At 35.3% G+C, this 115,343-nt stretch carries 119 protein-coding genes (2 of these 119 running past the window's edge); 67 read left to right on the top strand and 52 right to left on the bottom strand.

What is annotated here, in order from left to right; genetic code table 11:
* The 64 genes from C7390_RS01125 to C7390_RS00815 all read left to right on the top strand — a co-directional run.
* On the top strand, positions 1 to 473 hold the 3' portion of the coding sequence (locus C7390_RS01125; protein ID WP_116443431.1) for a peptidase U32 family protein. The gene continues 2,050 nt to the left of window position 1, outside the view; 473 of the gene's 2,523 nt are visible here — the last part of the coding sequence; the start codon falls outside the window, past its left edge; its stop codon occupies positions 471 to 473.
* A 2-nt stretch (positions 474 to 475) separates the two neighbouring features.
* Positions 476 to 1,855 (top strand): FtsW/RodA/SpoVE family cell cycle protein, encoded by a 1,380-nt coding sequence (locus tag C7390_RS01120; RefSeq protein ID WP_116443430.1) that lies wholly within the window; start codon positions 476 to 478, stop codon positions 1,853 to 1,855.
* Positions 1,779 to 3,296 (top strand): penicillin-binding transpeptidase domain-containing protein, encoded by a 1,518-nt coding sequence (locus C7390_RS01115; RefSeq protein ID WP_318255807.1) that lies wholly within the window; start codon positions 1,779 to 1,781, stop codon positions 3,294 to 3,296. The genes C7390_RS01120 and C7390_RS01115 overlap by 77 nt, the downstream gene beginning before the upstream one ends.
* A 148-nt stretch (positions 3,297 to 3,444) precedes the next feature.
* Positions 3,445 to 3,879, top strand: coding sequence for an NUDIX hydrolase (locus C7390_RS01110; RefSeq protein WP_116443429.1), 435 nt, complete (start codon positions 3,445 to 3,447; stop codon positions 3,877 to 3,879).
* Positions 3,880 to 3,882: 3 nt separating this feature from the next.
* Positions 3,883 to 4,827, top strand: coding sequence for a lytic transglycosylase domain-containing protein (locus tag C7390_RS01105; protein ID WP_116443428.1), 945 nt, complete (start codon positions 3,883 to 3,885; stop codon positions 4,825 to 4,827).
* A 93-nt stretch (positions 4,828 to 4,920) separates the two neighbouring features.
* The gene (locus C7390_RS01100) at positions 4,921 to 5,244 is read left to right on the top strand and encodes a leucine-rich repeat protein (protein ID WP_022501826.1); all 324 of its coding nucleotides are present in this window, start codon (positions 4,921 to 4,923) and stop codon (positions 5,242 to 5,244) included.
* A 254-nt stretch (positions 5,245 to 5,498) separates the two neighbouring features.
* Positions 5,499 to 6,779, top strand: coding sequence for a diaminopimelate decarboxylase (locus C7390_RS01095; protein ID WP_022501825.1), 1,281 nt, complete (start codon positions 5,499 to 5,501; stop codon positions 6,777 to 6,779).
* Positions 6,780 to 6,813: 34 nt separating this feature from the next.
* On the top strand, positions 6,814 to 8,214 hold the full coding sequence (locus C7390_RS01090) for a hypothetical protein (RefSeq protein WP_022501824.1): 1,401 nt from the start codon (positions 6,814 to 6,816) through the stop codon (positions 8,212 to 8,214).
* Between the two features lie 44 nt (positions 8,215 to 8,258).
* Entirely contained in the window at positions 8,259 to 8,588 is a 330-nt protein-coding gene (locus tag C7390_RS01085) for a hypothetical protein (protein ID WP_022501823.1), read from the top strand.
* Positions 8,589 to 8,602: 14 nt separating this feature from the next.
* A complete protein-coding gene (locus C7390_RS01080; protein ID WP_318295454.1) occupies positions 8,603 to 9,712 on the top strand; it encodes a DUF2953 domain-containing protein in 1,110 nt (369 codons plus the stop codon).
* Positions 9,713 to 9,727: 15 nt separating this feature from the next.
* A complete protein-coding gene (locus C7390_RS01075) occupies positions 9,728 to 10,129 on the top strand; it encodes a GerW family sporulation protein (RefSeq protein ID WP_022501821.1) in 402 nt (133 codons plus the stop codon).
* Between the two features lie 366 nt (positions 10,130 to 10,495).
* The gene (rpmB, locus tag C7390_RS01070; RefSeq protein ID WP_022205439.1) at positions 10,496 to 10,681 is read left to right on the top strand and encodes a 50S ribosomal protein L28; all 186 of its coding nucleotides are present in this window, start codon (positions 10,496 to 10,498) and stop codon (positions 10,679 to 10,681) included.
* Positions 10,682 to 10,900: 219 nt separating this feature from the next.
* Entirely contained in the window at positions 10,901 to 11,260 is a 360-nt protein-coding gene (locus C7390_RS01065; RefSeq protein WP_022501819.1) for an Asp23/Gls24 family envelope stress response protein, read from the top strand.
* A gap of 56 nt (positions 11,261 to 11,316) precedes the next feature.
* Positions 11,317 to 13,017 (top strand): DAK2 domain-containing protein, encoded by a 1,701-nt coding sequence (locus tag C7390_RS01060; RefSeq protein WP_090140034.1) that lies wholly within the window; start codon positions 11,317 to 11,319, stop codon positions 13,015 to 13,017.
* A 72-nt stretch (positions 13,018 to 13,089) separates the two neighbouring features.
* Positions 13,090 to 15,144, top strand: coding sequence for an ATP-dependent DNA helicase RecG (gene recG, locus C7390_RS01055; RefSeq protein WP_116443426.1), 2,055 nt, complete (start codon positions 13,090 to 13,092; stop codon positions 15,142 to 15,144).
* A 12-nt stretch (positions 15,145 to 15,156) separates the two neighbouring features.
* Positions 15,157 to 15,387, top strand: coding sequence for a hypothetical protein (locus tag C7390_RS01050; RefSeq protein WP_022501816.1), 231 nt, complete (start codon positions 15,157 to 15,159; stop codon positions 15,385 to 15,387).
* A 79-nt stretch (positions 15,388 to 15,466) separates the two neighbouring features.
* On the top strand, positions 15,467 to 16,825 hold the full coding sequence (locus C7390_RS01045) for a sodium-dependent transporter (protein ID WP_055306579.1): 1,359 nt from the start codon (positions 15,467 to 15,469) through the stop codon (positions 16,823 to 16,825).
* A 196-nt stretch (positions 16,826 to 17,021) separates the two neighbouring features.
* Complete coding sequence (spoIVA, locus tag C7390_RS01040; protein WP_022501814.1) at positions 17,022 to 18,518, top strand: stage IV sporulation protein A; 1,497 nt, start codon at positions 17,022 to 17,024, stop codon at positions 18,516 to 18,518.
* A gap of 87 nt (positions 18,519 to 18,605) precedes the next feature.
* A complete protein-coding gene (locus C7390_RS01035) occupies positions 18,606 to 19,130 on the top strand; it encodes an adenine phosphoribosyltransferase (protein ID WP_022501813.1) in 525 nt (174 codons plus the stop codon).
* Positions 19,131 to 19,152: 22 nt separating this feature from the next.
* Positions 19,153 to 19,953 carry a purine-nucleoside phosphorylase gene (gene deoD / locus C7390_RS01030; protein WP_318255805.1) on the top strand — a complete coding sequence of 267 codons (801 nt, stop codon included), beginning with the start codon at positions 19,153 to 19,155 and terminating at the stop codon, positions 19,951 to 19,953.
* Positions 19,953 to 21,662: a MutS-related protein gene (locus C7390_RS01025; RefSeq protein ID WP_055174669.1), complete on the top strand. Its 1,710-nt coding sequence runs from the start codon at positions 19,953 to 19,955 to the stop codon at positions 21,660 to 21,662. Before deoD ends, C7390_RS01025 begins: the two co-directional genes overlap by 1 nt.
* Positions 21,663 to 21,732: 70 nt before the next feature.
* On the top strand, positions 21,733 to 21,882 hold the full coding sequence (locus C7390_RS13505) for a hypothetical protein (RefSeq protein ID WP_022501810.1): 150 nt from the start codon (positions 21,733 to 21,735) through the stop codon (positions 21,880 to 21,882).
* A 1-nt stretch (position 21,883) separates the two neighbouring features.
* Positions 21,884 to 24,523, top strand: a complete 2,640-nt coding sequence (gene alaS, locus C7390_RS01020; RefSeq protein ID WP_116443425.1) for an alanine--tRNA ligase — start codon at positions 21,884 to 21,886, stop codon at positions 24,521 to 24,523.
* Positions 24,524 to 24,708: 185 nt separating this feature from the next.
* Positions 24,709 to 24,885, top strand: coding sequence for a 30S ribosomal protein S21 (gene rpsU, locus C7390_RS01015; RefSeq protein WP_005539624.1), 177 nt, complete (start codon positions 24,709 to 24,711; stop codon positions 24,883 to 24,885).
* 99 nt (positions 24,886 to 24,984) lie between these two features.
* Entirely contained in the window at positions 24,985 to 25,245 is a 261-nt protein-coding gene (locus tag C7390_RS01010; protein WP_116443424.1) for a YabP/YqfC family sporulation protein, read from the top strand.
* A gap of 27 nt (positions 25,246 to 25,272) precedes the next feature.
* Positions 25,273 to 26,469, top strand: coding sequence for a sporulation protein YqfD (locus tag C7390_RS01005; RefSeq protein WP_116443423.1), 1,197 nt, complete (start codon positions 25,273 to 25,275; stop codon positions 26,467 to 26,469).
* A gap of 32 nt (positions 26,470 to 26,501) precedes the next feature.
* Complete coding sequence (locus C7390_RS01000; RefSeq protein WP_090140024.1) at positions 26,502 to 27,572, top strand: PhoH family protein; 1,071 nt, start codon at positions 26,502 to 26,504, stop codon at positions 27,570 to 27,572.
* Positions 27,499 to 28,071, top strand: a complete 573-nt coding sequence (gene ybeY / locus C7390_RS00995; RefSeq protein WP_318255804.1) for an rRNA maturation RNase YbeY — start codon at positions 27,499 to 27,501, stop codon at positions 28,069 to 28,071. Before C7390_RS01000 ends, ybeY begins: the two co-directional genes overlap by 74 nt.
* A gap of 123 nt (positions 28,072 to 28,194) precedes the next feature.
* Positions 28,195 to 28,581 carry a cytidine deaminase gene (gene cdd / locus C7390_RS00990; protein ID WP_055306585.1) on the top strand — a complete coding sequence of 129 codons (387 nt, stop codon included), beginning with the start codon at positions 28,195 to 28,197 and terminating at the stop codon, positions 28,579 to 28,581.
* Between the two features lie 84 nt (positions 28,582 to 28,665).
* Entirely contained in the window at positions 28,666 to 29,109 is a 444-nt protein-coding gene (locus C7390_RS00985; protein WP_055306586.1) for a hypothetical protein, read from the top strand.
* Between the two features lie 21 nt (positions 29,110 to 29,130).
* Positions 29,131 to 30,396 (top strand): aminoacetone oxidase family FAD-binding enzyme, encoded by a 1,266-nt coding sequence (locus C7390_RS00980; protein WP_055174680.1) that lies wholly within the window; start codon positions 29,131 to 29,133, stop codon positions 30,394 to 30,396.
* On the top strand, positions 30,393 to 32,069 hold the full coding sequence (locus C7390_RS00975; RefSeq protein ID WP_116443422.1) for an NAD(P)/FAD-dependent oxidoreductase: 1,677 nt from the start codon (positions 30,393 to 30,395) through the stop codon (positions 32,067 to 32,069). Before C7390_RS00980 ends, C7390_RS00975 begins: the two co-directional genes overlap by 4 nt.
* Before the next feature lie 84 nt (positions 32,070 to 32,153).
* Positions 32,154 to 33,002, top strand: coding sequence for a glutamate 5-kinase (proB, locus tag C7390_RS00970; protein WP_022501799.1), 849 nt, complete (start codon positions 32,154 to 32,156; stop codon positions 33,000 to 33,002).
* A gap of 12 nt (positions 33,003 to 33,014) precedes the next feature.
* Positions 33,015 to 34,175 (top strand): hypothetical protein, encoded by a 1,161-nt coding sequence (locus C7390_RS00965; protein ID WP_022501798.1) that lies wholly within the window; start codon positions 33,015 to 33,017, stop codon positions 34,173 to 34,175.
* A gap of 29 nt (positions 34,176 to 34,204) precedes the next feature.
* A complete protein-coding gene (locus tag C7390_RS00960) occupies positions 34,205 to 34,447 on the top strand; it encodes a DUF896 domain-containing protein (protein ID WP_055174685.1) in 243 nt (80 codons plus the stop codon).
* Positions 34,428 to 35,021, top strand: coding sequence for a 5-formyltetrahydrofolate cyclo-ligase (locus tag C7390_RS00955; RefSeq protein ID WP_116443421.1), 594 nt, complete (start codon positions 34,428 to 34,430; stop codon positions 35,019 to 35,021). The genes C7390_RS00960 and C7390_RS00955 overlap by 20 nt, the downstream gene beginning before the upstream one ends.
* Positions 35,022 to 35,121: 100 nt before the next feature.
* On the top strand, positions 35,122 to 36,369 hold the full coding sequence (locus C7390_RS00950) for a glutamate-5-semialdehyde dehydrogenase (RefSeq protein WP_116443420.1): 1,248 nt from the start codon (positions 35,122 to 35,124) through the stop codon (positions 36,367 to 36,369).
* Between the two features lie 12 nt (positions 36,370 to 36,381).
* A complete protein-coding gene (locus C7390_RS00945) occupies positions 36,382 to 38,064 on the top strand; it encodes a sensor domain-containing protein (RefSeq protein ID WP_318295535.1) in 1,683 nt (560 codons plus the stop codon).
* A 10-nt stretch (positions 38,065 to 38,074) separates the two neighbouring features.
* Positions 38,075 to 39,532, top strand: a complete 1,458-nt coding sequence (gene miaB, locus C7390_RS00940; protein WP_116443418.1) for a tRNA (N6-isopentenyl adenosine(37)-C2)-methylthiotransferase MiaB — start codon at positions 38,075 to 38,077, stop codon at positions 39,530 to 39,532.
* 30 nt (positions 39,533 to 39,562) lie between these two features.
* Positions 39,563 to 42,232, top strand: a complete 2,670-nt coding sequence (gene mutS / locus C7390_RS00935; RefSeq protein ID WP_116443417.1) for a DNA mismatch repair protein MutS — start codon at positions 39,563 to 39,565, stop codon at positions 42,230 to 42,232.
* Positions 42,233 to 42,250: 18 nt separating this feature from the next.
* A complete protein-coding gene (mutL, locus tag C7390_RS00930; protein ID WP_116443416.1) occupies positions 42,251 to 44,227 on the top strand; it encodes a DNA mismatch repair endonuclease MutL in 1,977 nt (658 codons plus the stop codon).
* 14 nt (positions 44,228 to 44,241) lie between these two features.
* On the top strand, positions 44,242 to 45,222 hold the full coding sequence (gene miaA / locus C7390_RS00925; RefSeq protein ID WP_116443415.1) for a tRNA (adenosine(37)-N6)-dimethylallyltransferase MiaA: 981 nt from the start codon (positions 44,242 to 44,244) through the stop codon (positions 45,220 to 45,222).
* Positions 45,223 to 45,251: 29 nt separating this feature from the next.
* Entirely contained in the window at positions 45,252 to 46,529 is a 1,278-nt protein-coding gene (locus tag C7390_RS00920; RefSeq protein ID WP_022501789.1) for a methionine gamma-lyase family protein, read from the top strand.
* A gap of 133 nt (positions 46,530 to 46,662) precedes the next feature.
* Positions 46,663 to 46,935 carry a DUF4321 domain-containing protein gene (locus C7390_RS00915; protein ID WP_022501788.1) on the top strand — a complete coding sequence of 91 codons (273 nt, stop codon included), beginning with the start codon at positions 46,663 to 46,665 and terminating at the stop codon, positions 46,933 to 46,935.
* A 22-nt stretch (positions 46,936 to 46,957) separates the two neighbouring features.
* Entirely contained in the window at positions 46,958 to 47,659 is a 702-nt protein-coding gene (gene radC, locus C7390_RS00910; protein WP_055306594.1) for a RadC family protein, read from the top strand.
* 28 nt (positions 47,660 to 47,687) lie between these two features.
* Complete coding sequence (locus tag C7390_RS00905; RefSeq protein ID WP_055174709.1) at positions 47,688 to 48,707, top strand: rod shape-determining protein; 1,020 nt, start codon at positions 47,688 to 47,690, stop codon at positions 48,705 to 48,707.
* Positions 48,708 to 48,718: 11 nt separating this feature from the next.
* On the top strand, positions 48,719 to 49,561 hold the full coding sequence (gene mreC / locus C7390_RS00900; RefSeq protein ID WP_022501785.1) for a rod shape-determining protein MreC: 843 nt from the start codon (positions 48,719 to 48,721) through the stop codon (positions 49,559 to 49,561).
* 17 nt (positions 49,562 to 49,578) lie between these two features.
* A complete protein-coding gene (gene mreD / locus C7390_RS00895) occupies positions 49,579 to 50,112 on the top strand; it encodes a rod shape-determining protein MreD (protein ID WP_022501784.1) in 534 nt (177 codons plus the stop codon).
* On the top strand, positions 50,096 to 52,930 hold the full coding sequence (locus C7390_RS00890) for a penicillin-binding transpeptidase domain-containing protein (RefSeq protein WP_022501783.1): 2,835 nt from the start codon (positions 50,096 to 50,098) through the stop codon (positions 52,928 to 52,930). Before mreD ends, C7390_RS00890 begins: the two co-directional genes overlap by 17 nt.
* 33 nt (positions 52,931 to 52,963) lie before the next feature.
* Complete coding sequence (gene minC / locus C7390_RS00885; RefSeq protein WP_022501782.1) at positions 52,964 to 53,755, top strand: septum site-determining protein MinC; 792 nt, start codon at positions 52,964 to 52,966, stop codon at positions 53,753 to 53,755.
* A 138-nt stretch (positions 53,756 to 53,893) separates the two neighbouring features.
* Positions 53,894 to 54,706 carry a septum site-determining protein MinD gene (gene minD / locus C7390_RS00880; RefSeq protein ID WP_022501781.1) on the top strand — a complete coding sequence of 271 codons (813 nt, stop codon included), beginning with the start codon at positions 53,894 to 53,896 and terminating at the stop codon, positions 54,704 to 54,706.
* A gap of 53 nt (positions 54,707 to 54,759) precedes the next feature.
* Positions 54,760 to 55,035: a cell division topological specificity factor MinE gene (gene minE, locus C7390_RS00875; RefSeq protein ID WP_022501780.1), complete on the top strand. Its 276-nt coding sequence runs from the start codon at positions 54,760 to 54,762 to the stop codon at positions 55,033 to 55,035.
* Positions 55,036 to 55,075: 40 nt separating this feature from the next.
* A complete protein-coding gene (locus tag C7390_RS00870; RefSeq protein WP_022501779.1) occupies positions 55,076 to 56,236 on the top strand; it encodes an FtsW/RodA/SpoVE family cell cycle protein in 1,161 nt (386 codons plus the stop codon).
* Between the two features lie 88 nt (positions 56,237 to 56,324).
* On the top strand, positions 56,325 to 56,720 hold the full coding sequence (locus tag C7390_RS00865) for a methylglyoxal synthase (protein ID WP_022501778.1): 396 nt from the start codon (positions 56,325 to 56,327) through the stop codon (positions 56,718 to 56,720).
* Positions 56,721 to 56,804: 84 nt separating this feature from the next.
* On the top strand, positions 56,805 to 58,190 hold the full coding sequence (locus tag C7390_RS00860; RefSeq protein ID WP_116443414.1) for an HlyD family efflux transporter periplasmic adaptor subunit: 1,386 nt from the start codon (positions 56,805 to 56,807) through the stop codon (positions 58,188 to 58,190).
* Between the two features lie 18 nt (positions 58,191 to 58,208).
* Positions 58,209 to 58,925 (top strand): YggS family pyridoxal phosphate-dependent enzyme, encoded by a 717-nt coding sequence (locus tag C7390_RS00855; protein ID WP_318295451.1) that lies wholly within the window; start codon positions 58,209 to 58,211, stop codon positions 58,923 to 58,925.
* 89 nt (positions 58,926 to 59,014) lie between these two features.
* A complete protein-coding gene (locus tag C7390_RS00850) occupies positions 59,015 to 59,524 on the top strand; it encodes a cell division protein SepF (protein ID WP_116443413.1) in 510 nt (169 codons plus the stop codon).
* 112 nt (positions 59,525 to 59,636) lie between these two features.
* A complete protein-coding gene (aroB, locus tag C7390_RS00845) occupies positions 59,637 to 60,734 on the top strand; it encodes a 3-dehydroquinate synthase (RefSeq protein WP_116443412.1) in 1,098 nt (365 codons plus the stop codon).
* Between the two features lie 156 nt (positions 60,735 to 60,890).
* Positions 60,891 to 61,451: a signal peptidase II gene (gene lspA, locus C7390_RS00840; protein ID WP_022501773.1), complete on the top strand. Its 561-nt coding sequence runs from the start codon at positions 60,891 to 60,893 to the stop codon at positions 61,449 to 61,451.
* Positions 61,452 to 61,508: 57 nt separating this feature from the next.
* The gene (locus tag C7390_RS00835) at positions 61,509 to 62,477 is read left to right on the top strand and encodes an RluA family pseudouridine synthase (RefSeq protein WP_022501772.1); all 969 of its coding nucleotides are present in this window, start codon (positions 61,509 to 61,511) and stop codon (positions 62,475 to 62,477) included.
* A gap of 114 nt (positions 62,478 to 62,591) precedes the next feature.
* A complete protein-coding gene (locus tag C7390_RS00830; protein WP_022501771.1) occupies positions 62,592 to 63,122 on the top strand; it encodes a hypothetical protein in 531 nt (176 codons plus the stop codon).
* Between the two features lie 133 nt (positions 63,123 to 63,255).
* Positions 63,256 to 63,891 carry a cytidylate kinase-like family protein gene (locus tag C7390_RS00825; protein ID WP_022501770.1) on the top strand — a complete coding sequence of 212 codons (636 nt, stop codon included), beginning with the start codon at positions 63,256 to 63,258 and terminating at the stop codon, positions 63,889 to 63,891.
* 5 nt (positions 63,892 to 63,896) lie between these two features.
* The gene (locus C7390_RS00820; RefSeq protein WP_022501769.1) at positions 63,897 to 64,595 is read left to right on the top strand and encodes a L,D-transpeptidase; all 699 of its coding nucleotides are present in this window, start codon (positions 63,897 to 63,899) and stop codon (positions 64,593 to 64,595) included.
* 154 nt (positions 64,596 to 64,749) lie between these two features.
* Complete coding sequence (locus C7390_RS00815) at positions 64,750 to 66,273, top strand: sodium/proline symporter (protein WP_090140005.1); 1,524 nt, start codon at positions 64,750 to 64,752, stop codon at positions 66,271 to 66,273.
* Positions 66,274 to 66,449: 176 nt separating this feature from the next.
* Here C7390_RS00815 and C7390_RS00810 read toward each other — a convergent pair whose 3' ends face one another.
* Both C7390_RS00810 and C7390_RS00805 read right to left on the bottom strand, forming a co-directional pair.
* On the bottom strand, positions 66,450 to 67,703 hold the full coding sequence (locus tag C7390_RS00810) for a DEAD/DEAH box helicase (RefSeq protein ID WP_022501767.1): 1,254 nt from the start codon (positions 67,701 to 67,703) through the stop codon (positions 66,450 to 66,452).
* Positions 67,704 to 67,768: 65 nt separating this feature from the next.
* Positions 67,769 to 68,254, bottom strand: a complete 486-nt coding sequence (locus C7390_RS00805; protein WP_116443411.1) for a LysM peptidoglycan-binding domain-containing protein — start codon at positions 68,252 to 68,254, stop codon at positions 67,769 to 67,771.
* A gap of 186 nt (positions 68,255 to 68,440) precedes the next feature.
* Between C7390_RS00805 and lexA the strand changes: the two genes are divergently transcribed.
* Positions 68,441 to 69,061: a transcriptional repressor LexA gene (gene lexA, locus C7390_RS00800; protein ID WP_022501765.1), complete on the top strand. Its 621-nt coding sequence runs from the start codon at positions 68,441 to 68,443 to the stop codon at positions 69,059 to 69,061.
* A gap of 190 nt (positions 69,062 to 69,251) precedes the next feature.
* Here the strand turns inward: lexA and rsfS are convergent, their stop codons facing one another.
* From rsfS to C7390_RS00675, 25 genes are all read right to left on the bottom strand, one after another.
* Positions 69,252 to 69,608: a ribosome silencing factor gene (gene rsfS, locus C7390_RS00795; RefSeq protein WP_318295450.1), complete on the bottom strand. Its 357-nt coding sequence runs from the start codon at positions 69,606 to 69,608 to the stop codon at positions 69,252 to 69,254.
* Between the two features lie 44 nt (positions 69,609 to 69,652).
* On the bottom strand, positions 69,653 to 70,231 hold the full coding sequence (gene yqeK / locus C7390_RS00790; RefSeq protein ID WP_055174732.1) for a bis(5'-nucleosyl)-tetraphosphatase (symmetrical) YqeK: 579 nt from the start codon (positions 70,229 to 70,231) through the stop codon (positions 69,653 to 69,655).
* Positions 70,232 to 70,373: 142 nt separating this feature from the next.
* Positions 70,374 to 70,991 (bottom strand): nicotinate (nicotinamide) nucleotide adenylyltransferase, encoded by a 618-nt coding sequence (nadD, locus tag C7390_RS00785; RefSeq protein WP_055174734.1) that lies wholly within the window; start codon positions 70,989 to 70,991, stop codon positions 70,374 to 70,376.
* Positions 70,992 to 71,049: 58 nt separating this feature from the next.
* Positions 71,050 to 71,355: a ribosome assembly RNA-binding protein YhbY gene (gene yhbY, locus C7390_RS00780; RefSeq protein ID WP_022207054.1), complete on the bottom strand. Its 306-nt coding sequence runs from the start codon at positions 71,353 to 71,355 to the stop codon at positions 71,050 to 71,052.
* A gap of 117 nt (positions 71,356 to 71,472) precedes the next feature.
* Positions 71,473 to 72,771 (bottom strand): GTPase ObgE, encoded by a 1,299-nt coding sequence (gene obgE / locus C7390_RS00775; RefSeq protein ID WP_022501761.1) that lies wholly within the window; start codon positions 72,769 to 72,771, stop codon positions 71,473 to 71,475.
* 237 nt (positions 72,772 to 73,008) lie between these two features.
* A complete protein-coding gene (rpmA, locus tag C7390_RS00770; protein WP_022205379.1) occupies positions 73,009 to 73,299 on the bottom strand; it encodes a 50S ribosomal protein L27 in 291 nt (96 codons plus the stop codon).
* A 4-nt stretch (positions 73,300 to 73,303) separates the two neighbouring features.
* Positions 73,304 to 73,633: a ribosomal-processing cysteine protease Prp gene (locus C7390_RS00765; protein ID WP_022501760.1), complete on the bottom strand. Its 330-nt coding sequence runs from the start codon at positions 73,631 to 73,633 to the stop codon at positions 73,304 to 73,306.
* Positions 73,634 to 73,662: 29 nt separating this feature from the next.
* Positions 73,663 to 73,971 (bottom strand): 50S ribosomal protein L21, encoded by a 309-nt coding sequence (gene rplU, locus C7390_RS00760; protein WP_022205377.1) that lies wholly within the window; start codon positions 73,969 to 73,971, stop codon positions 73,663 to 73,665.
* Positions 73,972 to 74,111: 140 nt separating this feature from the next.
* The gene (locus C7390_RS00755; RefSeq protein ID WP_055174737.1) at positions 74,112 to 74,693 is read right to left on the bottom strand and encodes a phosphatase PAP2 family protein; all 582 of its coding nucleotides are present in this window, start codon (positions 74,691 to 74,693) and stop codon (positions 74,112 to 74,114) included.
* Positions 74,694 to 74,697: 4 nt separating this feature from the next.
* Positions 74,698 to 75,930, bottom strand: coding sequence for a ribonuclease E/G (locus C7390_RS00750; RefSeq protein ID WP_116443410.1), 1,233 nt, complete (start codon positions 75,928 to 75,930; stop codon positions 74,698 to 74,700).
* A 20-nt stretch (positions 75,931 to 75,950) separates the two neighbouring features.
* Positions 75,951 to 77,039 (bottom strand): 1-(5-phosphoribosyl)-5-[(5-phosphoribosylamino)methylideneamino]imidazole-4-carboxamide isomerase, encoded by a 1,089-nt coding sequence (hisA, locus tag C7390_RS00745; protein WP_022501757.1) that lies wholly within the window; start codon positions 77,037 to 77,039, stop codon positions 75,951 to 75,953.
* A gap of 32 nt (positions 77,040 to 77,071) precedes the next feature.
* Entirely contained in the window at positions 77,072 to 77,671 is a 600-nt protein-coding gene (gene hisB / locus C7390_RS00740; RefSeq protein ID WP_116443409.1) for an imidazoleglycerol-phosphate dehydratase HisB, read from the bottom strand.
* Between the two features lie 90 nt (positions 77,672 to 77,761).
* Positions 77,762 to 79,051, bottom strand: coding sequence for a histidinol dehydrogenase (gene hisD, locus C7390_RS00735; protein WP_055306602.1), 1,290 nt, complete (start codon positions 79,049 to 79,051; stop codon positions 77,762 to 77,764).
* Positions 79,052 to 79,107: 56 nt separating this feature from the next.
* Entirely contained in the window at positions 79,108 to 79,758 is a 651-nt protein-coding gene (hisG, locus tag C7390_RS00730; RefSeq protein WP_055306603.1) for an ATP phosphoribosyltransferase, read from the bottom strand.
* A gap of 48 nt (positions 79,759 to 79,806) precedes the next feature.
* Positions 79,807 to 80,991 carry an ATP phosphoribosyltransferase regulatory subunit gene (gene hisZ, locus C7390_RS00725; RefSeq protein WP_116443408.1) on the bottom strand — a complete coding sequence of 395 codons (1,185 nt, stop codon included), beginning with the start codon at positions 80,989 to 80,991 and terminating at the stop codon, positions 79,807 to 79,809.
* 118 nt (positions 80,992 to 81,109) lie between these two features.
* A complete protein-coding gene (locus tag C7390_RS00720; protein WP_116443407.1) occupies positions 81,110 to 82,375 on the bottom strand; it encodes a diguanylate cyclase domain-containing protein in 1,266 nt (421 codons plus the stop codon).
* A 2-nt stretch (positions 82,376 to 82,377) separates the two neighbouring features.
* Positions 82,378 to 82,914 (bottom strand): Holliday junction resolvase RecU, encoded by a 537-nt coding sequence (locus C7390_RS00715; protein WP_022501751.1) that lies wholly within the window; start codon positions 82,912 to 82,914, stop codon positions 82,378 to 82,380.
* Positions 82,872 to 84,026: an RluA family pseudouridine synthase gene (locus tag C7390_RS00710; protein WP_318295447.1), complete on the bottom strand. Its 1,155-nt coding sequence runs from the start codon at positions 84,024 to 84,026 to the stop codon at positions 82,872 to 82,874. Before C7390_RS00710 ends, C7390_RS00715 begins: the two co-directional genes overlap by 43 nt.
* Positions 84,027 to 84,041: 15 nt before the next feature.
* A complete protein-coding gene (locus C7390_RS00700; protein ID WP_055174751.1) occupies positions 84,042 to 84,617 on the bottom strand; it encodes a hypothetical protein in 576 nt (191 codons plus the stop codon).
* Positions 84,614 to 85,447: a DUF3362 domain-containing protein gene (locus tag C7390_RS13500; protein ID WP_318295446.1), complete on the bottom strand. Its 834-nt coding sequence runs from the start codon at positions 85,445 to 85,447 to the stop codon at positions 84,614 to 84,616. Before C7390_RS13500 ends, C7390_RS00700 begins: the two co-directional genes overlap by 4 nt.
* Positions 85,444 to 86,604 (bottom strand): YgiQ family radical SAM protein, encoded by a 1,161-nt coding sequence (locus C7390_RS13495; protein ID WP_318295445.1) that lies wholly within the window; start codon positions 86,602 to 86,604, stop codon positions 85,444 to 85,446. The genes C7390_RS13500 and C7390_RS13495 overlap by 4 nt, the downstream gene beginning before the upstream one ends.
* Before the next feature lie 98 nt (positions 86,605 to 86,702).
* Entirely contained in the window at positions 86,703 to 87,428 is a 726-nt protein-coding gene (locus tag C7390_RS00690) for a pseudouridine synthase (protein WP_116443406.1), read from the bottom strand.
* A gap of 15 nt (positions 87,429 to 87,443) precedes the next feature.
* Positions 87,444 to 88,817 (bottom strand): RsmF rRNA methyltransferase first C-terminal domain-containing protein, encoded by a 1,374-nt coding sequence (locus C7390_RS00685; RefSeq protein WP_055306608.1) that lies wholly within the window; start codon positions 88,815 to 88,817, stop codon positions 87,444 to 87,446.
* A 23-nt stretch (positions 88,818 to 88,840) separates the two neighbouring features.
* The gene (locus tag C7390_RS00680; RefSeq protein WP_055306609.1) at positions 88,841 to 89,641 is read right to left on the bottom strand and encodes a GTP pyrophosphokinase; all 801 of its coding nucleotides are present in this window, start codon (positions 89,639 to 89,641) and stop codon (positions 88,841 to 88,843) included.
* Between the two features lie 86 nt (positions 89,642 to 89,727).
* Complete coding sequence (locus C7390_RS00675; protein WP_318295444.1) at positions 89,728 to 90,603, bottom strand: M23 family metallopeptidase; 876 nt, start codon at positions 90,601 to 90,603, stop codon at positions 89,728 to 89,730.
* 115 nt (positions 90,604 to 90,718) lie between these two features.
* On the opposite strand from C7390_RS00675, the gene C7390_RS00670 reads away from it, so the two are divergent.
* Positions 90,719 to 91,858 (top strand): hypothetical protein, encoded by a 1,140-nt coding sequence (locus C7390_RS00670; RefSeq protein WP_318295443.1) that lies wholly within the window; start codon positions 90,719 to 90,721, stop codon positions 91,856 to 91,858.
* 129 nt (positions 91,859 to 91,987) lie between these two features.
* Here C7390_RS00670 and C7390_RS00665 read toward each other — a convergent pair whose 3' ends face one another.
* Genes C7390_RS00665 through der form a run of 6 tightly spaced genes read right to left on the bottom strand, consistent with a single transcriptional unit; the run spans position 91,988 to position 96,755 of the window.
* Positions 91,988 to 92,632, bottom strand: a complete 645-nt coding sequence (locus tag C7390_RS00665; protein WP_055174769.1) for a hypothetical protein — start codon at positions 92,630 to 92,632, stop codon at positions 91,988 to 91,990.
* The gene (gene coaD, locus C7390_RS00660; RefSeq protein ID WP_055174771.1) at positions 92,629 to 93,147 is read right to left on the bottom strand and encodes a pantetheine-phosphate adenylyltransferase; all 519 of its coding nucleotides are present in this window, start codon (positions 93,145 to 93,147) and stop codon (positions 92,629 to 92,631) included. Before coaD ends, C7390_RS00665 begins: the two co-directional genes overlap by 4 nt.
* The gene (gene rsmD, locus C7390_RS00655) at positions 93,148 to 93,729 is read right to left on the bottom strand and encodes a 16S rRNA (guanine(966)-N(2))-methyltransferase RsmD (protein ID WP_278320339.1); all 582 of its coding nucleotides are present in this window, start codon (positions 93,727 to 93,729) and stop codon (positions 93,148 to 93,150) included. It abuts the gene before it with no gap.
* A gap of 9 nt (positions 93,730 to 93,738) precedes the next feature.
* Complete coding sequence (locus C7390_RS00650) at positions 93,739 to 94,749, bottom strand: NAD(P)H-dependent glycerol-3-phosphate dehydrogenase (RefSeq protein ID WP_055174776.1); 1,011 nt, start codon at positions 94,747 to 94,749, stop codon at positions 93,739 to 93,741.
* Positions 94,750 to 94,770: 21 nt separating this feature from the next.
* Positions 94,771 to 95,430: a glycerol-3-phosphate acyltransferase gene (locus tag C7390_RS00645; RefSeq protein ID WP_318295442.1), complete on the bottom strand. Its 660-nt coding sequence runs from the start codon at positions 95,428 to 95,430 to the stop codon at positions 94,771 to 94,773.
* A complete protein-coding gene (gene der, locus C7390_RS00640; RefSeq protein ID WP_022501737.1) occupies positions 95,430 to 96,755 on the bottom strand; it encodes a ribosome biogenesis GTPase Der in 1,326 nt (441 codons plus the stop codon). The genes C7390_RS00645 and der overlap by 1 nt, the downstream gene beginning before the upstream one ends.
* A 142-nt stretch (positions 96,756 to 96,897) precedes the next feature.
* Here der and C7390_RS00635 point away from each other — a divergent pair, with 142 nt between their 5' ends.
* Positions 96,898 to 97,740 carry a hypothetical protein gene (locus tag C7390_RS00635; RefSeq protein WP_022501736.1) on the top strand — a complete coding sequence of 281 codons (843 nt, stop codon included), beginning with the start codon at positions 96,898 to 96,900 and terminating at the stop codon, positions 97,738 to 97,740.
* A gap of 176 nt (positions 97,741 to 97,916) precedes the next feature.
* Here the strand turns inward: C7390_RS00635 and pgeF are convergent, their stop codons facing one another.
* The 19 genes from pgeF to ftsY all read right to left on the bottom strand — a co-directional run.
* Positions 97,917 to 98,864, bottom strand: a complete 948-nt coding sequence (gene pgeF, locus C7390_RS00630) for a peptidoglycan editing factor PgeF (RefSeq protein WP_055174782.1) — start codon at positions 98,862 to 98,864, stop codon at positions 97,917 to 97,919.
* 32 nt (positions 98,865 to 98,896) lie between these two features.
* The gene (locus C7390_RS00625; RefSeq protein ID WP_022501734.1) at positions 98,897 to 99,334 is read right to left on the bottom strand and encodes a YraN family protein; all 438 of its coding nucleotides are present in this window, start codon (positions 99,332 to 99,334) and stop codon (positions 98,897 to 98,899) included.
* Positions 99,327 to 99,611, bottom strand: a complete 285-nt coding sequence (locus C7390_RS00620; RefSeq protein ID WP_022501733.1) for an EscU/YscU/HrcU family type III secretion system export apparatus switch protein — start codon at positions 99,609 to 99,611, stop codon at positions 99,327 to 99,329. Before C7390_RS00620 ends, C7390_RS00625 begins: the two co-directional genes overlap by 8 nt.
* A gap of 117 nt (positions 99,612 to 99,728) precedes the next feature.
* On the bottom strand, positions 99,729 to 101,288 hold the full coding sequence (gene fliK / locus C7390_RS00615; RefSeq protein ID WP_116443402.1) for a flagellar hook-length control protein FliK: 1,560 nt from the start codon (positions 101,286 to 101,288) through the stop codon (positions 99,729 to 99,731).
* 21 nt (positions 101,289 to 101,309) lie between these two features.
* Positions 101,310 to 101,984, bottom strand: a complete 675-nt coding sequence (locus tag C7390_RS00610) for a ribonuclease HII (RefSeq protein WP_116443401.1) — start codon at positions 101,982 to 101,984, stop codon at positions 101,310 to 101,312.
* 51 nt (positions 101,985 to 102,035) lie between these two features.
* Positions 102,036 to 102,920 carry a ribosome biogenesis GTPase YlqF gene (gene ylqF / locus C7390_RS00605; RefSeq protein ID WP_022501730.1) on the bottom strand — a complete coding sequence of 295 codons (885 nt, stop codon included), beginning with the start codon at positions 102,918 to 102,920 and terminating at the stop codon, positions 102,036 to 102,038.
* A gap of 98 nt (positions 102,921 to 103,018) precedes the next feature.
* Complete coding sequence (lepB, locus tag C7390_RS00600) at positions 103,019 to 103,579, bottom strand: signal peptidase I (protein ID WP_022501729.1); 561 nt, start codon at positions 103,577 to 103,579, stop codon at positions 103,019 to 103,021.
* 141 nt (positions 103,580 to 103,720) lie between these two features.
* Positions 103,721 to 104,068: a 50S ribosomal protein L19 gene (gene rplS, locus C7390_RS00595; RefSeq protein ID WP_022501728.1), complete on the bottom strand. Its 348-nt coding sequence runs from the start codon at positions 104,066 to 104,068 to the stop codon at positions 103,721 to 103,723.
* Between the two features lie 136 nt (positions 104,069 to 104,204).
* A complete protein-coding gene (locus tag C7390_RS00590) occupies positions 104,205 to 104,852 on the bottom strand; it encodes a DUF4234 domain-containing protein (RefSeq protein WP_022501727.1) in 648 nt (215 codons plus the stop codon).
* A 141-nt stretch (positions 104,853 to 104,993) separates the two neighbouring features.
* Complete coding sequence (gene rimM, locus C7390_RS00585; protein ID WP_022501726.1) at positions 104,994 to 105,509, bottom strand: ribosome maturation factor RimM; 516 nt, start codon at positions 105,507 to 105,509, stop codon at positions 104,994 to 104,996.
* Positions 105,510 to 105,533: 24 nt separating this feature from the next.
* Positions 105,534 to 107,912, bottom strand: a complete 2,379-nt coding sequence (locus C7390_RS00580) for an ATP-binding protein (protein ID WP_116443400.1) — start codon at positions 107,910 to 107,912, stop codon at positions 105,534 to 105,536.
* Complete coding sequence (locus C7390_RS00575) at positions 107,909 to 109,018, bottom strand: metallophosphoesterase family protein (protein WP_116443399.1); 1,110 nt, start codon at positions 109,016 to 109,018, stop codon at positions 107,909 to 107,911. Before C7390_RS00575 ends, C7390_RS00580 begins: the two co-directional genes overlap by 4 nt.
* Positions 109,019 to 109,235: 217 nt before the next feature.
* Positions 109,236 to 109,466, bottom strand: a complete 231-nt coding sequence (locus C7390_RS00570) for a KH domain-containing protein (protein WP_022501723.1) — start codon at positions 109,464 to 109,466, stop codon at positions 109,236 to 109,238.
* 21 nt (positions 109,467 to 109,487) lie between these two features.
* Positions 109,488 to 109,733: a 30S ribosomal protein S16 gene (rpsP, locus tag C7390_RS00565; protein ID WP_022501722.1), complete on the bottom strand. Its 246-nt coding sequence runs from the start codon at positions 109,731 to 109,733 to the stop codon at positions 109,488 to 109,490.
* Positions 109,734 to 109,768: 35 nt separating this feature from the next.
* Entirely contained in the window at positions 109,769 to 111,124 is a 1,356-nt protein-coding gene (gene ffh, locus C7390_RS00560) for a signal recognition particle protein (RefSeq protein WP_055174800.1), read from the bottom strand.
* Between the two features lie 20 nt (positions 111,125 to 111,144).
* Complete coding sequence (ylxM, locus tag C7390_RS00555) at positions 111,145 to 111,489, bottom strand: YlxM family DNA-binding protein (RefSeq protein ID WP_022501720.1); 345 nt, start codon at positions 111,487 to 111,489, stop codon at positions 111,145 to 111,147.
* Positions 111,490 to 111,683: 194 nt separating this feature from the next.
* Positions 111,684 to 113,672 carry a carbohydrate-binding domain-containing protein gene (locus C7390_RS00550; RefSeq protein WP_318295441.1) on the bottom strand — a complete coding sequence of 663 codons (1,989 nt, stop codon included), beginning with the start codon at positions 113,670 to 113,672 and terminating at the stop codon, positions 111,684 to 111,686.
* 200 nt (positions 113,673 to 113,872) lie between these two features.
* Positions 113,873 to 115,090, bottom strand: a complete 1,218-nt coding sequence (ilvA, locus tag C7390_RS00545) for a threonine ammonia-lyase (protein ID WP_055174806.1) — start codon at positions 115,088 to 115,090, stop codon at positions 113,873 to 113,875.
* A 116-nt stretch (positions 115,091 to 115,206) separates the two neighbouring features.
* On the bottom strand, positions 115,207 to 115,343 hold the 3' end of the coding sequence (ftsY, locus tag C7390_RS00540; RefSeq protein ID WP_022501717.1) for a signal recognition particle-docking protein FtsY. Its footprint extends 799 nt past the window's final position; 137 of the gene's 936 nt are visible here — the last part of the coding sequence; its start codon lies beyond the right edge, outside the window; the stop codon is at positions 115,207 to 115,209.

The raw sequence follows: 115,343 nt of genomic DNA, 5'->3' as shown, positions 1-115,343 counted from the left end.
CTGATACAGGACTGTATGTATTTAATAAGTATGCAGGTTATGAATTGAAAGATATTGCTGATAAGGCGGGGGTAAGGCTGCTATCCCACACACTTCCGCTTGAGCTTAATAATTCTGAGTTACAGGATACTCTGACTGCTGGAAGTGAGATTATTGTGTATGGAAAAATACCTGCTATGGTATCTAAATCGTGTGTTAGAAAGACTTATGGAATATGTGATAAGAAGTGTAGTACAACTCTTTTAAAGCAGGGTAGTGATGTAAGCTACATAGTTGAGAGCGTATGCAGTTATTGTTACACAGTGACGTGGGCAGGCACATTTGATTTAACAGAAGAACTTAAAAGAAATGACCTTGGTGTTAGGTCGTTAAGATTTGAGTTCATAGATGAAGATACTTTTACAATAAAGAAAGCTTTAAGCTTTGAGGGGGTATCGCCATATAAGGGACATTTCTATAGAGGAGTCAATTAATTATGCAGACAGTTTGTTTGGAATTATCAAAATATGTACTTGCATTTCTTATGGCTTTCTATGCACTCGCGGCATACAGGGGTGCAGTAATAAGAAATGAAGATAAAAGAAAAAAGATATACCGGATACAGAATGTTATAATGGTAATTGTACATTTTACTGGTTATCTTATAATGTATGTTGTGTATGATGATATGAATTATATATATCTGTATTTTGCACAGCTGGTATATCTTGGTGCAGTTATTATGCTTTATATGGTATTTTATCCTAAAGCATCAAGACTGCTCGTCAATAATATGTGTATGCTGATGGCGGTTGGCTTTGTTATGATAGCAAGATTAAGCTATACCAAATGCGTAAAGCAGTTTGCTATAGCGGTTGCAGGCACATTGCTTACGCTTGCCATTCCGTGGTTGTTAAAGACTGTGAAAAGCTTCAGAAAGATGGGATGGATATATTGTGGCACAGGACTTGTGCTTCTGCTGGCAGTTCTTCTTGGCAATAAGATATATGGAGCTAATCTTGTTCTTACAATAGGACCTGTGTCAGTACAGCCGGCAGAATTCGTAAAGATATTATATGTAATGTTTGTAGCTTCGATGTTTAATAAAGCAACAACATTCAGACAGACTGCTGTAGTTACAGCATTTGCCGCACTTCATGTTATAATACTTGTGCTGTCAACAGATCTTGGAGCAGCACTTATATTTTTCGTGGTCTATATTGCTATGCTTTATATTGCAACCAAGAATGTGTTATATGCAGGTGCAGGCATTATGGGTGGAGGAGTTGCAGGTGTTATCGCCTATAAGCTTTTCTCTCATGTAAGAAAAAGAGTTATAATATGGAAAGATCCGTGGAGCCATATTGATGATAGTGGTTATCAGGTATGCCAGTCGCTGTTTTCAATAGGAATGGGTTCGTGGTTTGGATATGGTTTTTGCCAGGGTATGCCGGATAAAATTCCTGTTGCAGAAAAGGATTTTATGTTCTCAGCTATTTCAGAGGAGTTTGGATTAATATTTGCTATATCGTTATTACTGGTATGCCTTAATAATCTTATACTTATGATGAACATTGCATCAAGATGTAAGACATTGTTTTACAGGCTTGTTGCAGTTGGACTTGGAGTTACATATGGCTTTCAGGTGTTCCTTACAGTTGGAGGAGCAATAAAGCTTATTCCGATGACTGGTGTAACACTGCCGTTCGTAAGTTATGGAGGAAGCTCTATAATAAGTTCGTTAGTGATGTTTGCACTGATTAATGGAATGTATAATATGAGACTTGATGAAAGCGAGTATGAAGATGACAGAAAAGGTAAAAATGCAAAAAAACAATCAACAGCAAAAACAACGCCGAAGAAACATCAGGCGTAAAGAAAAAGAAACGGATATTGTAGAAGGAAGTAAAAAAGGCCTTAGAAACAGGGAAACTAATATAATATCTTTTGTGTTTATAGGCTTATTTGCAATTATGATAGTATATCTTTGTGTATTTAATATCAAAGATGCCAAAGATGTTATTAACAATCCATATAATAAAAGAATAGATAATCAGGCTGATAAGGTTGTGAGAGGCGATATATATGCTTCTGATGGAACAGTGCTTGCAACGACTGATACAGCTGATGATGGTACAGAGACAAGAGTGTATCCACAGAAAAAGCTTTTTGGCCACGTCATAGGATATAATTCCAAGACGAAGATGGGAATTGAGTCAACAGAGAATTATTATCTGTTATCTGAGACGGATAATATATTTGATCAGATATCCAATGATTTAACAGGCGATAAGGCAAAGGGACATAATGTGTATACAACACTGGATACAACCTTGCAGAAAGCAGCATATAAGGCGCTTGGCAGTAACAAAGGTGCTGTGATAGTTATGGAAAGTTCTACAGGAAAGATACTGGCAATGGTTTCCAAGCCTGATTTTGACCCTAATCTGGTAGATAAAGATTACGATAAATGGATTAATTATGATAGTTCTGAGTCAGTTCTTTTAAACAGGGCGACACAAGGATTGTATGCACCGGGTTCAACCTTTAAGATACTTACAACACTTGAGTATATAAGGGAAAATGGTACAGATAATTCATTTATGTATGTATGTGACGGAAGTGATTATGAGGAAGGCGGAACAACAATTCCCTGTGCAGATGGAAAAGCACATGGAAAGCAAGATCTTGTAGATGCTTTTGCTAATTCCTGTAATTCAGCCTTTTCGCATATAGGTGCAGGACTTAAGCTCACCTCATTTAAGAATCTATGCACCTCATTTTTATTTAATAAGAATATACCGGTCGCATTTGAATATAATAAAAGTTCATTTGCACTGAGTGAGGAGTCAGGCATAAGTGAAGCACAGGAAACTGCAATTGGACAAGGAAAAACTATGATAAGTCCACTCCATAATCTTATGATAGCTGCAACAGTGGCTAATGATGGTACGATGATGACACCATATCTGGTTGACAGAATAGAAGATGCTTATGGCAGAGTAGTAAAACAGAATAAACCAACAGTTATTGACAAGCTTATGACAAGTGACGAAGCACAGTATCTTACAGAATGTATGGAAGAGGTTGTTGATTCAGGTACAGGTGGTTCAATGAGATGGTCATCGTATAATGCTGCTGGTAAGACCGGCTCGGCACAATACGATAATAGTGATAATGTACATTCGTGGTTTGTTGGATTTGCTCCGGCAGAGACACCAGAGATTGTAGTAAGTGTTGTGCTTGAGGGTGGCTATTCAGGTGTATCAAGTGCACAATATATAGCGAAGGCTGTATTTGATGCGTATTTTCAATAATATGTTAATATGTTTGACAGGAGCTTATTTGTTGATGACGTCATATATATAAGAGATTGCGAAAAATGTCAGAAAACAGCACGCTATGTCAAACATTTAGCCTTGATAAAAAAATATCAGCATTGTATAATGGATTGGAGGAAACGATATGTCAGAAGCAGTAAGCTGTGGAGGAGTAGTAATATTCAGAGGCAAAGTTCTTGTATTATATAAGAATTTTATGAATTCACGAGATGGCTGGGTACTTCCAAAGGGGACAGTCGAAAAGGGAGAAACTTATGAACAGACAGCTGTGCGTGAAGTGAATGAGGAGACAGGTGCTGATGTAAGAATAAGAGCTTACATTGGCAGTACGAATTATTCATTTAAGGCTGGACACAAGAATATCGATAAGATTGTTCACTGGTATCTGTGTGAAGCCGATAGCTATGACTGTGTGCCTCAGAAAGAAGAATATTTTTACGATGCAGGTTACTATAAGTATCACGAGGCGTATCATCTTCTGGAATATCCGAATGAGAAACAGATACTTTCAGATGCTTATACAATGTATAGACAATTAAGAAAAGAAGGAAACTGGTGAGTAATGGTAGTAGATTCAGTTAATATGTTAGATGGTAATGTATATCTTGTAAGTCAGGGAGATAATATTAAACCGGCTGGTGCAACTGATTTTGATAATGTAATTAACAACATAAGTTCAGGAAGCGAGTCATTAGATGATATATTTAATGAAGTATCCAATGAATATGGTGTCAATGTTAACCTGTTAAAGGCGGTTGCAAAGGCAGAGTCGGATTTTGATACAGAAGCAGTATCATATTGTGGGGCACAGGGGATTATGCAGCTTATGCCGACAACGGCAGAATCGTTAGGCGTTGAAGATCCATTTGATGCAAGACAGAATATTACAGGTGGAGCGAAGATGCTTGCGTATCTTTTAGATGATTACAATGGTAATGTTACACTTGCCCTTGCTGCATATAATGCTGGAAGTGGTTCTGTAAGCAAATATGGTGGAGTTCCTCCATATAAAGAGACATTAGGATATATAGACAGAATTAATGATATATTAGGTGGAGCACTTTCTTCTGATTCAACAACAATTGATGGAGCTGGTGCTACAGATCTTTCACAGAGTATATGTGTTGGCGATACAGGAATAATGGTTGATTCCCGGAATAACAGCCAGCAGGGAGAGAATAACCAGGAGCTTTCAGCACTTAGAAACCAGATAACAGCTAATAAGTACAATATATCTGATGCAGTATTAAAGAGCCGTGCATCATCAGGAACAAGCAGTTCCAATGTGCTGTTCAGCTATGATGATTACAAATATGTAATTAATACATATAAAGCAATATTATCAAAGCTGTTAGCGGTATCATCGACTATTAATACAAGTGATGATAGTAATACATATAATACAGCATACAATAATTACAGTGATGATAACAGTGCTTTAGGATACTATAAGAATGGTCTGCTTAGCACAAGTCAGTCAGTCCTTAAAATGCTTAATATGAATTAAAGATTATAACCAGCATTAACACTGCTGGTTTAAATAGACAGCGAACATTGCCGCTTTGCAATTGATAGCAATGTAGAATGTGAGGGAAAGATTATGAACAATAAAAGAATTAAGGTTACATTATACAACAGAACATATAAAGAGATAGATATGAGTGACTTTACTTGTCTTCCAGAAGAATTATTTGCTAATAGAGATGACATTGTGGAGGTTGTGCTTCCGGAAGGTGTTAAGGTTATAAGCAACAATGCTTTTGAGAACTGCCAGAGGCTGGAGAAAGTAGAATTTCCATCGACACTTGAAAGAATTGAAAGTGAAGCATTTCTTAACTGCTTTAATCTTAAGAGTGCACAGTATGGCAAAGATGTAAAGATTGACCCTACATCATTTAAGGGATGTGCTAATCTTACATATTAATTTGTGGTTTTAATATTAATAATATGGCAGGAGCGGTATATATGGCGTGTGAGGGAGAGGTGCACAGCCAGCAGATTACAGCTTCCTGCCATTTTGTATTAAATCAGGACAATGATAAGTTAGAATAACCGTACTTGACGAATTGTCATAACTAATATACAATTCAACGTGGAAAAATATATAAATTACATTCAATGAAATCTGTTAAAAGTACAGACTTTAATACGTAACAGGAATGTGGAACGGAGAGTAAGATGAGCGAAAAGAAGACATTTGTAACATTAGAGCAACTTAAGGAGATTGATAAGACATATCCTACACCTTATCATCTTTATGATGAGAAGGGAATAAGAGATAATGCAAAGAGATTAAAAGAAGCATTTGCATGGAATAAAGGTTATAGAGAGTATTTCGCGGTAAAAGCTACCCCTAATCCATACATATTAAATATATTAAAGGAGTACGGCTGTGGAGTTGATTGTGCATCTGAGACAGAGCTTATGATGGCGTATGCACTTGATTATAAGCCGGGTGAGATTATGTTCTCATCTAATGATACACCAGCAGAAGAATATGCTTATGCCAATGAGATTGGTGCAACAATTAATCTTGATGATATTACACACATTGAATTCTTAGATAAAATACTTGATGGAAAGTTCCCGGAAACTATGAGTTGTAGATATAACCCTGGCGGATATTTCCAGCTTGGAACATCAATTATGGACAATCCGGGTGATGCCAAGTATGGTATGACACACGATCAGATTATTGAAGCCTTTAAGATATTAAAGAGCAAGGGTGTTAAGCATTTTGGCATACATTCATTCCTTGCAAGTAACACAGTTTCTAATGAATACTATCCAACACTTGCCAAGATTTTATTTGAGCTTGCTGTAGAACTTCGTGATAAGACAGGAGCTGATATTAAGTTTATTAACCTTTCTGGTGGAGTTGGTGTTGCATACAAGCCAGACCAGACACCTAATGATATTGCTGTTATCGGTGCTGGCGTTCATAAGGTATATGATGAAATTCTTACAGCAGCTGGTATGGGGGATGTTGCAATATATACAGAGCTTGGAAGATTTATGCTTGCACCTTATGGCTGTGTTGTAACAAAGGCTATCCACGAGAAGCACATTTATAAGGAGTATATTGGTGTTGATGCATGTGCAGTAAATCTTATGAGGCCAGCTATCTATGGTGCTTATCATCATATTACAGTAGCAGGTAAGGAAAATGAGCCTTGCGACCACAAGTATGATGTAACAGGTTCACTTTGTGAGAATAGTGATAAATTTGCAATTGACAGAATGCTGCCAAAGATTGATATGGGAGATTATCTCATTATTCACGATACTGGAGCACATGGTTATTCTATGGGGTACCAGTATAATGGTAAGTTAAGATCAGCAGAGCTTCTGCTTAAGGAAGATGGAAGTGTACAGATGATAAGAAGAGCAGAGACACCAAAAGATTATTTCGCAACATTTGATTTCTGCGATAAGCTTGATAAGCTTAATTTAAATTAATCATTGATTAAAATTAACGATTGGAAATAGGTATATGAAGAATTTAGGATATATTGCCAGTGAGATAACAAAGGGTAAGAATTTATCAGATAATCTTGTTAAATATGGAAAGGGATTGTCATCATTATATAATGGTCTTGCTTATATTAAGATGTCTATGAATTATTATACAATTCTTAATATGATTAAGGATAATGAGATAGATGATGAGCTGTTTCTTGAAATGTTCCAGGGTGTCAATGAGATAATAGAGATTTCTTCCATAGATTCAGCTGTTGCCAGTGAAGATGTTCTTACAGACAAGATTAGTTCGCTAAGAAACCGTCTTATAGCTATTATGGAAAGCATAACTGATTATGTTGACAAGTTTAAGATATACGAATATGTATTGAACAGAGTAGAATACCGCTTTAAGGATGATGAACTTGATGAGGAATACTATAATACATATATGACTAATGACATAATGCACTACATTTTATCTGATAAAGATAATGTATCTATCAATGGAAGAATATCTGAAATGGTTGGCCAGCTTCCGATAAGAATGTCAAAAGCAAGATTTTATGATCATATTAAAGATGCATTTACGCTGTATCACGGAGCACAGAAACAGACAATTGATGATTTCTATTATTCGTTAAGTACAAGTGCGATGTTAAAAGATGCTGATAAAGACTCAATGTTCTTTAAGGATATGAATGATTTCTATGTAACGTTAAAGAATGCAGATTATAAAAATCTTGACAGCAGTGAGTACACACGTTTAAGGGGTGCACTTGATATAGCTACAGAGAAGATGAACAATGCAGCTGATATATATGTGCTTCTTGCCCAGATAATTAATGATTTGTATACAATTATATTATCTGATAATAATACAATAGGGGATAATACAGAGGTAAATGTTGCTAAAGATATTATTCTTAAGTCTAAGAGCCTGTTTGAAGATGAGCAGGAGCTTGATGAGATAGCAGAACTCTTTACAGCTTTTGAGGGCAAACAGGAGCGTATATTAGAAACTGTAATGGCGGCTGATTTTGCAACACAGTATGCTGCTGCCAACCTTAATGATACATTAGATGAACTTGCACTGTCAGATATGTACAGCTCGCTTGAAGCAATCGGCAAGCTTCAGTCAGGAAGTGACTTTGTTGATATATCGCCTAAAGAATATTTTGATGAAATTCCTGATGATTCATATGCTGATATGGCGGCAGAAAAGCTTATTACAGAGCTTGATAGGTTATTTACAGACTGTCAGCAAAGTGTTAAAAGAGCAGTTATGGCGGCTGTATTATCAATGCTTCCAGTGTTCTTTAATAATACGGAAGAAATTCAGGATTATATCAACAGTTCATTAATACAGTGCAGTGATGAAGCTGAGAAGAAGGCTGTTGTTGAAGTAGTAAGAATGATTATTGCCGGACAATAAATGTATATTAAGCGGTCTTGTACTGCTTGGAAACGAGGAATATTGTGAAGTGGTATAGAAAGCTGTATATTGGTGAGAATGCAAAGAAAGATAAATATAAAGTATTTGGACATATAAGAAAGAACAGATTTTGTGCAGATACATTTTTGATAACACTTGCTTCTAACACTTGCAATATTCTGGATATATATTCGGCTAATATGCTTTTACAACCACATTTTAAGAATAAAAATGTAAACGAAGAAATATATGTAGTTGGACTTGCTAAAGGACGTGATGAGGCACTTAATCTTGTGAGAGATATAATTGATGAAGTGTATAATGCTACAGGTGGATTTGATATAAGAGAATATCTTGGATTTGGCAATAAATAATAATGGGGGCATTAATGGTTCATATTATATTATTAATTCTTAAAATAGCAGGAATAGTGCTTCTATCATTGCTTGGAATATTAATTCTGCTGGTGCTTATGGTTTTATTCGTGCCGGTAAGATATAATATTAGTGCTGATTATCATAGCAGGCTTACGGCAAATATTAAGATAAGCTGGCTTCTTAATGTTCTTAGGCTAAAAGCATCATATGCTAATGACTTATCGGTTAAGGCATATGCTATGTTCTTTAAAATATTCGATAATAATTCGGATAAGGAGAAGAAGCAAAAGAATAAAGAAGGCGATAAGTGCATTGATGATATGTATGTGGCGGACAGCAGTCAGGAAACTGCCGGACAATACGCTGCTGGTAGACAGAATGAAACAAGTGGTGCTGGCAATAGTCAGGATACTGCTGTGCAGGTTGAAGCATTAGAAGCTGAAAAAGCCGTTGCTGATAAAAAGATGGTGGCAGATGAAGCTTTAGAAAAGACAGATGAAAAAGCCTCAAGGAGTTCTTCTAAAGAAAGGCTGGAAGAAATTCATAAAAAAGCTGACATAAAGCAACATATAGAAAGCAGAAGTAATAACCAGCATAATGAGGATGATAAACATAATAGGCAGTCAGTCAGCCAGCCTCATAAGAAAAAAGACCTCATTGGCAGGCTGAAAGCAGCACTTAATAGTGTGAAAGATAAGCTTATAAGCATAAAAAGCAAGTTTAAAAAGCTTTTAAAAGCCATTGTGGATAAGAAGCGAAGTGCTTGGCAGAAGATTAATGATTTAAAAGTAATTATTAATGATGAAGAGAATAAAGAACTTGTAAGGCTTATTAAGAAGGAACTTAAAGAACTTATAAGAGAAATAACACCGGTTAAGTATGATGTTAATGTGCGCTATGGTTGTGAAGAACCATATATGACAGGCAGGATATTAGGAGTGATTGCGGTTATATATGGAATTACAGGTGTTCAGTTTAATATAACCCCTGAATTTGAACAGAAAGTGCTGGAAGGGGATATATATATGAAAGGCAGGGTAAGAATATACCGCCTGCTTTTGATAGCTTTAAGAGTATATAAAAACAACAGGTTTAGAAAGCTTGTGTTTAATAAGGGTTAGTAATGGAGGATTAATATGGCAGAGAATAAGAATGATTTTAATGAAACTGTTGCATCGCTTTTTAAGGGTATGGATTCCTTTTTATCAGCTAAGACAGTTGTTGGGGAAGCGGTACACGTTAATGATACAATTATACTTCCATTAGTTGATGTATCGTTTGGTGTTGGGGCCGGTGCATTTGCTGGTGATAAGAAGAATAACGCCGGCGGTGGTATGGGAGGCAAGATGTCTCCAAGTGCTGTTCTTGTTATCCAGAATGGTGCAACTAAGCTTGTTAATATCAAAAATCAGGATACTGTAACTAAGATTTTGGATATGGTTCCAGATGTGGTTGACAGAATAACTGGCAAGTTTGGTGATGTAAAGATGGATGATGATATTGATGAAGCTATCAGTGATGTTACAGATGAAGAATAGATTATAAAAAATGAGTATACAGCATATACATTTACAAAATGGATAATATGTATATCTGCGCCATATGTATTGATAACATCATAAAGATAAGGGCAGTGTACATAAGAAGAGGATTGTTATGTGCAGAATGTTGGGCTTTATTATGTTCTGGATTGCGGTTGGAATGATTATAGGGTTAATCTTTACAGGTAGTATGTTCTGGCATATAGTTATAATAATTGCTCTTATTATTATAGGTTATAATATGTTTTGTCATTAAAATGTAATATTTTTAGTAAAAAGGTGTTGCAAAATGTAATATGTTCTGATACAATAATTTCTGTTGTGGGTAAATTTACCCAATACCGGTAAGGAGGTGTAATTGATATGGCTAAATGTGCAGTTTGCGAAAAAGGTGCTCACTTTGGTAATGCAGTGAGTCATTCTCATAGAAGATCTAATAAGATTTGGAATTCTAACGTTAAGTCTGTTAGAGTTAAGGTTAATGGAGCAACAAAGAAGATGTATGTATGTACTTCTTGCTTACGTTCAGGTAAAGTTGAGCGTGCCTAATGCTATTAATTTTCGAAAATTTATATCAGTACATTAAAGTGAATTGCACAATTTAATAAAATTGCGTAATTCACTTTATTTATTTTAGCTTTGATAGTATAATGAAAATATACTTTATATGTGGGGAAAGTTTGACTGCGCAAAACTTCTTGCAAATATGCTTCATAAGAGGCTTTGCATAGATTCCTTAAAATACAAGTCGCAGTATGGAGGCTAGATATGAATGGAACATTAAACAACAAATTAGGAAAAGTATCCATCTCAAGTGATGTTGTTGCTCAGTATGCTGGTTCAACAGCAGTTGAGTGTTTCGGAATTGTCGGAATGGCGGCAGTAAGTATGAAAGATGGTCTTGTTAAGCTGTTAAAAGGTGATAGTCTTACAAGAGGTATTAAGGTTGAGATAGACAGTGACAATAGAATAGAAGTTGATTTTCACGTTATAGTTTCTTATGGTGTAAGCATTTCAACAGTTGCTGACAACCTTATTGAGAATGTAAAGTACAAAGTATCTGAATTCACAGGCCTTGAAATTAAAAAGATTAACATATATGTTGAAGGCGTTCGTGTTATAGATTAATTGTTTTTATAAAGTAGATTGACGGGCCTTGTTTATGGCAGAATGGAGGAAATAAAGTGGCTACTACTACAATAGATGCAGCACTTGTGCAGAAGATGTTTCTTGCAGGAGCTAAGAATCTTGAATCAAAGAAAGAATGGATTAATGACCTTAACGTATTTCCAGTACCAGATGGTGATACAGGAACTAATATGACTCTTACAATTATGTCAGCGGCGAAAGAGGTAAGTGCAATTGCCAATCCAACAATGGAGAGTCTTTCTAAAGCTATTTCTACAGGTTCATTAAGAGGAGCAAGAGGTAATTCAGGAGTTATTCTTTCTCAGCTTCTTAGAGGTTTTACTAAGGAAATGTCACACGTTAGTGAGATAACTGTTGAGACACTTGCAGTTGCAACACAGAGAGCGACAGAGACAGCTTATAAGGCTGTTATGAAGCCGAAGGAAGGAACAATCCTTACAGTTGCAAAGGGTGTATCTGATAAAGCGGCAGAGGTTGCAGGGAATGTGACAGATTTAGAAGAAGCATTATCAGTGATTATTGATTATGCAGAGGAAGTGCTTGCTAAGACACCAGAGATGTTACCAGTATTAAAGGAAGCTGGAGTAGTAGATTCAGGTGGACAGGGACTTGTAGTTGTTCTTAGGGGAATGTTAGATGCCCTTACTGGAAAGGTTACAGATTTCACAATTACAGAACCTAATGCTGAGTTTAAATCTGGTTCTAGTATGCCTGGAAAAGGTGCTGCCATTGAAGATGTAGATATTAAGTTTGGTTACTGTACAGAATTTATAATTATGCTTGAAAAGTCATTTGATGAAAAGACAGAGGCGGACTTTAAGGCATTTCTTTCATCAATTGGTGATTCAATTGTGTGCGTTAATCTTGATGATATCGTTAAGGTTCATGTTCATACTAACCATCCTGGTCAGGCATTTGAAAAGGGGCTTGAATACGGTCAGCTGACTAAGATGAAGGTTGACAATATGAGAGAAGAACATAACCAGAAGGTTGTGGCGCAGTCAGAGATGCAGTCAGCTATTGCCGCAGATGCTATGAAGAAGCACGAGCAGGAGAAGAAGGAACAGGAACCTAAGAAAGATTTCGGTTTTGTTACAATAGCTGCTGGTGAAGGTATAGCAGAGATATTCAAGGGTCTTGGTGTTGATGAAGTAATACAGGGTGGACAGACAATGAACCCATCAACAGAGGATATTCTTAATGCCGCAGAGAAGATTAATGCAGATACTATATTTGTTCTTCCTAACAATGGCAATATTATTCTTGCTTCTAATCAGGCTGCTTCAATTATTGAGGATAAGAAGATTGTTGTTATTCCAACAAAGACAATTCCTCAGGGAATTACAGCTATGATTAACTTTGAGATGACAAGAAGTGCAGAAGAGAACGAGATGGCTATGCTTGATTCACTTTCAACTGTACAGTCAGGTGAATTAACATATGCTGTAAGAGATACTTCAATTGACGGCAAAGAGATTAAGAAGAATAATTACCTTGGACTTGGTGACAAGGGACTTGCGGCTGTTGGAACAGATATGAATACAACACTTATAGATATGCTTGATACATTTGTGAATGATGACTCAGAACTTATAAGCGTATACTATGGACAGGATATTAAGGAAGATGATGCCAACGAACTTGTATCACAGATAGAAGAGAAGTTTGACGGTGTTGATGTGGAACTTCAGTATGGTGGCCAGCCAGTATACTATTATATAGTATCTGTTGAATAATAATTAAAGATATTAGCCCTTTATTTAATTGATGATGACACGCATATAAGCTGTCAGATATGGAGTAGATGTATGGATATTACTCAATTAAAAGGAGTAGGGGCTGTAACTGCTAACAATCTAAACAGGCTTTCTGTATACACAGTAGAAGATCTCGTAAAGCTGTATCCGAGAGATTACGATGTATATGAAGAGCCTGTTTTTATTAGTTCAATTGATGATGATACAGAGATTGCTGCTATAGAGGGAACGGTAGTTGGAAGCCCTGATATATATGGTAATGGAAGGCTTAAAATGCTGTCTGTTATCATTAAGGATTTAGAAGGCGGTGCGATAAAATGTGTATGGTATAATATGCTATTTTTGAAAGCATCATTAAGAATAGGAACACACTATGTATTCAGGGGAAAAGTGAACCATAAGAAAGACAGTTATATATTAGAACAGCCGCAGATGTATACAATGGCTCGGTACAATGAGGTTAAAGGTCAGCTTATGCCTATATATCCTCTGACGAAAGGATTATCTAACAAGACTGTTGTAAAAGCAGTAACACAGGCACTTGATAAATATAAAATCGGGTTGGAAAAGGAATATATACCTGAATATATAAGGGAAAAGTATAATCTTGCAGAGCATAATTATGCGATGGTTAATATACATTTTCCGCAGAGTATGGATGATTATATTATTGCAAGGCATAGGCTTGCATTTGAGGAATTTTTTCTGTTCGTGCTTGCAACTCTTAATATGAAAGCTTCTAACGAAAGAATACCTAATAGCTATGTTATCCCTGATAATGTAAAGACAAGAGAGTTCATTAACCAGCTTCCGTTTAAGCTTACTCATGCACAGCTAAGAACATGGGAAGAGGTTAAGAATAATATGAGTGGAAAGCATCTTACAAGTCGTCTTATACAGGGAGATGTTGGTTCTGGTAAGACGATTGTCGCTGTGCTTGCACTTATGAATACAGCATTTGCAGGGTATCAAGGGGCAATGATGGTTCCTACAGAGGTACTTGCCAGGCAGCAGTATGAGTCTATAAGAAATATGTTCGCCAATGCCGGTATAGATATTAATGTTGGACTTCTTACAGGTTCTATGACACAATCTGCCAGGAGAAAAGTGTATGATGATATAAAAAATGGTACTATTGATATAGTAGTTGGTACTCACGCACTTATTCAGGAGAAGGTTGAATATAATAATCTGGCACTTGTAATAACAGATGAACAGCACAGATTTGGTGTCAACCAGAGAAAACAGTTGTCAGATAAGGGGAACAATCCGCATATAATTGTAATGAGTGCAACACCAATTCCAAGAACTCTTGCGATTATATTATATGGCGATTTGGATATATCTATTATAGATGAAATGCCATCAGACCGACTTGCAATAAAGAATTGTGTTGTGGATGATTCATACAGGCCAAAGGCATACGCATTTATTAAAAAGCAGGTCAGCGAGGGCAGACAGTGCTATGTAATATGTCCTATGGTGGAGGATAGCGAGAATATTGAAGCGGAAAATGTAATAGATTACACGGATAAGTTAAGAGCTGAACTTAAAGGCGTGCGAATTGAGTATCTTCACGGTAAAATGCGTCCAGTCGATAAGAATGAGATTATGGAAAGATTTGCCAGCGGAATGATAGATGTGCTTGTATCTACGACAGTTATTGAGGTTGGGGTAAATGTTCCTAACAGCACGGTTATGATGGTTGAAAATGCTGAAAGATTCGGACTTGCACAGCTTCATCAGTTAAGAGGACGTGTCGGAAGAGGAAAGTACCAGTCGTATTGTATATTTGTTACTGGCAATAAATCCAAGAAGATAAAGGACAGGCTGGATATACTGCAATATTCCAATGATGGTTTTAAGATAGCAGAGGAAGATTTGAAACAGCGTGGTCCGGGAGATTTCTTTGGGGTACGACAGAGTGGTGATTTTGATTTCGGAATAGCAGACGTATTCACAGATGCCAAGACTTTAAAAGAAGCATCAGATGCGGCTAAAGAGATGATGGATAGCGGCTTTGACATAGAGGATGGTGCTAACACATATCTTAAGGAAAAGGTTGATGACTATACGAGAAAATGTCTGGAGAAAATCAATTTATAAAGGAGACTGGTTATGAGACAGATGGAATTTACAATGAGCAGGCCTAATCTTGTTAAGCAGGGTGATGAGGTTGAGATAACTGAGGGAAAGCTTCCAAGCAGTTATTATTATACTATTGAGCCAGCAGTTGCTATGTCAGGCAATTACTCAACTCCTGACAGGCTTAAGTCAAGACATGGAGTTGTTAAAGAAGTCGGAGAGACAAGCAGAGGATATTATGTGCTTGCGGAATTTGAAGATTGAAAATATATTAATAATATGTATAATTAAATATTGAATATTAAACATTAAATGATTTATAAGGAAAGGTTTGGAATAACTAATGGAAAAGAAGAAAAGGGGCAGTTTCACGGGAGAAATAGGATTTGTACTTGCGGCTGCGGGAAGTGCTGTTGGACTGGGTAATCTGTGGAGATTTCCGTATCTTGCGGCACAATATGGCGGAGGAATATTTATTCTTGTATACATTATACTTGCACTTACATTTGGCTTTACTCTTATGACAACAGAGATTGCTATAGGAAGAAAGACAAAGTTAAGTCCGACAAGGGCGTATAAAGAGGTTGATTCTAAGTTTGGATTTATTGGGCCGATTGCATTTATAATACCGGTTATCATTCTGCCATATTACTGTGTAATAGGAGGATGGGTTACAAAATATGTCACAGTATTTGCGGCAGGACAGAATATAGCTGCTGCCGAAGACTCATTTTTTGGTAACTTTATTGGAAGGGAATATGCACCACTTATATTCTTTATTATATTCCTTGGGCTTACATCACTTATTGTAATATCAGGTGTAGAAAAAGGAATTGAGAAGGTGAGCAGTTATCTTATGCCAGCACTAATTGTGCTTGCGGTTATAATATGTATATATGTAATTACAATTCCAGGTTCATCAGCAGGAATTAAATATTACCTTCTGCCGGATTTCTCTAAATTCTCATTTAAGACGGTGTGTGCAGCTATGGGACAGATGTTCTATTCAATGAGTCTTGCAATGGGAATTATGATAACTTATGGTTCATATACTAAAGATGAGGTGAGCATTGTAAAATCTGTCAACCAGATAGAGATATTTGATACAGGAATTGCCATTCTTGCAGGAATGATGGTTGTTCCGGCAGTGTATATATTCAGCGGTGAAGCTGGAACATCACAGAGTGGTGCAGGACTTATGTTTGTAACGCTTCCTAAGGTATTCACACAGATGACTGCTGGAAGATTTATAGGCGGATTGTTTTTTGTGCTTGTGTTTTTTGCGGCACTTACAAGTTCGGTATCCGTTATGGAAGCAATAGTGTCAATGCTTATAGACAGATTTCATATAAGCAGAATTAAAGCGTGCCTTGGTGTTATTATATTCTCGGTTGCCCTTGGAATACCTTGTTCACTTGGTAATGGGGTATGGTCACACATTACAATACTTGGAATGGATTTCCTTACATTCTTCGATTTTATAAGCAACAGTCTTCTGCTTCCTATAGTAGCCTTCTTTACCTGCCTTATGATAGGCTGGTCAACGGGTGCTGACTATATTATTGGAGAAGCTACCAAGAATGGAGAAACTTTTAAGCGTGAGAAAATATACCGCGTTATGATTAAGTATATAGCACCGGTATTATTGCTTATTATTCTTGTGTTCTACACATTGGCACAGTTTAATATAATTAAATTCTAATTCGTCACAGAATATGTATTTTTAATTTGTTACAGGTTATGCGATGAATATAATTACAGGGTTATGTGATTAATATGTATGTCAGATGAAAGCTGTACATTTTCTGCCACACAGGCAGGAATGGAGGCGTTCGTCTGGCATATTTTTTTATTGAATGGAATATACATTTATATGCGTATATATGGAGGTTAGATATATGGATGGAAAAGAGCTTGTATCAGGTGCAGCGTATGATGTATATATGGATATTAAGAAAAGAACCAATGGAGAAATATATTTTGGTGTTGTAGGACCTGTAAGAACTGGTAAGTCAACTTTTATCAAAAGATTTATGGAATTGTGTGTCCTTCCTTCTATGAAAGATGATAATAAAAGAAAGAGGGCACAGGACGAACTCCCACAGTCGTCAGGTGGAACTACAGTTATGACAGTTGAGCCTAAATTTATTCCGAGTGAAGCAGCACTTATAAGTCCATTTGAGGGAATTAATATGAAGGTAAGGCTTGTTGATTGTGTCGGATTTATGGTTGAAGGGGCTAATGGGCATCTTGATAATGGAAAAGAGAGAATGGTTAAGACGCCGTGGGACACTAAGGAAATAGCGTTTTCCAAGGCGGCAGAGATTGGGACTAAGAAAGTGATAAATGACCATTCAACAATAGGGATTGTTGTGACAACAGACGGTTCTTTTACAGAAATTGACAGAACAAATTATGTGGCGGCAGAAAAAAAGACAATTAATGAATTAAAAAAGATAAATAAGCCGTTCGTTGTAATATTAAACAGTGATAAGCCTTATGCTGCAAAGACCAAAGAACTTGCTGTTAATATGTCGGCTGATTATGAAGTTCCTGTTATTCCTGTTAATTGTGACCAGTTAAAGAATGAAGATGTTAATAATATTCTTAAAGAGGTGCTTAAGCAGTTTGCAGTGACACAGATTGACTTTTTTGCACCTGAATGGACACAGGTGCTTCCTGATGAGCATTGGCTAAAAAAAGAGCTTATGCAGGTGGCTGGAGAGGTGTTAGAAGGCATTAATACAATAAAAGATGCTGATAATTATAAATATAGTGCAGATAATGAATACATAAAGAAGCTTGATGTTACAGATGTGTCACTTTCGGAGGGAAGGGTGAGTGTGAAGATGTCTGTAGATGCTAATATTTATTATGGCATTTTAAGCGAGCTTACCGGAACTAAGATATTAAATGAATATGAGCTTATAAGTACAATAAGAGATCTGGCGTTAAGAAAGAAGGAATATGAAAGTGTATCTGATGCGGTAACTGATGTTAATATGTCTGGCTTCGGTGTTGTAACGCCTGTAAGAAGTGCAATAGAATTAGAAGAACCAGTTGTTATAAAAAATGGTAACAAATATGGCGTTAAGATTAAGGCTAAAGTTCCGTCAGTGAATATGTTAAAGACACAGATTAATGTTGAGATTGCACCTATAGTCGGAACTAAAAACCAGGCAGAGGATCTGATTAATTATATTAAAGATAATACAAAGGATAATCCGGACGGCATATGGGATACTAATATATTTGGAAAGACGATAGAACAGATTGTTAATGATGGGATATACGAAAAGACACATAATATAACTAAAGATAATATGGATAAGATTGGGGAAACTATAGAAAAGGTTATGAATGAGAATTCGGGACTTGTCTGCCTGATTGTGTAACGGAGTGCTTGATTGTAAGAGAGAATTCTGATAAAATTAGTTGTAATTAATGTACTTTGCACAATAAAAGGCAAATAGGAGGACAATATGAAAAAGGTTGAAGATTATGTAAGAAGTATTCCAGATTTTCCAGAGAAAGGAATTATATTCAGGGATATAACAACAGTAATCCAGAGTCCAGAGGGATTAAAGCTTGCTATAGATGGAATTAATGAAAAGCTTAAAGGTGTTGATTATGATGTTGTAGTTGGACCAGAATCAAGAGGATTTATATTCGGAGTTCCAGTTGCATATGCTAATGGCAAAGGCTTTGTTCCTGTAAGAAAGAAAGGTAAGCTTCCTTGTGAAACTATTTCACAGGATTATGAGCTTGAATATGGCACAGCAACTATCGAGATGCATAAGGATGCCATAGTACCGGGACAGAAGGTTGTTATTGTAGATGACTTAATCGCAACAGGTGGAACAACAGAAGCTATTATCAAGCTTATTGAACAGCTTGGTGGTGAAGTTGTAAAGATTATATTCCTTATTGAGCTTGAGGGGCTTAAGGGCAGGGAAAAGCTTAGCGGATATGATGTTGACGCAGTTATAAAGTACGCTGGAAAGTAAAATAATAATGAGGGCTGTATGTTTGCTTCAGAGTGCCTTAGTGGGATTTTCTGACAGGATGCAGCCTTTGTTTGGATATGGAAGGGGTGATGTTATGCCAACACCACATAACACAGCGAATACAGGTGATATAGCTAAGACAGTTATAATGCCGGGTGATCCTTTAAGGGCGAAGTATATAGCTGATACTTATCTTGATAATGTAGTCAGGTTTAACAATGTAAGAAATATATATGGTTATACAGGTGTATACAGGGATGTTGATATATCCGTTATGGCTAGTGGTATGGGTATGCCTTCTATGGGCATATACAGCTACGAGTTATTTAAGTACTATGATGTCGATAATATTATAAGAATAGGGTCGGCAGGAAGTATATCTGACAAGGTTGACTTAAGGGATATTGTGTTAGCTATCGGTACAAGTACTGACTCTAACTATGCTAAGCAGTATAATCTTCCTGGAACATATGCACCTGTGGCAGATTTCGGGCTTTTAAACTGTGCATATGAGCAGTCGAAGCTTTATGGTATTGCTGCTGAGGTTGGGAATGTCGTATCAACAGATGTTTTTTATAATGATAATCCAGAATATAATAAGGCGTGGAGTAATATGGGTGTGCTTGCTGTTGAAATGGAATCAGCGGCACTTTATATGAATGCCGCCCGTCTTTCAAAGAATGCTCTTGCTATGTTTACTATAAGTGATAATCTTATGAATGGACAGTCATTATCGGTTGAGGAAAGACAGGAGGGCTTTGATGATATGATAAAGCTTTCACTTGAAACTGCAAGATTGTATAATATCGGGGGAGGCATATAATGGACAAGTCGGGTTATACAGATATGACAAGTATACAGATACTTGTATTTTTTGCACTTGTTATTATTATTGCTGTATATGTCACAGTTACGAATAATAGAAGAAAGCAGAATTTAATTATTAAAAAGCTGAAAAATGGCTGGGGAAAACCGTCACAAAGAAAGTATTCCGGTGAAGATTATGAGTGCATATCACATTACTTTAAAAGAAATGAAGATGAGAACTCTATAGATGATATAACATGGAATGATCTTGGTATGGATGCGGTATTTTGTATGATGAATAATACGAATTCATCTGCAGGACAGGAATATCTATATAAGATGTTAAGATGTCCCAATGCGGATATCCAGTCGCTTAAAAAGCTTGATAAGCTTGCCTCTGACTTTGATAAAAATGCTGCTAAAAGACTTGATATACAGAAAATATTTGTATGGATAGGACGTGCAAAGCATATATCAATAAGTGATTACTGCGATGTTGTGGTAGGACTTGAGAAAAAAAGCAACGTTCTTCATTATGCTTCAATGCTTTTTATTCTTGCAGCAGTTATATTTACCTGCACCATAAGCCCGGTGCTTGGAATATGGCTTTGTATCGCAGCTATCGCATTTTCGATAATAACGTATTATAAATATAAGGCTGCTGTTGATAGGTACTTCATATGTGTTAATCATATTGTGAAACTGCTTATGGGTGCGAAAAAGATAACAGCACTTAATATTGATTTTCTTGGTGAGTATAACGATAAGTTAAAGAATATATCAGAGGAGCTTTCAGATATAACAAAGAGGTCATGGCTTCTTGAAACGGGTAATGTTGATGGTTCTATAGCCGAGATTTTGCTTGATTACCTAAGAATGTTGACACACGTTGACCTTATAAAGTTTAATAATCTTATAAAGCTTTTTAATGATAAAGAAGATTATATATATGAGCTTATAGATACACTTGGTTTTATAGAGGCATCCATATCAGTTGCTTCATTCAGATGTATGCTTGGCAGCTGGTGCGTTCCTGAGTTCAGGAAGGATAATGATATGCAGCTTGAAGTAAGAAATGTATATCATCCGCTTATAACAAAGCCTGTAGCCAACTCTATAAATACTAAGCATAATGTACTTCTGACAGGATCTAACGCTTCTGGAAAATCGACATTTCTTAAGACAATCGCGATTAATGCACTTTTGTCACAGACAATATATACGAGTGTGTCGGAATACTACAGAGCACCTGTATACAGAATATATTCGTCAATGGCATTAAGAGATGACCTTAGCAGCTCCAACAGCTATTATATAGTGGAAATCAAGTCACTTAAGAGGATGTTGGATGCGGCTTCTAAAGAGGGACATCCTGTTCTTATGTTTGTTGATGAGGTGCTTCGTGGAACTAACACGGTTGAGCGTATTGCGGCATCATCAGAGATACTAAAGAGCATAAGGACTGATAAAGCACTTGTGTTTGCGGCAACACACGATGTAGAGCTTACATCACTTCTTAGAGGAAAATATGATAATTATCATTTTCAGGAGGAGGTTACAGATGATGAGGTTGTATTTGATTTCAAGCTGTATACAGGACCTGCAACCACAAGAAATGCAATAAAGCTGTTAAAGACTATAGGTTATGACAGCACTATTATTAATGCGGCTGAGAGAAGTGCGGGCTATTTTCTTAATAATGGAAAGTGGAATGTTGAAAATTGATATGAGCTATGGTAAAATACTATGTTGTTTATAGCTGCTGCAAAGCCGGCAGTAGCAGAAAGGAAGGCTTATGGTAGGATTAACATTAGTTTCGGAATTAATATTTGAAGCGGTAAAGTTTGTAGTTATGCTTGGACTTTTAGTTCTTGCAGTATTTGCCGGTGGTAAGATTAGAAAAGGATTAGATGCTAAAAAGGCAGCTAAACAGGAGGAAGAATAAAGTGCAGTACAGAGGCGTTAACGAATTAAGAAGATTATATCTTGACTTTTTTGAGAGCAAGGGACATTTAAAGATGAAGAGTTTCTCACTTGTTCCACATAATGATAACAGTCTGCTTATCATTAATTCAGGTATGGCTCCATTAAAGCCATATTTTACAGGTCAGGAAATCCCACCAAGAAGAAGAGTGACTACTTGTCAGAAGTGTATCCGTACAGGTGATATTGAAAATGTTGGTAAGACAGCAAGACACGGTACATTCTTTGAAATGCTTGGTAACTTCTCTTTTGGCGATTATTTTAAGACAGAAGCTATTCATTGGTCTTGGGAGTTCCTTACAGAAGTTGTAGGACTTGATGCCAATAGATTATATCCATCAATATATGAGGAGGATGATGAAGCTTTTGAAATCTGGAATAAACAGATAGGTATTGCACCTGAGAGAATATTCAGATTCGGTAAGGAAGATAATTTCTGGGAACACGGTGCTGGACCTTGCGGTCCATGTTCTGAGATTTATTATGATCGTGGCGAAAAGTATGGCTGCGGAAAGCCAGGCTGTACGGTAGGCTGTGACTGTGACAGATATATGGAAGTATGGAATAACGTATTCTCACAGTTCAATAATGATGGTAAGGGTAACTATACAGACCTTATCCAGAAGAATATTGATACAGGTATGGGTCTCGAAAGACTTGCAGTTGTTGTTCAGGACGTTGACTCTATATTTGATGTTGATACATTACAGGCACTCCGTAATAAGGTATGCGAGATGGCTGGTGTTAAGTATAAGGAAGATGAGAAGCAGGATGTATCTATCCGTGTTATCACAGATCATATACGTTCAGTAACATTTATGGTAAGTGATGGTATTATGCCATCTAATGAAGGCAGAGGCTATGTACTTAGAAGACTTTTAAGAAGAGCGGCAAGACATGGAAGACTTTTAGGGATAGAAGGAAAGTTCTTATCAAAGCTCTGCGAAACAGTTATAGAAGGTTCTAAGGACGGATATCCAGAACTTGAAGAAAAGAAGGAATTCATTACTAAAGTTATATCTGAGGAAGAGGATAAGTTCAATAAGACTATTGACCAGGGATTAAGTATTCTTTCAGATATGGAAAAGGAACTTCAGGAGAAGAACCAGAGCGTTCTTTCTGGGGAAGATGCTTTCAAGCTTTATGATACTTATGGTTTCCCTATTGATCTTACTAAGGAAATCTTAGAAGAAAAGAACATAACTATTGATGAAGACGGCTTCATTAAATGTATGAATGAGCAGCGTGAGAAAGCACGTAAGGCTCGTAAGACAACTAACTATATGGGTGCTGATGCAACTGTATATGATAAGATTGATCCAGCTATCACAAGTGAATTCGTTGGATATGACAAGCTGTCTAATGATTCCAAGGTAACAGTTCTTACAACAGAAGAAGATGTTGTAGAAGCTCTTTCAGAAGGAGATAAGGGAACAGTTATCGTTGATCAGACAGTATTCTATGCAACAATGGGTGGTCAGGAAGGTGATAAAGGTTATATCACAACTTCTGAGGGCGAATTTAAGGTTGATACAACAATCAAGCTTAAAGGCGGCAAGATTGGCCACGTTGGAACTATGACAAAGGGTATGCTCAAAGCTGGCGATACAGTTACTCTTACTGTAGATTCAGAATACAGAGCAGATACATGCAAGAATCATAGTGCAACACACCTTTTACAGAAAGCATTAAGAACTGTACTTGGTAACCATGTTGAACAGAAGGGTTCTTATGTAGATCCTGAAAGATTAAGATTTGACTTTACACATTTCCAGAGTATGACAGAAGAAGAGATTAAGAAGGTCGAAGATATTGTCAATGAAAAGATTGCTGAGGCAATTCCAGTAGAGACAAAGATTATGACAATCGAAGAAGCTAAGAACACAGGTGCTATGGCACTTTTTGGTGAAAAGTATGGTGAGAAGGTAAGAGTTGTATGTATGGGTGACTTCTCTAAGGAGTTCTGTGGTGGTACACATGTTGCCAATACAGCTAACATCAGACTTTTTAAGATTGTATCTGAGTCAGGTGTTGCTGCAGGAGTAAGAAGAATAGAAGCTCTTACAGATAAGGGAGTTCTTAAGTTCTTTAATAACCTTGAAACTCTTGTAAAAGAAGCTTCAATAGCAGCTAAGGCAGAGAGCACACAGCTTGTAAGAAGAATTCATACAATGAATGATGAGATTAAGGCACTTATATCTGAGAATGATAAGCTTAAGGCAGAGCTTGCTAATAATGCTTTAGGTGATGTGACAGATAATGTTGTTGATGTTAAGGGTGTTAAGCTTCTTGCAACTAAGGTAGATAATGTTGATATGAATGAACTTAGAAACCTTGGCGATAAGTTAAAGGGAGAGATTGGTTCAGGTGTTGTGCTTGTTGTAAGTGCACTTGCGGCTGATAAGGTTAATATGATAGCGATGGCTACAGATGATGTTGTTGCAAAGGGTGCTCATGCTGGTAATCTTATTAAGTCTGTTGCTTCACTTGTTGGTGGCGGCGGTGGCGGACGTCCTAATATGGCTCAGGCTGGTGGTAAGAATGCTTCTGGTATTGATGAGCTATTAAAGAAGGCACCAGAAGTGCTTGCAGAACAGATTTAATTATAATAGTAATAATAACCGCTATGATATTGGTTATAATATTAATTTAACAAATTGTGCTAAAATCGCAAAATTTCTGTTGACTTAGGTGATTTCTGTGATATAATATCTGTTGTGCGATTAGGTAAAACCCTATATGTATTGCCCAGCACAATTACGCAACAGAAGGGTGGTCAGGAAAAGGTATGTCAAATGTCATCGTTAAAGAAAACGAGTCTTTAGATAGCGCATTACGCAGATTCAAGAGAAACTGCGCAAAGGCAGGCATTCAGCAGGAAATTCGTAAAAGAGAACATTACGAAAAGCCAAGCGTAAGACGCAAGAAGAAGTCAGAAGCTGCTAGAAAACGTAAGTTCAATTAATTTGATAGCGAAATATTTAATCCCGGTGTATTTTAGAATACATCGGGATTTTTTTGCATATTTTATATATAAGCGTAAGTTGTTATGCTGGGGTAAGATATGGGAAAGTTTAGGTGTGCGAAAGATGTGCGTTCGGTTGTTATGCCGCAGTCTGTTACTATGCCGATTCTTACAGTTATTGGCAATAAGGAAATGTATATAGAGAATTTTAAATCAATAATGGAGTATGAATGTGATAGTGTCAAAGTCATTACAGGGCGTGGAATTGTACACGTTAAGGGAAGTGACCTTGATATAGGATATCTGGATATGGATGAAATATCCATAAAAGGGAGGATTAAAGAGATTACATTTGAGTAATATGGTTAATGGGGTGCTGTGTATAATATGAAACTGGGTATTAAAGATGGATTGAAGCATATTTTTTATATTGAACTGGAAATAAGCGGGGATGGTATAAATACATTTTTTAATATGTGCAGAAAAAAAGATATAATATTTTTTGATGTACAGCATATTAAAACTGGCAATAATGCTGTGCGTGCCAGGATAGCAAGAAATGATTTCTTTATGATAAAAAATCTTGTTAAGGCGGCAAGGGTGCATATTAAAGTTATCAAAAAGGCTTATCCAAGATATTACATATTTAGATACAGACAGCATTATTCGTTTGCCTACGGGGTGCTTATTGCATTTGTTATAATAAAGCTTCTGGGAATGTTCGTATGGAAAGTGAATTTTAATGGTAATTATGTATACACAGATGAGTATTTGAAAAGTTATATAAAGGATATGAAAGTTTATAATGGAAATATGCTTAAAAATATTGACTGTGCGTATATTGAAGAATGCATAAGAAATGATCTTGATGTTACATGGGCGAGTGTTGAGATAAAAGGCTCAATGGTTAATGTATACATAAAAGAAAATTATTCTATGAATAAAGAAGCAGTGAAGTCTGTGTATAGTGACGGTGAAGATATAGTAAGCAGTTGTCAGGGTGTTGTTAAGAAGATAATTACAAGAAGTGGTACACCACTAGTAGCCTGCGGTGATGAGGTTCAGGAGGGGCAGGTGTTAGTATCTGGCAGGGTGGCTGTTACTGATGACTCAGGAACGGAGCTGTATCAGGTAGATGTATGTCCTGATGCAGACATTTTAGTTCATACAGTAATTGCTTATGATGATATACTGGAAAGAGAATACGGATACAGACAGTATACCAAGAGGAGATATTCTTCGTTAATTATAGAAAATAACAGCGGCTTAATTAAGCTGACCAAGCCGCACAGGCGGATAGAGCAGTATGATATAATAACGCAGAAATATCCATTGATTGTTGCAGGAGGGATAGATACTGGAATTGTTATTGGGGTAGAGAACAGAAAAGAATATAAAGTTATGAATGACAGGTATAATGATGTCCAGTTAGAAGATATTCTTAATGAAAGATTACAGATGTATATTTCACATATGGAACAAAAAGGAGTGCAAATAATGGATTGTCGTGTTAATATAGATACAACTGATGACAGAGGAAGCTGTACTGGAGAATTGGAAGTACTTCTTCCGGTTACTAATTGATATACATATTAATAGAAAGAGGATTAATATTAATGAGTGAAGTAGAAGTTGTTATTGATATGCCAGCAGAATACAGCAGTATGGTGTTTGGACAGTTTGATGAATATGCCAAGGCAATAGAGAGTAATCTTAATATAGAATTAATAGCAAGGGACGGAGTTGTAAAGATAATAGGAGCAGAAGCTAATGTTATAAGGGCAAGAGGCGTGCTTGATAATCTTATAGAGCTTGCAAGAAGAGGTAACCAGATAAGTAGACAGAGTGTTGATTATGCAATATCGTTATCATTTGATGATAAGCAGGATACTATGTTAGAGATAGACTCCGATACAGTATGCAGGACTATAGCAGGAAAGCCAATTAAGCCAAAGACATTAGGCCAGAAGAATTATGTAGACCAGATAAGGGATAAAATGATTGTATTTGGAATAGGCCCTGCTGGTACAGGAAAGACATATCTTGCAATGGCAATGGCTATTCAGGCATTTAAGTCTAATGAGGTTAATAAGATAATTCTTACAAGACCAGCGATAGAGGCAGGAGAAAAGCTTGGATTTCTTCCGGGTGATTTACAGAGCAAGGTAGACCCATATCTTCGCCCTTTATATGATGCACTTTTTCAGATTATGGGTGCAGAAAGCTTTAATGCTAATATGGAAAAGGGACTTATAGAGGTAGCACCGCTTGCATATATGCGAGGAAGAACTCTTGATAATGCGTTTATAATATTAGATGAAGCACAGAATACAACGCCTGCACAGATGAAAATGTTCCTTACAAGAATAGGTTTCGGTTCTAAGGTAGTAGTTACTGGAGACCAGACACAAAAGGATCTTCCAAGAGATGTAACATCTGGTCTGGACGTTGCTATGAAGGTGCTTTCAAAGGTTGATGAGATAGGTTTTGTAAAGCTTACTAACCACGATGTAGTAAGACACCCTCTTGTACAGAAGATTGTAAAAGCTTATGAGGAATATGAGAACAGACAGAACAAGAAAGAATTTGACAGGCGGAATAGGAAAGAATCTGATGGCAGGTCAAAAAAGAATTACGACAGCAGACAGGGTAAGAAAGAGAAAGGAACAAGAAAGAATGACAATTAATATAGAATATGAAACAGATAAAAAGTTAGATTTAGATTATGAGAAGATAATTAATGAGGTTGTTAATGAGGCAGCTGCATATGAGAAATGTCCATATGAGATAGAGGTTAATGTCACATTGACGGATAATGAGGCGATACATCAGATTAACAAAGAGTTCAGGGAAGTTGATGCACCTACAGATGTTCTCTCATTTCCTATGATTAATTATGAAGCACCATCTGATTTTGAGTCACTTGAAGACGAATTTGAGAATAACACAGAGGACTATTTTAATCCGGATACAGGTGAACTTATGCTTGGTGATATAGTTGTATCAGTAGAGAAGGTGGCTGAACAGGCTGAAAAATATGGACACAGTGAAGTGAGAGAACTTGCATTCTTAGTTGCACATAGTATGATGCACCTTTTTGGATATGACCATATGACAGAAGAAGAAAGCAAGGTTATGGAAGCTAAGCAGAGAGAAGTCCTTGATAATATAGGAATTACAAGATAATTATATTGGATATATTACAATTATAAGAATGATAATATTGTAGTTAACTATAAAATGACAACATTGAGGTTATATATTGCAGTTATAAGAATATAGAAATTGCGGGTGAGAGGTATAGGTATAATGGAATACACAGATAGAGAGCTTTTAGATAAAGCAAAAGAGGCAATGGTTTATTCGTATTCACCTTATTCAAGGTTTAAGGTCGGGGCTTGCGTACTTACAAAGGACGGACATATTTATACAGGCTGTAATATAGAGAATTCAAGCTTTGGTGCGACTAACTGTGCAGAAAGGACAGCAATATTCAAGGCTGTAAGTGAGGGTAGAAAAGAATTCGCTAAGATTGCCATAGTGTCATCTTCAGGTTTAAAGACGTATCCGTGTGGAATATGCAGGCAGGTTATGAGTGAATTCTTTAAGGGTAATGAGCAGATAATTCTTGAAAATGCTGGAGAGATAATTAAATATACTATTGATTATTTACTGCCTGATAGTTTTAAATTGTAATAAATAGTAAAATGAAATGTATAAAATATAACATTTTGCAAATAATTACCATATAAATTCATATTGCAAGGAAGGTGCAAAAGAATGGAAAATGGTATATTTAATAGAAGAAATGTTATATCAATATGTGTTGTGGCGGCTGTAATTGTAATATTAACAATAGTATTTCTGTCACGCAGCAATACAGGCGATGAGCATATAGATGACATACAGAAGGACAGAGTTAAGTATGAAGATATGCAGAATAAAAGAGCTGGCACAGAACAGGTGACGTCCCAGCAGACAGCAGGGGTATCACAGCAGAATAAGACATATACGGATAATTATCTGTTGCAGTTACAGGACGGACAGGCTGTAATATACAGGGGTGTATTGAAGAATTCGGACATTGAATATGAATTCTACGATTATGCCCAGATTGATATTGAACTGCTGCCAGAAAGCATAAAGAAAGAATGTACAGACGGGCTTGGTTTAAATGGAGAACAGCAGCTGTATGATTTTATACAGGCATACAGCATAGAATAACAGTAATAAGGATAGTGATATATGAAAAGCAAATATGTGAAAAAGCACGAATGTGTCATAATCGGCGGCGGTGCGGCTGGAATGATGGCGGCAGTACAGCTTGCAGGTTATGGAATAGATAACTGCATAATAGAACACACAGGAAAGATTGGAAGCAAGATATTACAGACAGGCAATGGCAAGTGTAATTTTACTAATCTTAATATGAGCAGTGAAATGTATCAGAATAAAGATAACAGACTTGTTATGGAAGTTATTGATAAGTTTGATGTACAGCATACGCTTAAATTCTTTAAAAGTATAGGCGTATATTATACACAAAAGGATGGTTATGTATATCCACATTCTAAGACAGCCGCTTCATTACAGAATGCATTAAGATTGGCAATAAAGAACGCTGGCATTAAGGTTAATATGGATACTGTCATTAATAAGATTTATAAGAAAGAAGCTGATGGAAAGGATGTGTTCGTTCTTGAATGTGACGGTATAGACTTTATAGCAGATACAGTAATTATTGCAACAGGTTCAAAGGCTTCGCCAAAGACAGGCTCAGATGGTTCGGGTTATGAGCTTGTAAGACAGCTTGGAATTGATATTGTAAAGCCACTTCCCGCACTTGTACAGCTTGTATGCGGTGACAAAGCTGTATGTAAGCTTGGTGCAGGTGTAAGAAGCTATGGAAGCATAGAGCTTTGGGTTGACGGACAGTGCGTAGCAAATGATACAGGAGAAATCCAGTATACAGATTATGGAATATCAGGAATACCGGTATTTCAGGTAAGCAGATTTGCAGTAAAAGCTATAGATGAGAACAGGGAAGTCAAGGCTGTTATTAATATGATACCTGATATAACAGATAGTGATATAGAAGATATTTTCAACAGGCGAATTATAGCAGAAGGTTATAAGACGTTAGAGCAGTTCTTTGAAGGGCTTATTAATAAAAAGCTTGTTGCTATGATAGCGGCAAGATGCAAAATAAGCGAAAGTAAGCACATAGCAGATATTGATATTGAAAAAATGCGACATATTATTGAAACTATGACACATTTTGGATTTGTTATAACAGGTGATAAAGGATTTGATTATGGTCAGGTGTGTCAGGGCGGAGTTGCTCTTGATGACATTGACATAAGTAATATGGAATGTAAAAAGGTAAAGGGTGTGTTCTTTGCTGGTGAGGTTGTTGATGTTGACGGCAAATGCGGTGGCTATAACCTGCAATGGGCGTGGAGTTCGGCATACTTAGCGGCGGCAGGAGTAAAGGAAAGGATAAATAATTGAAACAGGAAAAAGTAATAAGAATTAATAATATAAAATTAAAACCAGACCACACAGAGGCTGAGCTTTTAAAGGCAGTTAAGAAAGCACTCAGGTTAAAGAATAACTGTGATATAAAGTCAGACATTATAAAGAGGTCTATAGATGCAAGACATAAGCCTGACATTATGTATGTATACAGTGTTGATGTGAAGAAGCTTGTTATCAATAATAAAGATACGGATTTGAAAGCGTTTGCAAAGAAAACAGCCAATAATAATATTACATATAATGAGAAGGTTATATATGAGTTTCCATATGGCAGAATTAATAATTATGAGGGCGCAGGAATTAAGGAAGAAGACAGGCCTGTTATAATCGGCTTTGGACCAGCGGGAATGTTTGCGGCACTTAAGCTTAGCGAGGCTGGACTTATGCCTGTTGTATATGAGCGTGGGGACAGTATTGAAGAAAGACACAGAAAGGTTGATGAGTTCTGGAATACAGGAAAGCTTGATACACAGTCAAATGTGCAGTTCGGTGAAGGCGGAGCAGGAACATTTTCAGACGGAAAGCTTAATACAGTAATAAAAGATCCTACAGGACGAATAAGAAATGTTCTTGAAATGTTCGTAAGATTTGGCGCTTCATCAGAGATATTATATTCTAACAAGCCGCATATAGGTACAGATGTGCTGATGAATGTTGTATACAATATACGAAAGTATTGTGAGAGTCTTGGTGCACAGATTAATTTTAATCATAGAATAGATGACATTAATATAAGTGATAAGAAAGTAAGCTCAATAAAAGTGTACGATATCAAGAATGATATATATTTTGAAAGACAGTGCAGACAAGTATGCCTGTCAATCGGACACAGTGCAAGAGATACATTTAAAATGCTTGATAGCAAAGATATAATGATGGAGCCGAAGTCATTTGCAGTAGGGTTAAGAATAATGCACCCACAGGAATTCATCAATGAAAATGCGTATGGAAAGTGTGAGTACAGGCTTCCAACAGCAGATTATAAGGTTACATACAAATCAGTAAGCACAGGAAAAGAACGTGGTGTGTATTCGTTCTGTATGTGTCCTGGCGGATATGTTGTTAATGCAAGCTCAGAGGAGAATATGCTTGCAGTTAATGGTATGAGCTATTCTGGGCGTGACTCAGCTAACGCGAACAGTGCAATGATAGTAACAGTTACACCAGATGATTTCGGAAATGGAGTGCTTGACGGCGTGGAATTCCAAAGAAAGCTTGAAAGGGCTGCATATAAAGAAGGTGTTGGAAAGATACCTGTGCAGTTATTTGCTGATTTTAAGGAAAATGTTACATCTACAGGGTTTGGCAGGGTAATTCCTTGTATTAAGGGACAGTACAAGCTTTCCAATATAAGAAATGTACTTCCTGAATATATATCAGAGGCTTTGTGTGAGGGGGTTACAGGCTGTTCTAAATACATAAAGGGCTTTGATATGGACGATGCTGTATTTGCAGGAGTTGAGAGCAGGACTTCAAGCCCTGTAAGAATAACACGTAATGATGAGCTGATGTCGGTTGGCTGTGCTGGTCTTTATCCTTGTGGAGAAGGTGCAGGATATGCTGGTGGAATAACTTCTGCGGCGGTTGACGGAATTAAGATTGCAGAGAAAATTGCGGCAAATATAGACTTTTTTAAAGAGGTATAGTACAATACCTTATTAGGTATTTAACCATATAGGAATGTCAGATAAGCTTATGCTAAGTCAGGCTGGCGGGAGTGAGGAATAATAATGAATATAAGAGAAGCAGTTAAGGATAAGAAGAGAATAGTAATTAAGATAGGTTCTTCTTCGCTTATGCACAATGAAACAGGCAGGCTTAATCTTGGAAAGATAGAAAAGCTGGTGCGTACAATAGTGGATATTAAGAATTCTGGCAAGGATGTTGTTCTTGTTTCATCAGGAGCTATCGCTGTTGGAAGAATGGCAATAGGGCTTAATGAGAAGCCTGATGAACTCCCTGTAAAGCAGGCGTGTGCGGCTATTGGACAGGCAAAGCTTATGATGGTATATCAGAAGATATTTGCTGAGTACAGTACTACAGCGGCACAGGTATTAATGACTAAGGCTACAGTTATGAATGATAAGAGCAGAAGAAATGCACAGAATACATTTAATGAGCTGTTAAATCTTGGTGCAGTTCCTATTGTTAATGAGAATGATACAGTATCTACATACGAGATTAAACAGGTTCAGACTTTTGGAGATAATGACAGGCTTTCAGCAATTGTTACTTCAATTATTGATGCAGACCTCCTTATATTGTTATCAGATATAGACGGATTGTATACAGACGACCCTAATTCTAATCCGGATGCAAGATTTATTAATCAGGTAGATGTCATAGATGACAAGCTTCTTAATATGGGCAAGAGTACATCAGGAAGCGGTGTTGGAACAGGTGGTATGGCAACTAAGCTTAAGGCAGCAGGAATAGCTGTAAGCTCAGGTGCAGATATGGTTATAGCAAATGGCAATGATATTGATAATATTGCTAAGATAATGTCAGGTGCAGATGTCGGTACACTTTTTGTAAGCTGTAAAGACGAGAATTTTGACCTTGTCAAATTCATAGGCTAAGGGGAGGTGCTGATGGACATAAAGCTTATAAGGAATACAGAAGATGCCGTGTTCAAACCAATCAATAACGGGCTTGTGTTACAGATGGTGGATGATAACTATAAGTTTCTTGATTTTATTGGTAAGAAATTGTATATCCTTAATTCTATTACGAATGAGAGGTATGAAATCTCACCAGAAATCAAGAAATATAATATAGCCAGTATTATTTATGCCCATAATACGCACGATTATGTGTTCTATGTATCTGCGGAACAGATTACAGACAGCAAGGCAGATATATTGCTGTACAGATATTCATTTGATGATAACGAGAGTACACTTGTGTATAGATATGAGATTGATGAACTTGAGAAAATCAGACAAAGTCATATACATATATATGTATTGGAATATGATTTTGCAATAATTGAAGAAATCGGACAAGATAATGAAGTGACTAATGTAGTGCTTCGGGATTTTAATTCTGACAGGGAAATATCAACAGAAGGGTCACTGCTTAAAAGACTTGGACTTTATAATATTATTCCGTTAGAGGGCAATAACAGTGTGTTAAAGCTCGGCAGTAGAAAAGACTTCGATGGCACAGATATTAATGAAGAAAAGCATAATCAGGAATATATAGGTATTGTTAATACCAAGCAGTTTGTATCTGAGATGATGTTAAATCCAGCAGAGATTACTATGGATATATTAGATACAGCGGATACGGACAAGACATTTGCATATATGAAGCGTTCTGAGAACCGGGTTATATATTCAAAGTTTAATATAAGTGCGATGTCAGAAGAAGTTGTGCTTTATGATTTTGAGAATAAAGTAAAGCAGATAAGAATTAATAATGATATTAAGGAAGCATCAGACCTTAGTTATACATATGTTATTGAGGGCAATCCCTACACAATAAAGAAGGACAAAGATGTGACATATCTTATTAATCTTAATACGCAGAAAGAGGAATATCAGATTCCTTCTAATATGCAGATACAATATGTATGTAATGATGTAATTCTTGTCACCCATATAAAGCACAGAATACCATTTATCAAAAAAGGTTCAGAGTATATTGAAGCCTACAAGTTTCCGGATATACACCACGCACTTCTTAAGAAGAAAGCACAATTTAATACCTGTATGGTAAATGGAGATGACCTGCTTGTATTTACATTGTAGGAAGTTGATATAATAAGAATGGAGAAGATATGGTAACAGAGAATACAATTAAAAGAATAAATGAACTCTATCATAAGTCTAAGGGTGAAGGTCTTACAAAGGAAGAAGCCGAAGAACAGATTAGATTAAGAAAAGAATATGTTGCGGCATTCCGTAATAATTTAAGAGGCACATTAGAGACAATAAAGATACAAAATCCAGATGGTTCTATTATAGATGTAAAGCAAAGACATGATGAGAAGATGAAGAATAATGACAGTAAAGCAGAATAAGAAAGAAATCAGAACATTAATAACTAATAAGAAAAAGGCTATGTCTGCTGAAGAAATAACTGCAGGAAGCAGAATAATTACAGACAGACTTGAGTTGTCAAAGGAATATCAGGACAATGATAATATACTTATATATGTAAGCTATAATCAGGAAGTCGAAACATCGGGTATTATTAATAAAAGCCTTGAACGTGGCAAAAAAGTGTATGTTCCTAAGGTTATAATTAATAAAGAAGACAGGTCAGATAAATATATGGAATTTGTAAGAATTAATTCTTATGATGACTTGCAGGATGGATATATGGGAATTAAAGAACCTGTATCTGACGACTATGAAATTCCACAGGACGGACTTCTTGTTATGCCGGGGCTTGCTTTTGATGTTACGCTTAACAGAATAGGTTACGGCGGTGGATTTTATGACAGATATCTTGTTAAGAATGGCGACAGATATTATAAGACAGCCATATGCTTTGATTATCAGGTGCTTGATGATATACCGGCAGAGGAATTCGACATAAGACCAGATATGATTATAACTGATAAAAGAATTATAACAGCTCAGGAGCTGTAATTAATAAAGAGATATGGATATTGAGGAGTTGTAAAAATACTTATAAATGATAATTAGTTATTAAGTATTAGTGCAGTTATGCACGGAAGTGAGGATTGATATGAAGACATTAACACAGATGGGCAGTGATGCAAAGAAAGCGTCCACATATCTTGCAAAGCTTGGCATTAAGGAAAGAAATAATGCTTTATTAAAGGTTGCTGATGCCCTTGTAAAAAGAAGTGATTACATAAGAGAAGCTAATGCTATTGACCTTGCTAATGGCAAGAAGAATAATATGAGCACAGCTCTTTTAGACAGACTTATGCTTACAGAGAGCAGAATAGAAGGAATGGCTGACGGCTTAAGAGTTCTTGCAGGACTTGACGATCCAATAGGCGAGGTCAAGTCAATGAAGACACGTCCTAATGGACTTATGATTGGTAAAAAGACTGTTCCATTAGGAGTTGTTGCGATTATATATGAATCAAGACCTAATGTTACAGCAGATGCTTTCGGACTTTGCTTTAAGTCAGCTAATGCCTGCATATTAAGAGGCGGGAGCGATTCTGTTAATTCTAATATAGCAATTGTGAATGTTATAACAGATGTATTAAAAGGACTTGGAATAGACCCTGATGTCATAAGTTACATTTCTGAAACAGATAGAAAGTATGTTGATGAGCTTATGCACCTTAATGAGTATGTAGATGTAATTATACCACGAGGTGGAGCAGGTCTTATTAAAAATGTTGTCAATAACAGCACAGTCCCTGTAATAGAGACAGGAACAGGAAACTGCCATATATATGTAGATGAATATGCAGATATAGATATGGCGGTGAATATAATATACAATGCCAAGACACAAAGAATTGGCGTATGCAATGCGTGCGAATCGCTTGTTATTCATAAGAATATTGCAGGTGAAGCTATTCCGGTAATAGTAGATAAGTTAAAGACCAAGAATGTAGAGATACGTGGTGATGAGAAAGCTTTAGCTATAGATAACAGAATAATACAGGCAGATGATACGGATTGGGGACGTGAATATCTTGATTATATTATATCTGTTAAAGTAGTAGATAATATAGATGAGGCAATTGCACATATCAACAGGTACAATACGGGTCATTCAGAGTCAATAATAACTAAAGATTATAATAATGCACAGAAGTTTCTTAATGAGATAGATGCGGCTTGTGTATATGTAAATGCTTCTACAAGATTTACTGACGGCTTTGAATTTGGATTTGGAGCAGAGATAGGTATAAGTACACAGAAGATACACGCAAGAGGACCTATGGGACTTGAGGCGTTAACAACAAGTAAATATATAATATATGGCAATGGACAGGTTAGAGAATAGGGTTTGAATATTATGGGACAAATGGGAGAAGATATAGCAGACTGGAAATATTTTTTATCTATAATATCTAAATGCACAGATGATTATCTATACATATATGACTTAAGTAATGATTATGCGGTATACAGTAGTTCTATAACAAAGGATTTTGAACTCGATGTTGCAGAATTCAGTAATGCGGGAAGAAAGTTAAAGGATGTAATATATCCAGATGATTATGAAGCTGTATTTAATAATATTAGTGAACTTCAGAATGGACATATAAGCTGTCATAATATGGAATACCGCTGGAAATCAAGAAAGAACGGATATGTATTTATAAGCTGCCGCGGACAGCTGGTACGAAGAAATGGCATTAATTATATGATAGGCCGTGTATCAGAGATTGGAAAAAAGAACAGATATGATAATGTAACTGGCATATATACAGATTTAATTCTTGAAGACAGGTATGACGATATTGTAAAGAGCGATGGTCATACAGGTTGTATTATGCAGATAGGGATTGATAATTTCAAAGAAATTAATGAGAAATATGGCACTAAGACAGGCGATGAGGTGCTTGCAATATTGGCAGGCATTCTTGTCAGACAATCCAAAGAACAGACATTTTCTGTATATAGGACAAGAGGAGACGAGTTCATAATAGTATCCCTTGATATGAGCGGTGATATTAAGAAAAATGCCAAGATGTTATACAAGACTATAAGAGAAGATATAGACAGTGTTATTGATGACAGAGGATATGATGTATTCTTTAATATATCAGCAGGTGCGTATGCGTTTGATACTAATACAGATACCTATAAAGATATTATTAAGAATACCCGTTTTGCCCTGCATAAAGCAAAGCTTAACGGAAAGAACAGATTTGAATTTTTTGATAAGGCTGATTATGCTAATTATATAAAAAGGCTTGAAATTCAGGGCGAGTTAAGGTCTAGTGTTAATGATAATTTCAAAGGATTTGAATTGTTTTACCAGCCGATTGTTGATGCTGATACAGGTAGGATTGAGGGTGCAGAGGCACTTTTAAGATGGAAAAGTGACCAATATGGTTTTATGTCGCCTGTAGAGTTTATTCCACTGCTTGAAGAAAGCTCGCTTATTATACCATTGGGAAGATGGATTATAGATACAGCTGCTGCCCAATGCAACGAATGGGTAAAGATAATACCCCAGTTTGTTATGCATATTAATCTTTCGTTTGTACAGATTGCAAAGAGCAATGTTATAAAAGATGTAATTGAGAATATAAACAAATATGATGCTGGAAATGAACATTTTGTATTTGAGATTACTGAAAGCATACAGATGGATTCTAATATTGCGATAAAAAGGGTTCTTAAAGAATTCGTGGATAATGGCTTTTTACTTGCAATAGATGATTTTGGAACCGGATATTCTAATTTTGAATATATGAAGGATAAGATGTTTGGTATCTTAAAGATAGACAGGGCATTTATTACTGATATACATCTTACAGATAACAACAGAATACTTGTAAGCTTTATTATAAAAATGGCACACGAGATGGGTGTTAAAATATGCGTTGAGGGTGTTGAGACAAAAGATGAATTGATGGCTGTAACAAAGCTTGAGGCTGATTATATACAGGGGTATTATTATGGCAAACCTGTCAAAGACGTTGAATTTTGCAGAATGATTAAACAACAGGAAAGAATAAAGAGGTAATATATAAATAATGGATACAACAATTGAGAATATGATTAACAGCATAGATTTATCTGCTCCGGTTCCAGAATACGAGCCGATGAGACAGTATTACTATTTAAAGGCCTGCAGAAAGATTGTTAAGGAAAAGTCAGAAGCACTTAACAGACCACTTACTGCTGTAGTTTCAACATTTGGCTGTCAGATGAATGCAAGGGACTCAGAAAAGCTTCTTGGAATATTAAAGGATATCGGCTATCAGGAGTCAGATGATGAAGAAAATGCTGATTTTGTAATATACAATACCTGCACGGTGCGGGAGAACGCCAACTTAAGGGTATACGGACGTCTTGGACAGTTAAAAAAGGTTAAGAGAGCAAATGTCGAGATGATTATTGCAATGTGCGGTTGTATGATGCAGGAGCCGGAAGTTGTAGAAAAGATAAAGACATCTTACAAATTCGTAGATATTGTGTTTGGTACATTTAATATTTTCAAGCTTGCAGAGCTTATGTATATGTGCTTTACAGGTGATGAACAGGTTATTGATATATGGGATTCTACTAAGGAGGTTGTTGAGGAGCTTCCAACTTCAAGAAAGTATCCATTTAAGTCTGGTGTCAATATTATGTTTGGCTGTAATAACTTCTGTACATATTGTATTGTTCCATATGTGCGCGGCAGGGAGAAATCAAGAGAGCCAAAAGAGATAATAAGAGAGATTGAAAGACTTGTAAGTGACGGTGTAAAGGAAGTAATGCTTCTTGGACAGAATGTTAATTCTTATGGCAAGACACTTGACGATAATGTTACATTTGCCGAGCTTTTAAGAGAGATTGCCAAGATTGACGGACTTGAGAGAATAAGATTTATGACACCTCATCCAAAGGATTTATCAGATGAGCTTATAGAGGCAATAAGAGATAACAGCAAGATATGTAACCATATACATCTTCCATTACAGTCAGGAAGCAGCCGTCTTCTTAAGCTTATGAACAGACAGTACACTAAGGAGCATTATCTTGAACTGGTAGACAAGATAAGAAATACAATCCCGGATATATCTATTACAACAGATATAATTGTAGGCTTCCCAGGTGAAACAGAGGAAGACTTTGAGGATACACTTGATGTTGTAAGAAAAGCAAAGTATGACAGTGCTTACACATTTATATATTCTAAGAGAACTGGAACACCTGCTGCCAAGATGGACGGACAGGTTAGTGAAGATATAGTAAAAGACAGATTTAACAGATTGTTAGCAACTGTATCTGAGGTGAGCCACGAACATATCAAGAGATATGAAGGTATGGATATGGATGTATTGGTTGAGGATATAGATGACCACGATAATACATTTGTAACAGGACGAATGACTAATAATATTTTAGTCCATTTCAAGGGTGACAAAGAACTTATAGGAAGTATAGTCAATGTACATCTTGATGAATGTAAAGGCTTCTATTATATGGGAACAAAGAACGATTAATATTATAAGCAGGATGACTGGAGGATAAAGATGGCTGAGTATTCACCAATGATGCAGCATTACATTGCTACAAAGAATGAATATAAGGATTGTATACTGTTTTACAGACTTGGTGATTTTTATGAAATGTTCTTTGATGATGCTGTAGTTGCATCTAAGGAATTAGAGCTTACTCTCACAGGAAAAGATTGCGGACAAAAGGAACGTGCACCTATGTGCGGCGTTCCTTTTCATGCTGCGGAGACTTATATTAACAGATTGGTATCAGCAGGCTATAAAGTTGCAATATGTGAGCAGATGGAAGACCCTAAGCAGGCAAAGGGCATAGTAAAAAGAGAAGTAATAAAGGTGGTAACACCGGGAACTAATATTAATACACTTGGACTTGATGAAACAAGGAACAACTATATGATGAGTATAGTATATCTTGGTGATAATCTTGGAGTTTCAATAGCGGATTATTCAACGGGCGATTTCTTTGTGACAGAGTTAGCCGGTGGAAGTGAGCTTATAGATGAGATTAATAAGTTCGTGCCATCGGAGATAATTGTTAATGAATACTTCGCAATGAGTGGCATTAATCTTGATACTGTCAATACAAAACTTGGAATAGCTATGTCAACGCTTGATAACTGGTATTTTAACGAGGAGACCTGTAAGAAAAGGCTTCTGGAACATTTTCATATGGAGATGTTAGATGGACTTGGTTTAAAAGATTATACAGTTGGAATAATAGCTTCGGGTGCACTCCTGACTTATCTATATGAGACACAGAAAAGCAATATGCCTCATATCACAACACTTCTTCCTTATTCGTCAGGCAAATATATGCTTATTGACAGCTCATCAAGAAGAAATCTTGAGCTTGTTGAGACAATGAGAGAAAAGCAGAAGAAGGGTTCGCTTCTGTGGGTGCTTGATAAGACTAAGACAGCTATGGGTGCAAGAATGTTACGTTCTTATATTGAACAGCCGCTTATTAACAAAGATGATATAATTAAAAGACAGGACTGTATACAAGAATTGGGCGACAGCCTTATCGACAGGGAAGAATTAAGGGAATACCTTAATCCAGTGTATGACATAGAAAGAATTATGACTAAGATAAGCTGTAAGACAGCCAATCCAAGGGATTTAATAGCTTTCAGGAATACACTTGAAATGCTTCCACATATTAAGAGGGTTATAGGTAATTTCCATTCAGAGGAATTTGCAGCCTGCTATGATAAGCTTGATGACCTTGCTGATTTGTACGAGCTTATTAATTCAGCTATAGTTGAAGAACCACCAATATCAGTAAGAGATGGAGGTATTATAAAAGAGGGCTATTCAAAAGAGGCTGACGAGTTAAGAGATGCCAAGATAAAAGGAAAGGAATGGCTGTCTGAGCTTGAGATAAGAGAGAAAGAAAGAACAGGAATTAAGACATTAAAGGTTAAATATAACAAAGTGTTTGGCTATTATCTTGAGGTGACAAATTCATTTAAGGACAAAGTACCTCCTGAATGGGTAAGAAAGCAGACATTGACTAATGCAGAGCGTTATACAACAGATGAGCTTAAACATCTTGAAGATGTAATTCTTGGTGCAGAGGATAAGCTTTATTCTTTGGAATATGACCTTTTCAGCGAGGTAAGGGAGCGTATTGCCTCGCAGGTAGTCCGCATACAGGGTACAGCAAAAGCGGTTGCTATGATAGATGCATATGCTTCATTATCAGTTGTTGCGACACAGAATAATTATGTAAGGCCTAAGATTAACGATAAGGGTGTAATTGATATAAAGAATGGAAGGCATCCAGTAGTTGAGAAGATGATAAGCAATGATATGTTCATAGCCAATGATACATATCTTGATAATAATTCCAACAGGGTTGCGATAATAACAGGACCTAATATGGCTGGTAAGTCAACATATATGAGGCAGACAGCTCTTATTGTCCTTATGGCACAGACAGGAAGCTTTGTCCCTGCAGACTCTGCTAATATATGTATTGTAGACAGGATATTTACAAGAGTAGGTGCATCTGATGACCTGGCTTCCGGACAGTCTACATTTATGGTTGAGATGACAGAGGTTGCTAATATTCTCCGTAATGCGACATCTAATAGCCTTATAATTCTTGATGAGATAGGACGAGGCACAAGTACATTTGACGGTCTTAGTATAGCGTGGGCGGTTGTCGAACACATTGCAAACACTAAGATATTAGGAGCAAAGACATTGTTTGCAACTCATTACCATGAATTGACAGAACTTGAAGGAACACTTGACGGCGTTAATAATTACTGTATAGCAGTTAAAGAGTGCGGGGATGACATCGTATTTTTAAGAAAGATTATAAAAGGTGGTGCAGATAAGAGTTATGGAATACAGGTGGCCAAATTAGCAGGTGTTCCAGAAAATGTATTAAACAGGGCTAAGGAACTTGTTGTAGAACTCAGTGATGCAGATATATCACAAAAGGCAAAGGATATTGCACAGTATTCAAAGAAAGTGGAGAAGATGAATGACCGTTATAAGAAGGTCAATGAACTGGAAGTAAAGCAGATGACACTTTTTGATACTGTAAAGGACGATGATATAATAAAGGATATAAAAGAGCTTGATATAAGCAATATGACACCAATCGATGCGCTTAATATTCTTTATAAGCTTCAGGGCAAGGTTAAGAACAGATACTTTGTTAATGAGAATTAATGTGAAGTGAGGGTTAATATGGGAATTCAGTTACTTGATCAGAATACAATTAATAAAATAGCGGCAGGAGAAGTTATAGAAAGACCATCTTCTGTTGTAAAAGAGCTTGTTGAAAATGCAATAGATGCCGGGGCGACTGCTGTAACTGTCGAAGCAAAGGAAGGCGGAATTTCATTTATCAGGGTTACGGATAATGGTTCAGGTATTAAGAAAGATGAGATAGATATTGCATTTAAAAGACACGCCACAAGTAAGATTAAGTCAATTGAAGACCTTTTAACTGTATCCTCACTTGGTTTCAGGGGTGAGGCACTTGCGAGTATAGCGGCAGTATCGCAGATTGAATTAATAACCAAGACTAAGGATGATATAACAGGAACGAGGTATCAGTCAGAGGGCAGCGAGGTTATATCTGTTGAAGATATCGGTGCACCTGATGGAACAACATTTATTATAAGAAATTTGTTCTTTAATACACCAGTCAGAAGAAAGTTCTTAAAGTCAGCGATGACAGAGGCAGGATACATTAATGCGTTAATGCAGTATATGGCTTTATCACATCCTGAGGTTTCATTCAGATTTATTAATAATAACCAGAATAAGCTTCATACATCAGGAAATATGAAATTAAAGGATATTATATATAATGTGTATGGCCGTGATATAACTGCTAATCTGTATGATATTAATGCAAAGACACAGGATATTAAGATTGAGGGTTATATAGGGAAACCTTTTATTAACAGAGGTAACAGGACTTACGAGAATTATTACATTAACGGACGTTATATAAAGAGCAATATAATTAATAAGGCAATTGAGGAAGCTTATAAAGGTTTTATAATGCCTCATAATTATCCGTTCACTGTAATACATTTTACGATAAGTCCGGATATAATTGATGTGAATGTCCACCCTACCAAGATGGAATTGAGATTTCAGAATAACGAGTATGTATACAATTTCGTATATGATTCAATATTATCAACGCTTAAGGGAAAAGAACTTGTGGCAAAAGTTGAACCAGATGGACAGTTTATGAATAAAATTCATAATGATGAGCTGGAGCAAAAGAAGGCAGAAGAACAGAAGCAGATGGCTTGGTATAGTGCAACTGGAGTACAGCAAAATGTACCGTCAGATTCAGGTGCTGCGGCTACGCAACATAATATGTCGGCAGGCTCAGGTGCTACGGTCAAGCAATATGGTGTACCGGCAGGTTCAGGTGCTATAAATGAGAATAAGGTTATCGCTAATGAATCTTCGATTATGAATAAAACAAGGCTTCCAGAGCCATTTGAAACCGTGAGGTCTGATAAACTTATTAAAGAAGATATTGTACAGTACAATTCAAGAAAAGCAGAGGAGAGCAGGCAGATATCTTTATTTGAGGATAAGCTTCTAGATGAGAAGAATAAGAATAATTACAGGATAATAGGACAATTATTTGATACATACTGGCTTATAGAATTTGAGGACAGATTCTATATGATGGATCAGCACGCAGCACACGAAAAAGTTCTTTATGAGAAGACGATGAATAAATTAAGAACTCAAAAAATTGATACACAGATGCTTATGCCGCCTATTATTCTTACTCTTAATATGAATGAGGAAGAAGTACTTAAAAGGAATATGTCAATATTTAATAAGCTTGGATATGAGATAGAAGAATTTGGCGGCAATGAATATAAAGTAACAGGAATACCGGCAGGTTTTCCGAAGCTTGATTACAGGCAGATGTTAACTGACCTTATAGATGGTCTTATGCAGGATGGCAGAATGACAGATATGGATATACTTACAGAAAAGGTGGCATCTATGTCGTGCAAGGCGGCTATTAAGGGCAATAACGAAATATCATATGAAGAAGCAAAGGAACTTATGGAAGAACTTATGAAAGCTGACAATCCATATAACTGCCCACACGGCAGGCCAACGCTTATAGTTATGAGTAAATATGATATAGAAAAGAAATTTAAACGAATAGTGTAAAAGGGGAATAGTGTATGTGTAAACAACCTTTAATTATACTTACAGGGCCAACTGCTGTCGGAAAGACTTCTCTTTCTATAAAGCTTGCAAAAAAGATTGGGGCACAGATAATAAGTGCAGACTCTATGCAGGTATACAGGCATATGGACATAGGAACTGCTAAGATTACATCTTCTGAAATGCAAGGCGTAAAGCATTATCTTATAGACGAGATAGAACCTACAGAGGAGTTTAATGTCACAATATTTAAAGAAAAAGCACTAAAGGCTATAGAACAGATAAGAAATGACGGCTATATACCTATGATTGTAGGTGGTACAGGATTTTATATACAGGCTTTATTGTATGATATAGAATTTCAAGACAATGATGCGGATACATCTTACAGGCAGGAACTGTACCAGCTTGAGAAAGAAAAAGGTGCTATGTATCTTTATGAGATGTTAAAAAATGTAGACCCTAAATCAGCGGAGAGCATACATTACAGAAATGTAAAGAGAGTTGTAAGGGCACTGGAATATTACAAGCAGACTGGCAACAGAATATCTGAACACAACGAGGAGCAGAGAAAAAAAGATTCACCATATAATTATAAATATTTTGTTCTCAATGACATAAGGGATAATCTTTATGAGAGGATTAATAAAAGAGTTGATATTATGTTCGATGATGGTCTTATTGATGAAATGCAGTTGCTTACCAAAATGGGCATAGGCAGGGATAATACTTCTATGCAGGGCATAGGCTATAAAGAAATTCTTGATTACTGGGATACCTCAGGTAAGCCTTATGGAAGCACTATTGATGAAAATGGTATCGCCTTATTAAAGGAACAGATTAAAGGTGATACAAGACATTTTGCAAAAAGACAGCTTACGTGGTTCAGGAGAGAAAAAGTTATTGACTGGATTAATATTAACGAATATGATTATGATTGCGTTAAAATTATGGATTATATGCTTGATAAGCTTAAAGATAGTGGTATTATTAAGTAATGCAAAATTAACAATCAGGGAGAAAGATAATGAAGGAAATGTATTGCGGACAGCTTGGAATTGATGAAGCTGTATACAATTATGGCAATAATGTACTTGAAAATTTAAAGGAACGATTTGAAGCTATTGATGAAGTGGCTGAGTATAACCAGTTAAAGGTTATAGCGGCTATGCAGAAGAACAGGGTCGCTGAGATGCACCTTTCAGGTACTAGCGGATATGGATATAATGATGAGGGAAGAGATACTCTTGAGAGAGTATATGCAGATATATTCAAGACAGAGGACGCACTTGTAAGACCACAGATTATATGTGGAACACATGCTTTAAATGTAGCTATCTCATCTAATTTAAGACCAGGTGATGAGCTTTTATCGCCAGTTGGCAAGCCATATGATACTATGGATGAGATTATAGGAATAAGACCATCAAAGGGAAGTCTTGCAGAATACAATATATCATACAGACAGGTTGATCTGTTAGATGACGGAAGCTTTGATTATGATGGAATAAGAAAAGCTATTAATGAAAAGACTAAGCTTGTTACTATACAGCGTTCTAAGGGTTACGCAACGCGTCCGACATTATCTGTTGAAAGAATTGGCGAGCTTATACATTTTATTAAAGATATCAAACCAGACGTTATATGTATGGTAGATAACTGTTATGGTGAATTTGTTGAGAAGATTGAACCATCAGAAGTCGGTGCGGATATGGTTGTCGGTTCACTTATTAAAAATCCAGGTGGCGGACTTGCACCTTGTGGAGGATATATAGCAGGAAGAAAAGACTGCATTGAACAGGCAGCTTACAGATTATCTTCACCGGGTCTTGGAAAAGAGGTTGGTGCAACAATTGGTGTCAACAAAGATTTCTATCAGGGATTATTCCTTGCACCAACTGTAGTTGCCGGTGCACTTAAGGGCGCTGTATTTGCAGCAAATGTATATGAAAAGGCTGGATTTAAGTGCGTCCCTGATGCCACAGAGGAAAGATATGACATTATTCAGGCAGTTGAGTTAAAATCAGAGGAAGGTCTTATAGCTTTCTGTAAGGGTATTCAGGCAGCAGCACCAGTTGACAGCTTTGTAACACCTGAGCCTTGGGCAATGCCAGGTTATGATTCAGATGTTATTATGGCAGCAGGTGCATTTGTACAGGGGTCATCAATAGAACTTAGTGCGGATGGTCCTGTAAAAGAACCATATGCTGTATATTTCCAGGGTGGTCTTACATGGTACCACGCTAAGCTTGGAATTATGATGAGTATGCAGAAAATGTATGAAAAAGGGCTTCTTAAGATTTAGTAATTGTGTTATACTACATTAGTCAGTTTTTTAATAATATTATAATATATTGAATAGTTAATATTGTATTCTTATAAAAAAGTTGATAAAATGTTAGCGTATTATTAATATTAATACGCAAGAATGGAGGAATATGAGTAGTATTTCCAAGTACAAGAATGGCTGGTTTCTTATACTGTTCATTCTTATAGGTATTGTGCTGGGTGGGCTTATAGCTGAGATAACATCGGGCATACCAGCACTTAGCTGGCTTTCATATGGCCAGTCATTTGGGGCGGGACTTATGGAGAGTCCTGTTATTCTTAATCTGGGATTTATTGTTCTTACATTTTCAATTCAGATTAAGATAACAATTGCCAGTATTATTGGCGTTATACTCGCAATTGTTATATATAAATTTATTTAGGGTAAATCTTATCTAAGATTTTATGAATGACAATTTAATATGTGACAAAGATTGTATTAAAGACTTAAGACCATACGAGAAATGTATATCACTGGGTGAACAGTCGCTTACTGATACAGAACTTATTGCAGCGATAATAAAGACTGGTGTATCAGGAAAGCCTGCGGGAGAGCTTGCAAAGGATATTCTTGACAAGTCCCATAACAAAGGATTGTTAGGACTATTTGATATGTCTATTGATGAACTTATGGATATCAAGGGAATAGGGCTTGCGAAGGCGGCACAGTTAAAGTGTATCTGTGAGTTGTCAAGAAGACTTGCCAAGCAGTCAGCAGGGAAAAGACTGGATTTTTCATCGCCATATGCTATTGCTGAGTATTATATGCAGGATATGAGACATTTAACCAAAGAACGTCTTGTTCTTGTAATGCTTGACAGCAGGCTTAATCTTATTAAGGACAGTGTTATATCAATAGGAACGGTGAACAGCTCACTTGTTTCAGTTAAAGAGGTGTTTAGTGAAGCTTGTAAGAACAAAGCGGTAAGCATAGTTCTTATTCACAACCACCCAAGCGGTGATCCAGCACCAAGTCCGCAGGATATAAGTGTTACAGAGCAGATAAGAAAGGCGGGTCTTATTCTTGGAATACATCTGATAGATCATATAATTATTGGAGATAATAATTTCACAAGTCTTAATGAATGTGGTTATTTGAGACAATAGAATTGTTGCTACAGGAAAGGAAGAAAATATGTCTAACGTATATGGAATTGATATTGGTACAAGTAATTTTAAAATGTGCTGTAAAGAAAAAGATACAATATTAAATGAGAAGAACATTATAGCCATTGCTAATAAGAAAGACCTTTTAGCATTTGGTGATGAAGCATATGAAATGTATGAGAAAGCACCAGAGAATATTGATGTTTCGTTCCCGGTTAAGTTTGGTGTGATTGCAGATATTGAGAATATGCAGACTTTACTTCTTAATTTCTTTAATAAGGTTAATGGAGATAAGAAGAATACAGGCAATAATGATTTCTATATTGCAGTTCCTACTGATGTTACTGAAGTAGAAAAGAGAGCATTTTATGAACTTGTTGCTGATTCAAAAGTTAAAGCCAAGAATATATATATCGTTGATAAGCCAGTTGCAGATGCAATCGGTGCAGGTCTTGATGTAACTAAGTCAAGAGGTATTATGATGGTTAATATCGGTGCAGAGACAACAGAAATCTCTGTATTGTCATTAGGTGGTATTGTAATAAGCAAGTCAATCAAGATTGGTGGTAATAAGCTTGATGACTGCATTATCAATAATGTTAAAAAGGTATACAATCTTGTAATAGGAAGCAAGACAGCAGAAAGCTTAAAGAAGGAACTTGGAAGTGCGGTAAAGGTTGAAGAAACATTTGCACTCGGCTTTGGACGTAATGTACTTTCAGGACTTCCTGTAAGCGTAGATGTATCATCAGATGTTGTCTATAATGCGATTGTTGATGCACTTCACTCAATTATGGATGCAATCAAAGTTATACTTGAGAGAACTCCACCAGAACTTGCAGCTGATATTATTAAGAATGGTGTATATGTATCAGGTGGTACATCACAGATTAACAATCTTGAACAGTTTATAAAGCAGGAGACTAATCTTAATGTTAATATCGTAGACCAGCCTTCTGAAAGTGTTGTAAGAGGTCTTATAGGAGTAGTAAATAACCCACAGTTTTCTAAGGTTGCATATACTCCACAAGATAAAAATTATGATTAAGGACAGGTAATATGAGAAAAAAATTATCTTCATATATGACATCAAGATACATTCTTATTGCAGTGACGGTTGTATGTATAATATTTGTTTCAACAAGCTTCTTTACAGATAGTCTTGTAGCACCTTTAAGAAATGCTGTTTCTATGGTTGTTGTTCCGTTGCAGAAGGGAATGAATAATCTTGGACTTTGGACCTATGATAAAGTTACTACTTTACAGGAAATCTCAGTTGTATTAGACGAGAATAATGAGTTAAAGAACCAGATAGATAATCTGACAGAAGAGAACAACCAGTTAAGACAGGATTCCTATGAACTTACACGTCTTAGAGAGCTATATAAGCTTGACGAGAAGTATCCGGGCTATACTAAAGTAGGTGCAAGAGTTATCGGTGTTACAACAGATAACTGGTCTAAGGCATTTAAAGTAGATAAAGGCCTTGATGACGGAATTAAGAAAGATATGAATGTTATTGCAAGTGGTGGCCTTGTTGGAATAGTTGCTGAGGTAGGAAAGAATTATTCCATAGTCAAGACAATTATTGAAGATAATAATTCAGTAAGTGGAATGTTAATAGATACTAATGATACCTGTATAGTTGAGGGAGATATTGAGCTTTCTGACAGTGGTCTTGTACATCTTAACCATATTAAGGCTGATATAACAGTAAGAAATGGTGATAAGATAGTTACTTCCAATATCAGCGACAAATATCTTCAGGGAATTCTTATAGGATATGCAAAGGATGTAACAGCGGACTCTAATAATCTGACACAGTCAGGTTATCTTGTCCCAGCAGTTGATTTTAATAATCTTCAAGAGGTACTTATTATAACGGAAATGAAAAATCAGTGATTTAAAGCAGGAGTGTTATGAAAAGGAAAGTTGCAGAAATAATTTTAATATTATTATTTTATCTGATACAGGTTACATTTGGCAATGCTATCGGAATAGGTGGCATTACACCTAATCTGCTTATAATACTGCCGGTGCTGTTTGGCTTTTTTAAAGGCAGGAATGAAGGAATGTTAGTAGGCTTCTTATCAGGTGTTATGTATGATCTTTTCTTTTCTTCACTGTTTGGATTTTCAGCATTGGTTTTTGTATACATAGGATATTTTTCGGGAATATTTTATAAAGAATATGAGAAGGTTGAAGTCCTTATTCCATTGGCAATGATAATGGCATCTGATTTTGTTTTTGAATTTTTATCATATATAGGCAATTTCTTATTACACAACAGGCTGAATGTAGACTTCTTTTTAAGAAGATTTATTATGCCGGAGGTTGTGTATACATTAGTTGTAGCATTGGTATTGTATTATCCTTTGATGAAGTTCGATTCAATATTAGATATTCAATGGAAGAAAAGGAAAAAAGGTATATTAGATGAAGGAAGTATTTGAGTATATATTAAGTCTTTTCAAATCAAGAATTTTTCCACTTATATTGGTATTTGCCATATTGGTAGGCGTGCTTATTAACAGGCTGTTTGGATTGCAGATAATCAATGGAGAGTCTTATGTAAAAGATTTATCAAGTTCTATACAGAAAGATATGAGCGTTGCGGCGACAAGAGGAAGAATATTCGACAAGAATGGTGTGCTTCTTGCTTATAATGACCTTGCATATGCCGTAAGAATAAGTGACAGCGGTAAATATAACAATAACGCAGAGAAGAATGAAAAGCTTAATGCTTCAATAGATAAGACACTTGATATTATTGAGGCAAAGGGAGATACATATTCTAATGATTTTCCTATTGTATATGAAGACGGACAGTATGTATTCAATATAAAGGATAATGAACTTTTAAGATTTTTAAGGGATATATATGGCAAACGTTCAATAAGTGAGCTTAGTGATGAAGAAAGAAATGTAACAGCACAGGAGCTTTTCAGACAGTTATGTGAAAAGTATGAGGTTGTTGTTGCGTCTGATAGTTCAAAAAATCAGGCAACGGTTCTTTCATCAACAGTTAGTTTCCTTAAATCACAGGGGTATATGGTAGAAGCAGCAGGTTTTTCTGTTGACCATGCACTTATGATTGTTAATTTAAGAAGATATATGTCTGCTAATTCATATAACAGATACATTTCTTTTACAATTGCCAATGAGGTATCAGATGAAACTGTTGCGGCAATACTTGAGAGTTCAGATGATCTGACAGGTGTTACAGTAGAAGAACAATATATAAGAAGATATGTGGACAGTGTATACTGCTCACAGATATTAGGATACACAGGTACAGTATCTACAAGCGAGTTAGAAACACTTGGAGATAAGTACGACAGTAACGATACTGTAGGTAAGAGTGGTATTGAGAAGAGTATGGAATCCGTGCTTTCAGGTACTAAGGGTGAACGACAGGTTTATGTAGATACAGTAGGACGAATTACAGAGGTACTTGGTGAGACAGACCCAGAGACTGGCAATGATGTGTACCTTACAATCGATATTAATCTTCAGAAAAATCTATATAATGCAATTGAGGACAGACTTGTACAGATACTTCTTACTTATATGACAAGTGGTGATACCAAGTATTCATATACTTCTAACGGAAGTGTAGATACTGTATACATTCTTGCTAAAGAAGTATATTTTGCACTTATTGATAACAATATTGTGTCAATAAAGCATATCGCTGAACAGAGTACAGACACGGAGGCACAGGTTTATTCAGCTTTTCTTTCAAAACAGGACAGTACAATGGACTGGATACGAAGTGAGTTAGCTGACGGTGATACACCTTATGGAAAGCTCAGCGAAGAACAGCAGCTTTATATATGGTATGTGTATACAAGCCTTAAAGACAGAGGGGTATTTAATACATCTAATGTCGATACAACAGATGATGTATATAAGGACTGGACACAGGCAGATGGAACAAGTCTTAAAGAACTTCTGACACACGGAATAGCTAAGAATTGGATTAATCTTAATGTTTTCTCTACTGAACAGTACACAAGTTTACAAGAATCATATGATGCACTTCTTGATTATATTGATGGATATTTAAGGGAAGATACTTCATTTTATAAGAAAATGTATAAATATATGATTAATTCTGGTTCTATATCAGGAAGACAGGTATGTATGCTTTTGTATGAACAGGGAGTGCTTGATATGAATTCTGAGAATTCAAGATATTCAGCATTAGCAGCAGGAAGCCTTGGAGCATATGATTTTATGACATATGCGATATCTAATAAAATAATAACTCCTGCCCAGCTTGCATTAGAACCTTGTTCAGCATCTGCTGTTGTAACAAATCCTAAGAATGGTGATATCATAGCAATGGTATCTTATCCAAGCTATGATAATAACAAGCTGTCAGGAAGCGTTGATGCCAAGTATTTCAACAGTCTTATTAATGATAAGGCAAGTCCTATGTTAAACAGGGCAACACAGTCATTTACTGCACCCGGTTCAACATACAAGCCATGCACAACTATAGCAGGTATGGATACAGGTATAATATCATCTGGAACTACATTTTATTGTTCTGGTTCATTTGATAAAGTAACACCATCACCAAAATGCTGGAGATTATCAGGACATGGTGGCGAAGTGGCTGCAACAGCAATAAGAGATTCCTGTAATGTATTCTTCTATAATGTAGGTTATAATCTTGCGTGCAGTAAGAATGGCAATTATAACAGTACTTACGGAACAACTATATTACAGAAATACTCAGACCTTTTGGGTTTATCGACTAAAGCAGGTGTTGAAATTGAGGAAAGTGAGCCAATGGCTTCTAATACTAACTCAGTTGCTTCAGCTATCGGTCAGGGTAACCACAAATACAGTACATTAAACCTTGCAAGATATGTAACAACTATAGCTACATCAGGAACCTGCTATAATCTTACACTAGTAGATAAGATTACAGATTCTGATGGTAATCTTATTGAAGATAATCACGCTGATGTTGATCATCAGGTTGAACTAAGCAGTAATATATGGAGTACAGTACACGAGGGTATGATGCTCGCAGGTAATTCATATTCAACAATAGCCAAGCTTGGTTTAAAGATTGCAGCTAAGTCAGGTACTGCACAGGAAAATACTAACGAACCGGACCATTCATTACTTGTAACATATTCTCCATACGATGATCCGCAGATATGTGTATCAGTATGTATCCAGCATGGATACTCATCAACAACATCTATGGATTTGACAGCAGATGTGTATAAGATATATTATGGAATGGAATAGTTATAAATAATATTAAATAAGGGGTGAAGATAGTTGGATAACTCAGTAGTAATCAAGGGAAGTAAGAATGGAATTACTGTTAAACTCGATGATAATCTTGGATTTGACGAGCTCAAAGACAGAATAAGAACCAAATTTGCGGCGTCAGCCAAATTCTTTGAAAAAGCCAATCTTGCATTATCACTTGAAGGAAGAAATCTTACTGACAACGAGGAGCAGGAAATTCTTGATATTATATCTGAGGAGTCGGATATTAACATTGTGTGTCTGATGGAACACAACAAGGATAAAGATGAAGTGTACGCAAGAGCAATCGCCAAGGTTGCCGGAGATGGCATATTGCCAGATGTACCATATGATAATACAAATGAAGAGGTTATGCACAGCCGTGTATTTTCCAGTGCCAGCATAGATGATGTATCGACAGATAATACACTTACACAGCCATTATGCCAGTTCTATAAAGGAACATTAAGATCAGGACAAGTTCTTGAAACAGAGAGTAGTGTAGTAATACTTGGAGATGTTAATCCGGGTGGCAAGGTTATAGCGTGTGGCAATGTTATCGTATTAGGAAGCTTAAGAGGCAATATATATGCAGGTGCCAATGGCAATGAGAATGCATTTGTTGTTGCTCTTGATATGGATCCTATGCAGATTAAGATTGCAGATGTTATAGCCAGAAGTTCAGATGCTCCTGTTGTTATAAAGAAGAGATTAAAGAGTAAGGTCAAAGGCGTACAGCCTAAGATAGCATATGTATTTGAAGGCAATATATATGTTGAAGATTTTGCACAGGATGTACTTGAAGATATTCATTTATAAATTTGAATGTGTAAACAGGTTTATTTTAGAATAAATGTTCATAAATTCAAAAAAAGTCTTGATTTAATGAGCAAAATTACGCATAATTATTTTATTGTGTATTTATTTACTTAGTATATTAATTTTGGAGGAAATAAAATGAGTGAAGTTATTGTTGTTACGTCAGGAAAAGGCGGCGTAGGTAAGACTACAACTACAGCTAATATAGGTACTGGTCTTGCTAAGCTTGGAAAAAAGGTTGTTATGATTGATACAGATACAGGCCTTAGAAACCTTGATGTAGTACTTGGACTTGAGAATAGAATTGTATACAATCTTGTAGATGTTGTAGAGGGTAACTGTCGTTTAAAGCAGGCTATGATTACAGATAAGAGATGTCCTTATCTGTATCTTCTTCCAACAGCACAGACAAGGGATAAGTCAGCTATTTCACCTGAACAGATGATTAAGCTTGTAGATGAGATTAAAGCAGATCCAGAGAACTTTGATTACATATTACTTGATTGCCCAGCCGGTATTGAGCAGGGCTTCCAGAATGCCATAGTTGCAGCTGACAGAGCTTTAGTTGTAACTACTCCAGAAGTCTCAGCTATCCGTGATGCTGACAGAATTGTAGGTTTATTAGATGCTAATGGCTTAAAAGACCGCGAGGATTTAATTGTCAACAGAATAAGAATGGATATGGTCAACAGAGGTGAGATGATGTCAATCGCAGATGTCAACGACATTTTACAGCTCAATGTAATAGGTGCTGTTCCAGATGATGAGAATATTGTAGTTGCTACTAACAAGGGGCAGCCTTTAGTAGGTGACAGCAGTATGGCTGGACAGGCATATATGAATATATGTCATAGAATTCTCGGTGAAGATGTACCTTTCCTTGATCTTAATGGCAAGGGTGGATTCTTTAAGAAGTTATCATCACTCTTTAAGGGTGATAAAAAGAACTAAGACCATTTCAGGCCTTAAGTATATGAGCCATATATGGCAGAATGGAAGAAGATATGAGTTTACTTGATTTATTTAAGAAGAAGGGTTCTGGTGATGTAGCAAAAGACAGACTTAAGCTTTTGCTCGTATCTGACAGGGCTAATTGCTCTCCTGAAGTTATGGAAATGATAAAGAATGACATAATTAAAGTTATTTCAAAATACATGGTAATAGATGCAGAAGGACTTGATATCCAGATAACATCTACAGAATCAGAAGGTGATAATGGTTCTGTACCTGCAATCTATGCTAATATTCCAATTAAGGATATGAGAAATAGTGACAAATAATCACGTGTAATCAAATAAGGATTATTGTGGTGGAGAATTTATGTTTAAAAAATATAAACTAAGATCGTATAATTTCAGGCTTATTGCTTTGATAACAATTACCTGTATATATGCGTTAATGGTTGTAAACAGTGCTAATTCAAGTTATACCATAAAGCAGGGTGCTGGTATGGCTGTAGCATATTTAATGATGATTTTTATATCATTTGTTGATTACAAATTTATAACTAAATATTACTGGCTTTGGTATGCAATAGGCAATATACTGCTTGTTCTTGTACTGCTTATAGGTAAATCAAGCCACGGTGCGAAAAGATGGCTTGGCATAGGTACATCTTTTCAGATACAGCCTTCAGAGTTTATGAAGCTTATTATAGCCATATTCTTAGCTAAGGTAATATCTATGTATAAGGACAGGCTTAATACGTGGAAGTTTCTTGTCATAATTGCACTTGTACTTTTAGTTCCTATACTGCTTATAGTTAAAGAACCAGATTTATCTACCACTGTTATGGTTGTTCTTATAGTAGTTACTATTATATTCTGTGCAGGGATAAGTTATAAGATAATTGGTATGGTGCTGCTTGTTGTAGTTCCACTTATAGCAGCATTTCTTGTATACATTATTGCTACACCGGATCCTATATTTATGGAACAATATCAGAGAAATCGTATTGTCGATTTCATATACGGAAGTGATTCTACTGATGGAACGGTAAGTGCTGGTGTATATCAGCAGAATTATGCGGTTCAGGCAATAGGTTCAGGACAGTTATCAGGTAAAGGCCTTAATAATGAAGATCCATCTTCACTTAAGAATGCCGGATATATAGCAGAAGCACAGAATGACTTTATATTTGCGGTTATAGGTGAAGAACTTGGATTTGTAGGCTGCTTAATTACAATTTTTTTGTTGTTTACTATCGTAATAGAGTGTATAATTACAGCAGTAAGGGCTAAGGACTTAGAAGGGCGGCTGATATGCTGCGGTGTAGCGGCGTATATAGCATTCCAGACGTTTATTAATATAGGCGTTGTTACAAAGCTTCTGCCTAATACAGGTTTGCCACTTCCATTTTTTAGTTGTGGTGTAACATCACTTGTTAATTTATTTGCGGCAATGGGAATTGTGTTGAATATCAATCTGCAAAGAAATGTCGACAGAGATGATGAGATATTTGCAGATGATTTCCGTGGATAATAGATAAGTATTAAAGATATTGGCTGTAACAAGCCATAGCATTAAAATGCAATCTTGATAAAATAACAGCATAAGATAGGGGGTTCTTATGAACATTGGTTTAATAGCACATAATTCAAAGAAGAAATTAATGCAGAATTTCTGTATTGCATACAAAGGAATTCTAAACAAGAATCAGTTATTTGCGACGGGTACAACAGGAAGACTTGTAGAAGAAGTTACTAATCTTTCTATACACAAGTTCCTTGCAGGACATCTTGGTGGTGACCAGCAGCTTTGTGCCCAGATTGAGCATAATCAGCTTGATCTTGTCATTTTCCTAAGAGATGTGGAATCACCAAATCTTCATGAACCAGATTCTAATAATATATGTATGCTGTGTGATATGTATAATATTCCATTAGCAACTAATCTTGCCACAGCAGAATTATTGATTAAGTCGCTGGAAAGAGGCGATATGGAATGGAGAGAAATATATCAATAATCAGTGAGAATTATTAAAATATAAGCTGCCGTTTGAACAAGAACGGTAGCTTTTGATGTATTATTAATGATTAAGGGAGGAGTTATGCCAGGTAATAAAGTAGTCAGGTATAAAAGAAGACCACGGGCTGTGGCATTTATATTTGCCCTTGTACTTATTTATATAATATGTTTTTTTGTGTTGTATACAACCAAAGCAAAGGTTCAGACATATGAAGTTAACGTAGGTTCATTAACGAATAATGCTGTATTTACAGCGTTAGCAGTAAGAGAGGAAAGTGTATACAATTCGCCTTATTCTGGCAATGTCAATTATTACCAGCGGGAAGGGACGAGAGTTAAGAAGGGTGATACCATTTATACTGTCGATGAAACCGGCAGGGTATCAGAGATACTTTCTTCATATAACAAATTAGGTGAGAATTCACTTTCAGAGAAGAATTTATCAGATATTAAGACGACACTCAATAATTATAAGACTGATTATGATGGAAGTGATTTTACATATGTATATGACCTGAAATCAGACCTTAATGTGACTGTATTACAGTCTATTAATGAAAATGTTGTTGCTAACCTTGATTCTATTGTAGAGAATACAGGAAGCCAGAACCTTTTCCAGACAGTAACAGCTGAAAGCAATGGTATTGTTGTATATGCGGTTGACGGATATGAACAGATTAATGACAACAATGTAACAACTAATCATTTCAATAAAGATAACTATAATAAGAATAATTTAAAAGGTGAATCACTTATTGTATCAGGTAATCCTGCTTATAAGATAGTTACAAGTGAAGACTGGTATATGCTTATCAGGTTATCTAAAGATGATATTGATGAGTATGGACTGGCTTCTAAGAAAAGCCTTAATATTAAGATTAAGAAAGATAATATGACAGTAAAATGTGGTTTTTCTATTATAGAGAAGAGCGATGGCTATTATGGAAAGTTATCACTAGACAGCTATATGATAAGATATGCACAGGAAAGATTTCTTGATATTGAGCTTGTTACAACTGGTAAGAGTGGTATGAAGATACCTGTGTCAGCAGTTACAGAAAATGAATTCTACGAAATTCCAAGGTCTTACCTTACAAAAGGTGGTAACAGCAGTAATCAGGGATTTATATGTGAGAAATATGATAATGGTAATCTTATAACTACATTTGTTGAAGCAGATATATACAAGCTTACTGATGATTATGTGTATGTAAGCAAGTCAGACTGGGAATCAGGAATTGCGGTTGTAATGCCAGACTCTGCATCAAGGTATGTTATCGGGGCAACGAAGAAGTTAAAAGGTGTATATTGTGTTAATACCGGATATACAATATTCTGTCCGGTTGAGATTATTGATGAGAATAATGAATATTATATTGTCAAGCAAAATCTTACACACGGAATATCAGTGTATGACCGAATTATATTAGACGCATTGAAATACCAGCCAAATGAAATGATATATTAATCAGAATGGAGAATTGCTATGTTGGATAATCATAATGAAATGCTAAAATCTAATTATGAAGCTGTTAAGAAGAATATTAAAGCAGCTTGCGAGAGGAGCGGACGTGATAAGAGTGAAGTGTGCCTTATTGCAGTAAGCAAGACTAAGCCACAGGAAGATATAATGCAGATATATGAATGTGGTGAACACCAGTTTGGAGAGAATTATGTTCAGGAAATGGTAGATAAAGTTGATGCGCTTCCTAAAGATATAGTATGGCATATGATAGGACATTTACAGCGTAATAAAGTTAAATATGTTGTTGGCAGGGCTTCTATGATTCATTCGGTTGATTCATTAAGATTAGCAGAGGCTATTAATCAGGAGGCTGTTAAAAAAGGGATTGTAGCTGACATTTTAATTGAAGTAAATGTTGCAGGCGAACTTAATAAATTTGGTTTTAAACCAGAAGAAGTTGAAGCGTTTGTTAGAGCAATTAGTGGATTTAGTGGAATTAGAGTCCGTGGATTGATGACAAGTGCTCCATATGTAGAAAATCCCGAAGATAATAGGTGTTATTTCAGACAATTAAAGCAATTATGTGTTGACATTAATGCTAAAAACATTGATAATATCAATATGGATGTGCTTTCAATGGGTATGACTAATGATTATGTTATAGCTGTTGAAGAAGGTGCTACTCATATAAGAGTTGGTACTGCTATATTCGGACATAGAGATTATGGTAATGCGTAAGATAAAGACATATGTGTGTTGATACAGAAGGATAAGATTTTTAGTTACTATAATTAATGTAATATTATAATATATTAGGGAGAGATGTTATGAGTTTTGTTGATGGATTTTTGAATCTTTTCAAGGTTCAGGATGATGAATTTGATGATGATTACGATTACGATGAAGAGTTTGATGATGACGAAGATGATGATAAGCCTTCAGCAAGAAAGAAGCTTTTTTCAGGTTCTAAGAAGTCAGATGATGAAGATACATCAACTTCATTTACAATGAGCGACAAGCCTAAGAACTCAAGAGGAAAGGTTGTTCCAATTAAGCAGACAGCGAGAGGTCTTGAAGTAGTTGTTATCAGACCAGAGTCTATGGAAGATGCAAGTGAGATAACAGATACGCTTTTAAGTGGTAAGGCTGTTGTACTTAATCTTGAAGGAATTCACGTTGAGATTGCACAGAGAATAATTGATTACTCAGCAGGCTCATGTTATTCGATAAGAGGTAATTTACAGAAGATTACCAATTACATATTCCTTGTTACACCTCCTAATGTGGATATTTCAGGAGATATTCCTGAGATAGTAGATAGTAGCTGGTGGTATTGATCTTACATCATTTAAGAATGATACAAAGTTCTAGATAATTTATATTACTGCCACTCTTTGGTTTGCAAGGAGTGGCAGTTTAGTTATTACTAAGATTAGATTGGAGAATATTATGTCTAAGTGTATTAATGTTAAATACGAAGGAAAGCCTTTATATAATATTGTTATTGAACAGAGCTTCGATAAGTTAGCAGAAGAATTTGATAAGTTAGGAGTTACAGGAAGAAAACTCTGTATTGTGTCTGACAGCAATGTTGCACCTTTATATGCGAAGTATGTAGAGGATCAGTTATCAAAGACTGGCAATAAGGTATTTACATATGTATTTGAAGCTGGCGAGGCTAACAAGAATCTTGATACAGTTGAAGATGTCTATGAGTTTCTTATTAAGAACCATTTTGATAGAAAAGATATGCTTGTAGCACTTGGCGGTGGTGTTGTTGGAGATTTAACTGGATTTACAGCAGCTACATATCTTAGAGGAATAAGCTTTATACAGGTTCCCACATCGCTTCTTGCACAGGTTGATTCAAGTATTGGTGGAAAGACAGGTGTTGATTTCAGAGCATACAAGAATATGGTAGGAGCATTTTACCAGCCTAAGCTTGTATATATGAATATATCAGTGCTTAAGAGCCTCTCAGACAGATTATTCAATTCCGGTTTTGGTGAAATAATCAAGCACGGTCTTATTAAAGATGCCGCATATTATAAATGGTTAAGAGATAATATAAGCAACATTAAGAACCGGAATTCAGATGCCTTAGAGCAGATGATATATGTAAGCTGCAATATAAAGAGAGAAGTTGTAGAAAAAGATCCTAAAGAAAAAGGCGACAGGGCACTTCTTAATTATGGACATACATTAGGACACGCAATAGAGAAACTTATGAATTTTAAACTCTATCACGGTGAATGTGTTACACTTGGAATGATTGCTGCATTAAGAATATCAGTCAACAGAGGCGATATTGATGAGGGGGCTTATAATGATGCAATAGATATGTTCAAGTTATATGATTTCCCGCTTAATGTAACAGGAATTACAGCAGAAGATGTTGTCAAAGTATCAAAGAGTGATAAGAAAATGGATGCAGGCAAGATTAAATTCATTCTTTTAAAAGAAATCGGTAATGCTTATATTGACTATGATGTGACAGATGAGGAGATGCTTGCAGCATTAAAAGATGTTATTTTATGTAATAGGTAATTTCAATAAAACACCATATTACATAAAAATACTATGTGACGATGATACACACTTGCACGAAGCTTTGGTTTGACGCTAACGACCGTGCTTGGCGTGGGAATGTGCAAAGCACATTCTGTTTTATAAAGAGAACATAATAATTGGAGAATAGAGTATATGTCAGATACAGATATTATCAACACAGCACAGCAGGATTTTAACTGCATTAGTAAGAAAAGACGAATATTAAGCCTTGTCTTATATATTGTTATAACAGCAGTGCTTACGCAGATAGACCAGATAACTAAGTATATAGCTGAACAAAGGTTGTACAATAAGCCGGATTTTGTAATTATTAAAGATGTTCTTCATCTTACATATCTTAGAAATAACGGAAGTGCATTTGGAATGTTTAGCGGGAAAATTAATGCCTTTCTGGTGCTTACAGTAATTATGATATGTTTAATTACATACGTAGTTCTTAAGACACCATTAATCAGGAAATATATACCTGTATACATAACCTGTATTTTACTTGCTGCTGGAGCTATAGGAAACTTTATAGACAGGGTGAGATTGGGATATGTGCGTGATTTTATATATTTCAAAATAATTAATTTTCCAGTATTTAATATAGCAGATTGTTATGTTACAGTGTCAGTTATTATATTTATAATACTTATTCTTTTTGTATATAAGAATGAAGATGATTTTGCGTTCTTATCTTTAAAGAAATAAGCAGGGCAATATATTAATTATATGAATCTTGGATTATTATTAGAATTGAGGAATAGAATGCAGAATACTATGGTTGACGAAATAATAAATACGGATAAAGAAAATTTGCTGGAAGATACTACATTTATTGTAGATATTGATGATAAGAATACACGAATTGACAAGTATCTTTCTGATGAACTGGCAGATGTATCGCGTTCAAGAATACAGAAGCTGCTTGATGAGGGGATGATTACTGTCAATAATAACAAAGTCAAATCCAATTATAAGGTTGCGGCTGATGATATTATAAATGTACATATTCCTGAGCTTGTAGTTCCTGAAATTGTTCCTGAGGATATTCCGCTTGATATAGTGTATGAAGATGACGACATAATAGTTATTAATAAGCCAAAAGGTATGGTTGTACATCCAGCTGCAGGGCACTATAGTGGAACGCTTGTTAATGCCCTGATGTATCATTGCCGTGATAATCTATCGGGAATTAATGGTGTATTAAGACCGGGAATAGTTCACAGAATTGATATGAATACAACAGGTGTTATCGTTGCCTGCAAGAATGATTATGCACATAATTTTATTGCGCAGCAGTTAAGTGTTCATTCTATTACAAGAAAATATTATGCTATAGTACATAATCAATTTAATAACACTGAGGGTGTTGTAGATGCTCCGATTGGCCGCAATCCATCAGATAGAAAGAAGATGGCAGTTGATAAAAAGAATGGTAAAAGGGCAGTAACGCATTATAGGGTATTAGAACAATTTGGCAAATTCAGCTACATTGAATGTCAGTTAGAAACCGGACGGACACATCAGATAAGAGTTCATATGGCAAGCATAGGACATCCGCTGCTTGGAGATGATGTATATGGAAGCGGCAAATCTCCATTTAATCTGTGTGGACAGACCTTGCACGCAGGTGTTCTTGGCTTTATACATCCGACAACCAAAGAGTATGTGGAATATAGTGCAGATTTGCCAGAATATTTTCAAAAGGTTATTAGCCGGTTAAGGAACAGTTAAGTCATATTATACAGAAGCAGATAACAGTATATAATTATTTATATAGTAAATATCAAGTATTGTCTGGGCACTTCAATATGACAGATATCAGGATTTATAGCAGGTAGTAGGATTATGAGAAGGAAAGAGTTTATTGATACTATATTAAATGGTATTTCGGATACATTTGATATATATCATAATTATTGGTTTAACAATAGAAAATTTGTCATATACGCATATAATTACAAGAACAGGGATAAGTTCTCGACAACTGATTCTGCAAAATTATGGGATATGAAATGTTTTGAGCATTTATTCTTTATTAACAGTGATTCACTTGATGAAGAACAGTTAAAGGATCTTGTTAAGTTCACGATTGAGCAGATAGAACCGCATTTTGTCCGTAATGATAACAAACTTCCTTGTAAAAATCATATGTATTCGTATATTTCATTTATAATTATTACAAGAAATAAGCCTGATGATAATGTAAAGCTTATGATAGAGAAGACTAACATTGTAAAGAAATATATGTTTGGAGCAAGAGGGTACAGTAATATCCGCCTGGTCTGTGTTACCCCAAGCCAGTTCAGCGTTATTTCCAACCGATATGGCAAAGAAATATCCGATTATCTTAAGAAGATGATGTCCAGCGGTTATTAATAAATATCAAAAATATTGTGTAAAATGAATGAATTTTGCATAAAATAGCTGGATTTTATATACAATTTAATGTATAATACAACTAAATCAAAGAGCTGTTTGAAATATTTAGGTAACCGGGAGGTAATGTATTATGGATGAAAGAACAGTAATTACAATAGGTCGTGAATTTGGTAGTGGCGGACACGAGATAGGAATGAAGCTTGCTGAGAAGTTAGGAATTAAATGTTATGATAAGGAACTTCTTCAGGTTGCTGCAAAGGAAAGTGGATTGTGTGAGGAGTTATTTGCCTCTCAGGATGAAAAGCCTACTAACAGTTTCCTTTATTCTTTGGTTATGGATACATATTCACTTGGTTATTCTAATTCATATGTTGATATGCCAATTAATCACAAAGTATTCTTGGCACAGTTTGATGCAATAAAGAAGCTTGCAGCTAAAGAGTCTTGTGTGATTGTTGGACGTTGTGCAGACTATGCACTTGAAGATGATCCATTTGCAGTAAGTGTATGGATTAAAGCAAGTCTTGATGAAAGAATTAAGAGAATTAAGAAGTTATATGAACTAAATGATTCTAAGGCTGCTGATCTTATACAGAAGACAGATAAGAAGAGAGCAAGCTACTACAATTATTATTCAAGTAAGAAGTGGGGCGAAGCTAAGAGCTATGATTTATGTATAGATAGTGGTCTTGTAGGAATTGATGGAGCTATTGAGCTTATATTAAAGTTCATAGAACTTAAAGAGAAAAATCAGAATAATGGTTAATTGATATGGAAATTCGTGGTTATAAGCGCATAAAGAAGAAAGATATTAAAAGATGGTTCAAAGGCAGTAATTTAATAGTATATGTTTTAATTTTACTGTTGCTTTTATTGATATTGTTGTTTGCATTTAAGACGATAGTCAGTATGCATAATGATAATGTATCATCAGATAGTGATGAGTCTGCAGATACAACAGAGGAAGATACCGGTTCAACAACAGAGGAGTCTGCATATATAGCAAAGAACCAGTCGTATAAGATTAGAATTAATGTCAGCAGGAACATTGCTATTATATACAGTATAGGTTCTAATAATGGGTTCGATAATGTTGTGAAGGCTTTTTATGTATCTGTTAACAGTAATATTAATACGGGTGATACATTTATATCAGAGAAGGCTGAGTGGCGTAAGCTTGATATTACTGGATATGGTCATTATAGTACAAGACTTAATAATTCAGAATATATATGTTCATCTGCATATTTTACCAAGACAGTTGGTAATATGAATATAGATGAATATAATAAAATGGGAACAAGTGCTTCAAGCGGTTCAATCTATATGACACCTGCCGATGCCAAATGGATATATAATAACTGCGGTGTTAATACACGGGTGCAGATAGAGAATGATTTCGATATCCCTTCTTCAGTTAATATAACAGAATTTAAAAAATATAACTATGTTGATAAACTCGAAGAATAAATATGAGTATCATATAATTTGTCTTAATATAAAGATGAATTATATGATACTTTTTTTGTGACAATTTTTGACTAAAGGTCATAATTTGTGATATACTTTATAAGTTATTATAAAAATTACATAAATTAACAAAAATTAACAAAGGGAGAAAATTATGTCACAGATTATTATTATGGCAACGATAATTATATATCTTGCCGCAGTTGTGTACATTGGTGTTCTATGTTCAAAGAAGAACAACGCTGTTGATGATTTTTATCTTGGTGGACGAAAGTTAGGACCATTTGTTACAGCTATGAGTGCAGAAGCGTCTGATATGAGTAGCTGGCTTTTAATGGGACTGCCAGGACTTGCTTATCTTACAGGTGTTGCGGATGCAGCATGGACAGCTATAGGTCTTGCAATAGGAACATATGTGAACTGGCTGATTGTAGCTAAAAGAATACGTAAATATACACAAGCATATGATTCATTTACAATTCCTGATTTCTTTTCAAAGAGATTTGGAGATGATAAGAGAATATTAACATTAATAGCTGCTATAGTTATTGTAGTATTCTTTATTCCATATACAGCTTCAGGATTTGCCGCCTGTGGTAAGCTGTTTTCAAGTCTTTTTGGATTTAATTATTTAACAGCAATGATAATAAGTGCAATTGTCATTGTTGCATATTGTACATTAGGTGGCTTCCTTGCCGCTAGTATGACAGATTTAATTCAAAGTATAGTTATGACAATAGCACTAGTTGTAGTTGTTGTATATGGTGTTAATGTTGCAGGTGGCTTTGATATGGTTATGGAAAATTCCAAAGCACTTCCAGGATATCTTGGATTATTTGATACATATTCAGCAGCGACTAATTCAGCAGAGCCTTACAGCCTGCTTAAAATTGCATCTATGTTAGCGTGGGGACTTGGATACTTTGGTATGCCACATGTATTATTGAGATTTATGGCTATAGAGGACGAAGAAAAGCTTAAATTATCAAGAAGAGTTGCTTCTATATGGGTAGTTATTTCTTTATCTGTAGCTGTATTTATTGGTATTGTTGGTCTTAGTATGACTAAGGCAGGTGCTATTGAAACACTTACAGGAAGTAACTCTGAGACGATAATTGTAAAAATAGCACATTTATTATCTACACACGGAGTTGCCACAGCCATAATTGCTGGTGTTATATTAGCAGGAATTCTTGCAGCGACAATGTCTACAGCAGATTCACAGTTACTAGCAGCAGCTTCAAGTATTTCACAGAATATACTTACAGATGTGTTCCATATTAAAATATCTAAAAAGGCATCTATGAATGTAGCTAGAATTACAGTTGTAATTATATCTGTAATTTCAATTATTCTTGCATCAAATCCGGACAGTTCTGTATTTGAAATTGTATCATTTGCATGGGCTGGATTTGGAGCTACATTTGGACCTGTTGTATTATGTGCATTATTCTGGAAAAAAGCTAATAAATATGGAATTACTGCTGGAATGATATCTGGTGGAATTATGATATTCGTATGGAAATATGGAATATCTAAGCTTGGAGGAATATTCTCAATATATGAATTGCTTCCAGCATTCATTGTTGCATTACTTGTTATACTTATTGTAAGTTATGCAACAGGCGGTCCATCAAAGGAAGTTATTGAAAAGTTTGAAGAAGTTAAAAATAAGTAATTAGATATAATAAATACAATATAACGCCGATAAACTGAGATTTATCGGCGTTATATGTTTAACTTATACTGCTCTTTTTATAGATTTTTATAGATAATAAAAGCTATTGTTAATTACTGTAGGCATTATACATTATACAACAATAAATATAACAATAGCTTTGAATTATTTATTGATTATTTAGCAACAAGCCTTCCCTGATATAGCTTTTTCTGGAGCATATTAATATGGAATTCTTTCTGGTATTTCTTTATCTTGTTAGTTTCATTCTCGGTTATAATAGATAAAGCCAGTCCCTGATTGCCGTTACGTCCACATCGTCCAACACGGTGTATGTATTCTTTTGATTCCTCAGGCAGATTTACATTAATAACAACATCAATATCATCAATCTGAAGTCCTCTTGCAGCTATATCTGTGGCCAGTAATAACTGGAGCTTTCCTGAGCGGAATTTATCAAGTGTATTACGCTTGGTTGTTGCATCTGCATTGCTTGAAAGGTAACCCACATTATAATTATGATATAAGAGCTTTTGGAGTGATTCTTCAAGGTCATATTTGGTGTTAATAAAGATTATTGCCTTGGAAGGTTTAACCGCCTTAATAAGCTTTCTAAGAGTTTCTATGCGTTCACGTCTGTCTGTTATAACATAGTTATGCTTTATTGTTGAAGGAATTACACTTTCAGAAGCTTTGATAGAATTAATATCAATGTCTATAGGTTTAAATGTAAGGTTGTTAGCTTCTTTGCGTGTCTTCTTATCTATGCTTGCAGAAAAAAGAAGAACTTGAGTATACTTCATAAGTGACTTTCTTATCGAATGAACGTGTTCAATATAAGTCTTTCCAAGAAGCTTGTCAGCTTCATCTAATACGAGTGACTTTACTTCGTGTACCTTAATCTTCTTCATATTGATAAGCTGACATATTCTTGCAGGTGTTCCAATAAGAATTGAAGGCTTAGACTTAAGATTATCAATCTGTCTGTTAATATTACCCTCTCCAGTTACAAACATAGATGTATATGGACAACCCTCATATGAGAATAACTGTTCAGCCTGATGGTTTACCTGGGAAGCAAGTTCACCATTAGGAACAAGGATTATAGCCTGAATATTCTTTGAATGAGTAGGCTTATGTCCATTATAGGTGTTCTTATTATTCACAGTGCTTCCAGCGTTGTTATTCTTAGAGCTAATATCAGCATTGTTATTCTTGAAACTATTATTATTGCCTGTTATATGTGAAATTATAGGGCAAAGATAAGCTAAAGTCTTACCTGTTCCAGTTCCTGAGCATACAATTACATCTTTATTGTTAGATATATGCTTATAAGTCTTAGCCTGTACATCTGTCATATCTGTTATGCCGGACTGAGAAAGTATTGAAACAACATTAGTATCAATATTATCTATATCTTTAAATAACATATTTATATATCTCCATTCTGTATAGTATTATAATATATTATTCTATCAGATTAGATGTTAAAAGTCTAATTGTGTTCAGATGAATAATAATATAATAACAGATGATTACCAGTAATTATAGTATCAGATGTCATATTATTAAGCTGCATAATATTATTAATGTATGTATTACGGTCTTCCAGTCCATTATTATAATCAGCTTCTAATGACCATAATGTATCATCAGAAGTTACTTCTACACTTGTATAATACTTCTTTAAATATGGTCTGGTATCTGTCTCAGAGGCTTTAACCATAATAGAGCCAAGTGTTATTACAGCCAGAATAATTACTGGAATTATAAGCTTTAATAAAATATTATTACATATGCAATATATATTATCAGAATTATTATGCCCTAAGCTGTTATGTTTAATATTGAATATGTTATCACTATTACGCTTATCAATATTGTATTGTCTATTATTAACACTTTCACTATAGTTATTACATTCATTATTATATATATTGATTAAATCTGTATGGCTATGTACTGCTATTGAATTGTTCATAATATTACCTCCAACTGATGCATTTAAAACATATGTTCTTTATATTGGTAATTATAAATTGCGAACAGTTGTTTGTCAATATCAATCGAACATAAATTCAGAAAAAATGTTCTGAAAATACGTTTGCGTTATGGACAGATGTATGTTATTATATTGTATATAGTTATATGATTTGGAGGTAAATATATGGCATATGGCAGAATAACACAGAAACAGTCTGAGATACTTGAATATATAAAGTCACAGATATTGAATAAAGGATATCCACCATCAGTTAGAGATATATGTGCTGCTGTTAATTTAAAGTCAACATCATCAGTACACGCACATCTTGAATCTCTTGAGAAGAATGGTTACATAAGAAGAGATCCAACAAAGTCAAGAACAATAGAGATTATAGATGATAATTTTAATCTTGCCCGCAGAGAGGTAGTTAATGTACCTATTCTTGGCCGTGTAGCTGCCGGAGAGCCTTTACTGGCAGTTGATAATATAACTGGCTACTTCCCTATTCCAGCGGAATTTATGCCTAATGAAGAGTGTTTTATGCTTACTGTTCAGGGTGAAAGTATGATTAATACAGGAATTTACAATGGCGACCACGTTATTGTTAAGAAGTGTAATACTGCTGAGAATTCAGATATTGTTGTAGCACTTATAGATGATTCTGCAACAGTAAAGAGATTTTACAAAGAAGACGGACATATAAGACTTCAGCCAGAGAATGATTTTATGGATCCTATTATAGTTGATGATTGTTCAATAGTCGGTAAGGTTATAGGTCTGATAAGATGGCAGGTTGATTAATTATCTGCACATAATATAGTACATAATACACACTGTATATAGTATCATAATTATAATGTATATAATATCATCAAGCGTAATACACTTGATGATATTATATATACTATAAAAGCTGTAAATTTATGAATGGTTATAGATAAATAATACCGACAATCATAAATTTACAGCTTTTATTTTTGCTTTTTTATTTTTAGAGTGTATCTATATCAACTTCTTTGCCATCTCGCCATAATCTTTCAAGATTATAGAATGAACGGCTTTCTTCATCAAATATGTGAAGTACAACATCATTATAGTCAAGGAGAATCCAAGAAGCATTGTTGTAACCCTCTACCTTAGGGTCATCAAAGCCAGCCTTGTACATCTGCTCTTCAACATTGTCAACCATAGCCTGCACCTGATTGGCATTGCTTCCGTTGGCAATTATGAAATAATCTGCAAGAATAGATATTTCACTTATATCTATTACTTTTACATCATATCCCTTTTTTTCCTTTAATGCTTCTACAGCTACTTTTGCCATCTGTTTTGAAGTATCTTTTATCATAATATTTAGTCCTTTCTGTTATCATTTTCTATTATTATTAAGGTTTATTTGCATTTATAAAATTTATAGGTATCCAGAGTAATGCTGTCAATCGGATTGCCTTTTTTGTTAAGATAATTAATTGTATCATCTAATATCTGTAAAACAGCTTTGTCAATATCAGTAAATGCAAGATATCTGATTGTATCAAGATTAGCCGCTTTGTTGCGATATGGTTCAATATAGTCAGCTACAAATACGATTTTCTCAAGCATAGTCATATCAGGATGTCCGGTCGTGTGCCATTTGATAGCACCAAGTATGTCTTCATCTTTAATACCATATTTTACATCTGCATAAAATGCACCAAGCTTTGAATGTAAAAGATAAGGGCTTTCGTATTCTGACTTAGTTATTTCTATATTATTCTGTTCACATTCGGTTATTTTTTGTTCGTCTGGAACACATTTTGCACAGTCGTGTAACAGGCCGCTTATATACGCTTTCTGCATATCTACACCATATCTTGATGCAAGACAGGCAGATGTATCTGCAACACCAATAGTGTGTCTGAAACGCATTTTATCACTCTTTAAAGCACGTTTAACATCTTTTCTAAGGCTTTCAATATATGAATTATCCATACCATTTATCTCCATTCTAGTACACTAATAAAGAAGTAAAATAATTAAATGGTTTACTATGCATTGATATATAAATATATATTTATATTTATAAATTACCATTTTGCAGCAAAAATCTTTTTGATATTAGTATCTTTTATTTTTAAGCCGTAAAAAATTTTTTATTATACAATCCATTGTCGGCTATATATCCAGCAACCGCATTTCCAACAAACGGCGAAATATTGTGACCTGCCGCCGCTTCATCACGGATAAATGTTGAGCTGAATGGGTAATCATCGCAAGATATTAAGTCTATATGTGCATTATACTTATCTATAAGCCAGTCACGTCTTTTTATAAGCTCATCGAGTGGGTGTTCGTCCCTGTTAGCGGCAAGTATATGACAGTTGGCACATATATAATCAGGCTTATACCATGTATTAAGTGTAAATAATGAGTCTGCACCGATTATAAAGTATATCTTATCATAATCGTCTTTCAGCAGTTTTAATGTATCGGCTGTATAAGTTCTGCCACCACGTTCTATCTCTAATGTTGATAATTCCATATAGTCATAATCTTTAATAGCAAGGCTGACCATATTACAGCGATGTGTGGCAGAAACTATATTGCTGTTGTCCTTATAAGCCGGCGAATATGATGGCATAACAAGAATATATGGTATATTGAATTGTTCGTGTGCCGCTTTGGCAATCGCAATGTGTCCATTGTGGACAGGATTAAATGTACCGCCCATTATTCCAACTATGCCGGACATATAGCCTCCTTAAAAACTCATTATGTTAATTCTGTAATATGATTTATTTAATTTGATATTACTTCTTCTTATTATCCTTAGGAAGTTCAATTTTCTTGTTATCCTTAGACTCTTTATATAATACAATCTTCTTTCCGATAACCTGAACAACCTGTGAGTGTGTTCTCTCAGCTACAATCTGTGCGATTTCCTTAGGATCATCAGCACAGTTCTGAAGAACATTAATCTTTATTAACTCCCTTGCTTCCAATGCCTCGGCTATAGCCTTGGTATTTTCTGGTGTAAGACTATTCTTTCCAAACTGGAATATTGGATCCATAGTCATAGCAAGTCCCTTTAAATATGCACGCTGTTTGCTTGTCATAGTTAATTCCTTTCTTTTATGTGTTTCATTGCATAGTCAGTGATAAGATTATGCAATGAAATATTTATAGTGTCATACATTATTTCTATTAAGTAAGCTCTATAATAATAAAATCTATTAAGCTCTATAATAATCAAATTCAAGATAATCGCCAACCCGTACTGTATCGCCCTCTTCAATTCCAAGTTCTTCAAGTCGGTCGATAGCACCAGAACTCTTCATAAACTTCTGGAAGAAGTTAAAGCCTTTTTCTGACTCAAGGTTAGTGTAACCAAGCATTTTATCAATACGTTCACCTTCAACGATGAATACGCCATTCTCGTCAATATATACATTGTAATTATCATCTGAGTTATCAAGAAGTTCGTCAACATCGAATTCCTTCTCAAATATAACTACATCATCAGGGAAGTTATCAAGAAGCTCTCTTACTGCGTATAAAAGTTCTTTAACGCCCTGTCCGGTTACGGCTGATATTGGGTATACCTTAATGCCTTCCGGCTCAAATGCGGCCTTTATAAGCTCTACAGGGTTAGTTCCTGAGCCGTCATCATATATGGCATCAATCTTATTGGCAGCTATTACCTGAGGCCTTTTAAGAAGATCAGGATTGTAAGCCTCTAATTCTGCATTGATAGCTTTAATATCAGCTATAGGATCTCGTCCCTCAGTAGAAGCTGCATCTACAATATGGATAATAACCTTAGTTCTCTCAATGTGTCTTAAGAACTGGTGTCCAAGACCAACGCCCTCAGAAGCACCCTCTATAAGACCTGGAATATCAGCTATTACAAAGCCCTTACCACCATCTATATCAACAACACCAAGATTAGGGTTAAGTGTTGTGAAATGATAGTTAGCTATCTTTGGACGTGCATTAGTTACTCTTGATAAAAATGTAGATTTACCCACGTTAGGGAAACCAACAAGACCTACATCAGCAATACATTTTAATTCAAGTCTTACCCAGAGCTCTTTAGCTTCCTGTCCCGGCTGTGCATACTGTGGAGCCTGCATTGTAGCTGTGGCATAGTTCATATTACCCTTTCCGCCGCGTCCACCTTTAAGGATAGTTTCTTTCATATTATCGCCTGACATATCAGCAATTACCTTGCCTGATTCGTCATCATATATTACAGTACCTTCAGGAACTTTGATTATAAGGTCTTCTCCGTTCTTTCCAGTACATCTTTTCTTTCCGCCTTCTTCACCGCTCTGTGCGATATACTTGCTATTATGTCTGAAATCACCAAGTGTATTAAGTCCTTTATCTACCTGAAATATGATGTCACCACCGTGTCCACCATTACCGCCATCTGGTCCACCAGCAGGTACATAAAGCTCACGTCTGAAACTTACGTGTCCGTCCCCACCCTTACCAGATTTAATAAATATTCTTACTTTATCTGAAAACATATTAATCTCCATTCTAACGCTGCTAAAAGCCGCTTGTTATATTACATAAATATATAAATAAGCCAATCTGAAATATCATATCTGAAATATCGTATAGCAATATTTGTATTATATATTAAAAGAAATATTGCCTGTTTATAGGTTAAAACAATAATTAGATATTAATTAGTTAATTAATTATCCCCTCTAATTCACAAAAAGCCCCAAATCCGAAGATTTGGAGCTTATAAAAACTAATTAGTTCTCTGAGGCAACAGGATAAACAGAAACCTGCTTCTTATCTCTGCCCTTTCTTTCAAACTTAACAGTTCCATCAACAAGTGCGAATAATGTATCATCGCCACCACGACCAACATTAACACCTGGATGAATCTTTGTTCCACGCTGTCTGTAAAGAATATTACCAGCTAAAACGAACTGTCCATCAGCTCTCTTTGCACCTAATCTCTTAGATTCTGAATCTCTACCATTCTTTGTAGAACCAACACCCTTTTTATGAGCGAAAAACTGAAGGTTCAAATTCAACATAACATTACACCTCCTTGACGGTAATCAATAAGTAATCAGGATTATCAGCAGCCATAGTTCTTAAACCAAGTTCTAAGGCATCTAACAATACCTGTGTTGTATCACTGATATTAGAAGTGACTATGTAATCAATACTAGCCTCCTCATCATCAACCGACATATCATATACGGCATCCGTGAATTGCTCAATCGAATTAATCGTATTGATAGTCAATACAGAAATTGCAGAACAGATAATATCACTACCTTCTTCTGCATAGCCAGCATGTCCTGCTGACTTAAAGCCTACAGTCCTGTTCGTAGCAGACGACTTGTAGATTGTTATATGAGTCATGGATAACACACCTCACATCCGATTAATAATTAAGCATTAATCTTTTCAATCTTAACCTTAGTGAAGAGCTGTCTGTGACCGTTCTTCTTGTGATATCCAGTTTTTCTCTTATACTTATACACGATGACTTTCTTGTCCTTACCTTCTTCAACAACGCTTGCTGTAACTGTTGCTCCTGCTACTGTAGGATCACCAACCTTAGCTTCACCGTTATTAACGAAAAGAACCTGGTCAAATGTAACAGTATCGCCAGCGTTAACACCAAGCTTTTCAACCTTGATTACATCGCCTTCTGAAACTGTGTACTGTTTACCACCTGTTGCAATAATTGCGTACATATGGCACCTCCTAAAATAATTACTCGCCAGTTTTGGAGAGGTAAAATACCTGCTTATGTCCTAACTGAGCGGCACACTAGAATATAATATAGTATCAGTAAACAAATGTCAATAGTCTTAAAAAAATAATTCTAAAAAAATTATAAAATCCACAATCCTATAAATCCGCATATAATTCCACATATAATTCCGGCAATAACATCTTTAATAAAATGCACACCCATAACAACTCTTAATACTGCAAGCACAAGTGTCATAACTAAAAGTATAATACCGACAGGCTGGTATATATATAACCAGCACATTGCAATAATAGTGATTGAGAATATATGTCTGCTTGGCATAGACTCTCCCTCTTTATCTTTTTTTACAATAGGTGTTATATTATATTTTGTATATGGTCTTGGTGAATCAAGACATTTTCTTATAAATGATACAAATATAAATGAAGTTAATGGTGCAAGTATAAGTTTAGCTGTAATAAATACATTAGATGTTTCAACATAACCTGTTGCATCTACGCTTAGAGCAATTGCAGGTGTTGCGATTGTTGATTTGGATCTGGCACATAATACAATAAGAACCATATACGATAATGCAGTAACATACGGAAGCACTTTATATAATAAGAGCAGAATGTTCTTTAGTGCCTTATGCGTATCAAGGTAATTGTATACAGCATTATATCTTTTTTCATAGCCCGTTAAATTATTCTCTGACATAAACTCACTCTCCGGTTTTGATTAATTCTTTTAATGTCTTGCCATTATTCTTTCGTGTCATTTCAACAAGTCCAAGAGGTGTAATATCAACCACATTAGTCTGGATACTTTCTAATCGGGCGTATTCCTTAAGAACTGATAATAATTTATCCCTGCTTTCCTGCTGTGCCATATTAATAAAATCAATAATAATAATTCCAGAAATATTTCTTAAGCGGAGCTGTCTTATAATTTCAATTCCAGCTTCAATATTAGTCTTTAAAATGTTGTTCTCTTTATCAGCTTCTTTTTTTGCTTTTGTAACATTTTTGCCTGAATTGACATCGACAACACTCATAGCCTCTGTCTGTTCGATTATAATGTAGCCTCCGCATTTAAGCCATACTTTTCTGGATAATGCTTCTGATAATGTCTTTTCGACAGAATAAAGCTTATATAGAGGCAGTAATTCATCTTCATATAATCGTAAACTCATATTGCTGTTATCTTTAAAATGTGTATTAAGCAAATCATAATAATATGGAATATCTGTGATGACTTCGATTGTATTATCAGCACTAAGATGCCTGAGTTCGCTTACCATAGGCGGCTCTTTTTCATAAAGCTTAGTGTAAAATGTTCCAAATACAGCATTCTGTATTATATGTTCGTACTGGTCTATAAGAGAGTAAGCCTCATTAAGTACTGTATTAATATCTGCATTAGCGGCACTGCTTCTTATAATTATTCCATAAGAAAATGTACCTGAAGCCTGAAGTTTATCATTAAAAGCTGTAAGATGTTCTTTAATATAGTCCTTTAGAACAGAAGAAGCTTCTATACATACAGAAGCTTTCTTGCATTTGTTAGATATTGACACACCTTTGACATCACTTGACACTACAATATACTGTCCTGATATATCTATCTTGGAAGTCGCTGTAGGAGGCTTTGTCTTATGGACATCATTGCTTACCTGTACTAAAAGCTTATCACCAATGTTGACAGCTTTATTATTCTTTGTATTAAGAAATATATTATTCTTATTATTTTCAAGCTGGTAATAGCATTTAATTTTATTTTCAATTTCAACAAAAGCAGAGCTGATGTTTTTAACAACATTTTCAACTCTGCCAATGTATATATTACCAACCAGGCTGCTTTTGTCTACTATATTAAGACTAAGACAACCGTTGTTGTTATACTTTGAATATATTATATTATCGTTAATCTGTGTAATGATATATTTAATAGTCATATCCTGCTCTCATCTATGAATTATAAATCTCTAAGGTACAGATTACGATAGAAACAGCTTCTGTTGCCAGTGTGGCAGGCTGCACCTATCTGACGTACCTTTGCAAGTATTGTATCATTATCACAGTCAATGTCAAGTGAACTTACATACTGGTAATGACCAGAAGTTTCGCCCTTAATCCATAATTCCTGACGGCTTCTGCTGTAATAAGTCATAACCCCTGTATTAACAGTATGGTTATAGGCTTCTTCGTTCATATATGCAACCATAAGCACTTCATTATTGACATAGTCCTGTACAACTACTGGAATTAAACCATCTGAGTTAAGTTTGAAATCAGAAAATGAAAGGCTTGTATTAAGCTTTTTAGAAGCTTCAATTACAGAACTTCCAGATTCAAACATATCAACAGCGTCTTTAAGGTTAATTCTGTTCTCATATAAGGCTTTTCCTATTATTGCTCCGTGGATACCTGCATCATTGATATTCTTTAAATCCTGCACACAGGACATTCCGCCAGAAGCGATTATATTAATTCCTGTCTTATCAGATAAAAGCTTAGTCTGTTCAATATTAGGACCCTGAAGCATACCATCTTTAGATATATCAGTATAGACAATTGTCTGGACACCCATATCTTTCATAGCCAAAGCTAAAGAAAGAGCAGTCTTGTCACTTACCTTTTCCCAGCCTTCAACGGCTACAAGCCCGTCCTTGGCATCAACACCAACAACAATATGTTCAGGTCCGAATTTATCAATTGCCTGCTTTATGAAATCAGGATTTTCAACTGCCTTAGTACCAATAATTACACGGTATACACCAAGGTCGAGAACTTCTTTAATATTCTCAAGTGTTCTTACTCCACCGCCCATCTGGACAGGTATATTGACACTTGATACTATCTTTCTGATTGTGTCAGCATTTACGCCACGCCCCTTTAATGCACCATCCAAGTCAACAGTATGTATGAATTTAGCGCCGTCCTGTTCAAAGCCCCTGGCTATTTCATAAGGCTTATCTGAATATACTGTTACATCATTAAAAAGACCTTTTTTTAATCTTACACACTGTCCGTCTTTAATATCAATAGCTGGGTATAATCTCATTGTATGCTCCAATCTTTACTTAATATTTATATTTACAGGCTTCCCTTTGTAGATAATACTGATTTAATTCTTGCATCTTTCATACAAGCTTCATCTAAAGCCTTGGCAAATGCCTTGAACATTCCCTCAATAATGTGGTGGTCATTCTCACCGGTTATCTTTCTTATATGAAGGTTCATTCCTGCACTGTATGATATGGCATAGAAGAATTCTTTAACCATCTGTGTATCAAAATATCCAACCATATCGGAAGTGAATTGTGACTCAAATACAAGATATGGTCTTCCTGATAAATCAATCGCACATAATATAAGTGCTTCATCCATAGGAAGTATAATATCACCGTATCTTCTTATGGACTTCTTATCACCAAGAGCTTTTTTAACAGCTTCTCCAAGCACGATACCAACATCTTCAATAGTATGGTGGCAGTCAACGATTAAGTCGCCTGTAACTTTTAAGTTAAGGTCGAACATACCATGCTTTGCGAAGCTTTTTAGCATATGGTCAAAAAAGCCTATTCCTGTATCTACCTGTGCATTGCCCTCTCCGTCTAGGCACAGAAAAAGCTTTATATCTGTCTCACTTGTCTTTCTATGAATTGTTGCCTGTCTTGCCTGCATATTTGACATATATACGTCCTCGATTCTGATATAATTATATATTAAAGATGTCAGGGCAAAAAAGATATCCTACCCATAACATCACATATAATGTCCGATTTATTCAAAACGAACTTTTATTGAATTAGCGTGTGCAGTAAGATGTTCTGCTGACGCAAAGTTCTCAATATCATTATGTATAGCTTCAAGAGCTTCCCTTGAATAAGATATTATGCTTGATTTCTTAATAAAGTCATCAACACTTAATGCTGAGAAGAATTTAGCTGTACCATTAGTAGGAAGTACATGGTTAGGACCAGCAAAGTAATCTCCAAGAGGCTCTGAGCTGTATTCTCCAAGGAATATTGCACCTGCATTCTTAATCTTAGTCATTACATTAAATGGATCTTTAGTTACAATCTCAAGATGTTCTGATGCTATATCGTTGGCAACTGAAACAGCTTCATTGATATCGTCTACAAGAAGAATATAACCATAGTTATCAAGTGATTTAGATATAATCTCACTTCTTGATAGTTCCTTTAAGAAGCCGTCAATCTCAGCAGATACTTTATTGGCAAGCTCACTGCTTGTTGTAATAAGGATTGCTGATGCCATCTCATCGTGTTCAGCCTGAGATAAAAGATCTGCGGCTACATATCTTGGGTTAGCTGTCTCATCAGCAATTACAAGAATTTCACTAGGACCTGCAACAGAGTCTATACTTACATAACCAAACACAGCTTTTTTAGCAAGGGCAACATAGATATTACCCGGACCGCATATTTTATCAACTTTTGGAATAGACTCTGTACCATAAGCCATAGCTGCAATTGCCTGAGCACCGCCTGCCTTGTATACAACATCAACGCCAGCCTCATTAGCTGCTACAAGTGTTGTAGGATATACCTTTCCTTCGTGGTCTGGAGGTGTACACATAATAATCTGTTCAACACCTGCAACTTTAGCAGGTACTACATTCATAAGAACTGATGATGGATAAGCAGCTTTTCCGCCAGGTACATATACACCAGCTCTTGCTAATGGAGTTACTTTCTGTCCAAGAATAGTTCCGTCCGGCTTAGAGTCAAACCAGCTGTACTGCTTCTGCTTTTCGTGGTATTCCTTAATATTCCTAAGAGATTTTCTTATTACATCAACTAAAGCTGGGTCAACCTTTGTGTAAGCTTCCTCAATCTCCTCTTTAGTTACAACGATATTAGAAGCATTAATGTCAGCCTTATCAAAGTCTTTAGTATACTTAAAAAGAGCCTCGTCTTTGTTAGTTCTTACATTTAAAAGAATATCATTAACGGCTGCTTCAAACTTTCCGTAGCTGTTAGGACTTCTTTTTAATAAATCCTCAAGGATATTATTCTTAGTTTCATCTGTTAATTTAACTATTCTCATATAGTCCTCCATCCCATTCGTTGAATGTATATTTTATTATTTAATATAAACAATTATTAGTGATTATTGTTCTCAAGGTAATTCTTTATATCATTAATAAGCTTTGTAATTCTTTCGTTCTCCATTTTCATACTTACCTGGTTAACAACAATACGTGCTGATAATGGGCATACTTCTTCAAGAACTTCAAGACCATTTTCCCTAAGTGTTGCACCAGTCTCTACAATATCAACAATAACTTCTGAAAGTCCTACAATAGGTGCCAGCTCAACTGAACCGTTAAGCTTTATGATTTCTACTGTCTGGTGCTTCTTGTTATAGAAATAGTCTTTGGCGATATTAGGATACTTGGAAGCAACTCTTATAAGTTCGTGGTGCTGTAATTTTTCCCTGGCTGAGGCTGGACCACATACACACATTTTACATTGCCCGATTTTAAGGTCATATACTTCATATAATGAACGTCCCTCCTCAAGCAGTGTATCCTTGCCTACAATGCCAATATCAGCCGCACCATATTCTACATATGTTGGAACATCTGAAGGCTTTGCAAGGAAAAATCTTATACCTAACTCTTCATTAGTGAATATTAACTTTCTTGTGTTCTCGTCTTTCATCTCATCACAAGTTACACCGATATGTTCAAATATCTCAAGTGCTTTTTTAGCTAAACGGCCTTTAGCCAGTGCAATAGTTATGTATCTCATACTAATCTCCATTCTTGTTCTTTATAGAGCAGATTAAATCTGTGCATGTTAAATATAAACAACATCTGAAAGCTGTGAAGCCTTTGCATATTCAATATACTGGCTTTCAGACTTATTATCATTCTTTCTTATCATACATACATTAATGCCGTCTTTTCTTAATTCATTAGCACGTTTGACAGCATCCTGAAGCTTATCCCCACTGTATACAAGAAGCACACCGCTGTATTCAACTTCAATCTCTATATTCTGTCTGTTAATTGCAGCCATAAGTCTGTCAATTATAAGAGAGAAACCAATAGAAGCCTTGTCACAGCCGAACTGTCCAAGAAGCTTGTCATATCGTCCACCACTTGCAATTGGTTCGCCCGTTCCAAATGTAAATGCGTGAAATATAATTCCTGTATAATATGTATGGTTACTTAATTCACCAAGGTCAAAGGATACATACTTATCGTAGCCATTAATCTTAAGAAGCTCATAAAGATTGGTAAGTCTGTCAACAGCCTCGATGCATTCTGGAATATTAGTAAGGCTTCTGGCTTTATCAAGCACCTCTGCCTGTCCAAAAAGCTGTGGAAGTTCTAATAATACCTTAGCTGTATTCTTATCAATATTAAGATTATTAAGAATTTCTTCTACACCGATATAATTCTTCTCATTAATAAGATTAAGAAGTTCTTCGTAGGTATCTCCTTTAATTCCTGCATCTTTTAATAATCCGTTAAAGAAGGCTACATTGCCGAGCTCTACCTGAAACTCAGTAAGCCCAGCATTCTTCATACAGTCAATTACCATACAGATTATTTCGTAATCCGCATCAATTGAAGCATCATCTATTAATTCAGCACCGATAACTGTATTCTCTTTTAATCTGCCCTGATAATACTTGCTGACATTAATAAATGTATTGCTGACATAGCAGAGTTTAATAGGAAGAATATGATCCTCAAAGTATTTAGCTGCTGCCCTTGCTATAGAAGGTGTCATATCAGGTCTTAACACAAGAGTATTGCCATATCTGTCGAATAACTTGAACATTTCATTAGAAGGTACGCTGCCTCGTTCTTTGCTAAATACATCAAAATATTCAATAGATGGTGTCTGTATATCGTTATATCCGTAAAGACGGCATACATCGTGGAGCTTGTTTTCTATTATTTTCTTTTCAACACATTCAGTGCTGTATATATCGCGTACACCTTCAGGTGTATGAAGCAGATCTTTTTTCATAATCATCCTCGATTCGTGTAAATTTATATCAGCATCACTTTACTAAAGTAACGTGATAATATGTTAAAGAGATTATACATAATGACTTTTAGGCTGTCAAGCCTGATTGTATACAATATTATAGTTCTCCGTGAATATCTTCCTTGTAGATTATATATCTGTTACCGCCCTTTGATATAGCAATGTCTGTGGCTTTTATTAGTTTATCAGTTATAACCTTAAAATCTGTTCCGTTATCAGGATATCGTCCAATTCCTATAGAGAATAACGGCATAAATGAGACATCAAATGCTTTACATTCCCATATAATACGCGACCTCATATATTCGATAAATGCCCTTAGCTCTGATTCATTATAAAGATCTTTAACTATAACAACATATTCTGTTTCATTATCAGGATTACCTGCTACACCACGGTATTCTACAACCTTTAATAATGTTTCTTTGATTATGTCAAGAATTGTATTATAAGCCTTTTTGCCATGGGTATCCTTGTATTCAGCAATATTATCAATATGAACCTTGATAAATGCAAATCTATAATTTTTATTATAAGAAATATTGTTAAGCGTATATTTCTCAAGTCCCTCACGTCCAAGCATTTTATTACAGTCTTCATAATCATATGTAGTCTTTGAGAATACATTATTGGCATCTGGAAGCTTAAGTGTTCCAACTGAACGTATTGGTTTTCTTTGTGAGTATATTGTTGAGCCATTTATATATGAACCGGTAGGCTTTAATCCATCACCATAATTAACATTTATACTAAAATGGTGCTCGTACACACTCTTAGCATTTTTTATATTATTAAAATATGCAGTATATTCTTTTATTGACTCATCTGGTATAAGTCCTTTTTTTAGAATTCTTTCATATACATCATCAATAGTTGAAGATATTACAGCTATGGCATCGTCATTAACATAATTATATATGGTAAATAAATCTTTATCATATTCATAGGTGTAGACTAATTTATCATTTATTGATAGCACTCTCCTATATATTCCTATATCTTCATTAAGATGATTAGTATGATTTTTAAGACCAATGACATCAGATATATTAAGTTCAAGGTATTCTTTCTTGTGGTTATTGGACATATAAAGTCTTTTTATATCCATAAGAACCCATCTGTATGAGTTATCAACTCTTTTCATACGCAGAACCATACTTTTACTTTGCCCAATACGCAGGTTATTAGACACATTAATAAAATCATCAATATCTACCTGATGAATCGCATCAGAGATTGCTGCCTTTCGCACAGCACCAAGAAATTTGTACATTTTCTCGTTAGCTGTGATAATCGAAAAATCCGTGTCAATAAGTGCATATCCATTGACTAATTCATAATTGTCAAGATAATTATGTTTCATAATTACTGCTCCCGTCTGTCTAAGTCTTTTTGAATCGTTTCTAGATAGTGAATCATAATTCCTTTGCCAGAATTGATTCTAAAGCTTTTATCAATCTCATCATAAGTAAAACTTTTTCTTTCACCAGCTTTAGCTCTTTCCCAAAACTTTATTATATCAGAAAATGGCAAATAATAGAACTCATCTCTTGCTGAAAAAAATAATATTATAAAAGCAATTCCGTCCTGCCTTTCAAATTCTTTCATAAATTCAACCTGATGTTCGTGTATATTATGTATTGGAAATGTATCTGCAGCACATTCCTTAGCATCAAAACATACAGGTATTCCCTGTATAACACCTATATAATCAACAGTACTCTTCTGTTCAAAGTACGCAAGTGTAATCTGTCTTGTCTCCTGATTAATCTTAATAGGCGTTATAGGTGTTGGTATCTTCTGTATAAGTCCTAAATGGTTCAGAAGATATTTCTCATTGGTCATATTAATATATTCTTCTAATGAAGAGCCTCTAAGACCTCTTGAATTCCAGGCTGCCATATATTTTCTCCTTTTAATACATTTAAAAATATATCTGGAATATCCGTATGTATATGGATATCCATATCAGGTATATTAAGCTCATAAGAATGTAATAACTGGCTTTTACAATTGTATTTGTCAGTGAACCTTCTGTTAAAAGAAGCTTTTCCGTACTTATAATCACCTGCCAGCGGATGATTGATACTTGCAAGGTGGGCACGTATCTGGTGGCTTCGTCCGGTTATAAGATGAACCTTTAGAAGCGTGGCATTATCAGAATATGCAACAGGGATATATTCCGTTTCGATTTGAAGATATTCACTTGTATCCCTGCCCTTTGGCAGCGTCTGGCATATTGTAACTTTGTTAAGCTTTTTATCCTTGTAAAGATAGCCTTTAATCAGTTGTCTTTTATCAATCTTTCCAGCCACGATACATATATAATATTTGGTAAGTGTTCTTTCCTTAAAATGTGATGAAAGCTCCTGCAAGCCTTTCATCGTCTTACCTGCCGCAATTATGCCGCTTGTATTTCTGTCAAGGCGGTTGCATATTGACGGCGTGAACATAGCAAGGTCTTCATATGTAAGAGAATTATTATGAAGCAGGTATGCTGTTATATATTCTACTAAAGAGCAGTCATTTTTATCAGCCTTTTGTGACAGCATACCGACAGGCTTATTAATAAACAGGACATTCTCATCTTCATACACAATATCAAGCGGTCTGTATATTTTTTCATAATCAACAGAAAGACCTTTTTTAGAAGCTGTGTAGGAATATTTATCAGCCGTGCTGTCTGTATGTTTGCCATCTGTTCTTACAGCAGGTTCATTAGCAGTGTTATCAGCAGCTTTGTCTGTCATATTATTGGTCTGTCTGCTGCCAGCATTAGATATGCAGCTTTTGCCTTCACTGAACTTATTAAGTGTTTCATCAGAAAAAAATATTTTGACAGAGTCGCCTGATTGTAATTTCTCGCTTCCGTCAGCCTTCTTGTCATTAAGTGTAATATTCTTTTTTCTAAGCATTTTATATATAAAGCTTTTACTTGCGGCAGACAGATACTTTGAAAGATACTTATCAAGCCTCTGGTTGTCGCCTAATTTATCTATTATTAATTCTTTCATTCAACACTCCACATATTATAAGCACATATTAAGGCAGCTTTCAGTTACATACTTTATACGATTGTTCTTATTCGTATCGCTATTGTCATAGTTAGCCGCCATATTAGCTGCTCTTTTAATAAATGTATCCTTTTCTGTATAAAGAGTGACAGTCACATTTAACTTATCATTCTTTAAGAATTCTTTAAGGCTTGTCTCAAATAATGCCTTATCCGGAGCTTTATCATGGCTTAATGCAATTATTGTGTTGTCAGATATGACCATAGCACATACGCCAATGGGCTTTTTGTTATTGCTGACAATTACATCATATAAAGCTGATAACTCTCCCTTTGCAGCTTCAACGCTTGTATATAGTTCCTTATCACATACCTTATGTGGCAGTAATATAAAATAGGAAACTGCTATTTTAGCACCGGGAAGAACAAGAACAGTTGCCACAAGTGTCATATAATTATTTCTTGATTTAAAGATTATTAAACCTGTTACAAATACTGCGGCAATTATTAAAAATGCAATAATAGTAAGAAGCAGGTTAAAACTTCTTTTGTATTTAAGATAACCAAACTCACCTTTTTCTTTTTTACTCATAACTTATGTCCTTTTTTAGTAGATTTTGATTTATTATTGGAACTTCTTTTACCCGCACCAGCACTATTATGTTTTCCCTTATTGTTATAAGCTGTGGTATTTTTAACAGTCTTATGTTTGCGTGATGAAAAGTTCTTTCCTCCTGTGTTATGGGATATTTTTCTTGGTGGAATAAGGCATTTTGGTCCAAATCCTATAAGGTCTGTACGTCCATTTTTAATAAGGGCTTCCTTAACAAGATCGTAATTATCTGGATTACGGTATTGTATAAGGGCTCTCTGCATTTCCTTTTCGTGGTGGCTTACAGGAGTATATACCTTCTCCATAGTAGCAGGATCTAAGCCTGTATAATACATACAGGTAGACAGCGTTGATGGTGTTGGATAGAAATCCTGCACCTGTTCGGGCATATAACCAAGATCCCTTATATATTCTGCAAGCTCAATCGCCTCCTTCATAGTCGAACCGGGGTGGCTTGACATAAGATATGGGACAACGAACTGCTGCTTGCCTGTCTTATTATTAATGCGCTTATAACGTTGTAAGAACTTTTCATATACATCATTGGAAGGCTTGCCCATTTTCGTAAGGACATTATCTGATATATGCTCAGGTGCAACCCTTAACTGTCCGCTTATATGATGTTCGCATAACTCTCTAATAAATGTATCATCAGCATCACACATACAGTAGTCAAAACGTATTCCCGAACGGATAAACACCTTCTTAACGCCAGGCACTTTACGAAGCTTTCTTAAAAGCTTAATATAATCAGAATGGTCAACTGTAAGATTCTTGCAGGGAGCCGGAAAAAGGCACTGTCTGTTCATACATACGCCCTTAGTAAGCTGCTTTTCGCAGGAAGTATGCCTGAAGTAAGCTGCTTTTCGCAGGAAGTATGCCTGAAATTAGCTGTAGGTCCTCCAACATCGTGTATATACCCCTTGAAATCTCTATCTTTAGTCATAGTAACAGCTTCATCAACAATGGATTCGTGGCTTCTTACCTGAATTATCCTTCCCTGATGAAATGTTAAGGCACAGAATGAACAGCCTCCAAAACACCCTCTGTTGCTTGTTATTGAGAATTTAATCTCTGATAAAGCCGGTATTCCGCCATCTGCTTTATACATTGGGTGATAATCTCTCATATACGGAAGTGCATATACATCGTCCATCTCCATAGTAGTAAGCGGTTTTGCTGGTGGATTCTGTACGACATATAGTTTTTCTTTGGCTTTTTCTACAAGTATCTTTGCAGTAAATGGATCAGTATTTTTATACTGTGTATAAAAACTTTCAGCATATATTCTTTTATCTTTTACAATCTCATCATAGGATGGAAGATTTATATAGTCAGATAAATTATCCAATGTCTTAGTCTTGTATACAGTTCCATTGATATAAGTTATATCTTTTACATCAATTCCTGCATTAAGTGCATCAGCTATCTCAACAATAGAATGTTCACCCATTCCGTAAGAGATTATATCTGCACCCGAATCTATAAGAACGGAATGTTTTACTTTGTCAGACCAGTAATCATAGTGCGACAGTCTTCTTAATGAAGCTTCAATTCCACCTAATATAATAGGAGTTGATTTGTATACCTGCTTAATTAAGTTACAGTATACAATTGTCGCATAATCAGGTCTTAATCCCATAACTCCGCCAGGTGAAAAGGCATCTGAATGACGTCTTTTCTTATTGACGGTATAATGGTTTACCATAGAGTCCATATTCCCCGCAGACACTAAAAATCCAAGACGTGGTTCACCAAGTATTGTTATGGAGTCTTTATTCTTCCAGTCTGGCTGTGCTATTATTCCAACTTTATATCCAAAGGATTCCAATACCCTTGATATGATAGCAGGTCCAAACGATGGGTGGTCTACATAAGCATCACCTGAAACATAGACGAAATCACATTGCTCCCACCCTCTTTTTTCCATATCTTCCCTACAAACGGGGAGAAAATCGTGTATCATATATATCCTCATTTCTGTGCACACTTTAATGCAGTATAACTGCAATGTATCTAACAGGTATCTGGTTGATTTGTGTCAAGTGCACACAGACACAAATGTTAATTCCAGCTTTTTAATAAATCAATTTCACTACCGGTTAATGGCCTGAACTTTCCAGGTTCAAGTGTTTCATCAAGCTGTAACTTTCCCATTGATAATCTTTTAAGATAAAGCACCTCTGAACCGGCTGCCTTAAACATTCTTTTTATCTGATGAAACTTTCCCTCTTGAATTGTTATATTTAAAAATGTTGTATCATCCTGATTGTTATATTGAAGTATCTCAAGCTTTGCTGGCATTGCGGTAAAATCTTTATCAACAACAAGCCCATTTTTAAACTCATCAATATATTTATTGTCTATACTGCCTTTTGCTACAACATAATAAGTCTTATCAATATGGTGCTTTGGTGATAACAGCCTGTGTGCCATATCACCATTATTAGTTATGATAAGAAGTCCTTCTGTATCCTTATCCAGTCTTCCAACCGGAAATAAATCCTTACGTTTGTTATCAGTTATAAGTTCAACGACAGTCTTAAAATCCTTATCAGATACAGCAGACACAACGCCTGCTGGCTTATTAAGCATATAATATTCGTATTCTGAATAGCCTAACACGTTATTATCAACAGCTACAACATCCTTGTCTATATCGACTTTAATCTCTGGACGAGTGATAACTTCGCCATTGATTGTAACCCTTTTCTTTCTGATTATGTCTTTTACGGCACTTCTTGTTCCAGCCTGCATATCACAAAGATATTTGTCTAATCTAATAACCATTAAAGTCCTTTCCTTCTACATCCATCTCCAGCCGGCAAGATATTTATTCTTAAGCTGCGAGCCATTAGATTTACCCCAGCCTAAAGGATATCCGTCAACGCAAAGCAATGCCCAGCCCTTGCTGTCAGCAAAATCATCAACGTCAATTGTCTCGCCCTTTAAATATCTTACAACACGTTCATCGTCTACGCTAAGGTTAATGCAGTTATTATACTGTCTCATTGTAAGTGCCATAGCAAGTGCCTGACTTGGCTCAAAGCGGTTCTTTTTAAGTTCACCAAGCAAAAGACCATTTCTTATTATTCTAAGACCCTTTTCATCAGCCATATACCTGGAAATATAGTACACGCGGTTATCTCTTATATTAATATATTTAGTGTCGATATCCATTGATACATTTGCAAGGAAATCCTTTAACTCATCTGGAATTTTAGTATTAAATGATCCTCTTGTATAATGTGCATTATTAATGTCATCTGGATTATCCTTTTTAAGAAGTGCAACAAAATGTCCTTCGCCATGCATTTTATGTGGGAATATCCTCACACATTTGTCAAGATTATACTTATTATCATTATCAATATCAGTAAAGCCCTTAGTAAATCCTTCGTATGGTTTAATATCAACAAGTTTCATATCTGGACAGTTATCAAGAAGATATTTAATGCTCTCTTCATCTTCCAGAGAAGAAAATGTACAGGTTGAATAAAGCATCATTCCACCTGGGCGGAGCATTTTCGCACCATGTATTATAATGCTTTTCTGTATTGCAGAATATACTTCTGGTCCGCTCTGTTCCCACGCCTTGATAAGTTTATTATCTTTTCTGAACATACCCTCACCAGAACAAGGTGCATCTATAAGAACCTTATCAAAGAATTCTGTGAATCTTCCTGATATCTTAGCTGGGTCTTCATTAAGCACACAAAGGTTATAAATACCAGATACTTCAACATTCTTAAGCAGTGCCTTGGTTCTTGAATTGCTTATGTCATTAGTTATAAGAAGTCCTGTTCCATTAAGCTTTGCTGCAAGCTCTGTCGATTTTCCTCCTGGTGCGGCACACATATCAAATACAACATCGCCCTCATCAATAGGAAGTACATTAGCTGGTGTCATTGCACTAGGCTCCTGAATATAGTAAAGTCCGGCGTAATAATATGGGTGCTTTGCTGGTTTATCTGTTTCTTCATAGTAAAAGCCATTCTCAATCCAAGGTATGGGTGTAAGCTTAAATGGACTTATCTTAAGAAAATCTTCTGTTGAAATCTTAAGGTTGTTAACACGAAGTCCATATAATCTTTTATCATTAAAGCTTTCAAGATAATCATCAAAATCATCTTTAAGCATATCTTTCATTGAATTAAGATATTTCTCTGGTAAATTCATAAAATCCTCTTTCTTTATACATTTTATATACTCTGTGCTTTATAATTCTCTGCAATCATATCTACCTGCCTGCTGAATCTTTGCAGTCTGGCAACATCATCAGTCTGGTATATCTCATAGAATTCATCCTGAATTCTGATGATTTCCTGCTTGTTAGCAACTTTATAAAGGCTTTGTATATTATTAAGTATGTCAGATACAATGTTAGCTTTGGTTGATACATAATTCTGTGCATCAATAATTTCATCGTGAATACTCATCATCTCGTTATCAAGCGTATATATGGCATCTGCGGCTGATGTAAGTCGTTCCCTTACGTGCTTTGGAATATTGCCGTTATATTTGTACTGGAGAGAGTGTTCAATTATAGCCCAGAAGTTCATTCCAAGTGTTCGTATCTGGATTTCTACTGGAATTATCTTAGTCCCCTTTACAGTTTCAACTTTATACTGGACTATAATATGATAGCTTCGATATCCGCTTTCCTTGATATTCTTGACATAATCTTTCTCAGTTATGACTTCCATATCGCTTCTTGCCCTTATAAGGTCAGCTACATTATATATGTCATCAGTAAACTGGCATATAAGCCTTATACCAGCGATGTCAAGAATATGTCCTTCAATTTCATTAAGGTCTATATTATGCTTCTGGGCTTTTAATAAGATACTGGATATAGATTTAACCCTTCCTAAAACCTGTTCAATTGGAGAATATATGCCTGCCTGTCGGTATTCTTTAACCATATGATTAAACTTAACCTGAAGCTCCTCTACCGCAAGCTCGTATGGGTTAAGGATTTCTTTCCACATCTGTATTTCCATATAAGTCCTCGTTTCTATTATATATTTTCATAAATTCTTTAAATCTTTTCACTATTAGCCGACGATAATTATAGCACATAACGATACTAATAACCATAAATTAAAGTCTTATTTTGATTAGATTTTAGTATCCAATATGGGTTGATTGACACTTCATTGCCTGAATTATCAGTTATGTACATCCCAAAATGTAAATGTGTCTGAAATTTGCCAGATGTACCCTCTACTTTGCTGTATCCTGTACTTCCCATATAGCCAAGCAGCTCTCCCTTATGAATTATATCACCTGCTTTATAAGCTTTGGCATAGGAATCAAGGTGGGCATAATAGTAATATATTTTATTAGCAGACGTTATGCCTATCCGGTAACCGCCAAGCTCTAACCAGCCGACGTTAGTTACTGTTCCGTCACATACAGACACAACAGGATATAATCCATCTTTATTAATATCAGCACATATATCAGTTCCCTCGTGTGTTCTGTTACCTTTGTAGGTTCTTTCATAATTCCACGAATTAACATAGTTAACCCACTGCTCTGTCTTTGAAGAGTGTGGCACAGGAAAATATTCCATATCATATAGTATGCCTGTTGCGGTTTGTTTTAAAAGCTTGAATTCAGCAGCATTTTTCTTACAGAAGATTGTTTTGACCTTGTCAAAATCAGACACGGTAAGCCGCTTAACAGCATTGTCCGTTATATGACATTCATTCATACAACACAGCACAATAAATAACTCAGCAGGGTTTACATTCATCTGTTCTGCCTTATTAATAATATCCTGCAAATCACATTCCACCTGCATTGCACGGAAGTTATCATCTGATACGGTTAATGTCGTATATGCCGCAATGCGCGTATAGTGTCTTATAATATTAAGATGAATACTGCATATTAAGGCACAGCATATTGTGATAATAAGCAGATTCGTTTTATTATTTATAATGTCCGTTTTATTCATATTTTCCATTTTCACTTTATTATTCACTAAATAATATGTCTAACAGGCTGTTGTAATGAATAGAATAAATTATATTAAACGGACAAATAAGACTTTCTTATCAGGAAATAAATATATGGGTAAAATCAAGAATTCTGCTTATTCTCCACAATTAAATAATAATCACAATAACACATATACACTTTCATTAATCAATAGATGTGATAATAGTTATTCGTCTAAAATAAACCATAAGAAATACAGCCATAATGTGATATTTCTTATAATGCTTATAATATTTCTTGTAACTGTCTGTTCACCACACATTATTATTAATGCAACGCTTAAAGGTATCAAATTATGGGCTTTGAGTGTTATGCCGGGATTGCTGGTGGCTATGATTATCACCGGCTGTATTAATTATTATATGCCAGTGAACAGCCGTCTGGGACTTGTATTTATTATATTTATAAGTGTGCTCTGTGGATTTCCAATAGGTGCTATTAACTGCATTAATTATAAGAAACAATCAGACAGCAGAATAATTGATAATATAACAGGATACTGTAATATATCAAGCCCCGGATTCGTTATCGGATACATATATTATGGCACCATAAATAACTCCATAACAATAATAAAATTCCTTATTGCTGTATATCTTCCTGTAATAATTCTGTGTGCTGTACAGCTTATTAAATATCCAGTGAATAACAATAATAATAAAAATAGTAATAAAGAACCAATTAATAATTGCACAGCAAAAATATTTTATAATAGGACATCTAATACCAGATACAAAGTTAACTTAAATTCATATAATATCCAACATACGGATAATATGTGTAATAACGGCAGACAACACACTATAAATTCACATAAGAATTTCTTCAATGTATTAGACAATGCCATAATAAAATCAATTGATAATGTATTAAAAATGTGTGGATATATTGTTATATTTTCCTGCATATGCTCTATGATAGATGTACTTTTTGGAAGATTTAATTATATCAATATGATTATATGTTCTCTGTTAGAGATAACTAACGGCATATATCTTATCGCTTCAAGTGATATCAGTGCTTCAGTTAAGGCTGCATTTATATTGACAGCCAATGCATTTGGCGGAATATCTACATTAATGCAGACAATCGGAATTGCTGGAACATCTAATAACAATAACGGGATAAACATAAAAAAATACATATACCAGAAAATAATGTTAAGCCTCGCAACAGCTGGCATATCATTATTACTGATATATGTATTCTGATTAGCATTATATAAATTCATTAATATAATCTATACAGCAAATTATATTTCTTACATAAGCCTTATATTGTTACTATATATATTATATTTTATTTTATATTGGTATTATATTTTTGTATTTATATTATAATTATTCAAGGATATCCTCATCCTCAAATTCTTCTTCATAACCATAGTCATCTGTGCTGTCTTCACGCTGGTCAGGTGCGTTATCTACAGCTTCCTCTTCTTCCTGTACAACAGGTGCTTTTAATTCATTACGATTATTATTGACAATCGAAAGAACATTTTCAAGACCAGACAATAAAGAGTCGTACTTCTCGCGGTTGTCACGGATAGACTTTTCGATTATATACTGAAGCTTCTCAAGCATATCATCTGTATAGTCCATAGCACCCTGACGTATGCTGTTGGCATCTTCTGTCGCACTGTCAAGAATAGCCTGTGCCTGTGCACTTGCCTGCTCTATAAGGGCATTAGCCTGTGCATATGCACGCTGCATAATCTCGTGTTCATTAATAAGTTCCTCTGTCTGTATCTGTGCAGCATTAATAATAGATTCTGCCTGCTCTTTTGCATCGGCAATTATGGCATCTTTGTTGTTAAGAATTTTCTGGTATTTCTTAACTTCTTCAGGTGTCTTTAATCTTAATTCAGCCAGCATATCTTCAAGCTGCTCTTTATTTACAATAATCTTAGTATTAGATAATGGCTGAAATTTACAATTATCTATGTAGCTTTCTATATCGCTTATAAGCTGTTCGATTCTACTCATTTTATATCTCCCTTTTCATTTGCCTTAATATTATAACTACTGCTGTATCGTTCTCTCACTATATCTACAATAGACTCTGGTACGAATTTACTTATATCGCCGCCATACATAGCCATTTCTTTAACGATACTTGAACTTAAATAAGCATATTTAAGACTTGTATTAAGGAATATTGTATCAATATCGGGAGCGGCTACTCTGTTAGTCTGAGACATAGCAAGTTCATATTCAAAATCAGTTACGGCTCTAAGTCCCCTTATTATAGCCTGTACATTATGCTCTCTTGCAAAATCTACAAGGAGTCCACTGAAACTTAAAATCTCGACATTAGGAATGTCTTTCGTAACTTCTTTTAACATATTAACACGTTCATCAACTGAAAACAATGGTGTTTTGGTACTGTTGTTTAACACACCCACGATAAGGTGGTCAACAAGTGCTGCTGAACGCTTTATTATATCAAGATGTCCTAATGTAACAGGGTCAAAGCTTCCAGGATATATAGCCTTTTTCATTTAGTCTGCACTTCCCTTCAGTCTTAAGAATAAATGTTTATTAGTCTTATATTTTTTTACCCGGTAAATATCAAAACCACATTCGTCAGCATAGTCAAGGTCAGCATCAAGCTTTTCCTCAACAATTATAATTGTATATTCATCTATAATATCTGAATTTCTAAGGGCTGCTAATACATCACGCTCATAATCATTAGAGTATGGTGGATCCATATAGACGATTGAGAATACATCTTTGCCCTTAAGCCTGTTGATTGCAGATAATACATCCATTTCCATAACATCTGCTTTATCAGCAAGCTTGGTAAACGTAAGATTATCCTTAATACATTCAACTGCCTTTTTTGAATTCTCAACAAGCACAGCCTTAGCCGCTCCACGACTTAAGGCTTCAATTCCAATTGCACCGCTTCCAGAATATAAATCAAGAAATTTACATCCTGGAATATCTGACTGGAGCATATTAAATAATGTCTCTTTAATTCTATCCTGAGTTGGTCTGGTATCTGTTCCTTCAATAGTTTTTAAAGGAAGACTTCTGGCCGAACCTGCAATAACTCGCATATGATTAACCTCTCGTATATTAATAATTTAGTGCCATTCAACATTGCCGGCTTCGATTTTCTTATCTCTTAACATAAGGTCTTTAACGCCATCTGCTGGAGATTTGCCATCAAATAACACCTGATTTACCTGTTCAACTATTGGCATTTCTACGTTGTACTTTTCAGCAAGCTTCTTAGCTGCCTTAGCTGCATATACACCCTCTACAACCATCTGTACTTCATCCATAGCTTCTTTAGTTGTATAGCCTTTGCCGATAAGAATTCCGGCACGTCTGTTACGGCTGTGCATACTCGCACAGGTAACAATAAGGTCGCCTATTCCAGACAAGCCTGAAAATGTAGCAAAATCCGCACCCATAGCAAGACCAAGTCGTGTTATCTCAGCAATCCCCCTTGTTATAAGTGCAGCCTTAGTATTATCTCCATATCCTAAGCCGTCAGCAATACCAGCAGCAAGCGCGATTACATTTTTCAATGCACCACCTATACATATTCCAAGAACATCAGGACTTATGTATACACGGAATACATTACTCATAAACATATTCTGCAAATATTCTGCATCTTTCTTGTTAGCTGTACCAATTACGCAGGTTGTAGGAATTCCCCTTCCAACCTCCTCAGCGTGGCTTGGACCTGATAACACAGCAACTACAGCCTGTGGAATTTCTTCCTTTGTTACCTCACATAATGTCTTTAAAGACTCCTCCTCAATACCCTTGCCGACATTAACGATATACTGTCCTTCTTTAACATATGGTGCGACGATTTTAGCTGTTGACCTTGTATAAGGAGAAGCAACCGCAAGTATAAGCACATCACTTTCAGTTACAACTTTTTCTGTGTCAGCACAGAATTTTACGCTTTCTGGGAATATTACACCTGGAAGACATTTTTTATTCTCTCGTGTGGCGTTAAGCTCATTAATCTCGTCTGGAAATACTGACCAGACTGTTACATCATGTCCATTATTATGAAGAAGCATAGCAAGACCAAGTCCCCAGCTTCCAGCTCCTAATACACCTATCTTTACCATTAATAATCCTCCATTACTGCATTACTTTTTTTCTCCAATTTTACGTTCTGTTCCATTAATAAGTCTTTTAATATTACCACTGTGACGTGCAACACCAAGAATAACGAATAATAACACAACTATAGAAGCCTCTATGAATTCATTATTGTTAAGTGGAAGCCATCCAACAAGCCCCCATATTACAAATTCTATAAAGAAACCAATTATGCCGGTAATAGAACCTAATGATACATATCTTGAGAACTTGGTTACTAATCCAAATGTTACCATTCCAAATATTGTAAACATAAAGCAATATTTAGGAAAAAGTATAAGACTTATTACTAATCCTGATGTAGCAGCAATACCTTTTCCACCTTTAAATCCAAGGTAGAATGGAAAGTTATGTCCAAGGACAACTCCAAATCCGCCATAAAGGATAAGAAGCATTTCTGATATATCCGCATTACTGCCATATATAAAATGTATGATTATGGCAGTAATGCAGGATTTAAAAGCATCCATAAAATATGTTATAAATCCGGCTTTCTTTCCAAGTGTACGCATAGTATTAGTTGTTCCAGCGTTGCCACTGCCATAATCTCTTATATCAATATGATTAAACCTGCCAATCCAGAAACCTGTCTGGATAATTGCACCAATAAAATATCCTAGAATAAGACATATCAATCTGTTAAGCATTATTCTTTCTCCTTACGTTCCCTGTTAATAAACCTTATTGAAGTACCTCTGAAACCAAACGCTTCTCTTATACGGTTCTCAATATACCTTGTATAAGAGAAATGTGTTAATTCCTTATCATTAACGAACATTACGAATGTCGGTGGTTTAACAGAAACCTGTGTCATATAGTATATTCTTAATCTCTTACCCTTATCTGAAGGCGGCTGTTTCATAGCAACAGCTTCTGTAAGAATTTCATTAAGAACACCAGTTGGGATTCTCATAGTCTGGCTGTCGATTATAGTATCAATCAGCTCATATATCTTTCCAAGACGCTGTCCTGTCTGTGCTGATATAAATATAATCTCTGCATATGACATAAATGAAAGAGTATCTTTTATCTTGCTTGTGAATTCATATATTGTCTTGTCGTTCTTCTCTATGGCATCCCACTTATTGACAGCAATAATTATACCTTTGCCACGCTCGTGGGCTATTCCCGCAATCTTAGCATCCTGTTCAGTAACACCTTCTGTTGCATCAATTACAAGAATGGCTATATCACATCTTTCAACAGCTGCAACAGTTCTTATAATACTGTATCTTTCAAGATCTTCTTTTATCTTGCTCTTACGTCTAAGACCAGCAGTATCAATGAATACATATTCTTTCTTGTTATATGTTATGGTTGTATCTATCGCATCTCTTGTTGTTCCCGCAATATTAGATACAATTACCCTGTTCTTTCCAAGGAGCTTATTAATGATTGATGACTTACCAACATTGGGTTTACCAATAATGGCAACCTTTGGCCGCTCATCTTCTTCCTCAGTTTCAGACTCTTGCGGAAAATGCTTGATAACCTCATCAAGCATATCACCAAGACCAAGCTTTGATGCTGCTGATATTGGATGTGGGTCACCAATTCCAAGGTTATAGAATTCGTATACATCAGGCATAAGCTTATCAAAGTTATCAACCTTATTAACTGCCAGAATAACAGGCTTTCTTGAACGTCGTAACATATCTGCTACTTTAGCATCTGAATCAACAAGTCCCTGCTTAACATCAGTAAGGAATATAATTACATCTGCCGTTTCAATAGCTATCTCAGCCTGCTCTCTCATCTGTGCAAGAATTACATCACTTGTATCTGGTTCAATACCACCTGTATCAATTAAAGTAAATGATTTATCAAGCCATGTAACTTCAGCGTATATTCTATCTCTGGTTACACCAGGGGTATCTTTTACAATAGAAATCTGCTGTCCTGCAAGATCGTTGAATAATGTTGACTTACCAACATTGGGACGGCCTACTACAGCGACTATTGGTTTACTCATATATCTGCCTCCGATTTAATTTCTTATTTTATGAAAAATTAACATACATAATCTAAAATATAATAACAGTTTAATTGCTTTTTGTAAAGCACTATGCTATTATACGGAATATTGAAAATGCTTAATTTATGGGAGGTTTTTCGTGTTTAATAAAGGTTTAATAAAAAAGCTGGCAGCAGTTGTTATTTCGGCAGTCACTCTGTTTTCAGTATCAGGATTATCTTCGGCATATGTTAGTGCCGCAGATACCAATCATTTTAAATTTGCTGATATAGATTTAGTCGTAGATGTTCCAAAAGAACTTATATGTTTTACAAGAACAACAACTAACAATAATTCATACCTCGAAAAGCTTGGGGTTGATGAGGCTGCTGTATTAACTAATAATATGATAGCCAATAAGATCTATCTTGAAGCTGTTCCAGAAGATGTTAATTATGAAGTTGTTATATATGGCAATACAGCTTCCAACAGTCTTAGCAGCTTTAATGAATTAGACGAAGATTCACTTGATTCATTATATAAAGAATATGTTGCCTCCCAGTCATCTATCAACAATGATAATATTAAAGAGGAACTGCTTAATTCCAGCATTGTCACAATCAATGATATTCCATATTTTGTGACAGATGTTTATTCATTATCTAATGATGTTACTGTATACACCAGAAAATATTATACGGTTGTCAGAGGGTATATATACACTTATGCAATACAGTCCAAGACTGATAAAGTAAGCGATGATATGAATAATAACCTTGTAAGCATAATTAACTCAGCCAAATACCAGAAAGTAAAGAATTCACCTTTGCAGAATGCCGTATTTACAGAAACTCTCTCTAATATTATTACGGTTGGTGTTCCGATACTTATACTTCTTGTAATATTACTGGTAATTACCAAGGTGGGTCCTAAGGGACGGGCTAAGAGAGTTAATGAGGAAGCACGATTAAGGGAAGAATATAAGAGAACACATAATAAATAAGCCTGAATTATAAAAATGAGCTGATACGCTGAATGATTAGTTAATATTAAATGATTAGCATTTAATAAATCATCTGCTTGGCAGCTCATTTTTTATAATCAATATTTATAATTTGTAATCGTTTATATTATATAATTCCTTATGAATGGAAAGTTTTTTAATTAACCATTTTTATATCAGATTAATCGCATATATATAAAATTACACATAATACCACGTCTTCCACCACTCGCCCTGTGTGAAAAAAGCAGCTCTTTATTACAGCTTGTACATACATCAGCTACATATATATTGTGTGGGAGAAGTCCTGCATTAATAAGGTTGATATAATTAGCAGCTATCAAATCCAGATGGTATTTGCCTGTACATTTATTGTTATCATCTGGTGTTAATATCAGCTCTGTTTCTTCGGCAGAATATACCTTCATAAATTCTATGGCAACATCTTCACTTACCTGATAGCAGTTCTTACATATTCCAGGACCAACAAATGCAATAATATCAGCTTCATTACAGCCAAAGCTTTCCTTCATACATTCAATGCCATTCTGTGATATATTGCCAACTGTTCCTTTCCAGCCAGAATGAAGTGCTGCTATAACACCTTTTTTAGCATCAACAAGAGTAACAGGAATACAATCTGCAAATGATGATACAAGACAAAGATTATTAGTATTAGTTATAATTCCATCTATATTATCGTAATTACGTTCTTTTATAATACCCATTCCTTTATTGGAATTATCGACAATTTTGATGTTTGTAGTATGTGTCTGCTTGGTATACACCATATTTTCAACAGGTATATCAATAGTATCAGCCATTAATTTAAAGTTGGCAAGTACATTTTCATAGCTGTCAGCACTATACTGCCCTACTGGATTGAAAGTCAGATTCATACTTTCATACATACCACTGCTAACACCGCCAAGACGTGTAGAGAATGCCTGCCTTATATAAGGATTGTTCACAAAAGGCTTAAATGTAAGGTATGGCACATTATCAGCAGAAACATTCGTTATAATTGTATCCGTAAAATTATCTTCATCACCATATTTTTCTATAAGTTTATGATACAACTCTTTTGTATTTAATCTTTTTAAATCGGATATGCTGTAAGGCATAGACACCTCCATTAATTCATTAATCATAAAATTCAAGAGTATTCAAACGCATTTTTTATATGTTTTATTGTTCCGTCTTTATATATTGCTATTACATCGAAGCGGCACGGATAATTGACATACCCGTATTTTACACAGAAATTCATAGCTGTATGACATATCTTTTGCTGTTTGTGAAGATTAACAGCCTCCAGCGGGTCGCCGAATTTTGAAGAACTTCTGTATTTACATTCTGTAAACACAAGCGTTGAATTACATTTTGATATTATATCAATCTCACCATATCTGGTTCTATAGTTTCTTGTAATAATTGTATGTCCGTTTTGTTCAAGAAATGCAGCAGCTAATGTTTCATATTCAGAGCCTGTAGCCCTGCTGTTTTTAGGTTTGTTTATATTATGCAATGCACTTATATCATCAAGTATGCTGCTACTCTTAAACTTACTATTGTTCTTAGACTTATCAGCCATTAATTTTGCCTCGTAATTTATCTGTCTTGTCCACGAATACAAGTATTTCAGCAACTACTGTATATAATTCAGGTGGTATCATATCTCCTACTTCAAGATTAGACAATGTGTTGGCAAGCTTGCTGTCCTCATATGTTGGAACATCAGTTTCCTTAGCTTTTTCAATAATCTTATCAGCAAGATACCCTTTTCCTGTGGCTAGGATTTTAGGTGCCTGCTCACCTTTTTCATATTGAAGTGCAACCGCAATCTTTGGTTTGTTGTTATCCTTATCCATCCTAATCCTCATTTCTGCACAAAAATAAATTTTCACGCCCCTCTTTCATAGACTTTTATGACTTTATAGATATTTATGACTATATATATGATTATATATATTTATACTTTTATATATCTAAGCCTTTATATCAAATACATACTGTCCGCCATTGTCCGAATGTACATCTTTTTCTATAAAGTCTGTATTAAAATCAAAGTCATTTTCTTTATTAGACAAGGTCATCTCAAAATGTGTTGAATAACCAAGCTGTTTAAGACGTTCATTTAATTCATCAATATGAACATATACAAAATCAAGCAATTCCTCTGTTTCAAGAATAAAATTCGTAGATACATTGGTATGATTAAGCTTTACATATACATCAACAGATCCAAGATTAGGCATATCCAGATGAAGCATAGCGCTTACTTCATCCGGATTGTTAGCAAGTGATTTTTTGTTAGTAAATACATACAAATCCCCATTGCCTTCGCTATCAGAGAATTTAAGCGGCATCTGGAAAAATGTCATATTCTTATTAAGGTCATTCATAAAATCAATATTGCTTTTTATGTCAGACATATTTTTAGCCAGATCATTATCTGCTTTACTGCTCTTTAATACATTTTCGACATCTTCCATTACTTTCTTGGTACGCTTGTAATAATTGGTGAGCGTATCAGGAGTGTCTGCAACATCTTTAGGTGTTATACGCATAGTTTCATTGATAAACTGATGTAAAAGCTTGTCAAATGTCGCTTTATTGGTTGGAAGAAATGCAGGGTCAGTTATTTTATTATTATTAAGAATAGCGTTGAGCATATCTTTAGTAGTCGTTGATGGGTCATTTAATTTCTCTGCAATATCACTGTTAGAACTTTCTGTTAATTGTCTTGATAATTCGTTAATAAAATCCTTGGAAAAGCTTTCTGTTACCAGTTTTGATGTAACATTCGTGTTATCATCTGCATTGCCATACATACTATTAATGACAGTATTAAGCTGTTGTATATCATCACGGGAGAAATCGCTGAACGCACGCATTATATTATCAGACAGTGCATTCTCCATAGTACTAAGCTGTCCGTCAAGCTTGGCATTAAATGTTTCATATGCCTTATAAAGATTGATATTCTCCTCTGTTACAGGCATATCAAGACGTACAAGATTGGCAATTGTCTTAATGTCACTATCCGGAAACTGTGCCATATATTTATTGACAGTATTAAGCATATCTGTATTAACCGGCATATTAAGGGATAACAGTTCTTTGACCATAGCTGTATTCTCCTCAGTAGGATACAGACCTGCTGCTTCAAGTGCTTTATCGATGAACATATTCTGTTGTTCATCAGCAGGCAGTACTTTTAATGAAATCTGATTATCCTTTACCTGATTGACTATAAATGTAACAACTTCTCCCTGCTTAACTGCCCCCTGATTGGCTAAAGTTGCAGAAAGAAGCGAACCATCATTAAGGCTTATAACAGCATCAGAGTCATTTAATTCACTTATAAAGCCTGTCAGTACGCTTCCAGCGATAAGATTTTTAATAAGTGAACTGTTATTGTTAATATTTTGTGCCTGATTGATACTAGAAGCTGTATTCTGCCCAACCCTGTTGTTATTAACATCATATGACTGGCTCGTCTGTCCCAGATTTGTTTTTAGTAATTGTTGTATATTAATATCCATAAGCCAGCCTCCATATTTATTTTAAGGACATATTTTAGTAATAAATGTTTTTCTATGTATAGGACAAGGTCCGATTTCTTTAAGTACATCTGTGTGAAGCTTTGTTCCATAGCCCTTATGCTTGGCAAATCCATACTCAGGATATAACTCATCATAATGGTACATAAGCCTGTCCCTTGTAACCTTGGCAATTATACTGGCACTGGCAATTGAAAGACTTTTTGCATCACCCTTGATAATAGGCACTTGTTCAATGTCAACATCTGGTATTGTAACTGCATCATTAAGTAATATATCGGGTTTAACTGTGAGATTATTAATGGCTTCCCTCATAGCTTCATAAGTTGCATTTAATATATTTATCTCATCAATTCTTTCTGGTGATACAATTCCAACTCCTACACTTACGGCTTCATTAAGTATTACGTCATATAACATCTCTCTTTTTTTCTCACTTAATTTCTTGGAATCATTCACATATAATATTCTGCAACCCTTTGGAAGAACTACTGCACCAGCAACAACTGGTCCTGCAAGCGGGCCTCTGCCAGCCTCATCGATACCACATATATAAGAAAATGCTTCATATTCTTTCTCATATACGCACATATTTTCAACGCGTTCTTTTTCCTGTGCAAGCTTTAATGCTTTTTTAGCTTCACGTTCTTCACTGGTTGTCTTAATCTTATCTGACATTGTTCTCTCCATTATCTTCTAAGTATCTTCTAAGTATCTTCTAAGCATCTTTTAAGGGGTTTCTAATGATATTCGTCCTAATCGTCCACTTCTGAAATCATCCAGAATAATATTAGATATTTTCTCGTAATCAATATTATTGCCCTTCTTGATACAGCCTCGCTTAACAGCCGCCTGTTCCATAATATATAACGCTACTGAATTATCTGGATTGATAGCATTTTCATCATAACTTGCGGCAGTCTTTTCTTTATCAAGACCGTAGCGTTCAATAACATTATCAGAATATTCACTATATATATATTTTATTGTATCGATAGCAAGCTCCTCGACATTAAGTATCTCATCATTCATAGAACCTATCATAGCAAGTCTTTTGCCGACTTCCTGATTGTCAAACTTAGGCCATAAAATACCCGGAGTATCTAAAAGCTCAACATTCTTATTAAGCTTTATCCATTGTTTTCCCTTAGTAACGCCCGGCTTATTGCCTGTCTTGGCACTAGCTTTTCCAGCATAGGAATTAATAAATGTTGACTTTCCGACATTAGGTATTCCAACAACCATTGCCCTTATTGGTCTGTTTAATATTCCTCTCTGCTTATTACGCTCTATCTTATCTGCACAGGCTGTCATTATAAGACCGTTGACCTGCTTAATGCCTGAATTATTTCTTGAATTAAGCTTAAGGCAGTATATATTATTTTCATTAAAATAATTAATCCACTGGTTAGTTATCTTATCATCCGCAAGGTCTGATTTGTTAAGAAGAATAATTCTTGCTTTATTGACCGCAAGGCTGTCTATATCAGGGTTTCGGCTGCTTATAGGTATTCTTGCATCTACAATCTCAATAACCAGATCTATAAGTTTAATATTTTCTTCCATCATTCTTTTGGCTTTGGTCATATGACCGGGATACCATTGATAGTTCATTTTATACCTCATTTCTACAATTAATACGAATAATTAGTGTTAATATCATATCAATATCGATACTTTGATTAGTATCCATACTTTAATCTTAATAAATGCTATTTAATAAATTTAATATCTTCAAATGGACTAAGCACCATCCACGTCTTTCCTATAATATGCTTTCTTTTAACCATTCCTATACTTGAAAAACGGCTGTCCTCACTGTTGTTACGATTATCTCCAAGGCAGAAATATTCATCATCTCCGAGTTTTACAGGATTAATTGTCATACCTGCTGTTACAATATATGTATCAGTAATATCATTCTCAAGTAATTCTCCATTAATATAAATGTGTCCTTCTTTAATCTGGACAGTTTCTCCAGGAAGTCCGATAACTCTTTTAACATATAACTTGGAAGAGCCGATAGAGTCTGGTTCAAATGCTATGCAGTCAAAACGCTTAGGACCTTTTATTGCATATGCAAATTTATTAACAAGCACAGTATCATCGTTATTAATCGAAGGTTCCATAGAACCTCCAAGTATAGTCGTTCTTGTGCAGCTGAATGAAACAAGCACATAAGCTGTTAATATAACCATTAAAATATCAAATATATATTTTAAAAGGTTAAGTAAAGTAGTATTTTCCTGATATCTTCTATGATATGAAATCATATTCTCCTCCAATCTATGATTTAGTATACAAATATACATTTCTATTCATTATACAAAATACATCTTTATGTGTCAAAAAAAGAATGTCACCTGTTACTATTAACATAACAAGTGACATTCTTTATAATGAGATAATAATAATTATCTAACTAATTCCTTAACCTTAGCAGCCTTACCTGTTCTCTGACGTAAGTAGAATAACTTAGCACGTCTAGCTTTACCGCGTCTTACAACTTCAACCTTCTCTACGATAGGTGAATGTAATGGCCAAGTCTTCTCAACACCGATACCATTAGAAATCTTTCTAACTGTGAATGTAGAACGAACTCCTGTACCCTGCTTCTTTAAAACAGTTCCTTCAAATACCTGAATTCTTTCACGGTTTCCTTCCTTAATCTTAGCTGATACTCTAACTGTATCACCTACATTAAATGCTGGTACTTCAGCCTTAAGCTGAGCATCTTCGATGTTCTTAATAATTGTATTCATGTGTGACCTCCTTATTATTCCGACGTTCTTAATGTGATATACACAACAGAGGACCATCTCTCTTTTTCACAACTTGATAAGGATAACATATATACTAATAATATGCAAGACCAAAATTTAATTAATTTATAAAATTTTAGTTATCTGACTTGTCATTATCAAACGGACTACCATAAGGTGCGTTATTCACTGAACCTGTATAACTGTTACCTGGTTCTTCACTGGCAGAGCTTCCATATGATGAACTGTCATTATTGGCATTGTTAAATACATTATCAGCATAACTGCTATCTGATGAGTAATTATCTGTATTACCGCTGTATGAGCTATCAGAAGCTGCATTGTAATTGTTGAATGAATTATTATCAGAATTATAGTTGTTATTGCTGTAACCGCCATTAAATCCATTATAACCATTGCCGTTGAATGAATCATAATCTGAGATTTTATTGAGCTTATCCTGTGCAATAAGGTAGTTAACTATTCCCAGTCCCAAAAGCTGTAATACAATAAAAAGAATTTTGGAATTGCTTGAGCCATCTCCTATTCCTCTTGAATTAGCAGCGTAGTCAACTCTGTCACCAAGCTTGTAAGCCCAGTACCAGCTGTATATTCCACAGGTTACAATTGTTAACAAGAACGCTACCGGACCAGAAGCACTCTCATTATCATTGGCTGCCAGCTTAGAGTCGTCAGTAAGACATATAAACCAGTAAATGCCAAAAATTCCACAAGTAACAATCGAGAGAATGATGTACATTGCAATGTTTCGTTTCTGAATCATATAGTGATTCCTCCTCATATATAAATTATTGTGGGTTACTATATGTATATATTATGTCAATTCATATTAACCCACTTGTGCTTATTGTAGCATATATATCTCAAAAGTAAAATATGTATTATATTATTAATCAATATACTGTTAATTAATATCAAGCAGTCCTTTTAATATATGAACTGTAACTGTCCTGTTAGTCATATCATGGCTTAATATACACTGGTCTATTACTGGCAGATAATATATTTTGCCTGTATCAGAAGTAACCTCGTATACGTTGTTAGCTCCTGTTTCAATTACGTCTGTCAGATTGCCTAATTCTTCACCCTCATCTGTAATTACACGAAGTCCTATTAAATCACATATAAAATATTCGCCTGGTTCACATTTTACTGCATTATCACGTGTTACGAGCAGATCACATTTTGTATAGATTTCAATATCATTAATGTTGTCAAATTCTTTAAATTTCACAATTACATACTGTTTAAAGAACTTTACTGACTGCACTGTAACATTGACATTGCCACGCTTGCCCGCTATTATACATTCCTTTAATTTCTTAAATCTGTCAGGGTCATCTGTTGTAGGGAATACCTTAACTTCCCCTCTTATTCCGTGTGTCGATGTTATAACACCAACTCTTAATAAATCTTGCATATACACCTCTTAAATCGTAATTATTCATTTCATAGTTCTGCTGTTATGACAGGTAAAATATAATATCTGATACTTCTTCGCAAGCTTTTCAATCAGCCTGTGTGCATTATTAATAGAAAATGTATCCATATTTACAAATGGATCGTCCAATATTATAAACGGTTTTTTATCTTTATACATTGAATCAATAAATGCAAAACGCATACATATTCCAGCCAAATCCTTACAGCCTGAACTTAAGAACCTAATCTCCCTGTACTGCCCAGCTTCATTCTTTAAAAGATTATTATGTATATCAAAACTATACATATTGCTGTCTGTATTATCAGACACAATATCAAAATACTCTTTAAACTTAGCATTTACAGGTGCCTGATACTTCTTTGCATATGAAATCCTTGCTTTTTCAAGATAATCTTTAGCTTTTAACAGATTATTATAGTTGGCAAGGAGTGTTTCATAGTCTGCTTCAAGTCCATTTAACTGACTCTCATACGAACTCAGCTCATCAAGCTCATTTTCCTTGGAATTAAGCCTGCTGTTATATTCGTTAATAGTATTACTGCACAATTCCATACCAGACCTTATATTATTAAGCTGTGCATTAAGTTCAGTAATATCATAATCAGGCATATCATCTAGTTCACGAAGCATACTTAACTGCTGTTCATAATTAACATTATTCTGCCTGAAACGCTTAAATGCATTGTCAGCATCCATATAAGACTTTCTGTACTGTTCAATATAATTAATCCGTTGTCTTATACTGTTAAGCTTTGATATACATTCATTAATAGCATTATCAAAGCCCTGAATATCAGGTATTGCGGTATGTTCCATATAATCAGACATAAATGTATTAATACTTCCAATTATAGCTGTTACATTATACTCTTTCAACCTTTTATTATATTGAAGTTCTCTGTCCCTAAGCATTGAAAGTTCTTTCTTCTGCTGGCTTAACTGCATAAGTTCATAATATGTATCATCAATATTATGTTCTGGCACTATCGCTGATATCCATTCATCAATATCGTGCTGAAGCTTGTTATACTGTTTAGTAAGAGTATCCAGCTTTTCTTTTATAATATCATATTGTTCATTACGGATATTATAGGTACGCATATTATTCTTGTATCGGTCTTTGTTAACAAGACCATAAGCAATACCTCCCATTATACATACAATACCAAGTAAAAAAGTAATAACTGCCAGCGAAGGAATTATAATACCTGCAGCAATTAATATAATTCCAATAATAGCTGCCGCAATAGTAATAGCAAGCGAAGATTTCTTCGGCTTATCATATACAGCTTCATAATTAGCAGTAAGGTGTGCTCTTGTATCTTTAATATCCTGATATAGTGAAGACATTTTATTATATGCTTTCATATAATAATCAATCTCTTTGTCTGTAACATTAGAAAGTTTCTCTTCAAGGCTATCAAGACGTTCTTTTTCTGACGAACTCAACTCAATGTGCTTTAACTGGATGGATATTTTATTAAGCTCATCTAAGTTGCTGAACTGTATACTTAACTTTTCAACAGACGGAAGTTTGCTATATTCTTCCTCATACTGCTTATAAGCTGTATAGCGTTCTGCAAGCTGCGAATTATATATATCATATTGTTCTTTAAAGGCTAAAAGATCTTTCCGTCTGGAAGCTTTATCAAGAATATCTGAAACAGACGTCTGCTCTTTATCAAGCCTGTTATATTCCTTCTTCTGTTCAGTGATTAATGAAATTGTCTGTTGTAGTGCCTGTTCAAGCTCATTCTTTCCCATAAGCTTTGCCTTAAGCCGTTCAATATCCTCTTTCATCTTGTAAAGCTGCCCGGTCTTTCTTTTGGGACTAAGCGAATTAATCTTATCATTCATATGTCCGATTACTTTATCATAATTATTAACATCTACATCATCTACGGCGTCACAGCCAAGAAGTGCCGCTATATCGCCTGTACTGCCGCTTTCACAATTATTCTGAAAAATGTAAGCTGTTTTTTCAAAAGAATCACTGTCAATTTCAAATATCTCTTTACCAATATCAGAAGTATAATCAAATGAATCTAATTTCGTTATAGTATCTACAAGCTTAAAGGTATCGTCCTTATCTTTAGCTTCAAAGGTACGGTATATTGTATACTGCTTATTATCAATCTCAAATGCAAGACTTCCACCATATAAGCCGCCCTGCCAAGGCTTAAACCGCCTTTTTTCATTAACATAATCATCTCTTTTACTGGTGTTATCAAAACCAAAAAACATAACCTTGATAAATGCCGCAAGCGTACTTTTACCCCAGCCATTTTCTTCTATAATCTGATTAATGCCATCTTCAAATACATAGTCAAAATTATTAAATTGTCCAAAATTATCAATATGTAAACTGATTAATTTCATATAAATTCCTCTCCTGATAACGCATCAATGCCTATCTTTATTATTGAAGCTTTCGTAATATCATCAAGTGTATCGTCACTTTCTACCAGTCTTACAAACTCCCCTTTTAATGACTTGTCATACTGGTATGAGCTGTAATCTACTTTTATTGAAGTATGGTCATATAATTTAAAATAATAATAGTCATTCTTAAAATTCTCAGTAATATATGTAAGGTTCTTCTCTGCGTTAATATCAATCTGTCCTGTAAGCACAACTTTGATAAGGCTTGCAGACGCATAATCTTTCTTATAAAGAACCTCTCTTACTTTTTCTGCCATCTCTACTGAATTCATACATTCAGATATATCAACATCTTCTTCATACAAATTCCTGTAGGAAACACTGATAAATTCATTACCTACAAGCTTGTTATCCTTAATATCAAGAAGTACAAAACCGTGTTCACCACATTCATCAAAGCCTCGTCCTTCAAGGCATCCTGGATAACAATATACTCCCCTTGAATCAAGCTGTTCCATCTTGTATGAATGGATATGTCCCAGTGCGAGATAATCAATCGCCTTATTCTTAAGTTCCTTTAATAAAATTACCTCAGTCTTATCCTTTGACGATGACATAGCTTCCTGTCCATGCAAGGTAACAATATTATAATTATTACTGTCAAGTACAAGTGAGTTATATATAACATTGGAATTATCTGCTGTTAATTCTACACCATTAATAGTAATTACTGAATTATCCTCTGGTGCTTCAATCTTATATGAAGTCCAGCTATCTTTAAACATCTTAATATTATCCGGTATTGTATCACAATCTATAAAAAGACTTTCTGCATCGTGATTACCTCTTAGATAATAAAATGTTATATCTGGATTGTTATTAATTGCAGACAGAAAAACATTTCTTGCATTAGCTGATATATTCTTCTTGTCATATAAATCCCCTGCAATAATAACAGCCTTCACAGAGTTATCTTTAGCATAAGCAATCATTCTCTCAAATGTAGCAAGAAGCTCAGCTTTTCTCTGCTTAGCCTGTTCCCTGCTTAGATTGCTTGTCATATTAGAATCAAGGTGCAAGTCTGCACAATGTATTATCTTCATAATGCTTCCCCACTTTTATCTTACTTAATTAATCTATATAATAATGCTGCAGCAATAATCTTATTATCCTGCGATTAATTATTTTATAATTATTGGCATTATATAATCATCAATTACATATATAATACACTATGTCGAACATATTTTCTATTGGTAAATATATACAAAATAAGCCATTATGCTTATACATTAAGCATAATGGCTCATTAACAGCGCATTAATTGTCTATCTCTACAATAACCTTTTTGTCGGTATTCGATGCGGCTGCAGATACAACAGCTCTAATAGACTTTGCAATTCTTCCGGATTTACCGATTACCTTACCAATATCTGAGGAAGCAACCTTTAAATTTACGATAATTGCTTTATCTTTCTGTGTTTCTGTCACTACAACCTCATCCGGATTATCAACTAGTGCTTTAGCGATAACTTCCACTAACTGTTTCATAGCTAAATACCTCCACTAGTCTTATTTTTCGATACCTGCCATCTTGAAAAGCTTTCCAACTACTTCTGTAGGCTGAGCTCCGTTTGATAACCACTTCTTAGCAAGTTCAGCATCAATGTTAAGCTTGCATGGATCGTAATTAGGATCATAAGTACCGATTTCTTCAATAAATCTACCATTTCTTGGAGATCTTGAATCTGCTACGATAATTCTATAGAAAGGAGACTTCTTCTCACCTAATCTCTTTAATCTGATCTTTACTGCCATTATTGTTTCACCTCCTGTAATTAATTATATCTATGTTAAAAAGGCAACTTAAAACGTCCCTTTTTAGCACCTTTCATCATACCAGGCATCTGTTTCATCATCTTCTTCATCTGCTCAAACTGTTTAACAAGCCTGTTTACTTCGCTGATATCAACACCAGCTCCTCGTGCTATTCTGTTCTTTCTTGATGGATTAAGAATATCTGGATTCTTACGTTCCTTAGCAGTCATAGAATGTATGATTGCTTCTGTACGCTTAAGATTAGCTTCTGCCTCATCTTCATCTGGCATCTGGATATTCTTCATATTACCGCCAAGTCCCATACCTGGAAGCATACTCATAATAGAACCTATACCACCCATATTACGAATCTGTCCCATATATTCAAGGAAATCGTCAAAATCAAATTCAGCTTTTTTAATCTTAGCTTCCATCTCTTTGGCTTTATCTGCATCAATCTGTGCCTCAGCCTTCTCAATGAGTGTAAGAACATCACCCATTCCAAGAATTCTTGATGCCATACGATCAGGATAGAACTGTTCAAGGTCTGACAGTTTCTCTCCCATACCAACATAAAGAATAGGCTTACCTGTGACAGCCTTAATTGAAAGTGCTGCACCACCTCTTGTATCACCATCTAACTTAGTAAGGATAACTCCGTCAATTCCAACCTTTTCATTAAATGAAGATGCTACATTTACCGCATCCTGTCCAGTCATAGAATCAACAACAAGAATAGTCTGGTCAACATTAACCTCACTCTTTATATTAATAAGCTCATCCATCATATTCTCATCAATATGAAGTCGTCCGGCTGTATCAAGAATTACTATGTTGTAATTATTCTCCTTGGCGTGTGCTATCGAAGCCTTAGCAATATCTACAGGGTTATGTCCTGTTCCCATAGAAAATACTTCAACGCCCTGCTTATTACCATTGATAGTAAGCTGTTCTATAGCTGCTGGTCTGTATACATCACAAGCTACGAGCAAAGGCTTCTTGCCCTTGGCTTTGAACTTTCCTGCAAGCTTGGCTGTAGTAGTTGTCTTACCAGCACCCTGAAGACCCGCCATCATAATGACAGTAATTTCATTCCCCGGCTTAATAGCAATCTCTGTTGTCTCAGAGCCCATAAGGGAAATCATCTCTTCATTAACTATCTTAATAACCATCTGTCCCGGTGTAAGACTTGACATAACATCCTGACCAATCGCACGTTCTTCTACTGACTTAATAAAGTTCTTAACAACCTTAAAATTAACATCAGCTTCTAACAGTGCCATCTTAACCTCTTTAAGTGCTGCCTTTACGTCAGCTTCAGAAAGGCGTCCTTTGCCGCGAAGATTCTTAAATATGTTTTGAAGTTTATCTGAAAGACTGTCAAATGCCATTATGTATCCTCCTAAAATGTTTAATAATCTTCGATAATTTCGTTAGACAGGTCTTTGATCTCTAATATCAGCTTCATATCTGGTGAAGCAATATAAGAATCAACAAGCTCGTCTATCTTGGTTACTTTGGCTTTAGTATCCATAAATTTCTCAATAAGATGAAGCTTAGACTCATATCCTTCTAATGTATTGGATACCCTCTTGATAAGGTCGTGAACACCCTGTCTTGATATATTATATTCATCAGCAATCTCACTTAAAGATAAATCGTTAAATACGGCATCTTCATATACATTGCGCTGATGTTCATTAAGCAGTTCGCCATAAAAATCATATAATAATGTCTGTTCTACAATACGTTCCACAACACACCTTAACTTTCTGGTTCAAATGATTTATAAGCCTTGAGTATAATATCATAGCAAATAAAAAGTGTCAAGCTTTTTTACTTGACACTTTTTAATATTTTTTGATTTAATTTTTAAACCACAAAACACCTTGGTTATTCATGTTAAAACATATTTACTATTTATCTGGTTATTTACTATTTATCCGGATATTACATTCTGTTATTCATCTGTGGTGCACTGCCATTAGAGCTTCCATTATTCATATTAGGCATATTACCACCATTGTTAGATGAATTGCCGCCCATTGATGGCATATCACCAGAGCTGTTTCCATTCATATCAGGTGCTCCATTGCCTGACATATCTGGCATTGAGCCGTTGGAATTACCATTTCCCATTCCATTATCTGATGAACCATTATTAGGCATACCTGAGCCGCCATTACCAGGCTTATTCATTCCACCAGCTCCGCCAAATCCGCTTGAAACATTACTTGTGACATCAGATGTAACTTCAATTGATAATGTAGTGCTTCCTGCTGTAATGTTATAAGTATTACCTGTTGTTATCTTATCTGAATATACAATTGCTGCGGCATAAGCCTTTGATGGTGTATATGATAATATTTCATTGCCATTCGAGTCGCTTAATGTATACTTGCCGCCTCCACTTACAGATGTAAATGCAGTAACTATACAGGCTCCATTACTTGCACCTTTTGGAATTTCAAGCATTCCGCTTGAGCCAAATGCCATAACTGTTCCACCATTAATTGTACAACTGTCATCATAGTCAATCGCTGTATCGCCGTCCGAGGTTGGACCAAGTACAACGATATATCCACCATTTATTATAATGGAACCATTGGCATCAAGTCCGTCACCACTTGCATTTATCAAAAGATTACCGCCATTAATTGTTATACTTCCGTCAGATGAATTAATGCCATCATCACTTGAAACAACGCTTATATCTCCATCATTAATAACTATGTCATCAGCTTCAAGACCTTCATAGCACTGTGTTATATTTATTGTTCCACCATTGACAGTAAGCAAGTCATCTGCATGTACTCCGTCATCACCTGTAGCTGCATTTATAGTACCACCATATATATATATTACTGAATTGCAATGTACAGAGTCATCATCAGAGTCTATTGTTATGTCTCCGTCATTGATTATAAGCATATTGCCAGCTTTAATACCTTTTCTGCTCTCAGATGTATCATCTGTGGTAGTTGTTGTCTTATTGTTATTAAAGCCAAAACCACCGCGGCCCATATCCATATTATCTATATGTGTCTGTGTTGTATCAGCCGCACCATTATTAGTCTTTATATTAATAGTACCATCATTAATAACAAGTATATTTTCAGCCTGTATGCCATCATTAGAAGCCTTAATAGTTATATTACCACCTTCAATGATAACATTTCCTTTAGTAGTGTCTGTATCATAAGTTGACTTAACCCCGTCTGAACCTGCATTAATATTAATATCACCCGCTACAATTCCGCATAGGTCTTTACCAATTATACCATCCTCAGTACTTGTTATGTTTAATGTACCAGATACGATAATGCAGTCATCTGTACTCTTAATACCATTGCGGTATCCAGCATTGACATTTAATGTACCATTTCCATTGATTATTAAATCCTCTTTAGAATATATAGCGGCTGAATAATCTTCTTCTGTAGATAAACGACTGCTGTCTGTAATTGTATTAGTTGTGTTATCGGCAAGTGTAAGTATAACTTTCTTGGCATCTAACACCTTAATTGGTGCTGTTGTTGTATTGCTTATAGAAGCATTATTAAGAATTAATCTTACAGTTCCCTTATCTGTCGTATTAACGATTATATTTCCTTCTGTTACATTTCCTGATATAACATATGTTCCTGCTTTAGTGATTGTAACTGTTGAACCTGATATTTCAACCGATGAACTATCAGAACTAATCTGGCTTCCAAGTGTAATATGTGAAGCTGTTGAATCATCCCATGATGATACCTTATCTTCATCATCTAATTCGATTGATAAATCTGAATCCGCACTTGAGGCAAGTTCCTCGAGTGATACAATGCTCTGGCTCTCTGTTGTTGTATTGTTATTATGAGTATTAGAACAGCCTGTAAATACAGCCCCCATTAACATAGCTGCTATTGTTGCATATAATAATTTATTCTTTACCATATGAGTCATCTCCTTTGTTGTTTATGCGATTATCATAATGGCAAATAGTGGTTTAAATATGTAAATTGTGTGTAAAAAATGTGAAACCAGCCACAAAACTGATTTCACATCTATACTTGTATATTATATACATTTTATGTAAGCCTGTTAAAATAAAACTTTTATGTATCAGCGTAACATATCAGTGTCACTTTGATAAATTAGATATTAACCTTAACAAGACGTGGTCTTAAACCGTTCTTTTCAAGCTCAGATACAATCTGGTCTTTGTGTTCATGTCCGAAAGCTTCAATAGTTATTCTCAATTCAACTGTAGCCTTTCTGTTAATGCTTACAAACTGGTTATGATCAAGCTTGATTACATTACCATTAGCGTTGGCAATTATCTGTGCAACTCTTACAAGTTCACCCGGCTTATCTGGAAGAAGTACAGATACAGTAAATATTCTGCTTCTCTGAACAAGACCCTGCTGAACAACAGATGACATTGTTATTACGTCCATATTACCACCTGAAAGAATTGAAACAACCTTCTTATCTTTAACCTTAAGCTGTTTAAGTGCTGCAACTGTAAGAAGACCTGAGTTCTCTACTATCATTTTATGATTTTCAACCATATCAAGGAAAGATACAATTAAGTCTTCATCAGGAACTGTTATTATATCATCAAGATTCTTCTGAAGATATGGGAATACCTTTGTACCTGGTGTCTTAACTGCTGTACCATCAGCTATTGTGCTGACAGTTGGAAGTGTTGTAACCTTTCCATTCTTTAAAGAAGCCTGCAGACAATTAGCACCGGCTGGTTCAACACCGATTACTTTAATATTAGGATTAAGAAGCTTGGCAAGTGTAGATACACCTGTTGCAAGTCCGCCGCCGCCAACTGGAACGAGGATATAATCAACTGTTGGGAGTTCTTTAATAATCTCCATAGCAATTGAGCCCTGTCCTGTAGCAACATCAAGGTCATCAAATGGATGAACAAATGTAAGTCCCTTTTCTTCTGCTAACTTAAGAGCATATTCACAGGCTTCATCATATACATCTCCGTAAAGTACAACTTCAGCACCATAACCCTTAGTTCTGTTAACCTTTATAAGTGGTGTTGTTGTTGGCATAACAACAGTAGCCTTTACGCCATACTTCTTTGCCGCAAATGCAACACCCTGTGCGTGGTTACCAGCAGATGCTGTTATAAGACCTTTCTTTCTTGCCTCTTCTGACATTGTGCTTATCTTGTAATATGCACCTCTTACCTTGTAAGCACCTGTATACTGCATATTCTCAGGCTTAAGATATACTTTATTGCCTGTCTGGTTGCTGAAATATTCGCTGAATATAAGGTTAGTTGGTAATGTAGCTTCCTTTACTTTCTCAGCAGCTTCTTCAAATTTCTTTAAAGTTAATTCTTCCATTGTAAATCTACTCTCCTTTAGGTTACTTTATATTATTAAATCAATTATTAACAATAATATACACCATTAATCTAATTATCAATATAAAATATCATTAATTGAATTAAAATATTACATTAATCATCATCTTCTTCATTATCTGATGTATCAAATAATGCGTTGACAAATGTATCTGAGTCAAATTTTTGTAAATCCTTAACCTGCTCACCTACACCAATGTACTTAACAGGTATTCCAAATTCTGCCTGAATAG

Source organism: Bacteroides galacturonicus (genome assembly GCF_003096855.1).
Taxonomy (GTDB): domain Bacteria; phylum Bacillota; class Clostridia; order Lachnospirales; family Lachnospiraceae; genus Lachnospira; species Lachnospira rogosae.
This window is presented reverse-complemented; position numbering and strand designations above follow the sequence as displayed.

What these genes read in the sequence shown, in the direction of transcription:
- C7390_RS01120 (WP_116443430.1), top strand. Translation starts at nt 476, where the DNA reads ATGCAGACAGTTTGTTTGGAATTATCAAAATATGTACTTGCATTTCTT.
- C7390_RS01115 (WP_318255807.1), top strand. Translation starts at nt 1,779, where the DNA reads ATGAAGATGACAGAAAAGGTAAAAATGCAAAAAAACAATCAACAGCAA.
- C7390_RS01110 (WP_116443429.1), top strand. Translation starts at nt 3,445, where the DNA reads ATGTCAGAAGCAGTAAGCTGTGGAGGAGTAGTAATATTCAGAGGCAAA.
- C7390_RS01105 (WP_116443428.1), top strand. Translation starts at nt 3,883, where the DNA reads ATGGTAGTAGATTCAGTTAATATGTTAGATGGTAATGTATATCTTGTA.
- C7390_RS01100 (WP_022501826.1), top strand. Translation starts at nt 4,921, where the DNA reads ATGAACAATAAAAGAATTAAGGTTACATTATACAACAGAACATATAAA.
- C7390_RS01095 (WP_022501825.1), top strand. Translation starts at nt 5,499, where the DNA reads ATGAGCGAAAAGAAGACATTTGTAACATTAGAGCAACTTAAGGAGATT.
- C7390_RS01090 (WP_022501824.1), top strand. Translation starts at nt 6,814, where the DNA reads ATGAAGAATTTAGGATATATTGCCAGTGAGATAACAAAGGGTAAGAAT.
- C7390_RS01080 (WP_318295454.1), top strand. Translation starts at nt 8,603, where the DNA reads ATGGTTCATATTATATTATTAATTCTTAAAATAGCAGGAATAGTGCTT.
- C7390_RS01075 (WP_022501821.1), top strand. Translation starts at nt 9,728, where the DNA reads ATGGCAGAGAATAAGAATGATTTTAATGAAACTGTTGCATCGCTTTTT.
- rpmB (WP_022205439.1), top strand. Translation starts at nt 10,496, where the DNA reads ATGGCTAAATGTGCAGTTTGCGAAAAAGGTGCTCACTTTGGTAATGCA.
- C7390_RS01065 (WP_022501819.1), top strand. Translation starts at nt 10,901, where the DNA reads ATGAATGGAACATTAAACAACAAATTAGGAAAAGTATCCATCTCAAGT.
- recG (WP_116443426.1), top strand. Translation starts at nt 13,090, where the DNA reads ATGGATATTACTCAATTAAAAGGAGTAGGGGCTGTAACTGCTAACAAT.
- C7390_RS01050 (WP_022501816.1), top strand. Translation starts at nt 15,157, where the DNA reads ATGAGACAGATGGAATTTACAATGAGCAGGCCTAATCTTGTTAAGCAG.
- C7390_RS01045 (WP_055306579.1), top strand. Translation starts at nt 15,467, where the DNA reads ATGGAAAAGAAGAAAAGGGGCAGTTTCACGGGAGAAATAGGATTTGTA.
- spoIVA (WP_022501814.1), top strand. Translation starts at nt 17,022, where the DNA reads ATGGATGGAAAAGAGCTTGTATCAGGTGCAGCGTATGATGTATATATG.
- C7390_RS01035 (WP_022501813.1), top strand. Translation starts at nt 18,606, where the DNA reads ATGAAAAAGGTTGAAGATTATGTAAGAAGTATTCCAGATTTTCCAGAG.
- C7390_RS01025 (WP_055174669.1), top strand. Translation starts at nt 19,953, where the DNA reads ATGGACAAGTCGGGTTATACAGATATGACAAGTATACAGATACTTGTA.
- C7390_RS13505 (WP_022501810.1), top strand. Translation starts at nt 21,733, where the DNA reads ATGGTAGGATTAACATTAGTTTCGGAATTAATATTTGAAGCGGTAAAG.
- rpsU (WP_005539624.1), top strand. Translation starts at nt 24,709, where the DNA reads ATGTCAAATGTCATCGTTAAAGAAAACGAGTCTTTAGATAGCGCATTA.
- C7390_RS01010 (WP_116443424.1), top strand. Translation starts at nt 24,985, where the DNA reads ATGGGAAAGTTTAGGTGTGCGAAAGATGTGCGTTCGGTTGTTATGCCG.
- C7390_RS01005 (WP_116443423.1), top strand. Translation starts at nt 25,273, where the DNA reads ATGAAACTGGGTATTAAAGATGGATTGAAGCATATTTTTTATATTGAA.
- C7390_RS01000 (WP_090140024.1), top strand. Translation starts at nt 26,502, where the DNA reads ATGAGTGAAGTAGAAGTTGTTATTGATATGCCAGCAGAATACAGCAGT.
- ybeY (WP_318255804.1), top strand. Translation starts at nt 27,499, where the DNA reads ATGGCAGGTCAAAAAAGAATTACGACAGCAGACAGGGTAAGAAAGAGA.
- cdd (WP_055306585.1), top strand. Translation starts at nt 28,195, where the DNA reads ATGGAATACACAGATAGAGAGCTTTTAGATAAAGCAAAAGAGGCAATG.
- C7390_RS00985 (WP_055306586.1), top strand. Translation starts at nt 28,666, where the DNA reads ATGGAAAATGGTATATTTAATAGAAGAAATGTTATATCAATATGTGTT.
- C7390_RS00980 (WP_055174680.1), top strand. Translation starts at nt 29,131, where the DNA reads ATGAAAAGCAAATATGTGAAAAAGCACGAATGTGTCATAATCGGCGGC.
- proB (WP_022501799.1), top strand. Translation starts at nt 32,154, where the DNA reads ATGAATATAAGAGAAGCAGTTAAGGATAAGAAGAGAATAGTAATTAAG.
- C7390_RS00965 (WP_022501798.1), top strand. Translation starts at nt 33,015, where the DNA reads ATGGACATAAAGCTTATAAGGAATACAGAAGATGCCGTGTTCAAACCA.
- C7390_RS00960 (WP_055174685.1), top strand. Translation starts at nt 34,205, where the DNA reads ATGGTAACAGAGAATACAATTAAAAGAATAAATGAACTCTATCATAAG.
- C7390_RS00955 (WP_116443421.1), top strand. Translation starts at nt 34,428, where the DNA reads ATGACAGTAAAGCAGAATAAGAAAGAAATCAGAACATTAATAACTAAT.
- C7390_RS00950 (WP_116443420.1), top strand. Translation starts at nt 35,122, where the DNA reads ATGAAGACATTAACACAGATGGGCAGTGATGCAAAGAAAGCGTCCACA.
- C7390_RS00945 (WP_318295535.1), top strand. Translation starts at nt 36,382, where the DNA reads ATGGGACAAATGGGAGAAGATATAGCAGACTGGAAATATTTTTTATCT.
- miaB (WP_116443418.1), top strand. Translation starts at nt 38,075, where the DNA reads ATGGATACAACAATTGAGAATATGATTAACAGCATAGATTTATCTGCT.
- mutS (WP_116443417.1), top strand. Translation starts at nt 39,563, where the DNA reads ATGGCTGAGTATTCACCAATGATGCAGCATTACATTGCTACAAAGAAT.
- mutL (WP_116443416.1), top strand. Translation starts at nt 42,251, where the DNA reads ATGGGAATTCAGTTACTTGATCAGAATACAATTAATAAAATAGCGGCA.
- miaA (WP_116443415.1), top strand. Translation starts at nt 44,242, where the DNA reads ATGTGTAAACAACCTTTAATTATACTTACAGGGCCAACTGCTGTCGGA.
- C7390_RS00920 (WP_022501789.1), top strand. Translation starts at nt 45,252, where the DNA reads ATGAAGGAAATGTATTGCGGACAGCTTGGAATTGATGAAGCTGTATAC.
- C7390_RS00915 (WP_022501788.1), top strand. Translation starts at nt 46,663, where the DNA reads ATGAGTAGTATTTCCAAGTACAAGAATGGCTGGTTTCTTATACTGTTC.
- radC (WP_055306594.1), top strand. Translation starts at nt 46,958, where the DNA reads ATGAATGACAATTTAATATGTGACAAAGATTGTATTAAAGACTTAAGA.
- C7390_RS00905 (WP_055174709.1), top strand. Translation starts at nt 47,688, where the DNA reads ATGTCTAACGTATATGGAATTGATATTGGTACAAGTAATTTTAAAATG.
- mreC (WP_022501785.1), top strand. Translation starts at nt 48,719, where the DNA reads ATGAGAAAAAAATTATCTTCATATATGACATCAAGATACATTCTTATT.
- mreD (WP_022501784.1), top strand. Translation starts at nt 49,579, where the DNA reads ATGAAAAGGAAAGTTGCAGAAATAATTTTAATATTATTATTTTATCTG.
- C7390_RS00890 (WP_022501783.1), top strand. Translation starts at nt 50,096, where the DNA reads ATGAAGGAAGTATTTGAGTATATATTAAGTCTTTTCAAATCAAGAATT.
- minD (WP_022501781.1), top strand. Translation starts at nt 53,894, where the DNA reads ATGAGTGAAGTTATTGTTGTTACGTCAGGAAAAGGCGGCGTAGGTAAG.
- minE (WP_022501780.1), top strand. Translation starts at nt 54,760, where the DNA reads ATGAGTTTACTTGATTTATTTAAGAAGAAGGGTTCTGGTGATGTAGCA.
- C7390_RS00870 (WP_022501779.1), top strand. Translation starts at nt 55,076, where the DNA reads ATGTTTAAAAAATATAAACTAAGATCGTATAATTTCAGGCTTATTGCT.
- C7390_RS00865 (WP_022501778.1), top strand. Translation starts at nt 56,325, where the DNA reads ATGAACATTGGTTTAATAGCACATAATTCAAAGAAGAAATTAATGCAG.
- C7390_RS00860 (WP_116443414.1), top strand. Translation starts at nt 56,805, where the DNA reads ATGCCAGGTAATAAAGTAGTCAGGTATAAAAGAAGACCACGGGCTGTG.
- C7390_RS00855 (WP_318295451.1), top strand. Translation starts at nt 58,209, where the DNA reads ATGTTGGATAATCATAATGAAATGCTAAAATCTAATTATGAAGCTGTT.
- C7390_RS00850 (WP_116443413.1), top strand. Translation starts at nt 59,015, where the DNA reads ATGAGTTTTGTTGATGGATTTTTGAATCTTTTCAAGGTTCAGGATGAT.
- aroB (WP_116443412.1), top strand. Translation starts at nt 59,637, where the DNA reads ATGTCTAAGTGTATTAATGTTAAATACGAAGGAAAGCCTTTATATAAT.
- lspA (WP_022501773.1), top strand. Translation starts at nt 60,891, where the DNA reads ATGTCAGATACAGATATTATCAACACAGCACAGCAGGATTTTAACTGC.
- C7390_RS00835 (WP_022501772.1), top strand. Translation starts at nt 61,509, where the DNA reads ATGCAGAATACTATGGTTGACGAAATAATAAATACGGATAAAGAAAAT.
- C7390_RS00830 (WP_022501771.1), top strand. Translation starts at nt 62,592, where the DNA reads ATGAGAAGGAAAGAGTTTATTGATACTATATTAAATGGTATTTCGGAT.
- C7390_RS00825 (WP_022501770.1), top strand. Translation starts at nt 63,256, where the DNA reads ATGGATGAAAGAACAGTAATTACAATAGGTCGTGAATTTGGTAGTGGC.
- C7390_RS00820 (WP_022501769.1), top strand. Translation starts at nt 63,897, where the DNA reads ATGGAAATTCGTGGTTATAAGCGCATAAAGAAGAAAGATATTAAAAGA.
- C7390_RS00815 (WP_090140005.1), top strand. Translation starts at nt 64,750, where the DNA reads ATGTCACAGATTATTATTATGGCAACGATAATTATATATCTTGCCGCA.
- C7390_RS00810 (WP_022501767.1), bottom strand. Translation starts at nt 67,703, where the DNA reads ATGTTATTTAAAGATATAGATAATATTGATACTAATGTTGTTTCAATA.
- C7390_RS00805 (WP_116443411.1), bottom strand. Translation starts at nt 68,254, where the DNA reads ATGAACAATTCAATAGCAGTACATAGCCATACAGATTTAATCAATATA.
- lexA (WP_022501765.1), top strand. Translation starts at nt 68,441, where the DNA reads ATGGCATATGGCAGAATAACACAGAAACAGTCTGAGATACTTGAATAT.
- rsfS (WP_318295450.1), bottom strand. Translation starts at nt 69,608, where the DNA reads ATGATAAAAGATACTTCAAAACAGATGGCAAAAGTAGCTGTAGAAGCA.
- yqeK (WP_055174732.1), bottom strand. Translation starts at nt 70,231, where the DNA reads ATGGATAATTCATATATTGAAAGCCTTAGAAAAGATGTTAAACGTGCT.
- nadD (WP_055174734.1), bottom strand. Translation starts at nt 70,991, where the DNA reads ATGTCCGGCATAGTTGGAATAATGGGCGGTACATTTAATCCTGTCCAC.
- yhbY (WP_022207054.1), bottom strand. Translation starts at nt 71,355, where the DNA reads ATGACAAGCAAACAGCGTGCATATTTAAAGGGACTTGCTATGACTATG.
- obgE (WP_022501761.1), bottom strand. Translation starts at nt 72,771, where the DNA reads ATGTTTTCAGATAAAGTAAGAATATTTATTAAATCTGGTAAGGGTGGG.
- rpmA (WP_022205379.1), bottom strand. Translation starts at nt 73,299, where the DNA reads ATGTTGAATTTGAACCTTCAGTTTTTCGCTCATAAAAAGGGTGTTGGT.
- C7390_RS00765 (WP_022501760.1), bottom strand. Translation starts at nt 73,633, where the DNA reads ATGACTCATATAACAATCTACAAGTCGTCTGCTACGAACAGGACTGTA.
- rplU (WP_022205377.1), bottom strand. Translation starts at nt 73,971, where the DNA reads ATGTACGCAATTATTGCAACAGGTGGTAAACAGTACACAGTTTCAGAA.
- C7390_RS00755 (WP_055174737.1), bottom strand. Translation starts at nt 74,693, where the DNA reads ATGTCAGAGAATAATTTAACGGGCTATGAAAAAAGATATAATGCTGTA.
- C7390_RS00750 (WP_116443410.1), bottom strand. Translation starts at nt 75,930, where the DNA reads ATGACTATTAAATATATCATTACACAGATTAACGATAATATAATATAT.
- hisA (WP_022501757.1), bottom strand. Translation starts at nt 77,039, where the DNA reads ATGAGATTATACCCAGCTATTGATATTAAAGACGGACAGTGTGTAAGA.
- hisB (WP_116443409.1), bottom strand. Translation starts at nt 77,671, where the DNA reads ATGTCAAATATGCAGGCAAGACAGGCAACAATTCATAGAAAGACAAGT.
- hisD (WP_055306602.1), bottom strand. Translation starts at nt 79,051, where the DNA reads ATGAGAATAGTTAAATTAACAGATGAAACTAAGAATAATATCCTTGAG.
- hisG (WP_055306603.1), bottom strand. Translation starts at nt 79,758, where the DNA reads ATGAGATACATAACTATTGCACTGGCTAAAGGCCGTTTAGCTAAAAAA.
- hisZ (WP_116443408.1), bottom strand. Translation starts at nt 80,991, where the DNA reads ATGAAAAAAGATCTGCTTCATACACCTGAAGGTGTACGCGATATATAC.
- C7390_RS00720 (WP_116443407.1), bottom strand. Translation starts at nt 82,375, where the DNA reads ATGAAACATAATTATCTTGACAATTATGAATTAGTCAATGGATATGCA.
- C7390_RS00715 (WP_022501751.1), bottom strand. Translation starts at nt 82,914, where the DNA reads ATGGCAGCCTGGAATTCAAGAGGTCTTAGAGGCTCTTCATTAGAAGAA.
- C7390_RS00710 (WP_318295447.1), bottom strand. Translation starts at nt 84,026, where the DNA reads ATGAAAGAATTAATAATAGATAAATTAGGCGACAACCAGAGGCTTGAT.
- C7390_RS00700 (WP_055174751.1), bottom strand. Translation starts at nt 84,617, where the DNA reads ATGAGTAAAAAAGAAAAAGGTGAGTTTGGTTATCTTAAATACAAAAGA.
- C7390_RS13500 (WP_318295446.1), bottom strand. Translation starts at nt 85,447, where the DNA reads ATGAACAGACAGTGCCTTTTTCCGGCTCCCTGCAAGAATCTTACAGTT.
- C7390_RS13495 (WP_318295445.1), bottom strand. Translation starts at nt 86,604, where the DNA reads ATGATACACGATTTTCTCCCCGTTTGTAGGGAAGATATGGAAAAAAGA.
- C7390_RS00690 (WP_116443406.1), bottom strand. Translation starts at nt 87,428, where the DNA reads ATGGTTATTAGATTAGACAAATATCTTTGTGATATGCAGGCTGGAACA.
- C7390_RS00685 (WP_055306608.1), bottom strand. Translation starts at nt 88,817, where the DNA reads ATGAATTTACCAGAGAAATATCTTAATTCAATGAAAGATATGCTTAAA.
- C7390_RS00680 (WP_055306609.1), bottom strand. Translation starts at nt 89,641, where the DNA reads ATGGAAATACAGATGTGGAAAGAAATCCTTAACCCATACGAGCTTGCG.
- C7390_RS00675 (WP_318295444.1), bottom strand. Translation starts at nt 90,603, where the DNA reads ATGAATAAAACGGACATTATAAATAATAAAACGAATCTGCTTATTATC.
- C7390_RS00670 (WP_318295443.1), top strand. Translation starts at nt 90,719, where the DNA reads ATGGGTAAAATCAAGAATTCTGCTTATTCTCCACAATTAAATAATAAT.
- C7390_RS00665 (WP_055174769.1), bottom strand. Translation starts at nt 92,632, where the DNA reads ATGAGTAGAATCGAACAGCTTATAAGCGATATAGAAAGCTACATAGAT.
- coaD (WP_055174771.1), bottom strand. Translation starts at nt 93,147, where the DNA reads ATGAAAAAGGCTATATATCCTGGAAGCTTTGACCCTGTTACATTAGGA.
- C7390_RS00650 (WP_055174776.1), bottom strand. Translation starts at nt 94,749, where the DNA reads ATGGTAAAGATAGGTGTATTAGGAGCTGGAAGCTGGGGACTTGGTCTT.
- C7390_RS00645 (WP_318295442.1), bottom strand. Translation starts at nt 95,430, where the DNA reads ATGCTTAACAGATTGATATGTCTTATTCTAGGATATTTTATTGGTGCA.
- der (WP_022501737.1), bottom strand. Translation starts at nt 96,755, where the DNA reads ATGAGTAAACCAATAGTCGCTGTAGTAGGCCGTCCCAATGTTGGTAAG.
- pgeF (WP_055174782.1), bottom strand. Translation starts at nt 98,864, where the DNA reads ATGCCTTACAGCATATCCGATTTAAAAAGATTAAATACAAAAGAGTTG.
- C7390_RS00625 (WP_022501734.1), bottom strand. Translation starts at nt 99,334, where the DNA reads ATGGCTGATAAGTCTAAGAACAATAGTAAGTTTAAGAGTAGCAGCATA.
- C7390_RS00620 (WP_022501733.1), bottom strand. Translation starts at nt 99,611, where the DNA reads ATGGATAAGGATAACAACAAACCAAAGATTGCGGTTGCACTTCAATAT.
- fliK (WP_116443402.1), bottom strand. Translation starts at nt 101,288, where the DNA reads ATGGATATTAATATACAACAATTACTAAAAACAAATCTGGGACAGACG.
- C7390_RS00610 (WP_116443401.1), bottom strand. Translation starts at nt 101,984, where the DNA reads ATGTCAGATAAGATTAAGACAACCAGTGAAGAACGTGAAGCTAAAAAA.
- ylqF (WP_022501730.1), bottom strand. Translation starts at nt 102,920, where the DNA reads ATGAACTATCAATGGTATCCCGGTCATATGACCAAAGCCAAAAGAATG.
- lepB (WP_022501729.1), bottom strand. Translation starts at nt 103,579, where the DNA reads ATGATTTCATATCATAGAAGATATCAGGAAAATACTACTTTACTTAAC.
- rplS (WP_022501728.1), bottom strand. Translation starts at nt 104,068, where the DNA reads ATGAATACAATTATTAAGAACATCGAAGATGCTCAGCTTAAGGCTGAA.
- C7390_RS00590 (WP_022501727.1), bottom strand. Translation starts at nt 104,852, where the DNA reads ATGATTCAGAAACGAAACATTGCAATGTACATCATTCTCTCGATTGTT.
- rimM (WP_022501726.1), bottom strand. Translation starts at nt 105,509, where the DNA reads ATGCAAGATTTATTAAGAGTTGGTGTTATAACATCGACACACGGAATA.
- C7390_RS00580 (WP_116443400.1), bottom strand. Translation starts at nt 107,912, where the DNA reads ATGAAATTAATCAGTTTACATATTGATAATTTTGGACAATTTAATAAT.
- C7390_RS00575 (WP_116443399.1), bottom strand. Translation starts at nt 109,018, where the DNA reads ATGAAGATAATACATTGTGCAGACTTGCACCTTGATTCTAATATGACA.
- C7390_RS00570 (WP_022501723.1), bottom strand. Translation starts at nt 109,466, where the DNA reads ATGAAACAGTTAGTGGAAGTTATCGCTAAAGCACTAGTTGATAATCCG.
- rpsP (WP_022501722.1), bottom strand. Translation starts at nt 109,733, where the DNA reads ATGGCAGTAAAGATCAGATTAAAGAGATTAGGTGAGAAGAAGTCTCCT.
- ffh (WP_055174800.1), bottom strand. Translation starts at nt 111,124, where the DNA reads ATGGCATTTGACAGTCTTTCAGATAAACTTCAAAACATATTTAAGAAT.
- C7390_RS00550 (WP_318295441.1), bottom strand. Translation starts at nt 113,672, where the DNA reads ATGGTAAAGAATAAATTATTATATGCAACAATAGCAGCTATGTTAATG.
- ilvA (WP_055174806.1), bottom strand. Translation starts at nt 115,090, where the DNA reads ATGGAAGAATTAACTTTAAAGAAATTTGAAGAAGCTGCTGAGAAAGTA.